Origin of the sequence: Streptomyces sp. NPDC005866 (assembly GCF_040629895.1) — a bacterium.
In the GTDB taxonomy this organism is placed as follows: domain Bacteria; phylum Actinomycetota; class Actinomycetes; order Streptomycetales; family Streptomycetaceae; genus Streptomyces.
Window position 1 is genome coordinate 57126 of record NZ_JBEXWP010000023.1, and the last position, 88329, is coordinate 145454.

The window sequence follows — 88329 nt, forward strand, 5'->3', positions numbered from 1 at the left end:
CGCGGGTGCGGCCGAGGGGCTTGTCGTACGCCTTGCCGTGCCATCCCTCGACCACCTGCGGGCCGGAGGCGCCGAGCCCGATGATCGCCCGGCCGCCGGAGATCGCGTCGAGGCCCGCGGCCGTCTGGGCGATCAGGGCGGGGGTGCGGGAGTAGACGTTGAGGATCGCGGAGCCGATCTTCATCCGCTCGGTGCGGGCGGCCAGGTAGCCCATGATGGTGGGCGAGTCGAAGCCGTACGCCTCCGCGACCCAGACCGTGTCGAGGCCCGCCGACTCCAGCGCGGCCGCCTGGTCCGCCGCCGCGCGCGGGTCGCCCGCGTAGTCGAGGAAGGTCGAGAGCTCCATCAGGTGCTGTCCTTGTCGTCGTCTGGCAGGGCGGGTACAGCCCAGTCGCGGGCCACCTCGGTGGTGTCCGCGCCCGGCTGGGCGGGCGCGGTGCGCACGGTCGTGGGGGTCCTGGAGAAGCGGGGGGCGGGGGCGGGCTGGGTGATGCCGCCGTGGTCGGTGAACGTGCCGCGGGCCGCCAGATGGGGGTGGCGCGGGGCCTCGCCGAGGGAGAGTACGGGGGCCACACAGGCGTCGGAGCCCTCGAAGACGGCCGTCCACTCCTCCCGGGTGCGGGCCTTGAACCGGGCGGCGACCCGCTCGCGCAGCTCACCCCAGCGGGTCCAGTCCTTGCGGGCGTCGGCCAGGTCGTCCAGGCCCCCCAGCAGTCGGACGAACTCGGCGTAGAACTGCGGCTCCAGGGCGCCGACCGCCATGTGTCCGCCGTCTGCGGTCTCGTAGGTGCCGTAGTACGGGCAGCCGCCGTCCAGCAGGTTGGCGCCGCGCCGGTCCTGCCAGCCGCCGGCGGCCACCATGCCGTAGATCATCGCGGCGAGGTGCGCGGTGCCGTCCACGATGGCGGCGTCCACGACCTGGCCGGTGCCGGTCACGCGCGCGTGGTGCAGTGCGGCCAGGACGCCGACGACGAGGTAGAGGGAGCCGCCCGCGTAGTCGCCGAGCAGGTTGGCGGGGACGGCCGGGGGTTCGTCGGGGCGCCCGATCATGCCGAGGGTGCCGGTGAGGGCGATGTAGGCGATGTCGTGGCCCGCGCGATGGGCCAGCGGCCCCTCCTGGCCCCAGCCGGTCATCCGGCCGTAGACCAGACGGGGGTTGCGGGCGTGGCAGTCCTCGGGGCCGACACCGAGGCGCTCGGCGACACCGGGGCGGTAGCCCTCCACGAGGATGTCGGCACGCTCGGCAAGGTCGAGCACGCGGGCCGGGCCGTCCGGGGACTTCAGGTCGACGAGCACCGAGCGCTTGTTGCGGTTGGTGACGTCGTACGCCGGGTCGATCGCGAGCCCCGGGCCGCCGGGCCGGTCGACGCGGACCACGTCGGCGCCCAGGTCGGCCAGGAGCATGGCGGCGAACGGGCCCGGTCCGATGCCGGCCAGCTCGACCACGCGCACGCCGGAGAGCGGGCCGTGTCCTGGCGTCCCTGCCGTGGTCATGCCGCCCCCAGTCATGTGACACAACTGATGTAACACCGACGATGCTAGGAACACGTTCCACCGGGCACAAGGGTGGACGAGCAAGCGCTTAGTCAAGATACCCGGTGGGGGTGCGTCCGCACCCCTCACGCTAGCCTCAGCCACCGACAACGGCGCGGGTTGCACGACCGAGAGGTGTCATGAGCAGGCTGAAGGCGACGGACCGTCCCTACGACATCGTGCTCTTCGGGGCCACCGGCTTCGTCGGCGCGCTCACCGCCGAGTACCTCGCCGGCCACGCGCCCGAGGGCCTGCGCTGGGCGATCGCGGCCCGGGACGACCGCAAGCTCGAGGCGCTGAGCGAGCGGCTGCCGGGCGGCACGGAGGCCGGGCTGCTGCGCGCCGACGTCGCGAACCCCGCCGACGTCCGCGCCCTCGCCGAGCACGCGCGCGTGGTGGCCTCGACGGTCGGTCCGTACGGCCGTTACGGCGAGGCCCTGGTCGCGGCCTGCGCGGACACCGGGGCCGACTATCTGGACCTGTGCGGGGAGCCCGAGTTCGTGGACCTGACATATGTGCGGCACGACGCACGCGCGCGGGAGACAGGGGCCCGCCTGGTGCACGCGTGCGGCTTCGACTCGGTCCCACACGACCTGGGCGCCTACTTCACGGTCCGTCAGCTGCCCGAGGGCGTGCCGCTGACCGTGGACGGCTTCGTGACCGCCGACGCGACCTTCTCCGGCGGCACCTTCGCCTCCGTGCTTGACCAGTTCGCGCGCCCCCGGCAGATGGTCGCCGCCGCCCGGGACCGCGCCCGGCACGAACCCCGGCTGATGAGCCGCCGGGTGACCGCGCCCGCCGGAGCGCCGCGGTTCGCCAAGGAGATCGGTGCCTGGGCGCTGCCGCTGCCCACCATCGACGCCCAGATCGTGCGCCGTTCGGCGAAGGCCCTGGACCGCTACGGGCCGGACTTCCGCTATCGGCACTATGCGGCCGTCAGGCATCTGCCGGTGGCGCTCGGCGGGATCGCGGCGGTCGGCGCGGTCGCCGCGGCGGCCCAGCTGCCGCCCGCCCGGCGCTGGCTGTCGGACCGGCTGAGGCCAGGGGACGGGCCGAGCGCGGAGAAGCGCGCCCGCAGCTGGTTCACGGTCCGGTTCGTCGGCCAGGGCGGCGGACGGCGGGTCTTCACGGAGGTCTCGGGCGGCGATCCCGGCTACGGCGAGACGGCGAAGATGTTCGCCGAGGCCGCGCTGTCCCTCGCCCTCGACGACCTCCCGGCGACGGCCGGCCAGGTCACCACCGCGCAGGCGATGGGCGACGCGCTGACCGAGCGGCTGCGGGCGGCCGGGATCGGGTTCCGGGTGGCGGCGAGCTTCTAGGTTTCTACGACTGCCACTGCACCAGCGTGCAGAGCATCCCGGCTGTCCAGGCGAACCCCGCCACCACGGCAAGGACGAGCGCCGCGTTCACGGCGCGCTCGACGGGCTGGGCGGGGCCGGCCACGGGCTTGCGGGCACGGTGTGTCGTCATGCGGGCCAGCCTGCCGCCGGGGCCAGGAAGACCGCATCCGTACTCGTACTCAGAGGAGGGTATGAGACTTTGTGTCTGATTCGCCGGTTCGTCCGGGGTGAGCGGGCAGGTCGCAGCGGCGACGGGCGGCTTACGGCCGCGGCTAGGTGATCAAGCCCTGCTCGGTCTCGGCCAGGATCCTGCGTTCGGCGAGTCGCTTGGGTTTCAGGCGGGTGTTGTTGATGGTGTTGGCCGCACCCCGCGCGAGGTGCGTAGCGCGGTCGGCCGCCCCGGTGAACGGAGCGGCTGCACTTGGAGGGAGCGAGGAGCCATCGGTGGCGTCGCCATAGCCACTCGAACGGCGTCAGCACGAGCAGACTCGGCGGCGAAGCTCGCCCTCGTCTTCCACCGCGAGGGCCGGGTCTACTCCGTCGACACGGTGCGGCTGAGCTCCTCCTGGCGGTCGGCTGACGGCCTGGTGGACGCGGACGGCCCGGCACGCGGTGGTCGCGTGCCGGGCCGGTGCTGTTCCGGGCCTACCGATCCACGCGAGTCGAGGCGCAGTCTGGCCCGGCATTGACCGGGCTCCGGCGTATTGCGCTGGACCCAGGGGTGACCGCGTGGTTGACGTCAGTAGGCGACGAGCCCGCTGGTGGTGCGGTCGAACTGCAGGTAGAAGGTCGTGCCGTCGCGGACGTCGGTGGCGGCCGTGCCCCAGGTCCCGCCGGTGATCCAGGTGGCCTTGTTGCAGGAGTTCGTTGAGTAGAAGCACGTCTGGACCCACATGCCGCTCTTGGGCTTGACGTTGATGTCGCCGCAGTTGGACGTGGTGTGGGCCCACGCCGACCCCGCGGGCCACTGGAGGGCACCGTCCGTGCTGAAGCTCTTGGCGCTGCCGTAGCAGGTCGTTGCGGCGGCAGGTGCCGCGGCGGCCGATGTGTTGGAGTTTCCGGTGGCGGCGTCGGCGGTCGGCGCCACGAGTACACCGCCCAGAGCTGCGACCCCGAAGACCGCGGTGACGGCCAGCTTTTTGAGTGCCATGATCGTTCTTCCTCACGTTCGGGAGATCTCCCGCCGGGCAGTTCGGCCGTACACCGTCCCCGGCGGGCTTATGGACCGGTTGTATCGCTGGGAACGTTGTCCGTTGTCGACCACCGGGCCCCGGACAACAAGCTCCGGATAACCGTGAGTTCGCCCGTCGTGTGACGGCTTTCCGCCTCCGGGCCCGGGCGGGTCGGTATCAGCCGCAGACCTGCCTGTAGGGCAGTGCGGAGACGTAGTGGCTCCACGCCTGGCGGGTCAGGGTGCCGGTCGTGGTGGTGCAGATCCGGTGGATGGCCTCGGCAGTGTCCACGGACTGGAGCTGGACGGTGTGGTCGTCGCCGGCGCTGGCCAGCGTGTGGCCATCGGGACTGAGTACCGCCTGGTCTATGGGTCCGGTGTGGCCGCTGATAGGACCGCCCCAGGCGGTGGGGGCGGTCGGGTCGGCGACGTCCCACAGCCGTAGCGTGCCGTCGTCTCCGCTGCTGACGAGGGTCCGGCCGTCGTGGCTGAACGCTACGGACAGCACGAAGCTGAGGTGTCCGGTCAGCGGTGCGGCGAGGGCGGCGGGGTGGCGGGGGTCGCTGACGTTCCACAGGCGCACGGTGTGGTCGTCGTTGGCCGTGGCAAAGGTGCGGCCGTCGGGGCTGAAGGCCACTGATCCCACGCCGCTGGTCTGAGCGGCCAGCGGCGGGCACCACTGACTTGGGTGTGTGGGGTCGGAGACGTTCCACAGGATGGTGGTGTCGTCGGCTCCTGCGCTTGCCAGGGTGCGGCCGTCCGGGCTGAAGGCCAGCGCTCGTACGGTGTTGCTGTGCGCGGTGAGCTGGGTGCCGATCTCGCGAAGGCGGGCGGGGTCGGTGACGTCCCACAGCCGCACCATGTTGTCGTAGCCGGCACTGGCCAAAGTGCGGCCGTCCGGGCTGAAGACAGCCCGGGTGACGGCGGCTTGGGCCGGGTCGGGGGTCCGCTTGCTCAGCTCGCGGGGGTGTGCCGGGTCGGTGATGTTCCACAGCCGTAGCGTGCCGTCGCGGCCGGCGCTGGCCAGGAGGTGGCCGTCGCGGTTGAAGGCGACCATGTTCACGGCTTTGGCATTGCCCAGGAGCGGGGTGCCGATGGGGGCGGGCCGGCTGGGGTCGGCGGTGTTCCACAGCCGGATCGCGCCGTCGGTGGCGCCTGCCGCCATGACGCGGCCGTTGGGGCTGAAGGCGATGGTGTTCTCGTAGCTGGGGGTGGGCAGCGCGGTCCGGGGCAGGTCCCACAGCCGTGCGGTGTTGTCGGCGCTCACGCTGGCCAGGGAATGGCCGTCTGGGCTGAAGGCGAGCCACCACACGTATCCGGTATGACCGGTGAGGGGCGGGCACAGCGCAAGGGGAGCCGAGGGGTCGGTGACGTTCCACAGGCGGACCGTCTGGTCGGCGCCCGCGGTGGCCACGACCTTCCCGTCAGGGCTGAAGGCAACCGCGTAGATCGTGTTGGTCGCGGCGCCAGGGACCGTGCCCAGAGCGACGGTCTTCGCCGGGTCGGACACGTTCCACAGGCGCAGGGTGAAGTCGTTCCCGACGCTTGCCATGATGCGGCCGTCCTTGCTGAAGGCGACCGCGTAGACGGTGTCCGTGTGGCCGTGCAGCAGCGGACCCCAGGGCGACGGTTTCGCGGGGTCGGTGACGTTCCACAGTTGGATGGTGTGGTCGTGGCCGGCGCTCGCCAGGGTGCGGCCGTCGGGGCTGTAGGTGGCCGAGGCGATGGCGCCCTTCTGGCTGCGGAAGGGCTTGCCGAGTTCGCGCGGGCGGGCGGGGTCGGTGACGTTCCACAGCCGCACGGTGCCGTCGTCGCCCGCGCTGGCCAGGGTGCGGCCGTCCGGACTGAAGGAGACCGAGAAGACGATGCCCGTGTGTCCGCGCAGCGCAGGCCATGCCGTGGGGTGTTTTGGGTCACTGAGATTCCACAGACGCACGGTGTGATCGCGTCCCGCTCCGGCCAGCGTGCGGCCGTCCGGACTGAAAGCCAACCACATGAGGCCGCCGCTGTGGGCACGGATCGGGTGGCCGAGTGGCGCTGGGTGCGCGCGGTCGGTGACGTTCCACAGCCTGATGATGTCGTCCTTGCCCGCGGTGGCCATCACGTTGCCCCGTGGACTGAAGGCAACGGCGTAGACGGTTGCGGTGTGCCCGGTCAGTACGGTGGACAGCGGTGCGCTCTGGGTGCCCAGCAGGTCGGTCGAGAGGCGGCTGGTGGGCTGGATGCGGTATCCGGCGACGTCGAGCCGGGCGGCGAGCGATTGGTCGGTGCCGCGCAACTGATCGGCTTGGGCCGCCAGTTCGCCCGAGACGGCGCTGTCGCGCTCGGCACGGGCGGTCGACCGCTGTTGGAGCGCGATTCCGGCGGCGACCACGGCGAGCACGGTCAGGAGCGACAGCGCGGCCACTGCCGCGCGGCGACGTCGAACCCCCCGGCGTTGGTGCCGGGTGGAGGCGGCCAGGAATTCCTGCGCCCGCCGACTCAACCGCCCGTCGTCCGCGCGCGCTTGGGCCCACTCTTGAGCGACGGAGAGCCGGGAACCGCGATAGAGCGCGCTCGCGTCGCGTTGTTCCCGCTCCCACGCCGTGGCGGCGTCGGTGAGCTGTTGCTGGATGAGCACACCGGCCCGGTCCTCGCTGATCCAGCCGCTCAGTCTCGGCCATGCATGGAGCAGTGCCTCGTGGGTGATCTCCACGCTGTCGATGTCGAGGGTGACGAGTCTGGCCCGGGCCAGTGCGTCGACGACGGCTTCCGCGCCGGGGTCGAGTTCGTCCCTGGACAGGCGGCGCCTGGAGTCTTCGGCGCCGTCGTTGAGGGACACCAGACGCAGGAAAATGCCCTGGGCGAGGCGTTGCTGCGGCCCGGTGAAGCTGTCGTAGACGGTCTCGGCGGTGTTGGCCAGGGCGTGGGTGATGCCACCGGCCGACTCGTATCCGCTCACGGTCAGGGTGTTGCCGCGCCTTCGGCGCCAGGTCTCGCGCATCGCGTGGGAGACCAGGGGCAGGACGCCGGCCTGCCCGGTGGCCTCGGCCACCACCCGGGCGAGCAGGGGCCCCTCGACGGTGGACTCGGCCTGGACAGCGGGCTGCGTGATGGCCCGGCGCAGCTCATCCGTGGTCATCGGGCCGACGAGCAGCTGCGAATCCTGGATCGCGCCCACGAGGTCGGGGTGCTGCGAGCAGGCGGCGTAGAAGTCCGCCCGCGCGCCGAGGACGACGCGTGTCCGGCTGTTGGCAGCACGCGCCGCGGTGAGCAGTGCCGCAATGAAAGCAGCCCGTTCCTCCGCGTCGGCGCAGAGCGTGAAGATCTCCTCGAACTGATCCACCATGAGGAGGAGTTCCGCATCCGGCGGCTGCTCGGCCAGCAGTTGGAGCACGGTCAGGTGCAAGGCCCGCGGGCCGGTTCGAAGATCGTCATGCAGAGTGACGGCCGAGGAGCGGGTGAGAGCGGCGAGCCGCACCGCGCACGCCTCGAAGGGATGCGGGCCCGGAGTCAGCGCGACCGCGGTCCACGGCGCCGGGCCACCGGACACCCGCGGGATCAGGCCGGCCCGCAGAAGGGACGACTTCCCGCAACCCGAGGCGCCGAACACTGCCACGAACCTGTTGCCGCGGACGCGGGCCTCCAGTTCCTCGGTGAGCCGTTCGCGTCCGAAGAACCTTGCCGCATCTCCCGCTTCGAAGGACCTGAGCCCCGCATACGGACAGTCGTCATCGGCATCGGATGCGGCGTCCGGAGCACCGTCGGGCCGAGACAACTCGGCCGAAAGGAGGTGCCAGCGCCGTTCCCATTCCGCTGCGTCGCCGCCGCATGCGCGGACGTAGGCGAGGGTGACCGGCAGGCTCGGCAGCTTTCGGCCGGCCGCCGCGTCGGCGAGGGTGGTCGAGGAGTAGTGCGCGGCGCCCGCGAGCTTGCGGTAGGGCGGGGCTCCTGCCTTGTCTCTCAGCTGCCTCAAGTCCGCGGCGAACCTGATCAGATCGGTGTCCTCGTCGTCCAACGGCCGCTCGCTGCGGGGCACCGTCGCCTCCTGTCCGTCCTCGCGGAGTGCTCATTGTGCGAGGCCTGTTGTCCGGCGTCCAGCGGCCGACAGCGGACAACGTCTCGTCCCTTACAAACGAGCCACCACCGCAGACGCGGCAGTGACGGTCACACGGGGAAGAAGGACGCACGACTATGAGCGATGTGAAGCATTCCGCACTACTGCGGACGAGAAGGGCCGTGCTCGGAGCCCTCACGGCGGTACTCGTCTCCGGCGCGGTGCTGGCCGGGCCCACCGCGGCGTCGGCGGATTCGGCCGATATCAGGCTGGGGCAGGCGGACCTGAACGGGCTGGCGTACAACGCCGGGACCGTCGACGGCGTCAGCGGACCGCAGACCGAGGCAGCAGCCGAGTCCTTCCAGTCCGACCGGTGCCTGAGCGTCGACGGGATCCTCGGCACCCAGACGCTCGGAGAGCTGGAGACCGTCGTCAAGGAGGTCCAGAGCAAGGCAGGGGCCGACCAGGACGGCGACTACGGCAGCGGCACCACCACCGCCGTCAAGAACTACCAGAGCGCACACCAGCTCACCGCCGACGGCATCGCCGGCCCGGACACCATGAAGTCGATGGGCATCGCGCGACTCGTCGCGAGCTGCCACACCGGCAGCTCCCAGCGCGACAAGATCGTGAACGTGGCCAAGAGCCAGCTCGGCGTCCGCGCCGACTCCGGCAACTGCGTCCCCGGCAAGCCCTACAGCATCTGCGCAGACTGGTGCGCGGCCTTCGCCACCTGGGTGTGGCGGGACGCCGGGGAGAACATCCCGTTCATGACCTACGTGCCGAACGTCTACGACTGGGCGGTCAGCCACAACCGCTGGTACGGCACCGGCCAACTGCACTCGGCGCTCCCCGGCGACATGATCATCTTCGGTACCGCCACCAACCGCTACCACATCGGGATCGTCGACCACGTCAGCGGATCGACCGTCTACGTGATTTCCGGCAACACCTCCAACCCGAGCAACTCCAGCCAGATCGGCGTCTACGACAAGAGCTACCCCCTGTCGAGCTCCGTCTTCTACGGGCTGGTCCGGCCCTAGCCGCACCGGCACCACCGCTCGCCTGCCGGCCGGCGCCGCGACCCCACGCACCACGTGCCCCGCGGCGCCGGTCCAGCCTGCAACGACCTTCGAGAACGGAGAACCACCGATGAAGAGGAACCTGGCCGCCGCTGTCGCGCTCGGCGTCACGGTGCTGGCCGCATCGGCCGGTCCAGCGCACGCCGAAGCCCGTGTGGCAGCGATCCCGGCATATTCGGCCCACCCCTGGCACGAGGACGCCGACCACATGGGCTCCGGGCTCACGGCCCGGATGCCGGCCGGGACTTCTCACGACTCCACCACCGCACCGGCCCCCAACGTCACGGCAACGCTGAAAGGCCTGGACGTCAGCGCGTTCCAGGAGAACATCAACTGGCCCTCGGTGGCGTCGAACGGCGCGTCCTTCGCCTACGTCAAGGCGACCGAGGGCGTGGACTACACCAGTAGCCAGTTCTCCCAGCAGTACAACGGTTCCGCAGCGGCGGGCCTGATCCGCGGCGCCTACCACTTCGCCCTGCCCAACACCTCCGGCGGCAGCGCCCAGGCCGACTACTTTGTCGCCCACGGCGGCGGCTGGTCCGACGACGGCAAGACCCTCCCCGGCGCGCTCGACATCGAGTACAACCCCTACGGAGCCACCTGCTACGGCCTCAGCCAGAGTGCGATGGTCTCCTGGATCTCCGCGTTCAGCACCGAGTACCACAGCAGGACCGGCCGCTACCCGATCGTCTACTCCACCCGGGACTGGTGGTCGACGTGCACCGGCAATTCGGCCACGCCCGGCCAGCACGACCCGCTGTGGATCGCCGACTACGGCGGTTCGCCCACTCCGCTGCCGGGCGGCTGGAGCACCTACACGATCTGGCAGTACGCCGACAGCGGCACCTTTCCCGGCGACCAGGATGTCTTCAACGGCACCACCGCAGACCTCAAGACCTTCGCCCACGGCACCTACACTCCGCCCCCGCCGCCCCCTGGCAGCGGCTGGCCCGTCGTCTCAGAGGGCATGACCGGACACAGCACCACAACCATCCAGTACCTGCTCAACGCCCACGGCTTCGTCCTGACGGTGGACGGCGACTTCGGTCCGGCGACGCGGAGCGCGGTGGTCGCCTTCCAGACCAGCAAGGGCCTCACCGCCGACGGCATCGTCGGCCCCAGAACCTGGCAGACCCTCATCATCACCGTGCAGGAGGGCGACAGCGGACCGGCCGTGAAAGCCGTCCAGGACGAACTGGCCGCGCATGGCCACCCCGTCACCCTGGACGGCGACTTCGGTCCGGCCACGCGGAGCGCGGTGGTCGCCTTCCAGACCAGCAAGGGCCTCACCGCCGACGGCGTCGTCGGCCCGAACACCTGGCAAGCGCTCGCCTCCTGACTTCGACGCTTCCCACCAGAGCGCAAGCATGCGTTCGCGCCTGGCGAGAACCACTGCCATCACCACCGAACCCGCGCGCCGAACGCCCACTGGGGGGCCGCTCGGCGCGCGGGTTCCGCCCGTAGCCCGTCCGAGAATCTGCGAACGCGCGCGCTTCCGCGTGAAAGTCGCACGCGAGAAGACCGGGCAACGGAATGTGGAGCACGAGTTGGTCAACCGTGGTCCTGCCGATCCATGAGACATCGACCGGCTGAGACACAGCTACGGGTCATATAACGCCATCCAGCGCCGTCGCGTCCGGCAGCTGCGCCGTTGCCGCCACGATCTCGGGAAACATCCCTGCGAGATCGGTGCCGTTGCCCGAGCGCAGCACCACTCGCCCTGCTTCGACGGAGATCTGCGCCCGGAAGCCGTCCCATCTGGGCTCAGCCGCCCACCCCTGCGGCAGGTCGGGGCTGTTCACGGCCGCAGCGAGCATCGGCTCGGGAAGTGTCCAGGTCATGGGCGCGGCATTCGGGCGGACGTCAGGCCCAGGTCAGGTCGTGTCCTGTGCCGCGGCGGACGACGAGCCATTCCTGGAAGCCGGCGAGCATGTTCCCGACTGGCTTCGTCCGCTTCAAGCAGCAGCGTTTGTCCGCCGGTTTGGTCAGCAGTCGACGTTCTTGGGCCCATGGATTTCACGAGAAATAGCAGCAGTCCACAGGGACGGGCCGCGGGCGCAGGCCCGGGGCGGCGGTGGTTGTCACATGCGCAGGCCGGACGGTGTCTTCATGCCGAACAGTCCACAGGGACGCGTGCGAGGAGAGACATCATGACGCTGCGCCTGCCGAAGGCCGAGCTTCCCGCCGAGCTCAAGGAGAACATGATCAAGCAGCTGGGCGTCGTGCCCGAGAATGTCGAGGTGCTGTGGCACAGCCCCCGGGTGACCCAGGACAACCTGGAGTTCGGTGCCAAGGTGGGCGCGTGGGACGAGGTGGACCCGGGCCTGAAATCGTTCGCGCACATGGCCGTCGCGTCGCAGGTCGGCTGCAGCTGGTGCAGGTCGTGGGGAGGTGGTCCCGACTGGCGGTCGCCAGCAGCCCCGGGCCTCCCGGACAGCGGAGATGCGGCGATCCCACACGTCCCGGTGATGACAGATGCGACATAACGTCACATACCGCCCTCTCGGTACGGCGCGCCACGCGTGCGTGCGCCAACGGCTCGGAGCGAAGCCCGGCGAACGGCGCGAGCCGCTCGCGTGCGCCGAGGGGCCGGGACCCCACGAACAGCCCGACCCGCTCGCGCGCGAGGACGGGTCGGGACAGAGGCCGCTGGACGCCCGGCTCGGGCGTGTGCGGTGTGGGTCAGCTCTTCTTGGCGTTCAGGGCGCGTTGCAGCTGTGCCTTGTTCATGTCCGAACGGCCCTCGATGCCGCGCTGCTTGGCCTCCTCGTAGAGCTGGTCATAGGTCGGCCCACCGGAGCCGCTGTGCGACCGCTTGCCGCCGCGCCTGCTGGACGACATGTCCTGGGTGGACGTACGGCTGGCGGTCTTGGACTCGCCGGAGCGGGCGCGTTCCTTGTTGACGGTCCGCGCGGCGATCTCCTTGGCGCGCTCCTCGTTCTCGCCCCGGTCGAGCGCGCTCTCCTTGATGTGCTCGTACTGGCGTTCCCGCTTGGGGCTGGATCCGCGTGGCATGACCTCTCCCTTCGTGGGTGTGCCGCCACCGGGTACCCGCGCGTCAGCCCTCCAGACGTGCCACCCGCCCCTGCTCACCGGCCGCCCAGCAGTTCATGTCCCGGGTGCAGTCGACGGTGTCGTAGGAGCCGGCGTCGACGGTCCGCCAGGTGCGGCCGCCGTCGGTGGTCAGGTCGGTGCCGGTGGGGCCGACAGCGAGCGCGGCGGTGCGGCTGTACGGCAGCCACGCGACGCCGGAGCGGTAGGCCGACGGCGGTGTCGTCGCGGACTGCCAGGTGCGGCCGCCGTCGCGGGTGACCGCGGACGCCTGCGGCGAGGGCAGGCCGGGACGGTAGTCACCGCCGACCGCGAGGCCGTGGGCGGGGTCGCGGAAGGCGAGGGCGAAGACGCCCTTGGCCGGATCGCCCGCCGGGACGGGCGTGTCGGCGGCGGTCCAGGTCAGTCCGCGGTCGGTGGAGTGCAGCACGCGCGCGTGCGCGGAGCCGCCGGTGGCCAGCCAGGCGTCCTTCGGCCCGGAGGTGACCAGGCACTGGCCACTCGCCGCGAAGCCCGCCTCGCCGTCCAGGGCCGCCGGCATCCCGGTGTTCGGCAGCACCCGCCAGGAGCGGCCGCCGTCGCCGGTGGCCAGGATGCGGAACTTCCCGCCCACCGGGTCGCTCACGGCGAGGCCGTGGCGGCGGTCGAAGAAGGCCAGGCAGTCGTAGAAGGCGCCGGCGTCGGTGTTGCGGAACGACTCGGTCCAGGTCGCCCCGCCGTCGTCGGTGCGGTAGACGCGGGACGCCTCGCCCTCGCCGATGGCCAGCACCACCGCGCTGCGCGCGTCGAACGCCTCGACGTCCCGGAACTGGAGGCCGCCCGCACCCGGCGGAGAGACGTTCCGCCAGCTCGTCCCGCCGTCGGCGGTGCGCAGCACGGTGCCGGCCGTTCCAGCCAGCCAGGCGGTGTCGCGGTCGACGGCGGCCAGGCCACGGAACCGTACGTCCGGTGTGCCGGTGTCCTTGAGCACCCAGTGCGGTGCCGGTGTCGCCGCTCGCGCGGAGCCTGTGGTCAGCGCGGCCAGCACCGCCCCGCACGCCACCCCCACCGCCACCGCTCGGCTCGTTCGTCCCGATCGTCCTGCCCGCCGCGTGCTCCCCAAGCGCCTCATGGCGCCGGAAGCTAGTCGACTGTCCCGGTGCCGTCCAGAGGGCCCGGCCGCCCCATGGGCCCGGTAAGGCCCAGGTGTGAATGAGCCCGGTGACAGAGGTCACTCGCACTTCGTGTGCACGGATCGGCCGCTTCCGTCGTCTCTTCCAGTGCCAGGTCTCACACGCCCGGAAATTCGTCCAGTCGTCACTAGGGAGCAAGGCGTTGTCCACCGTCATCGAGCAGCCCGTAGAGGCTCGCCTGGTCGCCGCGTCGCCGCGCATGCCGAGCATTCCCGCCAGCCTGCGCTACGACAGCGAGGACCCCTTCGCCGTCCGCATGACCTTCCCCGCCCCGGCCACCCTGGACGGCGTCGAGGTCTGCTGGACGTTCTCCCGCGACTTGCTCGCGGCCGGCCTGCACGCCCCCGAGGGCAAGGGGGACGTCCGGGTCCGGCCGTACGGCTACGACCGGACCGTGCTGGAGTTCCACGCCCCCGAGGGCACCGCCGTCGTCCATGTGCGCACGGGCGAGATACGCCGGTTCCTGGAGGCGACCGGTGACTTGGTGCCCACCGGTCTCGAACACCTCCGGCTGCACCTGGACCACGACCTGGCCGAGCTGATGCGGGACGCCTGCTGAGCCAGGGGGTGTCCGGCGGACCACGCCGGCGCCGCAGGCCCTGGCACGCGCTCCCTCAGAGGGGGCGCACCGCTCGGCCCGGCCGGCGAGCGGTGCTTCTCGCGGCCGACCTGATCCGGCGGGCCCTTTCTAGCCCTCCCGCGCCAGCAGGGCGTTGAGCTCGCCGTAGCCGAGCCCGCCCGCCAGCGCCCCGTACGTTCCCGCGTCCAGCAGCTCCCGCGCGGCGCGGCGGACGGCCGAGTGCGCGGCCTCGGCCAGGCCGGAACCGGCGCTCACCCGGGCCACGCCGAGCGCGGCCAGTTGGGCGACGGGCGGCGCGCCCGGGCCCACCAGCACATTGAGCGGCCCGTCGACACCTTCGACGAGCGCCCTGACCGTCTGCGGGTCGACGACCCCGGGGACGAAGATCCCGTCGGCGCCCGCGGCCCGGAAGGCGGCGGCGCGCTCCAGGGTGGCGTTCACTCCCCCGGCACCGCGCAGGAAGGTGTCGATCCGGGCGTTGACGAACAGCGGCACGCCCTCCTTGTCCGCAGCCTCACGGGCGGCGGCGATACGCTCGGCCTGCCCCGCCACCGACCGCAGCGGCCCGCTCCCCGCCTCGCCGTACAGCGCGTCCTCGATATTGACGCCCACCGCGCCCGCCGCGAGCACCGCGCGGACGGTGTCGGCGACACCCTCCGGGTCCTCGGCGTAGCCGCTCTCGATATCGGCGCTGACCGGAACCCGCACCGTGGCGGCGATGCGCGCGACGGCCTCCATCGCTCGGTCCCGGTCCAGCCGGTCGCCGTCGGCGGCGCCCAGGGCCCAGGCGAGCCCGGCGCTGGTGGTCGCCACCGCGGCGGCGCCCGCGTCCTCGGCGAGCCGGGCACTCACCGCGTCCCAGGCGTTCGGGAGGACGAGCGGACGCCCCGGCACATGCAGGGCGTGGAAGGCCAAGGCGCTCTCTCGAAGGGTGCTCCGGTTCGTCATGCGGACCACCCAACCACGCCGGACGGAGCGGAGGCTGGCAGGAATCCGCCATGCATGTGACATGGGGGCTGGTGCTTAATCGCGTTGACAGCCCGTTGGGCTCCTCCTACGTTGTACGACGGTTCTGTTGCCGTCGATTGGAGAGGGACGTTGCTCGTCTGAGGCCCCGAGACACCGCGTCACACCCGTGAGGTGTGTCTGTGGCGTTCGGCCTCGGCGTGCGAGCCGTCCTCCGGCACGGGATCTCCTTCCCGGCCCCTCGGCCGCTGTCCCGCGGTGTCTCGACACGCGTCTGCCCCCGACACAGCTAGCAACCGCGAGGCGCCCATGTCTGCTTCCGTCACCTGCACGTCCCTGTCCTTCTCCTGGCCCGACGGCTCCCCCGTCCTCGACGGCCTCGAGGTCGCCGTAGGCCCCGGCCGGACCGGTCTCGTCGGCGTCAACGGATCAGGGAAATCAACGCTTTTGAAGCTCATCGCCGGTGAGCTCACCCCGTCGGACGGCTCCGTGAAGGTGACCGGCGAGGTCGGATACCTCCCGCAGAACGTCACCCTCGAGACCGCGCTGCGCGTCGACGAGGCGCTCGGCATCGCCGCCCGGCGGGCCGCGCTGCACGCCATCGAGGCGGGCGACGTGTCCGAGGCGCACTTCGAGACGGTCGGCGACGACTGGGACGTGGAGGAGCGCGCCCTGGTCACCCTCGGCGAGCTCGGACTCGGCCACATCGGACTCGACCGGACCGTCGGCGAGGTCTCCGGCGGCGAGTCGGTGCTGCTGCGGCTGGCCGCGCTGCTCCTGGACCGGCCGGACGTGCTGCTGCTCGACGAGCCCACCAACAACCTCGACCTGTACGCGCGCAAGCGGCTGTACGCGGCCGTCGCCTCCTGGCCGGGCCTGTTGATCGTGGTCAGTCACGACCGTGAACTCCTCGATCTTTCCGACCAGATCGCCGACCTGCGCTCCGGGGAGATCACCTGGTACGGCGGCAACTTCTCCGCGTACGAGGAGGCTCTCGCCGTCGAACAGGAGGCGGCCGAGCGTACGGTGCGGGTCGCCGAGGCCGATGTCCGCAAGCAGAAGCGCGAACTGTCCGACGCCCAGCTCAAGCTGGCCCGCCGCAAGCGGTACGGGCAGAAGATGTACGAGCAGAAACGCGAGCCGAAGATCGTCATGGGGGCGCGCAAGCGGGCGGCACAGGAGTCCGCCGGCAAGCACCGCATCCTGCACGAGGAGCGGCTCGCCGAGGCCAGGGAACGGCTCGACGAGGCGGTGGAGGCGGTGCGGGACGACGACGAGATCCGCGTCGAGCTGCCGTACACGGCCGTACCGCCGGGCCGGGACGTGCTGACGCTGCGGAATCTGGAGCTGGCCCACGGCGCGCGCGTGCGGGGCGTTCTCGATCTGCGCGGTCCGGAGCGGATCGCGCTGATCGGCCGCAACGGCGCGGGCAAGACGACGCTGCTACGGACCATCGCCGGGGAGCTGGAACCGGTCGCGGGCGAGGCGCACGCGCACGTGCCGCTCCGTTTCCTGCCGCAGCGGCTCGACGTCCTCGACGGGGAGCGGACCGTCGCCGAGAACGTGGCCCGGTTCGCGCCGGGCGCCACCAACAACCGGATCCGGGCCCGGCTGGCCCGCTTCCTGTTCCGGGGCGCCCGCGCCGACCAGCAGGCGGCCACGCTCTCCGGCGGCGAACGCTTCCGCGCGGCGCTGGCCGCACTGCTGCTGGCCGAGCCGGCCCCGCAGTTGCTGATGCTGGACGAGCCGACGAACAACCTCGACATGGCCAGCGTGCGGCAGCTCACCACGGCCCTGGAGTCGTACCAGGGCGCGCTGATCGTGGCAAGTCACGATCTGCCGTTCCTGGAGTCGATCGGGGTCACACGCTGGCTGCTGATGGCCGACGGTGAGCTGACGGGCACCACACCGGACGAGGTGGCGCGTCTCAGGACGGGCACAGCCTGACAACAAGGGTTTTGACCACACGGACCCGCCCTGCATGATGGCGGTCCGGCGCCCCCACAATGGGCGCCGGACCGAACCGCCGACCCCGGAGTCCCGTCGTGCCCAGCAAGAAGGCCCTCATCCGCCGCCCCAGCCCGCGCCTCGCCGAAGGTCTGGTGACGCACCTCGAGCGGGAGAAGGTCGACGTAGAGCTCGCCCAGAAGCAGTGGGAGGCGTACGCCGAGACGCTGCGCGCGCACGGCTGGGAGACCATCGAGGTCGATCCGGAGGACGACTGCCCGGACTCGGTCTTCGTCGAGGACACGGTCGTCATGTACCGGAACGTGGCGCTGATCGCCCGGCCCGGCGCCGAGTCCCGGCAGGAGGAGACCGCCGGTGTCGAGGAGGCGGTGGCCCGCCTCGGCTGCTCGGTGAACTGGATCTGGGAGCCGGGCACCCTGGACGGCGGTGACGTCCTAAAGGTCGGAGACAACGTCTACGTCGGCCGCGGCTCACGCACCAACGCGGCCGGGGTGCAGCAACTTCGGGCCGCGTTCGAACCGCTCGGCGCGCGTGTGGTCGCCGTACCGGTGAGCAAGGTGCTCCATCTGAAGTCGGCGGTGACCGCGCTGCCCGACGGAACGATTCTGGGGCACATCCCGAACGTGGACCGGCCCTCGCTGTTCCCGGGCTTCCTGGCGGTGCCCGAGGACGCGGGCGCCCATGTGGTGCTGCTGGGCGGCGGCAAACTGCTGATGTCGGCGAGCGCCCCGAAGACGGCGGAACTGCTGGCCGACCTCGGCCACGACGTGGTCACGGTGGACATCTCCGAGTTCGAGAAGCTTGAGGGATGCGTGACGTGCCTCTCGGTGCGGCTGCGGGAGCTGTACGTCTGACCGGGTGCTCGATTCGCCGCTCGCACCCGCGGGACCTGCGGCTCCCGGGGCCGTTTAGCATGTCCCGATTCGCCCTGGGGACAGCATCTGATCAGCAGTCTTTACGACGCGCTTAACCTACGGTTACGTAACCTACGGGTTCGTAGCCTACGATCAGGTAGGTTCCGGCACCGCTCGCCGGTCTCCCCCCGTTCATTCGTTCGTGTTCGGCGTCCCCCTGGAGTTCTCGTGACGATCACTTCTCCCCACCTCGGCAGCTCCTCCGCATGGACCGACGCGCGGCTGCTGTACGCCCTGGAGGAAGTGGTCGAGCAGGAACTGAACCGCCATCTGAAGGTCGCCAAGGACTGGATGCCGCACGAGTACGTGCCGTGGTCGGACGCCCGTAACTTCCCCGGCTTCTTCGAGGACGGCGAGGCCTGGGGCAAGGAGCAGTCGCAGGTCACCGAGATCGGCCGGATCGCCCTGGTGGTGAACCTGCTCACCGAGGACAACCTGCCCAGCTACCACCACGAGATCGCCTCGCTGTTCGGCCGGGACGGCGCCTGGGGCACCTGGGTGCACCGCTGGACCGCCGAGGAGGGCCGGCACGGCATCGTGATGCGCGACTATCTGCTCACCTCGCGCGCGGTCGACCCGGACAAGCTGGAGCAGTTCCGGATGGCGCACATGAGCGAGGGCTTCGAGTCCGACAACAGCCACTCGATGCTGCACTCGGTCGCCTATGTCGCCTTCCAGGAGCTCGCGACCCGCATCTCGCACCGCAACACCGGCCACCAGTCCGGCGACCCGGTCTGCGACCGCATGCTGGCCCGCATCGCGACCGACGAGAACCTGCACATGGTCTTCTACCGCAACCTGCTCAAGGCGGCCTTCGAACTCGCCCCGGACCTGACCATGCAGGCGGTGCGGGACGTCGTCGTCAACTTCCGCATGCCCGGCCACGGCATCCCCAACTTCGAGCGGGCCGCCGCCCAGATGGCCATCGGTGAGGTCTACAACCTGCGTATCCACCACGACGACGTGCTCCAGCCGGTGCTGCGCTTCCTGAAGGTCCTGGAGATCGACGGCCTCGGCCCGGAGGGCCTGCAGGCGCAGGAGGAACTCGGGCTGTTCATGGGCGGGCTGGACGCGGAGGCCCTCAAGTTCGACGAGAAGCTGGCCGCACGCAAGGCGCGGATGGCGGCCCGCGCCGGCGCGTGAACCCCACCGTCGCCCGGCGCCTCCTCACTGGGCGGTGCCGGCCCGGCTGATCGGGACCTGCCACGTCACGACCGGGGCACCGGTCGTGACCGCGGGGGCCGTCTCCGCTAGGCCGCCGCCCGTTCCTTGTAGCGCTGTGGATAGCGTTCGGTGAACTTCACCGCCCAGACCAGCAGGGCGATGGGAACGACCCAGTTGAGCCAGTCGCTCTGCCCGGGCAGCCTGATGGCCAGCCAGGTGGACAGGGCCATCAGCACGAAGACCACGCCCCAGGCCATGGTCAGCACCCTGTTGACGTGTGTGAAGACGGGTGAGCCCCAGAACTCGCGCGGCACCGAGTGGCGGGCGTACTGGGCGGTGAACGGGTCGGACAGCAGGGAGCCGAGCGCCACAACGGCCACGACCGCGTTGGAGAGGACCTGGGCGTAGGTCTCCAGCCAGATCAGCTCATGGCGGTCCAGGGCGAGGGCGAGGACGCAGAGCACGGCGAAGAACACGATGGCGGCCATGTCGAGCAGGAAGAACCGGCCCCGGAGCATGTCCTTGCCGGACAGGACGACCGCGGCGACCAGTGCCGCCAGCGCCGCGTACTCCCAGGTGCTGGGGTTCGCGACGACACCGAAGATGATCCACGGCGCGAACGAGAAGAAGATGCTCCCGGTGCCGACGGGCTTCTCCGCCCCGGTTCTGACGGCGGGCCGCTGTTCCGTGTGTCCCATCGGAGCTCCTCCCAACGCGACATGGCTCTCCTATCAGCGTGCCGCGCGAGCGGGCCGTCCGCATGCTCTCCGGTGTGCGGCGCCGTCGCGGTGCTCCTAGCGTGGGATGGACGTGCGACGGATGCGCCGGGACCGTCCCGGCGACCCAGGGGGTGGCCGCATCCGCTGCCGGGAGCCGCCATGACCTACCGGTTCAGCAAGAACGAGCAGTTCGACTACGAGATCCGGCTCGCCCTCGGCTCGGCCTGGCGGCAGGGCGCCGACGTGGGCGAGGTCCTGGCCACCGTGGCCGCGGCGGCGGACGCCGACGGCGAGACCTGGTTCCGGGCCTGGTCCGGGCTGGCGGACCGGGTCCGCGAGCAGGCCGGCCGGAGCGCGGCCGAGGGCTGTACGGTCTCCGCCCGCGAGGCGTACCTGCGGGCCGCCGGGTACTTCGGCACCGCGCTGGTGGCCGTGGACGCCTGCGCGGATGCCGAGGCGCGGCTGCGCGAGGTCTTCCCCCGGCACCGGGACTGCTTCGACCGCTTCCTGAGCGCCTGGGACCCGCCGGCGGAGCGGGTGTCGATCCCCTACGAGGGCGACTCCCTCCCCGGCTACCTGATCGGCCCGCCCGGCGCCGGCGGCCCACGGCCCACGCTGATCGCCAACAACGGCAGCGACGGCCCCCTCAGCAGCGTCTGGACCCTGCTCGGCGCGCCTGCCGTGGCCCGCGGCTACCGGGTGCTGCTCTTCGACGGTCCCGGCCAGCAGTCGATGCTGTTCGAACGCGGGGTCAGTTTCCGGCCCGACTGGGAGCATGTCATCACCCCGGTCGTGGACTTCCTCCTCTCCCGCTCCGACGTCGACGAACGCCGGCTCGTGCTGGCCGGGGTCAGCCAGGCCGGCTACTGGGTCCCGCGAGCGCTGGCGTTCGAGCACCGGATCGCCGCCGCCGTCGCCGACCCGGGCGTCGTCAGAGTCGTGGACAGCTGGTGGCACAACCTGGGGCCGGACCTGCGCGCGCTGTGGGAGTCCGCCGACCGGGCGGCCTTCGACGGCATCATCGCCCAGGCGCTCGGCGAGGACCCGGCGCTGGCCGCGATATGGCGCTGGCGGGCCAAGCCGTACGGCATCGACTCGCCGTTCGACCTGCTCAGCGAGATCTCCGCGTACGACATCACGCCGGTCGCCGACCGGATCAGCACCCCGCTCCTGATCACCGACCCGGAGGGTGAGCACTTCTGGCCGGGCGCCTCGCAGCGGCTCTACGACGCGCTGCCGGGCACCAGGCAGTTGATCCGCTTCACGGCGGCGGAGGGCGCGCATCTGCACTGCGAGCCGATGGGCCGCGCGCTCTTCGAACAGCGGGTCTTCGACTGGCTGGACGCCCTGCTGGCGTCCGTCTAGAGGCCCTTCCAGCGGGCGGGGCGGCCGGATTGGAACCGGCGTGCTCTGACTCCTGAGACCGGTGCGCCTGCCTCTGCGCTACGGCCCCGCCCCGGTGCCGCGTGTCCTGCGGCGGCGCAGTCGTCCGTCGTGGGCGAAGGAGGCGGCGACCCGCTCGGCGCGCAGCCACACCGGGTCGTCGACGGGCAGCGCACGCAGCTTCCCCACGGCCTCGTGGAAAGCCACCAGTTCCGCCTCGGTGATCGCCTCGCTCATCCGCTCCCGCCCCGTGTCCGCCGTACCGTGGTCCCCGCCGGATTCGAACCGGCGTATCCGCCCTGAGAAGGCGGCGAGTCCGGGACGGCCGTGGGCTCAGCGGGAGGTGCGCCGGAGTTCCAGCCGCTCCTTCTCGGACAGGCCGCCCCAGACGCCGAAGCGTTCGTCGTTGTCCAGCGCGTACTCCAGGCAGGCCGAACGCATCTCGCACATACCGCAGATGCGCTTCGCCTCCCGCACCGAGCTGCCGGGCTCGGGGAAGAAGAAGTCCGCCCCGGTCTGCGCGCACAGCGCCTGCGCCTGCCAGACCGGGACGGGCGTGCGGGGCGGGGTGGTGGTGTCGAAGTGCATGGCCAGGATCGTGCCGGGCGGCGAAAAACGTTCGATCAACGCCCGCTCAACGCAGGAGCGAGGGACCACGGCAGCCTTGATGATGCGCTCCGGCAGCACGCCTGCGCACGGCGGCGCGCGCAACGGAATCAAAACCCGGCGAGTGCGTCAAGTGACCCACGATAAGCGGGTTCCGGTGGGCGTGCTCCGGCAGCGTTTGTCAGTGGGCGGTGGAAGACTCGGCTGTGCAATGAACGGGACCCTTCCGAGGAGGGCGATGATGCTCACCACCCGTTTCGTCAACGGCGCTCCCAACTGGATCGACCTCGGCACCCCCGAGATCGACGGCGCCGTCTCCTTCTACAACGGCCTCTTCGGCTGGCAGTTCCAGTCGGCGGGGCCCGACGCCGGCGGTTACGGCTTCTTCCAGCTGGACGGCAGGACCGTCGCCGGCGGTATGCAGACCACTCCCGAGCAGGGGCCGCCGTCCTGGACCGTGTACTTCCGGAGCGAGGACGCGCAGGCCACGGCCAAGGCCGCCGAGCAGGCGCACGGCGGCGTCCTCGCCCAGCCGATGGACGTGATGGGCCAGGGCCATATGGCGATCCTCGCCGACCAGGCGGGCGTGCCCTTCGGCATCTGGCAGCCCGGGCAGACCCAGGGCGTGGAGGTGGCGGGCGATCCGGGTTCGCTGTGCTGGGTCGAGCTGTACACCCCGGACATCGCGGCGGCCGCCGCTTTCTACCACAGGGTGCTCGGTCTGGAGACCTCCGGAGTGCCTTACCCCGGCGGCACCTACACCTGTATCAACCCGGCGGACGGCGACGACGACTCTATGTTCGGCGGGATGGTCCCGCTGGCCGAGGACCCGGCCGAGGCACAGGTCGGCCCGTACTGGCTGCCGTACTTCGAGGTCGAGGACCCGGACGCGGTGGTCGAGAAGGCGCAGCAGACCGGTGGCAAGGTGCGGATGCCGGCGACCACGCTGGAGGGTGTGGGCCGGATGGCCAAGCTGGCCGACCCGTACGGCGCCCGCTTCGCGGTGATCAGGGGCGAGCAGCAGGGCTGAGGTGGAGAGGGAGGCGGAGAGGGCCTAGGCGGTGGCGCGCCTCACCAGTGTCGTGGGCAGGATGACGCTGGACGGCGCGCCCGTCGCCGGCTTGCCCCGGGTCAGGGAACTGAACAGGAGCCGGGCCATCAACCGGCCCATCTCCTCTATGTCCTGACGGACCGTCGTCAGCGACGACTCGGTCTGTTCGGTGACGGGCAGCACATCGTCGAAGCCGATCACGGCCACGTCCTCGGGCACCCGGCGGCCGCGCTCGCGCAGGACGCGCAGGGCGCCGAGCGCGGTGAGGTCGTTGGCCGCGAACACGGCGTCGACGTCCGGGCAGCGGTCGAGGAGTTCGCCCATGGCGCGCTCGCCACCGTCCGGGGTGAAGTCGCTCGGCACCACCAGCCGTGGATCGGCCTCCCCCATGACGTCCATGACATCCCGGTAGCCCTGGAGGCGGTCGGCCGCCGACGTCTGGTCCAGGGGGCCGGTGATATGGCCGATCCGGGTCCGGCCGAGGCCGGCGAGATGGCGTACGGCCTCCTGGGCACCGCCCCGGTTGTCGCAGTCGACGTACACGGCACTGTTCGTGCCGTCGTTCCAGCCGGGCCGTCCGCCGAACACGGTGGGGACTCCGGCGCCCTCGATCAGGCCGGGCAGCGGGTCGTCGAGATGCAGCGAGAAGACGAGCGCGCCGTCGACATGGCCGCCGGTGAGATAGCGGGCCACACGCGCGTGGTCGTCCCGCCCCTCGGTGAGCAGCAGCACGAGTTGGTTGTCGTGGGCGGTCAGCTCCTTGCTGATGCCGCGCAGTTGGAGGGCGAAGAAGGGGTCGGTGAAGATCCGGGTCTCGGGTTCGGCGATGACGACGGCGACAGCGTCGTGCCGTTTGGTCACCAGGCTCCGGGCCGCCTGGTTGGGGACGTAACCGAGTTCCTCGACCGCTTTCCGGACCCGTTCGGCGAGGGGTTCGCGCACCCCGTCCCCGCCGTTGACCACCCGTGACACGGTGGCCCGGGACACCCCGGCTCGCGCGGCCACGGCCTCCAGTGTGGGGCGCGACACTGCCTCGGACACCTGGCCCTCCCATCGGCGGCTGGCGATCAGCATAGCCCCGGGCGTAAGGGCCGGCGGGAGCGCTCTGCAGGTGTGGCAGCCTGCCGGCGGACCGGTGAGCGCTCCAAGGCCCGTCGTCAGGAGGGCTGTTCGGGCCGTGCCCGGCTCGGCTGGACGCGCTTGGGCTCGCCCGGCATCTTCGGGTACTCCGGCGGATACGGCAGGTCGCCGAGGCCGTGCTCATGCTCGTCGCGGCGGGCGAGTTCCAGGAGCGCGTCGAGGGAGTAGGCGTGGCCGTCCATGTCGGCGTGCACATCGCCGACTTCGGCGAACCGGGCCGGCATCGTGGCGAGGTCGAAGTCGCCCGGCTGCACGTGGTCGACCTCCTCCCAGCGCAGGGGCGCGGAGACCGGTGCGTTCGGGAGGGGCCGCAGGGAGTAGGCGGAGGCGATGGTGCGGTCCCGGGCGGTCTGGTTGTAGTCGACGAAGATGCGCTCGCCGCGCTCCTCCTTCCACCACTTGGTCGTCACCTGCTCCGGCATCCGGCGTTCCAGTTCGCGGCCCACGGCGATCGCGGCGCGCCGGACCTGGGTGAAGGTCCAGCGGGGTTCGATGGGCACGAAGACATGCAGCCCACGGCCGCCGGAGGTCTTGGGCCAGCCGCGCAGCCCGCCGAACTCGTCCAGCACGGCGCGCAGTTCGTGGGCGGCGCGGACGGCGTCGTCGAAGCCGGTGCCGGGCTGCGGATCGAGGTCGATGCGGAGTTCGTCGGGACTGTCCACGTCGGTGCGGCGCACCGGCCAGGGGTGGAAGGTGAGGGTGCCGTACTGGGCGGCCCACACCACTGCGGCCTCCTCCGTGGGGCACATCTCGTCGGCGCTACGGCCGCTGGGGAAGGTGATGTGGGCGGTGGGGATCCAGCCCGGCATGCCCTTGGGCGCGCGCTTCTGGTAGAACCACTCGCCCTCGATGCCGTCCGGGTAGCGCTGGAGTGTGGTGGGGCGGTCGCGCAGGGCGCGCAGGATGCCCGGGGCCACGGCCGCGTAGTAGCGGGCGACGTCCAGCTTGGTGAAACCGCGCTCCGGGAAGAACACCTTGTCAGGACTGGACAGCCGTACGGCCCGGCCGGCCACGTCCAGCTCCACCGCATCACCCATGCGGCCACGGTAGGCGTACCGCCCGCCCCGCGCACATCGGCTACGCCCGGGGCACGGACCAGGTGACGGCGGGCCGTCGCCGGACGTCGTGGACGATCCGCTCGGGACGGCTGCCCTTGGCCACGGTCCGGTTCGTGATCGACACGTGCGGATCCGGACGTGCCGCGCGACGAGCGGACCCGGGGGCGCGCTCGTAGAGTCATGGCATGGATCTGCCGGTGATGCCACCCGTGAAGCCGATGCTCGCCAAGTCGGTGGCGACGATCCCGCCGGACATGCAGTACGAGGCGAAGTGGGACGGCTTTCGCGCGATCGTGTTCCGGGACGGCGCCGAGGTGGAGCTCGGCAGCCGCACCGGGAAGCCGTTGACCAGGTACTTTCCCGAGCTGGTGGCGGCGTTGAAGGAGCGGTTGCCCGAGCGGTGCGTGCTGGACGGGGAGATCGTGATCGCGCGGGAGGGCCGGCTGGACTTCGACGCGCTGACCGAGCGGATCCATCCGGCGGACTCCCGGGTGCGCACCCTGGCGGAGCGGACGCCAGCCTCCTTCGTGGCCTTCGATCTGCTGGCGCTGGCCGACGAGTCCCTGCTGGAGGTTCCGCTGACCGACCGACGCGCCCTGCTCACCAGTGCGCTGGCCGGGGTCACCCCGCCGGTGCACCTGGCGCCGGCGACGACCGATGTGGACGTGGCCCGGCAGTGGTTCGAGCAGTACGAGGGCGCCGGCCTGGACGGGGTCATCGCCAAGCCGCTCACCCTGCGCTATCGCCAGGACGAGCGTGCCATGTTCAAGGTCAAGCACGAGCGGACCGCCGATGTCGTGGTGGCGGGCTACCGCTTCCACAAGAGCGGCCCGGTGGTCGGCTCACTGCTGCTGGGTCTGTACGACGACCGGGGCGCCCTGCAGCACGTGGGCGTGTCGGCCGCGTTCCCGATGAAGCGGCGGGCCGAGCTGATCGAGGAACTGGAGCCGCTGCGCATGGACGACGTCTCCGGGCATCCGTGGGCGGCCTGGGCGGAGGAGGCCGCCCACGAGTCGGCCAGGCTGCCCGGCGCACCGAGCCGCTGGTCGGGCAAGAAGGACCTGTCCTGGGTGCCGCTGCGGCCGGAGCGGGTGGCCGAGGTGGCGTACGACCACATGGAGAACGGCGCCCGCTTCCGCCACACCGCCCGCTTCCGCCGCTGGCGCCCGGACCGCACACCGGAGAGCTGCACCTACGCCCAGTTGGAGGAACCGGTGCGCTACGACCTCACGGAGATCCTGGGGTCATGACCCCCCGCCTCAGGGTTTCATGAGGATCTTGACCGCGCCGTCGTGCTTGTGCTGGAACATGTCGTAGGCCTGCGGTGCCTCGGACAGCGGCAGCCGGTGGGTGGCGAAGTCCTCGGCGCCTAGCGGGTCCTGGTCCCTGAGGTAGGGCATGATCTGGTCGGTCCAGCGGCGGACGTTGGCCTGGCCCATGCGTAACTCGACCCCTTTGTCGAACAGGGTGAGCATGGGTATCGGGTCGGCCATACCGCCGTAGACTCCGCTCAGCGAGATCGTGCCGCCGCGGCGGACCAGGTCGATCGCCATGTAGAGGGCGCCGAGCCGGTCGACGGAGAAGCGTTCCGCGAGGGGTTCGGCGATCTTGCGGGGCAGCAGTCCGGTGGCGGTCTGGGCCAGCTTGGCGGCGGCGCAGCCGTGCGCCTCGGTGCCGACGGCGTCGATCACGGCGTCCGGGCCGCGGCCGCCGGTCTCGACGCGGATGGCATGCACCAGCATCTTCTCGTGGTCGAACGCCCGCAGGTCGTATGTCTCGACGCCCCGGGCACCGGCCCGTGCGAGCCGCTCGGGCACCAGGTCGACGCCGAACACCCGCTCCGCCCCGCGCGCCTTGGCGATACGGCAGGCCATGTCGCCGATCGGCCCGAGACCGAGGACAGCGAGAGTGCCGCCGGGTGGGACGGCGGCGTACTCGACGGCCTGCCAGGCGGTGGGCAGCACGTCCGAGAGGTAGACGAAACGGTCGTCGGGCGGTCCCTCGGGCACCTTGAGGGGGGCGTAGTGGGCCTGCGGCACGCGCAGGTACTCGGCCTGGGCGCCGGGCACCCAGCCGTAGAGCCGGGTGTACCCGAAGAGGGCGGCGCCCATGCCCTCGCCGGTGACCTGGGTGGTCTCGCACTGGGTCATCAGACCCGCCGAGCACATGAAGCAGTGCCCGCAGGCGATCTGGAACGGCACCACGACCCGGTCGCCCGGCCGCAGGTTCGGCACCCCGGCGCCGGTCTCCTCGAAGATACCCATCGGTTCGTGGCCGAGGATGTCGCCCGGCGTCATGAAGGGGGTGAGCACCTCGTACGGATGCAGGTCCGAGCCGCACAGGCCGGTCGAGGTGATGCGGATGACGGCGTCCGTGGGCTCCTCGATACGAGGATCGGGCACGGGTACCCGAGGCGCGCCCGCCTGAACCGCCCCGTCCCACGGCGCGGGTCACCCCGTGTACCAGATCAGGGGTGTTCGGAGCGCGACTGGAATCGACCAGGTATGGCCACCGATGAGTAGATGAGCACACAATCAAGGGGACGAACGGGGTGACAACGGTGGGCATACGACACAGGGCGCCGACGCGCCGGACCGCGCTGACGGCGACGCTGGCCGCGGCCGTGATGACGGCCTCCCTCATGGCCGGCTGCACCCGGCACGGCCCGTCGGAGGACGGCCGCGCGCCGCACGGCAGCCAGGCACCGGACGGGCAGCACACCGCCGGCACCGGCTCCGTACTCGCCGTGAAGATCGACAACGTCGCCGCGGCCCGCCCCCAGACAGGGCTGGACTCGGCTGACGTGGTGTACGCGGAGCAGGTGGAGGGCGGGCTCAGCCGGCTGATGGCGGTGTACGCCACCAAGCTCCCCGCGGTCATCGGCCCGGTCCGCAGCGCCCGCGAGTCCGACCTGGAACTGCTGCGCCAGTTCGACCGGCCGACACTCGCCTTCTCCGGCGCCCAGCACAAGCTGCTCCCGCTGATCGACCAGGCACCGCTGCGGCCGGAGACACCTGATGCGGCGTCCGGCGCCTACTACCGGGGCAGCGACAAGCCGGCCCCGCACAACCTGTATCTCCGCCCGGCCAAGCTGATGGACGGGGTGCCCGGCAGGGCGGCGCTCACCACCGGCTTCCGCTACGGCCCGGCGCCGGCCGGTGGCGCGGTCACCGCCACGCGCACCGTGCGGTATCCGGTGGCCCGCTTCACCTTCACCTGGTCCGCCGACCGCGAGCGCTGGCTGGTGTCGATGGACGGCACCCCGTCCCGGACGACGGCCGGGAAGCGGGTGGCGGCCGCAACGGTCGTGGTGCAGCACGTGCGTGTGCGCACGTCCAGATATCACGACGTGCTCGGCAACTACACGCCGTTCACGGAGACGGTGGGGTCGGGGAAGGCCGAAGTGCTGCGGGACGGGCGGTCGTTCGAGGCCACGTGGACGCGGCAGGAGGCCACGGACGGTACGTCGTACACGGGGGCGGACGGCACTCCGGTGGAGTTCGCCGACGGGCCGGTGTGGGTGGTGTTCTCGCAGGCTTAGGCCTGCGGGACGAGGGGCCCGGTCGGATTGCGCAGCCCCTCCGCCGCGTCCGAGACCCGGCGGATCAGATCGAAGAACTGCGTCTGCTCCTCCGCCGAGAGCGGGGCCAGGAAGACCTGGTTCATCCGGGCGGTGCGCACGGTGAGTTTGCGATGGGTGCGCAGCCCGTCGTCGGTGAGGCGCAGCAGGAAGCGGCGGCCGTCCCGCGGGTCGCGCACCTTGTCGAGGAGTCCGCGCCGGCCGAGCCGGCTGATGACCTCGGCGATGGTCGACCGGTCCAGACCCACCCGCTCCCCCACCGTGCGCTGGTCCAGTCCCGGCTCGGAGACGAGCGCGTTCAGGACGGCGAACTGCGGCGAGGTGATCTCCTCCGAGACCATCGTGTTCCACAGCAGGTAGTGGGCCTGCTGAAGCCGCCGGGCCAGGTGCCCGGGGTGGGTGGTGAGGTCCACCGCGGCCATATGCGCTCCTGTGGTCCGAATTCGTTGGTGCACTGAACGATACTCGCAGTCACCCATCACGTCTGCACACTCGTCTGCCATCACGCGAGGTCTTGACGGGTGGCGACGTCGGTGGCAGCGTGACAGCTGTCTCGCTGGATTACTCAGTGCCCTGATTAATTCTTCGATTGATCAGACGCGGAGCGCGTCACCCGGGCGCCAGGAAGAGATGGGGCTTCACGGATGGACAAGGTGGTCGCCACGGCCGGGGAGGCGGTGGCCGATGTGCCGGAGGGCGCGTCGCTGGCGGTGGGCGGTTTCGGGCTGAGCGGTGTTCCGAACGTGCTGATCGAGGCGTTGTACGAACGCGGGGTCGGCGGGCTGTCGGTGGTGTCGAACAACTGCGGGGCGATGGACACGGGGCTCGCGGTGCTGCTGGCGGCCGGGCGGATCGCCCGGGTCACCGGCTCGTACATCGGGGCGAACAAGGAGTTCGCGCGTCAGTATCTGGCCGGTGAGCTGGAGGTGGAGCTGATCCCGCAGGGCACCCTCGCCGAGCGGCTGCGCGCGGGCGGCGCCGGGATACCCGCCTTCTACACCCCGGCCGGGGTGGGCACGCAGGTCGCGGACGGTGGGCTGCCCTGGCGCTACGACGGCACCGGAGGCGTCGCGCTGGCCTCGCCGGCGAAGGAGGTCCGGGACTTCGACGGCACCGAGTACGTCCTGGAGCGCGGGATCCGTACGGACTTCGCGCTGGTGCGCGCCGCGAAGGGGGACCGGCACGGGAACCTGGTCTTCAACAAGTCCACCCGGAACTTCAACCCGCTTGCCGCGATGGCCGGCAAGGTCACGATCGCGGAGGTGGAGGAGCTGGTGGAGCCCGGCGGGATCGATCCGGACGCGGTGCATCTGCCGGGGATCTTCGTGCAGCGGGTGGTGGCCCTGACCCCCGAGCAGGCGGCGGACAAGAAGATCGAGCAGCGGACGGTGAGCAGCTGATGGCCTGGACGCGCCAGGAGATGGCCGCGCGGGCGGCCCGCGAACTGAGGGACGGCCAGTACGTCAATCTGGGTATCGGCCTGCCCACGCTGATCCCGAACTATCTGCCCGCGGGGGTGGAGGTGGTCCTGGAGTCGGAGAACGGCATCCTGGGCACCGGCCCGTACCCGACCGCGGACGCCGTGGACCCGGATCTGATCAACGCGGGCAAGGAGACGGTGACGGTCCTGCCGGGAGCCTCCTTCTTCGACTCGGCGCTGTCGTTCTCCATGATCCGCGGCGGGCACATCGATGTCGCGGTGCTCGGCGCGATGCAGGTCTCCGCGAGCGGGGACCTGGCGAACTGGGCGATCCCCGGCAAGCTGATCACCGGGATCGGCGGGGCCATGGACCTGGTGCACGGCGCCCGCACGGTCATCGTGGTGATGACGCACACCGCGAAGGACGGCTCACCGAAGATCCTCACCGCGTGCGCGCTGCCCCTGACCGGCAAGGCATGCGTCGACCGGATCATCACCGACCTGGGCGTCCTGGACGTCACGGACGACGGACTCGTCCTCGTCGAGACCGCGCCCGGGGTCGGTGTCGAGGAGATCGCCGCCAAGACCGACGCGAAACTCACTGTCCCGGAGGGTCTGCTGTGAACACCGTGTACATCGTCGACGCGGTGCGGACGCCGATCGGCCGCTACAACGGCGGTCTCGCGGGCGTGCGCCCGGACGATCTGGCCGCCCACGCCATCCGTGAACTGCTCGCCCGCACCCCCGGGCTGGACCCGGCCCGGATCGAGGACGTCTACTTCGGCAACGCCAACGGCGCCGGCGAGGAGAACCGCAACGTGGGCCGGATGGCCGCACTGCTGGCCGGCCTGCCGACCAGCGTGCCGGGCGTCACCGTCAACCGGCTGTGCGCGTCCGGCCTGGAGGCGGTCATCCAGGCGGCCCGTGCGATCGCGGTCGGTGATGCGTCCATCGCCGTGGCGGGCGGCGTGGAGTCGATGACCCGCGCGCCGTACGTGCTGCCCAAGAACGACCGGCCCTTCCCGGCAGGCCATACCGAGTTGTACTCGACCACACTCGGCTGGCGCATGGTCAACCCCAGGATGGCCCCGCAGTGGACCATCCCGCTCGGTGAGAGCGCGGAACTCATCGCCGACAAGCACAAGATCAGCCGTGAGCAGCAGGACGAGTTCGCCCTCGCCTCCCACCAGAAGGCCGTCAAGGCCCAGCAACAGGGGCTGTTCGACGCCGAGTTGGCCCCGGTGTCGATCCCGCAGCGCAAGGGTGAGCCGGTGGTCCTCGGCGCGGACGAGTGCGTACGGCCGGATGCCTCCCTCGCCGCGATGGCCAAGCTCAAGCCGTCCTTCCGCACGGACGGCGGGACGGTGACCGCGGGCAACGCGTCGCCGCTCAACGACGGTGCGGCGGCGCTGCTGCTCACCGACGAGGAGGGGCTCAAGGCGGTCGGGCGGGAGCCGCTGGCCCGGGTCAGCGCGTCCGGCGTCTCGGCGATCGACCCGGACTACTTCGGGCTCGCGCCGGTGGAAGCGGTGCGGCGTGCCCTGCGCAAGGCCGGCAAGGGGTTTGACGACCTGTCGGTTCTTGAGCTGAACGAGGCCTTCGCGGCGCAGGTGCTCGGTTGTGTCGCCGAGTGGCCCGAGCTCGATCCGGCCATTCTCAATCCGCAGGGCGGTGCCATCGCGTTGGGGCATCCGCTGGGTGCGTCGGGGGCGCGGCTTGCGGGGACGGTGGCGCATCAGCTGGCGCGTCGAGGCAGCGGCAGCGGTGTTGCCACGTTGTGCATCGGCGTCGGTCAAGGGCTCGCGCTGGTTCTTGAGCGGTAAACGGCCAGTCCAGCACCTGCGGGTGCGTCGTGGCTGGTCGCGCCCACGCGGCGGAGCCGCATATCGATACGGCCCCGCGCCCCTGTCGGGCGCTTACAACTAGGACTTTCAATGTCTCTCACCCAAGCTGACATCGACGTCGAAATCGCCGCCGAACACGCCGCTTATGAGAAGCGCGTCTCCGAAGGCGCCCCCGTCGAGCACCAGCCCCGCCGGGACTACGCCCCCTACCGCTCCTCCATCCTCCGGCACCCCAGACAACCCCTGGTCCCCATCGACACCAGCAAGGATCCGGAGCTGGTGGAGTTGCACTCGCCCGCCTTCGGGGAGCGGGACATCACCGAGATCGACAACGATCTGACCCGGCAGCACACCGGTGAGCCGATCGGTGAGCGCATCACCGTCTCCGGGCGGCTCCTCGACCGGGACGGCCGGCCGATCCGCGGGCAGCTGATCGAGATCTGGCAGGCCAACTCGGCGGGCCGCTACGCCCACCAGCGCGAGCAGCACGACGCCCCGCTGGACCCGAACTTCACGGGTGTCGGCCGTACGATCACCGACGCCGACGGCGGCTATCGTTTCACCACCGTCCAGCCGGGCCCCTACCCCTGGCGCAACCACCTCAACGCGTGGCGTCCGGCGCACATCCACTTCTCGATGTTCGGTACGGCGTTCACCCAGCGGCTCGTGACGCAGATGTACTTCCCGAGCGACCCGCTGTTCCCGTACGACCCGATCATCCAGTCGGTGACGGACGACGCGGCCCGGCAGCGCCTGGTCGCGACCTATGACCACAGCCTGTCCGTGCCGGAGTTCTCGATGGGCTACCACTGGGACATAGTGCTGGACGGCCCCCACGCCACCTGGCTCGAAGAAGGACGCTGAGCTGCCATGACGAAGTTCGACACGAGCAGCCCGGAGCGCGTGCTGCCCACCCCGTCGCACACGGTCGGCCCGTTCTACGGCTACGCGCTGCCGTTCCGCGGGGGCGAGGAGATCGCGCCCCTCGGCCACCCGGACACGATCACGGTCCACGGGTACATCCTGGACGGCGAGGGCCACCCGCTGCCGGACGCCTTCGTGGAGCTGTGGGGCGCCGACCCGGACGGGAACGTGTCCACGACCGACGGTTCGCTCCGCCGCGACCCGGCGACCGGTGCCTGCCTCGGCCGCAACGGCGTGGAGTTCACCGGCTGGGGCCGGATCCAGACGGACGCCGACGGGCACTGGTACGCGCGGACGCTGCGGCCGGGCGCCCGCGGCGACAGCGCGCCCTACATCAGCGTGTGCGTGTTCGCGCGGGGGCTGCTGATGCACCTGTTCACCCGGACCTATCTGCCGGGCGACGACGCGGTGCTCGCCGCCGACCCACTGCTCACCCGGGTGGGCGAGCGGCGCGACACGCTGATCGCCGCCGACGAGGGCCGGGGGACCTACCGTTTCGACATCCGCCTTCAAGGCGAGGGCGAAACGGTCTTCCTGGAGTTCCAGTGACGTCAGTGAACTACGGCGGCGGTGACGCCGGGTTGCTCGGTCCCGGGTGGGCCGGTTCCGCCGCCGCGTCCGCGACCGGAGACGGCGCCTGGCTGCGGGCGCTCCTCGACGCGGAGGCGGCCCTCACCCGCGCCCAGGCCGCTCTGGGGCTGGCCCCGGCCGAGGCCGCGGCGGCCGTGACCGAGGCCGCCGAACCGGGCCGCTTCGACGTCGGCGCCCTCGCGGAGCGCGCCCGCGCCGGCGGCAACCCGGTCATCCCGCTGGTCGCCGATCTGGTGAAGGCGGTCGGCGCGGAGTACGGGCCGTATGTGCACCGGGGAGCCACCAGCCAGGACATCATGGACACGGCGACGATGCTGGTCGCCGCCCGCACCCTGGACCTCGTGCTCGCCGACCTCGGGCGCACCGAACAGGCGCTGGCCCGGCTGGCCGCCGAGCACCGTGACACGCCGATGCCGGGCCGCACGCTCACCCAGCACGCCGTACCGACGACCTTCGGACTGAAGGCGGCCGGCTGGCGTTCTCTGGTCCTCGACGCCCGTGACCGCATGGCCAGGGTCCTGGAGTCGCTGCCCGCGCAACTCGGCGGCGCGGCGGGTACGTTGGCGGCCTTCGGGGCGTACGGCGCGGAACATGTCGAAGAGCTGCCGGAGGCGTACGCACGTGAACTCCGCCTCGCCGCCCCGGCCTTGCCGTGGCACACCCTGCGCACGCCCATCGCCGATCTCGCCGGATGCCTCGCCTTCACGGCCGGGGCGCTGGGCAAGGTCGCCGTGGATGTGCTGACCCTGTCCCGTACCGAGATCGGTGAGCTCTCCGAGGGCAGCGGGGGCGGTTCGTCGGCGATGCCGCACAAGGCGAACCCCGTGCGGTCCACGCTCGTCGCGGCCGCCGCCCGGCGGGCCCCGCAGCTCGCGGCCGTCCTGTACGGCTCCCTGGTCGCGGAGGACGAGCGGCCGGCCGGTGCCTGGCACGCCGAGTGGGAGCCGTTGCGGGATCTGCTGCGCGCCGTCGGGGGCGCGGCCCGGGACGCGGCAGAGCTGACGGAGGGGCTGCGGGTGCGTCCGGAGGCGATGCGCCGGAACCTGGGCCTCTCCCGTGGTCTGATCGTCTCCGAACGGCTCTCCGCCGAACTGGCCCCCCTGCTCGGCCGGGACCGCGCGAAGGAACTGCTCACCGAGCTCGCCCGCCGTACCCACACCGAGCAGCGCACGCTGGGTGAACTCCTCGCCGAGGTACCCGAGTTGAAGGACGTCGATCTCGACGACCCGACCGACCCCGCCCACTACACCGGCTGCGCCGGCGCCCTCACCGACCGTGCACTGGAGCGACGTTGACCGAGAACCTCCTCAATCACCGTGCCGAGGGGCCCGCTTCCGCTCCCCCACTGCTGCTCGGGCCGTCGCTCGGCACCTCGTACGCGCTGTGGGACGCGGTGGCGCCCGAGCTGTCGATCGACCACCGGGTGGTGCGCTGGGACCTGCCGGGGCACGGCGGTTCGGCGCCGGATCTGATCAGGGCGGGGGCGACCGTCGGCGACCTCGCCGACCTGGTGCTCGCGCTCGCCGACTCGCTCGGCGTCGAGCGGTTCGCGTACGCGGGGGTGTCGCTGGGCGGCGCGGTGGGGCTGCACCTGGCCGTCCACCGTCCGGACCGGCTGGAGAGCCTGGCCGTGATCTGCTCCTCGGCCCACTTCAACGGCTCCAGGCCGTGGGAGGAGCGGGCCGGGCGGGTGCGCCGGGAGGGCGTGGAGTGGCTCGCGGAGAACGCGGCCACCCGCTGGTTCACGCCCGGCTTCACCGTGCCGCGGCTCGTCGAGGACCAGCGGACGGTGGACCCGGAGGCGTACGCCGCCTGCTGCGACGCACTGGCCGCCTTCGACCTGCGCGACCGGCTCGGCGAGGTCGCCGTACGCACCCTGCTGATCGCGGGCCGTCAGGACCCGGCGACCCCGCCGCCGCATCTGCGGGAGATCGCGGACGCGGTACCGGCGTCCACGCTGGTCGAGCTGCCCCGCGCCTCGCACCTGGCGCCCGCGCAGTGTCCCGAGGCCGTCCTCACCGCGCTCCGCGCCCACCTCGACGGAGGCGCCAAGCGCGGCATGGCGGTGCGCCGGGAGGTTCTGGGCGACGCGCACGTCGACCGGGCACAGGCCCGCCAGACGCCCTTCACGGCCCGCTTCCAGGACTTCATCTCACGCTACGCATGGGGAGAGATCTGGACCGACCCCACGCTCTCCCGCCGCGAACGCAGCATGATCACCCTCACCGCGCTGGTGGCGCACGGCCACTACGACGAACTGGCCATGCATGTGCGGGCCGCCCGGCGCAACGGGCTCACACCGGAGGAGATCGGCGCGGTCCTGCTGCAGACCGCGGTGTACTGCGGGGTTCCGGCGGCGAACACGGCGTTCGCGACGGCCCAGCGGGTGCTGGCGGAGGAAGAAGGGTGACCCTCGCAGTCGTAGCCTCAGGAGTAGCAAGCATGCGCGGACGACCCGTGCCTACGCTGGAAGCATGTCCACTGTTCTGATCACCGGTGCCACCTCCGGGCTCGGCCGGTATCTCGCCTTCGAACTGGTCCGCTCCGGGCATACCGTTCTCGCGCACGGCCGCGATCCGGGCCGTACCGAGGCGCTGGTCCAAGAGCTGCGCACCGAGGGCGACGCGGAGGGCTTCGTCGCGGACCTGGCCTCGCTGGCGCAGGTCCGCGAGCTGGGCGCGCGGGTCGCCGACGCGCGTCCCGACCTGGACGTACTGATCAACAACGCGGGCGTCGGTGCCGGTGCGCCCGGCGCGGGGCGCGAACTGAGCGCGGACGGCCACGAACTGCGCCTGGCCGTCAACTACCTGGCCCCGGTGACCCTGACCCGCGCCCTGCTGCCGGTCCTGCGCGCCGGCACCCCGGCCCGGATCGTCGACGTCGGCTCGGCCGGCCAGGAGCCGCTGGACTTCGACGACCCCGAGTTCACCCGCGGCTACCAGGGCTTCGCGGCGTACTGCCGGGCCAAGTTCGCCCTGGCGGCCCACACGTTCACCCTGGCGGAGGAACTGGTGGGCACCGGAGTGTCCGTGAATGTGGTGCACCCGGCGACCTTCATGGACACGGCGATGGTCCGGGAGGGCGGGGTGGCCCCGTGGAACACGGTGGCCGACGGCGCCCCGGGAGTACTGGCCCTGGCCACCCAGGACCTGGGAACGGGCGGCTACTTCGACGGGACGAGCCCGGCGAGGGCCCACGAGGCGACCTACGACAGGGACGTACAAAAACGCCTCGCCGCGGTGACCGATCAACTCCTGGCGCTGTAGCGCCCCTTCAGGAGCGCGGTCACGGTCAGCCACAGACCGCCCGCACGGGTCACCGCAGCCCCCTCCCCGTGTCCAGCACCTCCCGCGCCTGAGCGGCCAACCCGTCCGCCCCACACGAGCGAGCCAGAGCCAGCCCCCGAGTCAGCTCGGCCGCCGACCGCGCGGCAATCCCGTACTCCACCCGGGCCGCCGCGTGCTCGTACTGACACGGCGACGCCTCCAGATAAGCGACCGCCTGCGAGGCCAGCCGCACCTGCCGCTGACCGGTCTCCAGCGCGGCGGCGCACCGCAATGCCTCTCCTATCGCCGTGTCCGTCCCGAACCGCTCGGCCTGCCGCCGCGCGTCCACCGCCAGCTGCGCAGCCCGCGCCGGGTCCTCGCCGGCGAGGGCCCGGGCGAGGTCGAGCGCCCAGGGCACCACCACCGGGTTGAAGTGGCCGCGCGCTGCGGCCGCCTTCTCGGCCGCCTCCAGTTCGTTGACGGCCTCCTTCGTACGGCCGACGGCGAGCAGCAGCCGGCCGCGTACGGACCGCGGGTCCGGCATCACGATCGTGGAGGGGTACGGCGGTGCGAAACCGTACTGCTCGGCCGTCTCCCAGGCCTGCTGGACATGGCCGCGGGCGAGCAGTGTGTCGACCAGGTTGCAGGTGGCGGTCCAGTACAGGGGCAGCCCGCGGCCGACCCGCTCGGCGATCCGCAAGGACTCCCGCAGGGAGATCTCCGCGTCCCGGAGCCGGCCGCGCCTGCGGTGCCCGAGGCCCACGTAGGCATGGGCGAGGGCCAGGTGGCCGCCGCTCCAGCCGGAGGACTCATAGGCGCGCAAGGCCTCGTTGTAGAGGCTCTCCGCACGGTCGAGGCGGTCGGTGTACACATAGGCGCTGGCGAGCATCAGCAGAAGCTCGATGCCCCACTCGGTGTCGGTCCAGCCGAGTCCGGGGGCCAGCCGGCCGTTGACGAGGGCGCGGTCGCAGAGTTCGACGACCTCTTCGGCGTTCTCCCCCTGTGTGAGGAGGTCGAAGCCGCGCAGCATCAGCAGGGCGCGCTCGGAGTTGTCCCGGCCGGTGCAGGTGTCGGTGAGCGCGCCGAGGCGTTCGGAGCGGCGCGGCGAGACGGCCTCGCCGGCGATGCCCTCCCACATGAACTGGACGCCCTGGAGCCGGAGCTTGGCGGGGCCCTCCTCGTGCCGGGCGGCCTCCGCCTCGACCGTGCGGACGGCTTCCTCCAGTTGGTCGTTGTGGAGGAGGGCCTGGGAGAGGCGGAAGACGGCGTCGACGCGTTCGGCGCCGCCGAGGCCGGGCATGCCGAGCGCGCTCCGCAGATGGCCGATGGTGATGGCGGGCTTGGTGAGCAGGGTGGCGCAGCCCAGTTCGTAGAGCACGCGCGCGTGGACCTCGGGTACGGGCGGTTCCAGCAGGGCGCGTTCGAGGCAGCGGCGGGCGGCGTCCGGGGCGCCCACGGCGAGGTGTTCCTTGGCCGCGTCCCGCAACTGCTGGACGAGTTCCTCGTCGTCGTCCGGATGCACCTTCAGCAGATGGCGGGAGGCCTCGGCGATGCCCCGGCCGTCGTCGATGACGATCTGCGCGGCGATGCCGTGCATGGCGGTGCACATCGCCGGCGGGATGGAGTTGTAGACGGCGCTGGCGATCAGCGGGTGGACGAACTCCAGGTCACCGGTGTGCGACCGGGAACCCGCCGGGTCGGGCTCGGTGAGGATACGGGCGCTGCGCAGCAGTCCGGCGCAGCGCCCGGCGTTCTCCACGGTCATGGTGGCGAGCTGGGCGACCAGTTCGACGGAGATGCCGGTGCCGAGAATGGCGGCGGCCCAGGCGAAGCGGGTGGCGTCGATACCGAGGCCTTCGAGGCGGGTGACGAGTCCGCCGCCGCGGGCCGACCGGTTGAGCGCGCGCAGTTCGCCGGCCCGGGCCTCGACGGGCTCGACCTCGCTGTCCTGGACCTTGGCGAGGAGTTCGACGGTCTCGTAGGGGTTGCCGCCGGTGACGGCCCAGACCTCGCGGCAGAACGGGCCGTCGGCGTGCGCGCCGAGGGTGGCGACGGTGAGCCCGGCGGTGGCGTCCGGGGTGAGGGCGCTCAGATTGTGGACGGGGTTCGCGGCCGCGTCGGCCACGGCGTCGAGATAGCGGGCGCTGTCGCCACCGACCTCGCCGGGGCGGCGGGCGACCAGGACGAGGACGGACAGGTCGTCGAGACGCTCCACGAAGGCGGCGAGCCAGGCCAGGGTCTCCTGATCGGCCCAGTGCGCGTCGTCGATCAGCAGCACCAGCGGCCAGTCGCGTCTGGCCAGCCGGCGGACGGCGGCGACCAGCCCGTCGCAGACGCCCTGCGGGTCGGCCTGGCGCTCACCGGGGTCCGTTATCCCGAGGGCGGGGCCGGCGATGTCGTACCAGTCGCCGAGGTACTCGCGGGCCTCGTCGGGCAGCAGGGAGACCAGGGCGGGCTGGAGCAACTGCCGTACCACGTTGAAGGGAACGCTGCGCAGGGTCTCGCCGCCGCGGGTGGACCAGACGGTGCAGCCGCGGCGCTCGGCGATACGGCGGGTTTCGGCCAGCAGCGCGGTCTTGCCGATTCCCGCCTCGCCGCACAGGACCAGCAGGCTCCCGGAGCTGGTCCGGTCGGCGCACAGGACGTCGAGTGCCTCGGTGATGGCGGCGATCTCCGCCTCGCGCTCCCAGAGGGGAGCAGAGGCGCCCCCGGAGGGCTGGTCCTCCGTCATCCCGTTACCTCCCCAAGTCGCCCGAACGACGTACAGACCACGAGCGTAGTCGTCCTGTTGGCTGTCCGGAGGCGGGTCCGGGCAGCTGTTGCCGTGACGGATGAAAGCGGGTGCGTCCGGGCGACGCCGGACGGCCCCGACCTGCCGCTGTGGAGCGAACGGACCGTCAACGGGCGTGGAAATGAAGCTGATTTTCGAAGATCGGGCAGTACGGGAGCGGAACCGGCCCCTGCGGGCTCTGGCCGCGGGCTCGGTGGGCAACCTCATCGAGTGGTACGAGTTCGGCGTCTACGGCTATTTCGCGACGGTCGTCGCCGAGCGGTTCTTCACCCCGGCGGGCGGCAGCGCGGCCGAGGGGCTGGTGCGCACCTACGCCTCGTTCGGGCTGGCGTTCTTCTTCCGTCCGCTGGGCGCGGCCCTGTTCGGCCGGCTGGCCGACCGGCTCGGACGGCGGCCGGTGCTGATTCTCGTGGTCGCGCTGATGACGAGTGCCACGGCACTCATCGGCCTGCTGCCGACGTATGCGCAGGCCGGTGCGCTCGCGCCCTGGCTGCTGACATTGCTGAGGGCCGTTCAGGGACTGTCGGCGGGCGGGGAGTTCGGTGGCGCGGTGGCGATGCTGACCGAGTTCGCGCCGCCGGGGCGGCGGGGGCTGTACGGGGCGTGGCAGTCGTTCACCGTGGCGTTGGGACTGCTGGGCGGGGCGGGCGTGGCGGCGGGGCTCGCCTCCGTGCTGGCGGAGGGCCAGCTCGGCTCGTGGGGCTGGCGGTTGCCGTTCCTGCTTGCGTTGCCCCTGGGTGCGCTCGCGCTGTGGCTGCGGGTGGGGCTGGACGAGACACCGGAGTTCCGGGAGCCGGACGTGCGGGCGGTGCGGGTGTCGGCCGGGGCGATCGCGCTGGCCGCCGGGCGGGTGATGGGCTGGTCGGCGGCCGGGTACACCTTCCTGGTCGTGCTGCCGTCGTACCTCCAGACCGCGCTGCACACCGGCTTCCGTGCGGCACTCCTGGCGACCGCGCTGGCGAACCTGGGTTTCGCGGCGGCGATCCTCCCGGCGGGGCTGCTCAGCGACCGGATCGGGCGGCGGCCGGTGATGCTGACGGGCGCCGGTCTCGTGGTGGTGCTGGCCCTGCCGCTGCTCCACCTGCTCCAGGACGACGGGATGTCCTTTGGTGTGAAGGGCGCGGCCCTGTGCGGCGCGGGCGCGGTGGTGGGGCTGATGGCCGGGCCGGGGCCCGCACTGCTGGCCGAGATGTTCCCGGCGCGCGCCCGCTGCACTGGCCTGGGACTCGCCTACGCCCTGTCCAATGCCGTGTTCTCGGGCTGTGCCGGGCTCATCATCACGGAAGCGGTGAAGCGCACCGGGAACCTGGACGTTCCCGGCTACTACGTGGCGGCGACCTGCGCGGTCAGTGTGCTCGCGCTGATGAAGTCCCGGGAGACGAAGGCGGGTTGAGCAGTGCTGGTGATCGGTCTGATGTCCGGGACGTCGCACGACGCGGTCGACGCGGCGGCCGCCGAGCTGCGCCTGGCCGGCGACACGCTGCTGCTGAAACCGCTGGGGATGGTGAGCACGCCGTACGACGACGAGCTGCGCGAGGCCCTGGCGAGAGCGCTGCCCCCGGCGGCCGTACCGCTGGCGCGGGTGTGTCTGCTGGACACCCGGATCGGGCAGGCGTTCGCGGCGGCGGCCGTCCGGGCCGACCGTGAACTGTGCGGCGGACGGGCCGAGTTGGTGGCGTCGCACGGGCAGACGGTCTTCCACTGGGCGGAGGGCGGCCGGGTGCACGGGACCCTGCAGCTCGGGCAGCCGGCCTGGATCGCGGAGGCGACGGGGCTGCCGGTGGTCGCCGACTTCCGGCCGCGGGACGTGGCCGCCGGGGGCCAGGGCGCTCCCCTGGTGAGCCTGGTCGACCTGCTGTGGCTGTGCGGCCGGCCGGGCACGCCGGTGGCGCTGAACATCGGGGGGATCGCCAACCTCACCGCGCCGGACGGCACGGCCTTCGACACCGGGCCCGGGTGCGCGCTGATGGACGCGGCGGCCCGGGAGTTCACCGGCGGCCGGCTGGCGTACGACGTGGACGGGGCGCTGGCGGCGCGCGGCCGGCCGTACGGGCCACTGCTGGACCGGTTGCTGGGGGATCCGTACTACGCGCTGCCCGCGCCGAAGACGACCGGCAAGGAACTGTTCCACGCCGGGTACTGGCGAGCGCCGGAGGGCCTGTCGGCCGAGGACGCGCTGGCGACGCTCACCGAGCTGACGGCCCGGACGGTGGCGGACTCCGTGCGGGGAGCGGGTGCCACGGAGGTCATCGCGTCCGGCGGCGGCACCCGCAACCCGGTGCTGATGAGGATGCTCCGCAGTCTGCTTACAGAGATCCCGGTCCGCGTCTCCGACGAGCTGGGGCTCCCCTCGGCGGCGAAGGAGGCATACGCCTTCGCGGTGCTCGGTTTCCTCACCGCACACGGCCTTCCGGGCACCGCCCCGGCCGCCACCGGCGCCCGGCACCCGAGCGTGCTGGGCTCGCTGACCCCGGGTCGGGGCGGTGTGCGGCTGCCGCCACCGGCTCCGAACCCGCCGGTGCGGCTGCGGATCGAGTGAGGCGTGCAGGATCGGCTCATCCGAAAGGCGCCAGATCCTCTCATCCGACTTTCACCGACGCCTCATACGGTGGGGGCATGACGCAGGTGACTCCCCCCGGGTGGTACCCCGACCCCGGGCAGACAAGTGACGGTCCGGCCACTGAGCGCTGGTGGGACGGCAAGGCGTGGACGGAGCAGACCCGGCCCGCCGGGGCGGGTGCCGACTGGGGTCCCCCGACGCCATCGCCGCCAGACGCGGCCTACCAGGCGTACCCGGCCCATCCGGGGTATCCGGCACCGCCGGCCACCGGCAAGCGCGGCCTTCGCACCGGCGTGGCCGTCGGTGTCGCCGTGGCGGTCCTCGCCGCCGTCGGGGTGGGCGCCTGGGCGCTCACCGGCAACGGCGGTGACAACGGCGGACAGGCCGCGCAGCAGGGCTCGGGCGGTCAGGGCGGTTTCGGCCAGGGCGGGTCCGAGGGGCAGAGCGGCGGGCAGGGCTTCCCGTTCGGCGGGTCGGGCGGCTCGGGGTCCGGCGGCGGCTCGGGTGGCGCGTCGCCGTCACCGAACCAGTCCGGGGCACCGAAGGTCCAGGGCGGCGGAACGGTGTCGGACTCCGTCAACGCCATCAGCATCCCGGTGCCCAAGGGCTGGACCGGGCAGGCGATCAACGTCGGCGGCCAGGTCACCTCCGACAACTCCTACAAATGCCCCGGCGACACCTCCCAGACCTGCACCGCCGGCGGCGCCTATTCCGCGCCCGCGCTGGTGCTGGGCACCCAGGGCAGCACCCCCGAGGAGGTCGCCAAGGCGGACATCTCGGCCAACGCCACGGAGTCGTACGGAGGCAAGAGCTACGGCGCGATCACCTCGCACGAGGTGCTGGCCTCCAAGGCCGTCACCGCGGCCGGGCAGAAGGGCTATCTGGTCCGCTGGAAGGCGGTGACCAGCAAGGGCGCCGACGGCTATGTCGAGTCGCTGGCCTTCCCGTCGCCCGCGAGCGCCCAGCAGATCGTGGTGGTCCGGTTCGGCGTCGACGTCGGCCAGAGCCAGTCGGTGATCGACGACATCACCAAGGGCATCAAGGTGTCCTCCGGCAGCGGCGACGGCCAGACCGTCTGAGCCGCCCCGGTACCGGGACGTCAGTCGGCCGGGTGGGGCGCCCCTCCGCTCAAAGGGGAGCTCCACCCGGCCGGGGGGTGCGCGCCGCCCCCGTCCCCACGGTGCGGCGCGAGCAGGTCACCGTCCAGTCATCCCGTGGACGGCGGCCTGGGTCCTATGTCAGTCCGAGTGCGGGCAGCGCCACGGCCTCCACGAACCGGACGAGATAGTCGGCGTCGGCGTACTCGCCGGTGAGCACGGGCCGTACCCGCAGGACGCCGAACATCATGGCGGGCACATAGTCCAGCGCGGGATGGTCCTCCAGCACCTCGCCCCGCTCGACACCGCGGCGCAGGATCTCCTGGAGCGCGGCGATCTCGGGTTCGACGAGCGCCTCGCGCAGCGCCGTGGCCAGTTCCACGTCCGAGTGGACCGCGTGGCCCAGCGCCGAGAGCAGCTTGGTGTCCTTGCGCGACCAGTCCCCGGCGGCCCGCGCCACCTCGCGCAGGTCCTCCGCGAGGGACCCGGTGTCGATGCCGGCGAACCGCACTCGCCGGTTGGCCCGCAACGCGGCCGCGACGAACTGCGGCTTGGTCTTCCACTGCCGGTAGAGCGTGGACTTGCTGCACCGGGTGCTGCTGGCGACCCCCTCCATGGTCACGGAGTCGTAGCCGCACTCGCGGATCTGTTCGAGCACGGCGTCGAAGAACTCCCGCTCACGCTCCGGCGTGATCTTGGAGCGGCGCGAGGCGGCGACCGTCTCCGGTCCGTCCGCGGCCTGCGACGTCATGTGCCCTTCTCCTCACTCGCGCATCACTTGCGGATCATCTGGTCCCCTCCCGCCGTTCGGCCGGAGCGGAAAGCTACAACCAGTGTGGCCCACGTCTATCGATACGCCACTGTACCGGTACTCGACCGTATCGGTACAGTGGCGTATCGGTACGCTTTCGTATCGATGAGTTCGGGCCACCGCCCGGGACTCGGCACAGCACCACCGTTTCAGTGAGGGGGCCTGGGATGAGATCCCAGTCCGAGCCGGCAGCAACGGAGCCGGGGGCGATAGCCCGGCCGCCGCTCGTCCGTGAGCTCCTGCTCGTCGCGGGACTCTTCCTCGTCTACAAATTCGGGCGGCAGCTGGCCACCGGCCATTCCGCCGAGGCCCTGCACAACGCCCACCGGATCTGGGACCTGGAACGGACGCTGCAACTGCCCTCGGAGGTCGACGTGCAGTCCGCACTGCTGCACGGCGACTCCCTCGTCCACCTGGCCAACACCTACTACGCGACGGTTCATTTCCCGGCCACGCTGGCCTTTCTGGCCTGGCTCTACCTGCGGCGGCCCGCGCACTACGTCTGGGCCCGCCGGGTCCTTGCCGTGGTCACCGCAGCCGCCCTGGTGCTGCCCTTCACGTTCCCGCTGGCGCCGCCGCGGATGCTGGCCGCGACCGGCCTCGTCGACACGGCGCGCCGGTACGGCCCCTCCGTCTACGGCCCGCCCTCCAGCGACCACCTCTCCAACCAGTTCGCGGCGATGCCCTCGCTGCACTTCGGCTGGGCGCTGATGGTGGCGATCGGCCTGATCGTCGCCACTCGCTCCCGCCGGCGCTGGCTGTGGCTGCTGCACCCGGCGATCACCCTGCTCGTGATCGTGGGCACCGCGAACCACTACTGGCTGGACTCGGTCGTCGCCACCGTGATGCTCGGCGCCGCCCTCGCTCTGATCCGCCCCCAGACTTCGTCCGGGGGGACCCCCACCTCCCTTCGCTCGCCGAACCGCACGGCCACCACCGCCGAGCGCGGCACCCGCGAACTCGTGTCCGAGCAGCCTGTGCTGGTGGGGGCGGGCCGATGAGCGCCGCGGCCCTGATCGCCGTCCTCCTCTCCCTGGTCTCGGCCGTCGCCTACGCGGCCGCCGCCGTCGCCCAGGAACGGCTCGCGTCGAAGACCTCCGGCGCGGGTCTGCTACGACTGCTCGGCTCCGGTGCCTGGTGGACGGCGGTCGGCCTCAACGCGGGCGCCGCGCTCCTCCATGTCGTAGCTCTCAAGTACGGCCCGCTCACCCTCGTACAGCCGCTGGGCGCACTCACTTTGGTCGCGGCCGTACCGCTGGGCGCGCGGGTGGCCGGGCGCCGGGTCAGCGCGACGGAGTGGCGGGGCACGGCCCTGACCCTGCTGGGCCTCGGCGCCCTGCTGGTCACGGCCTCCGGCCCCGCACCGCATCAGGTGCTGAGCCTCACCGAAGCCCTCTCGGTGGCCGGTACGACCGCCGCCCTGATCGGCGTCCTGTCCCGCCCCGGCGCCCGCCCGGGCCTCCGGCACGCGACCGCGTCCGGCTTCGCCTCGGGCGTCGCCTCGGCCCTCACCCAGACGGTGACGGTGGCGGCGACGGATCGCTCGGGCCCGGTACTGAGCCTCCAGGTGATCGTGGTGGCGCTCCTGGTGGCCGCGTTCGCGGTGGGCGGTCTGCTCCTCTCCCAGACCGCCTACCGAGGCGGCCTCGGCGCCCCGCTGGCGGTGGTCACCCTGTCCAACCCGGTGGCGGCGGCGGTCATCGGCCTGACGCTGCTGGGCCAGGGCCTGCAAGGGGGTGCGGCGGGCATCCTGCTCGCACTGGCGGGCGCGGGCCTCGCCTCCTGGGGCGTGGTCCTGCTGACCCGGGTGACCGTGACCCCGGCAACGCCGGTCCCCGAGCAGGAGGGCGAGCACCCGGTGGCGGCGGTACTGGCCCTGGAGTCGGCGAGGGTGGCGGCGGAGCAGGCCCTGCTCCCCCAGCAGAAGCCGGAGACCGGACAGCTCACGGCACTGTGAGCGCCGACCGGTCCAGCCACGGAGCGTGCTTGGGCGCCGTCCCGGTACCGGCACGCGTGGGGCGCACCGTGCGGCACTAGCCCGCACGATGCGCCCTCATCGCCCTGTCACACCGTGCTGATCGCCGGGTCGCTGACGCCCGGAAGGCCGTTCTCGACATGTCCGGCGAACCGCCGCACAAACGTCCTGTCGGCGTCGGAGGTGACGGTCACGTCGTACCAGCGGTGGCCGGCCGCGAGGCCGACGGTGTGCTTCACGGTCGCCCGGGCGCGCACGGTGACGGTGCGGGGCCTGCCGCCGTAGCCGTTGGCCACCGTCAGCTTGACGGTGCCGGAGCCCTTGTTGGTGAGGGTCAGCTCGATGTCGTCGCCGGCGGGCCGGGCGGTGACCTCGGGTCCGGCCACCTTGCCGGGGCCCTGGAAGGTGCGCAGGAAGCCGTTCGGGCCGTGCACGGTCAGATCGTACGAGCCGCCCGAGTACACCGAGTTCCAGGTGTCGGAGACGGACTTGCCGGCCTCGGTGGTGTAGCTCCAGGGACCGTCGGCGCGGTTGTTGGAGGTGACCAGGAAGGCGGCGCCGGCATGCGCGCCCGAGGCGAAGGTCAGCGTGACTTTGCCGGCCGCCGCGTCCAGCGAACCGTCCACCTGCGGGGCGTACTTGAGCGGCCGGGTGGGCCGCGAGCCGCGCTCCTGCCTGGGCAGGGCCGGGTTGGCGGGCGGGGTGGGCACGTAGTCGGGATGGCGGTTGTTGTCCGGCGGCTGGTAGCCGTCGGTCGACGGCAGCGCGACCGGCTTGGTGTCCTTGCTGGAGAAGTCGAACGCGGCGGTCAGGTCGCCGCTGACGGCCCGCCGCCAGGGCGAGATGTTCGGCTCGTGGACGCCGAAGCGGTTCTCCATGAACCGGATGACCGAGGTGTGGTCGAGCGTCTCGGAGCAGACGTAACCGCCCTTGCTCCACGGGGAGACGACTAGCATCGGCACCCGCTGGCCGAGGCCGTAGGGGCCGTCGGTGTGACTGGCGTCGCCCTTGAGGAGGTCCGGGCTCGGGTCGACGGTGGACTTGCCCTGCGCGGCGGAGGCCGGCGGGAACGGCGGGATCAGGTGGTCGAAGAAGCCGTCGTTCTCGTCGTACGTGATGAACAGCGCCGTCTTCGCCCACACCGCGGGGTCGGCTGTGAGCGCGTCCAGAACCTGGGAGATGTACCAGGCGCCGTAGTTGGCGGGCCAGTTGGGGTGCTCGGTGAAGGCCTCGGGGGCGACGACCCAGGAGATCTGCGGCAGCTTGCCGGCCTTGACGTCGGCCTTGAGCTGGTCGAAGAAGCCCTCGCCCTTGCGGGCGTCGGTGCCGGTGCGGGCCTTGTCGTACAGCGGGTCGCCGGGCTGGGCGTTCTGGTACTGCTTGAAGTAGAGCAGCGAGTTGTCGCCGTAGTTGCCGCGGTAGGCGTCCTGGATCCAGCCCCAGCTGCCGTTCGCGTCGAGGCCGTCGCCGACGTCCTGGTAGATCTTCCAGGAGACGCCCGCCTTCTCCAGGCGCTCGGGGTAGGTCGTCCAGGCGTAGCCGGCCTCGTCGTTGCCGAGGACCGGGCCGCCGCCCTTACCGTCGTTGCCCGTGTAACCGGTCCACAGGTAGTAGCGGTTCGGGTCGGTCGAGCCGATGAACGAGCAGTGGTAGGCGTCGCAGACGGTGAAGGCGTCGGCGAGCGCGTAGTGGAACGGGATGTCGTTCCGGTTCAGGTACGCCATCGTCGTGGAGCCCTTGGAGGGCACCCACTTGTCGTACTTGCCGCTGTTGAAGGCGGCGTGGCCGTCGTTCCAGCCGTGCGGGAGGTCCTGGATGAAGGCGAGGCCCAGGTCGTCGTGGTCCGGGTGGAAGGGCAGGATGTCCTTCGTGCCGTCGGACTGACGCCACACCGACTTGCCGTTCTGGGTCACCGGACGGGGGTCGCCGAAGCCGCGGACGCCCCTGAGCGAGCCGAAGTAGTGGTCGAAGGAACGGTTCTCCTGCATCAGGACGACGATGTGCTCGACGTCCTCGATGGATCCCGTGCGATGGTTCGCGGGCAGCGCGGCGGCGCGCTGGATGCTGTTGGACAGGGCGGTGAAGGCGGTGGTGGCCCCCGCGAGTTGCAGGAATCTGCGCCGATTGACTTCGGGCATGGGTGGGTGCCTCTCATCCTGGGTGCGGATGGCCGGAACGTGACGGAATGCGTGCGGTGCGAGTGTTCCAAGAGCACCAAACTTCAGGGAAGGGTCCGGTGGCGTCCATGTGAAAGTCGTCGGTACGTGAGGTGTGGGACACGCAGGCCCGCCCCGGCACCCGTCGACCGGGTGCCGGGGCGGGCCTGGTGCGAAGGGTCAGCCCTGGCTGCAGTAGTCGACCCAACGGTGCGAGGAGATGTTGTTGTTGACGCTCTGGCCGAAGCCGCCGAGGCCTACGAGTCGGGCACCCACATCCGCGTCGCCCCGGTGCGCACCGGCGGCGACTACGCGGGCGCGATCCGCATCAACCCGTCGGGCACGCCGGTACCACCGCCGGCCAACGGCGGTACGAGGTTCGAGACCTGGGGCCCCGGGGTGCGCACGCACTCCACGCCGAGCGTGCGCTCCTCCGTCGTGGACACCTTCGCCGGGCCGACCCAGGTCTCCGTCCAGTGCCAGCAGCACGCGGAGACGGTGACGGCCGAGGGATACACCAACGACATCTGGTCCAAGCTGGCCAACGGCTCCTGGATGACCAACATCTACATCAAGGGCCCGGCCTCGCTGCCCGGCATCCCGGACTGCGGCGGCGACAACGCACCGCCGCCGAGCGGGGGCAGCACGGCGTTCCAGACCTGGGGCACGGGCGTGCGCACGCACAGCGAGCCCAATGTGAACGCCGGTGTCGTCGACTGCTTCCCGCAGCCCACGACGGTCAACGTGGTCTGCCAGGCCCACGCCCAGACGGTCACGGCCGAGGGCTACACCAACGACGCCTGGTCCAAGCTGACCAACGGCGCGTGGATGACCAACATCTACATCAAGGGCCCGGCGTGGCTGCCGGGAGTGGCGACCTGCTGATCCGAGGCCGGTCACGGGGCGCCCGACGAGTCGGGCGCCCCGTCCGTATGCCTGCTCGACCCGGCGGCCATCGCCGCGTTCCGCGGGGCCACGGGTGCGCGCTAGCGTGCACCTACTCAACTCCTCGACCATGTGAGGTGGTCCCATGCATCCCTTCGGCAAGGCCGTCGAGAGCGGCGACACGGAGGCCGTGGCCGCCCTGCTGGCCGACGACGTCGTCTTCACCAGCCCGGTCGCCTTCAAGCCGTACGCGGGCAAGGCGATCACCGCGGCGATCCTGCGCGCGGTGTCCCAGGTCTTCGAGGACTTCACCTATGTACGGGAGATCGCGAACCCCGACGGCCGGGACCACGCCCTCGTCTTCACGGCGACGGTCGCCGGCAAGAAACTCCAGGGCTGCGACTTCCTGCACCTCGACGAGAACGGGAGGATCGACGACCTCACGGTGATGGTGCGCCCGCTCTCCGCCGCCCAGGCGCTGTCCGAGGCGATGGGCGCCCGGTTCGACCGGATCGCCCAGGAGGCCGCCGCCGCGCGGTGACCCCGGCCTCCGGCCGGAGCGACGGCCCCGGCTTCCGCAATCGCCCGATCGAGGGACTGGTGGGGGCCGGGCACCACCCACAAGACTCGGGCCATGACCGCTTCCGACCCGCCGCAGGGGCTCGCCTGGGACACCCCCGCGGCCGCGGCCGCCTACCGCGACCGTGACATGAGGCTGGCCCGGCAGCTGATCTTCCCGGCGGTGCTGGACCGCGTCGGCACTTCCCCGGGCCCCGGCGCAACCGTCCTCGACATCGGCTGCGGCACCGGCGCACTGGCCCTTGAGCTCGCCCGGTCCGCCGGCTGGTCGGTGCAGGGCGTCGATCCCTCGGCACACATGCTGGACATCGCCCGCGCCGACCGTCCCGACCCACGCGTCGACTACCGCCTCTTCGACGGCCGTTCCCTGGCCTGGATCCCGGACGGCAGCATGGACGCGGCCGTCTGCTGCCTGGTCTACTGCACCGACCCCGACGACGCCCGCCTGGCAGAGCTCACCGCCGAGATCCACCGCGTCCTCCGGCCGGGCGCCCCGTACATCCTCGCCGACCTCAACCCCGGCGCGGTCGGAGAACGGTTCGCCACACTGCGCTACGGCCAGCCCGGCGCGTCCTACGCCGAAGGGGTGCCGGTACCCACCGAGTTGCGCCGGCTCGACGGCGGCTGGGTCACGACGGTCTGCCACTTCCGTCCACTGTCCGCCTACACCGCTCTGCTCACCGGCGCCGGTTTCGCCGCACCGGACATGGACACCCCGGCCGTACCGGAGTCCGAGCGGGCCGTCGGATGCGGGCTCGCCCCGTACCTGGTGCTGAGCGCCGTCCGTGCCCCCGCCCACGACTGAGTTCGGGGATGCGACCGGTCGGGTGCGACAGGTGGGACGGGCGGCCCAAGACCGGACTGGCCGCTCAGGTGTGACACGTCACGAGAAGAACGGAGATGTGGCCGGTGGCCGGTTGCCGAAGCTGCCGCCGAGGCTCAGCCGTTGTGCTGGGAAGCGTGACCGATGAAGGAGGTGGGCTTCGGCAGCAGGACGCCGTCGACGTAGAGATCGACGTGCTCGTTGTAGAAGGCGGCCAGGCCCGCGATGCGGTTCGCATGGATGGTCGGGAAGTCGTATGCCCAGAGGATGTCCTCGTGGGAGGCGGTGCCGCTGTCGAAGGACCAGTAGCCGCTGGTCGTTCCCTTGTACGGGCATCGCGTCACGGTGTCCGTGCGCCGCAGCCGAGCCCAGTCGACGTGCATGCGGTCAAGGTAGTAGCGCGTCGGCAGGCCCGTCTCGAACAGTTTGACGCAGTAAGGCGCATCGGCCAGGACCTCCCCGTCCACCTCCACGCGGACACTGCTCGAGGAACGCAGCGCGTCCACGCGGGAGTACGGGCTCCTGGGGTGTACGAAGACCGGTTCGTCCTCCTCGAACCAGGAGTCCAGTGCGTCCCATTCGAAGCGGACGGTGTCGTGCAGAGGCTCCGGGGAGTCCGCGCCCCACACCCACGCCGCGCCCTCGCGGACCTCAGAACCGACCTGCAGAGTGTGGCGGTGCGCGGTGCCTGCACCGTGATGCTCGGTGTGCTGGTCGTCGACCAGCACACCGGTGGTCAGGTCGGCCACCGGGATACTGAACTGCGGGTAGGCGCGCCACTCCCACACGTAGAGAGCACGTCGGGTGTCGAAGACGACGACGCCTCCGATCACTCCTCGGACACGGCGCGGTACGGGCTCGACGTGCCCGACCGGCACGATCAGGCTCGGGTGCAGAACACTTTCGTCTGCCATGGTGCCACCTCGGTTTCACTCGTTCCGTGCGCGCCGTCCTTGTCCGCCTTCGCGACGCACGGAGGCTGCCGCGCGTCGTCGGGCAGGCGACTCGAATCCTGCCGATGGTACACATTGTGAACGCGACGACCTCGTCATAGACAACACTGTTCACTATGTTGTGTCTTCGCTGTTCCACCGGGAAGAACATCGCGTCGCGTCGCTGTTGCCCTCACTGGAAGCGGGTTCCTCACGAACAGGAGACAGCACATGGCGGACCGAGCCGGACTGGCGGCTGCCTTTCTCCGGGCCCGGCGTGAGTCGCTCCAGCCCGAGGAGGACCGTTTGCAGGACACACCGGCCCAGGTGGTCAACCATCTGGGCGGGACTCTGAAGCAGACGCGGCCGGCTGGCGCTGCTCGGCGACGAGACGGCGCACACGGGGCTGGCGCGCAGTGCCCACTACCGGTGATTCACCGACCCCGCCTCCCGTCTGACCCGTCCTGAGCGCGACCACGCCGAACACAGCCGTCTGCCGGCGGCAGATCTCCACGGCGCCTACACCCGCGACGGCAGCGGCTCCCGCACCGCCGAACTCGTGGGGGCACTCCAGCAGGACAGTGCCGAGTTCGCCGATCTGTGGCGCGGACACCCGGTGCTGGGCTGACTGTGCACCGAAGCGCTTTCGGCATCCGCAGGCCGGGACCATGGAACTGCAGTGCCAGACTCTCGTCGTACCCGACCAGTCGCTACGTTTGCTTGGTCTTCACCGCGACGCCCGGTACCGAGAGCCACCACATGCTTCGCCGTCTGTCCGTCGTGGGCCGCTCCTCGGAAGCGGCAACGGCAGCAGCGCTCTGAACGTACTGCCCGAGCCGCTGTCACAGTCCGGCGGAGGTCCCGGTCAGTTGGTTGAACAGCGTGTTGTCTTCGTCGGTCCGCGCCTCGGCGATCGGTCGATTCAGCGAGAACAAGGAATGGTGAACATGTCGTATCCGGAGCAGAAGTACTGGGGCGAGCGCGGTGAGGTCAGCGCATCCTTCCGTCCGGCCACCACGCCCGCCGACCTCGGTCGGGGCGACAGCGGTGGGGACGCCATCCACTATCTGGCGAACACCTCGACCACGCGGGGTGAGTTCGGGCTGTACCGGGTGGAGATGAAGCCGAAGGCGGGCGGCCCCAAGACCCATTTCCACAAGACGATCTCGGAGTCCTTCTACATCCTCGAGGGCACGGTGCGCCTGTTCGACGGTGAGCGGTGGATCGACGCGCAGAAGGGAGATTTCCTTCATGTGCCGCAGGGCGGGCTGCACGCCTTCCGCAACGACTCCGACGCTCCAGCCGACATGTTGCTTCTGTTCACACCCGGGGCGCCACGCGAGGAGTACTTCGAGCAGGTGTCGCAGCTGGCACATGCCACCGAGGAGGAGCGTACGGCGTTCTTCGACAAACACGACTCCTACTTCGTCGACTAGGGTCCGCCTTCAAGGATCGAGGCCCACAGCTGCCGGGGCTTCTGCGCCACCCGCGCGAACGCGGCATCGCACACACCAACTACGGGAGCCGGCGGTCAGTGGGGCATCAGCAGCATGATGGCCGTGCCCAATGTCGTCGATCCGTCCCAGAAATGCTCGTAGGGTCCCGCTCTCTCAGCGGTGTTCGGGGCCCTACTCAGGGCAGGCATGACGCGGATCAGTGACCGCAGCGCGCATGCCAGGAGGTACAGCGCCAGTACGGCGGTGGCGGCCTGGGCCAGGTTGGACGGGTGCACGGCGTGGCCGGCGAGGGTGGCGTGGTGAGCGGCCATCGGCAGACTGGCCACATTCTCATGGGACGGGCCGGCCGCTGGGTGCGAGGCGCGGGCCGTCCATGCCATCGCCGCCATGCCGGCCGCGTAAGGCAGTCTTCTCGAAGTGGCGGCCAACCGGGACTCCTGCTGCCGTCGGTCGGCGGTGAGCGGGAACCACAAGGCGGCAGGCGCGAAGAACGCCACCGCTCCAGGCTGGTGCAGCCATGTAACCCAGCCCCACGGCATCGCCGCCATGGCCGAAGCCATGGCGGCGTGCAGCAGGTTGTCGCCGCGTCCGCGCCACCCCGTGTCGCGGGACAGCACGCCCCGGCGCAGCCCGTGGATCGCAGCGGCCGAGAACAGCGCGCTCAGCATGCAGTACACGACATCACCGGCACTCACGCTGGATCACGCCCTCCTCCCGGGCGGCCGGCTTCGTGCAAAGCCGGCACGTCATGGGTCAGGCCGTGGGCCGGGGAGCGCGCAGGTGGGCGCGCTGCTTGAGCTCCTCCTCGTCGACGAGTTCGAGCATGGGCTTGCCCGGCGCACACATCATCGTGACCACGAACTCGGTCTTGGCATCGGTGAGGGCGTTGCCGTCCTGATAGTGGATCGCGTCGCCGCCCGGCTCCCAGAACGTGCCGCCGGCCTCGACGATGCGCTCGGGCTCACCCTCCAGTTCGAAGCGGACCGCGCCCTTGACGACATAGCCGAACGCCGGTCCGGAGTGGCGGTGCGGCGGAGTTCCGGGGTCGCCGGGCTCCCACTCCACGTGGATGGTCATCGCCGAAGCCCCTTCGGGGATGGTGATCGGCGCGGCGTCCTGAAGCAGTTTCGCCGCTCTGGTCCAGCTCGGCCCGTCCTCGCCACCGGCGCCGTGACCATGCCCGTCGTGCCCGTGTCCGTGACCGTGCTGTGAGTTCTCCGACACTGTGTCGCACCTTCCATGGGTTCACCACGCTGTGACGGCACGCCGACCGCTCAACACGTGGTGTGCGTAGTCGGTCCGAGGACCGTTTACTGAACATGACCGCACACCTGATGGATCTGTGACATCGAGGCGTTGGCCAAGGTCCGCCGTGCCCGCTCTCCTACAGTGTCACCACAACAGGCCGAGTCCTGTCGTGGCTGTACGGAGCCCGTCTCGATGGAGCACGTCGAACTCGCCGCCGGGCTGTCGGCCGCCCGCGGCCAGCTACGGGCGGCGGACGGCACGTACGACCTGGTGGTCCACGGCTGGCCGGTGCCCCAGGACGAGTAGTAGTCCTGCCCGACCCACCGGCTGGGCACCCTTGCTGCCTCCGGCGCAAGCACCGTCACCGGCCCGCAGAAGAGGCTCGGCGAGGAGGTCGCGGAGGACGAGCCGCTGCTCGAGGTGTCTCCGGGCTGCCGCCGACGATGTGTCCGCTACCGGCCAGAGGACGACGGTCGGCTTGTGCCGCTGCGGCTGCCCCTTGTCCGCGTTCGCCGGGGCGACCGTGGTCGCAAGAAGACCTGCGGCGATTCCGGCGGCGGCCAGGACGGTGAGAGGGGTACGGGAACGACGGTAAAGAGTGCGGTTGTTCATGACTTTGCCCTTCGAGTGGTGGGTTGCTGACTGGGATGTCGCGCGGCTCGCACGCTCGGCGCGGGGATCGCGCAGGGCGAGCCGGGGTGCGTGGCCGGGCAGTTGTGCTCTCTGGGCCCGGACTGATCAGAAGCTGCGGCATCGGCGCAGGGCTCGGGCCGAGTTGTCTGACGCGCGCCGGAAAGCTGACTCGGCACGGGCGGTAGGAGCCCGGTCTTGAGGTGACGGCTGTTCAAGAAACGCTGCTGCGCGGGCTGGCTGGCGCCTTAGGACGGGTGACGACTGGTGATGTCCTTGTACTCCCGGACCGTGGGCTTGGTGATCTGCGCACCCGGACCGTAGAACCCGCGGCTGAGCTTGGCCCGCAGCCTCTGGGTACGGCTCGGTGTGCCGGCGATGGCCGGCTGCCCGGCCACGGCTTCCAGAGGCCGGTACTGCTCGTGCGCGGTGAGGGCGTGCAACTCCTGCTGGCTGAGCGGTTCGTGGATCTCGGTGAACCCGCCGTTCGGCAGGCGCTTGATCACGCCCGTCTCGCGACCGTGCAGGACTTTGTCGCGATCGCGGCGCTGCAGCCCCAGGGCCCAGCGTTTGGTGACGTGGTAGGCGACAACGGGGACGACGAACAGGCTGATGCGTACGGTCCAGGTGACGGCGTTCACCGAGACGTACAGGTGCGTGGCGATCAGGTCGTTGGCAGCGCCGAAGAGGGCCACCAGGTAGACGCTGAGCCATGCCACGCCGAGCGCGGTGCGCACCGGGCGGTTGCGCGGCCGGTCCAGTACGTGATGTTCGCGGTCGTCGTCGGTGACCCAGGCCTCCAGGAAGGGGTACGCGCCCATGGCGAGGAAGAGCGACATGCCGACCAGTAGGGGCACGAGGTTGTCCAGGGCAAGGGGGTGACCCCAAAGGTTCACCTCCCAGCCGGGCATGACGCGCAGGAAGCCGTCGGCGACGCCCATGTACCAGTCGGGCTGGGATCCCGCGGAGACCTGGTCGGCACGGAATGGCCCGTAGTTCCAGATCGGGTTGATCTGAGCGACGGCCGCCAGGAAGAAGACCACCCCGGACACCAGGAAGAAGTATCCGCCCGCTTTGACGGCGTATACCTGAAAGGGCAGGCCGACGACGTTGGTGTCGGTGCGGCCGGGCCCTGGGTACTGGCTGTGCCGATGGCGGACGGCCAGGGCCGCGTGCGCGACGATGAGGACCGCCATGAGACCGGGGATGACCAGGACATGGAGCGTGTTGAAGCGGGCGACCAGGTCGTGCCCGGGGAACTCGCCGCCGAAGAGGAACACCGACAGGTAGGTACCGACGATCGGGATCGACAGGATCGTTCCGTTCACCACTTGCAGACCGGTGCCCGACAGAAGGTCGTCGGGCAGGTCGTAGCCGGTCAGACCGGCGAACATGGCCAGGATCAGCAGAGAGAAGCCGAGCACCCAGGTGACTTCGCGGGGCTTGCGGAACGCGCCGGTGAAGAAGACGCGCAGCATGTGCACAAGTATGGCGGCGACGAAGACCAGGGCTGCCCAGTGGTGGGCCTGGCGGACGAGCAGGCCGCCGCGGACGTCGAAGGACATGTGCAGGGTGGAGTCGAAGGCCTCCGACACCAGTTGGCCCTTCAGGGGCGTGTAGGAGCCGTCATAGGTCACGATGGCGGAGGAAGGATGAAAATACAGGCTGAGGTAGACGCCCGTGATGACGAGGATGACAAAGCTGTAGAGGGCGATCTGTCCGAGCATGAAGGACCAGTGGTCGGGGAACACAGTGCGTTTGATCGAGTGGACCAGACGGCGGTGACCCAGGCGGCCGTTTGCCCAATCGGCGAGATTCTCCCCCCTACGCTCGTGCTGCGGCCCAGCCGGCCGGATCTCCTTGCCCATCTTCATCACTCATTTCTGCATCACACTGAGCGCGGCACGTTGTGAGGTGATCGACCTCGCGACCTCGTCGGCCGCGGACCTTTGCTCCTGATCTCCGGCACGAGAGCTACGCGGGTGATGCGGGCCTTGGGCAGCCGGGGCCGCCCGGCCCGTGTGACCGCGTCCGGGTCGCATGATTTCGGCGCCACGGCCGACATGGACGCGTGTGTGGCCGCACTGATCCGGTCAGGTCTTGACTGCTTCCACTGGTATGACCGGTCAGTCGACAAAGATGTGACATGACGGGCCGGGCGGTGGGCCGCCGGCGTACAGGCGACCGCACCGCCGGCGCTTCAGAGCCGCTGGCGCCCTGTGCCGTTCCACATGGCTGACACGTGTGTGCGCGGGCCCGTCGGTGGGCTTACTGCCACTGCTTCCAGCGCTTCTCAGGATGAAAGAAGTGACCGTTCCCGACTTGCGGGGAAAGCTCGCCGTGGTGACCGGAGCGAGCGACGGCATCGGCCTGGGACTCGCTCTACGGCTCGCCCGTGCCGGCTCCGACGTGGTGCTGCCCGTTCGCAACGAAGCCAAGGGTGCCCGCGCGCTCGAGCGGATCCACGCAGCCGCCCCTCGCAGCAACGTCTCGACTCGCGTCCTTGACCTGACCTCACTCGCCTCCGTCGAACGCCTCACCGACTCCTTGAAGCAAGAAGGGAGACCGATCAATCTCCTCGTCAACAATGCCGGAGTGATGGCACCGGCCACACGGCACGTGACGGAGGACGGATTCGAGGTGCAGTTCGGCACCAACCACCTCGGTCATATGGCGTTCACCGCGGGCCTGATGCCGTTGCTAAGGGTCGGCGACGCCCGCGTGACGACCATGACCAGCAGCGCCGCAAGGAAGCCCCGGGGCCGCTGATCTCCCGGGATATACGGTCGCCGCCTCCGAGTGGACGCCGCACACCTGACTGCTTGCCCCGGCGCATCGTGCCACCCGCCTCAGAGGGAGTCCGACGCCCGTGTCACAGATTCCGGTGCGGCCTGGTCGTAGTGGATGACACACCCAGCGATCGGAGCAGTCGTGGCTATCTCGGAAAAGCGTCTATCCACCATGGTGCTGGTCATCGGCACCGGCGGAGCCGGTCTGCGGGCATCGATCGAACTGGCTGAAGCCGGGGTGGACGTCCTCGCGGTCGGCAAGCGCCCCAAGGAGGACACCCACACCGCCCTCGCAGCCGGTGGGATCAACGCGGCCCTGGCCACCATGGATCCCGAGGACAGCTGGCAGCAACATGCGGCCGACACGCTCAAGGAGAGCTACCTGCTCGCCGACCCCCGCACCGTCCAGATCGTCACCCAGGGCGCTGCCTTGGGCATCGACGACCTGGAACGCTACGGCATGGCCTTTGCCAGGGAGGACGACGGCCGCATCTCACAGCGGTTCTTCGGTGCGCACAAGTTCCGACGCACCGCCTTCGCCGGTGACTACACCGGCCTGGAGATCCAGCGCACGCTCATCAGGCGAGCGACCCAGCTCGACATCCCTGTGCTGGACAGCGTCTACATCACCCGCCTCCTGGTCCACGACGGTGCCGTGTTCGGGGCTTACGGCTTCGACCTCAACAACGGCACGCGCTACCTCATCCACGCCGACGCGGTCATCCTTGCCGCCGGCGGCCATACCCGTATCTGGAGGCGCACGTCCTCACGGCGTGACGAGAACACCGGCGACTCCTTCCGCCTGGCCGCGGAAGCGGGCGCCCGCCTGCGCGACCCCGAACTCGTCCAGTTCCACCCGTCCGGGATCATCGAGCCGGAGAACGCGGCCGGCACCCTGGTCAGCGAGGCCGCGCGCGGGGAGGGCGGCGTTCTGCGCAATGCGCTCGGCGAGCGGTTCATGAAGCGCTACGACCCGGTGCGCATGGAGCTCTCCACCCGCGACCGCGTGGCGCTGGCTTCCTACACGGAGATCAAGGAAGGCCGGGGAACCGCGAACGGCGGCGTCTGGCTGGATGTCTCTCATCTGCCACGGCAGACGATCATGAACCGGCTCCCCCGCGTGTACCAGACGCTGTTGGACCTGCAAATGCTTGACATCACACGCGAACCGATCGAGATCGCGCCCACGGCTCACTACTCGATGGGCGGGGTGTGGGTACGGCCGGAGGACCACAGCACCGACGTCCGGGGGCTGTACGCCATCGGCGAGGCGTCCAGCGGACTGCACGGCGCCAACCGTCTCGGGGGCAACAGCCTGATCGAACTCCTCGTCTTCGGTCGCATCACCGGCCAGGCGGCCGCCGCGTATTCCCAGGGACTCACCGCTCAGGTGCGCTCGGCGTCGGCGACAGCGCAGGCCCGTGAGGAAGTCGACGCCCTCCTCACCGCCGACGGGCCGGAGAACGTCCGCGCCCTGCAGCGCGCCATCCGCAACACCATGACGGAACACGCGGGCGTGGTACGCGAGGAGTCGGGACTGCGGGCCGGTCTGGAAGAACTCCAGGTGATCGAGAAGAGGATGGAGGACATCGGCGTCCATCCGGACATCGCCGGCTTCCAGGATCTCGCGCACGCCTTCGATCTCAAATCCGCCGCCTTGGCCGCCCGTGCCACCCTCGAGGCGGCAATCGAGCGTCGTGAGACCCGTGGGTGCCACAACAGGAGTGACTATCCGGACATGGATCCGGCTCTCCAGGTCAGTCTGGTGTGGTCCGCTGCATCTGGCATCACCCGCGAGCCCATTCCGGCGATCCCACGGGAGATCTCATCCCTGATGGAAGAGGTCTCCACCGAGGGCAAACTCGTCGAATGACTCACCGCCGTACGACTCCTTCTCACCTGCCCGATGTCACAACGAGAACGGCTGCTCTGTCTCTACTGGTACGGGCACATGCGAAGGGCGCGGGTGAGCAGCTCACCGCAGGGTGCTCACCGCACCACAAGGGAATTCGAAAGGACTTCTTATGAAGGTTGTAGTGATCGGCGGAACCGGGCTCATCGGTTCCAAGGTGGTCGCCAAACTCAATGACCACGGCCACGAGGCAGTTCCTGCCGCGCCCAACACAGGAGTGAACACACTGACGGGTGAGGGGCTGGCCGACGTTCTGCAGGGGGCCTCGGTCGTGGTCGACGTCTCGAACTCCCCTTCCTTCGACGACGACGCTGTCATGGAGTTCTTCCGTACCTCCACGACCAACCTCCTCAAGGCGGAGGCGGACACGGGCGTGGCTCACCACGTGGCCCTCTCCGTCGTAGGCACCGAACGTCTCCAGGAGAGCGGCTACTTCCGTGCCAAGCAGGCTCAGGAAGACATGATCAGTGACTCCGGGATCCCGTACTCGATCGTCCACGCCACGCAGTTCTTCGAGTTCGCGAAGAGCCTGGCGGACTCGGCGACTACGGACGACACGGTGCATGTCGCCCCCATCAAGATCCAGCCCATCTACTCCGGCGATGTCGCCGCTGCAGTGGGCCGCACGGCCGTCGGCGAACCTGTCAACGGCATCGTGGAGGTCGCCGGCCCGGACACGTTCGAGCTGGAGGACTTCATCCGGCAGGGCCTTGCCGTCAAGAACGACCCCCGGACGGTCGTAACCGACCCGCACGGCCTGTACTGGGGTGCCGAACTCCAGGAATCCGACCTGCTTCCCGGCCCGGATGCGCACATCGCCGAGACCCACTACGGCGACTGGAGCGCGCAGCAGCGGTAGGCGTGGAAAGGGCCCTGCCGGCGGGAGGGCCCTTTCCACGGGTCTCCACCAGGAAGACCGTTTTCCTTTTGAGACAGCCATGTCGTTTTCACAGGAGTGAGACGGCATGGCGTCGGCATCCCGACCTTGCTTTCACGAAGCGTTCACCTCGCGCCGGATGCCACAACAGAGTTGCATCGGCGCCCGCTTTCCGGATTCCCTCACAGAGGGGCACACCATGACCCTAGCTACCGAGAACCGCATTGACATAGCGGTCACTGTCGCGTCATTGGCCGCCGAAGCCGTCCAGTTGCAGAACCGCGTCGACGAACTGCGGCAGGAACTGGCGAACGTCGACGAGCGGCTGTCAGCCATTGCCGGTGCCCTGAGCCGGCCTTGTTCCGACGGAGTGGCCGTGGGCCGGCATCACGTGTCCGGACTTCTACGCTGTGAGCCCTGACGAACTGGGTATCCGAACACTCGTAGATGCAACACACGGGCTACCACTGTGAGGCGGATCGGCTGCTGTACGTCGTTCATCTCCACGTGGCGCCGACCGGCATGTCTGCAGGCAGACAGCGTTACTGCATATGATGCCGGGTGAACACGTTCCCGCGTCCAGGGCCGAGAGGCGCCGCATCGAGCCGGGCGTGGCGGGATGATGACGATGAGAGGATCACATGGTCTCTGGGAGCCGCACAGCGCAGAGCATCGAGAGTGCCACGGGCAGCCTTCACGAGGACCTGGCTCGCTTGCGGGTCCAGAAGCAGGCGCTGGAAAGGGAACTGGCCGCGGTCGTGGCGCATCTCGACTCCGTCCAGAGAGCTCTCGGTGCCCTCGAGATCCTGATGGTCAGTCCGGAGGCCGAGGCCTCGACGCCCACGGCCGAGGCTGCGGCTGCGGCTGCGGCCGCCGAGAAGGAGCCGTCCGTGACGGCCACGGATTCCGAGGTCGACAGTGGATCCGCCGAGTCTTCCGGTATCACACTGCCGCAGCCCTTCAAGCCGCACAGCGCCAAGAAAGTGACACCTTCCGTCGCCTCCGGCACGGACATCGACAAGCAGCGAAAGTACGGCAAGATCACCGAGCAGATCATGGACTACTTCGCTGGTGTCGGTGACGTCGACGTGCGAGCGCGTGATGTCGCCGCGGCTCTGGGCCGGGACACCGACAACGGAAGCATCAACGGTGTCCGCAGCACCCTTGACCGCCTCGTCGGCACCTCCCGCATCCAGCGCACCGGCCGGGGCCTGTACCGCGCCGTCCGCTCCTAGCTCGGCCAGGCTGACTCATCGCCCTCTCGCCGCTCGTTGCCCTTGAGCCAACACCTTCACCTTGTCGTTGACAGAGTCACAACGAGACACACGCCTATGAGCAGCGTGGTGATCAGGGCCATGGCGATCAGCGTTCCGCGCCGCCACGACCCGAAGCGGGCATGGTGCCGCTCTTCAATCACGCTGATGCTGTCAGCTATGTGCTCGGTCACCACATGGGCCACATCTCTCTGATCGTCGAGATACCAGGACTCGATGTTCCGCTTCTGCTCCTGGGTGAGACCTGGCACCCGTGCGGTCAACTGAGCGACGCGCCGATATGCCGCGCGCAGGTGCGCCTCCCGGTACAGATAGTTCTCGATGTCGGTCAGGCCGCGAGTGGCCTCCTCATGTGCGTCCATGGGGTACTCCAGGATGGGGAAACGGGAAGCCCGGCGGTGGCAGCACGGCCTGGCTGGATCGATCACGGTGCGGCCGCGGGTGCCGGGCGGCTGCCGGGCCAGTCTGTGAAGCGCGCCCGCGCGATGTGCGCGTCGGCCCCGGGAAGCAAGTCCCTGCCCCGGAGTCCGGCACCGAGGAGCGGGCTGCGCCAGTCGGTGAAGACGCGGCGGCCTTCGGGGTCTTCGGGCAGGACGGCCCGCACGAATGTGTCGAGCCGGAACTGTTCGGGTCCAGCGATCTCGCGGACGCCGAACAGGGGTGTGAAGACAGCTGTATGAGCGAGCGACGTGGCCACTTCCGCGCACGAGACCGGACGGATCTCGGCCGGCGCCACCCATACGATCCAGTCTTCGGTGGTCGCGGCCGCGATGTCCTCAGCGGATTCAGACAGTTGCGTGCAACGGGTGATCGAGTACGGGACTCCCCGCCCAGGGGTCCGCCGTCGTCGAACACCACAACCTTCATGTACGCGCCTTTCTCCGTCGGTCTGTCAGGCGGCCCTCTGCTCGGTCGCTTCGTGTTCCTCGGAGCCCCGTAGGGGCCCATCGCCGAGGAACGCATCGCGCGGGTGCTGCACAGACGCGAGGGAGACCAGGTCGCGGCCGAACACGGCAGCTGTCAGCCAGACGGCCAGCACCCGGAGCTTGCGTTCCCAGGTGGGCACGGCCAGGACGTGATAGCCCCGGTGCATCAGCCATGCCGTCACTCCCTTGATGACGATGCTCTTGTACTGGAAGATGCCGCGCCCCAGCCCGAGGGTCGCTACGACGCCCAGGCCGTGGTGGCGGTAGTCGCGGACCTCGCCGCCACGCAGACTGGCCGCGATGTTCTTCGCCAGGCGCTTGCCCTGTCTGACGGCGTGCTGGGCGTTCGGCACCGTATGGGCGCCGGGCACGGGAGACGTCAGATCCGGAACGGCCGCGTCGTCACCGGCCGCCCACGCGTCCGGTACCGGCTCGCTCGCGGTGCCCACCCGGAGGTCGGGACGGACCACGACCAGGCCCCGTTCGTCGACGGGCAGGTCGGTGTGGTTGTGCACGACCGGATTCGATGCGTTGCCCGCGGTCCAGACGATCAACGACGAGTCGAATCGTTCTCCGCTGGAGAGCACTACATGACCGTTCTCCGCGGAGACGAGCTGGGTGTTCAGATGGACGTGAGCGCGACGGCGCTCCAGTGACCGTACGACCCAGGCACCGGCCTTGTCCCCCACTTCCGGCAGGATGCGGCCGCGGGCCTCCACCAGGTGAAAGGACAGGTCGTCGATGCTCAGCTCCGGATAGGACTTGAGCATCGCGGTGGCCAGGGACAGCAGTTCGCCGAAGCCTTCGACGCCGGAGAACCCGCCGCCCACGAACGTCACCGTGAGCAGTCTGCGCCGCTCCGCGCCCGGCGGCAGTGACGCGGCCTGGTCAAAGGCGGTCATCAGCCGGTCGCGGATGGCCACCGCCTCTTCCACGTGCTTCAGACCGATCGCCTGCTGCGCCAGTCCCGGTATGGGGAAGGTGCGCGTCACCGCGCCGGCCGTGACCACGAGGGTGTCGTACGAGAGCGTGTAGTCGGCTCCGTTCACAGGACGTACCGTGACCGACCGGTCCGCGTGGCTGATCCTGATGACGCTTCCCGCGATCAGCCGTGTCCTGCGCAAGTGCCGTCGCAACGACACCGCGGCATGCCGGGCCTCGACCGATCCCGCTGTCACTTCCGGGAGGAAGGGCTGATAGGTCATGTAGGGACGCGGGTCGACGACCGTCACCCGGACCTCGTCCGCCCGCATCCTCTTCCCGAGGCCCCAGGCCGTGTAGAAGCCCGCGTAGCCGCCGCCGACGATCAAAATCTCACGCATGATTCCCTCTGTTGCTCGTCCGACATCAGTTAGACAAGGCGGGACGCGAGGGTGTGACACCGTCACTGACAGCGACGGCTCGACTCCGTCGTCGTCCGGGATGTTCCGCACCTGGTGCACCTGTGACTGCCGACAAGGAGTCATTCGCGAGTCGTTCGACTGATGCATAGGATCGTTCAGTGTGAGGGAGATCAGGCCGACCAGTAACATGTGGTGCGTAGTTGTCGTTTACGGAGGAAGTTCTCCATGCTGAGCGCAGTACGTGCCAGATCGGCGGCGAGACGTCGTCCGGCCGTAGCCGATCGTTCGGCAGTGGTGCCGGTGGGCAGACGCGCCGGTGGGCGACCGGGAACCTCGCTGGGACACTCACCAGCGCACGTCCGATGATCGGCCGAGATCAGGAACTAAGCGTCCTACGCGGGTTGTTGGCAGATGCTGCGACCGGGAAGGGCAGCTCACTGCTGATCCACGGCGATGCCGGCGTCGGTAAATCAGCACTGCTCCGCGCGGTCGGCGCTGACGCGTCAGAAAGCCGGTTCCGGGTGTTGCGCACCTCCGGCGTGGAGACCGAGCAGTGGCTGCCGTTCGCCGCGCTACAACTGCTCCTGCAACCGGCCGCCCGCGATGCGGAGGGCCTGCCGGCCACGCACCGGCGGACGCTGAACGACGTGTTCGGTGCCACGGAGTCCGAACCTCAGATATTCCGGGTCGGCCTGGCCGTACTTGAACTGCTCGCCGATATCGCTGCCCGCCGGCCGCTCCTGCTGTTGCTGGACGACCTGCAGTGGATGGACTCGTCCAGCCGCGACGTACTCAGGTTCGTCGCTCGGCGGACCGGCGACCTTGCCATTCTGGTCATCGGCGCCGCACGCACCCCCTCCCCCGTGGCCTACGCCCCGGGCATGCACCCGGACCTCTCCCTGGAACCACTGGAGCGGACGGCCGCCGCCGAGTTGCTCGATGCCGGCGCCCCCGATCTGTCGGCACCCGTGCGAGCACTCGTCCTGGAGCGCGCCGCAGGCAACCCGCTGGCCCTCGTCGAACTGCCCAAGGCGGTACCGCACATGCCGGCGCAGCTGGACGACCTGCCGCTGACCCAACGGCTGGAGGACGCCTTCGCCACACGAACGGATTCGGCCAGCGAGGAGTGCCGCGCGTTTCTGCTGGCGCTCGCGGTCGAGCCGACCGCGCCGCTGAACCGGCTGCTGGACGTGTCGAGCCGCCTCCGGGGATCGACGGTCTCGCTCACCGTGGTGCAGGAGGCCGTCGACGCGGACTGGGTCACCTTGACCGGCCGCACCCTCGAGTTCCGCCATCCGCTGATTCGTTCGGCCATCTACACGCGCGCTTCGGTCCCGGATCGGTTGGCCACTCATCGTGCTCTGGCGTCGGTCCTGGAGGACATGCCCGAGCGTCAGCTCGTACACCTGGCCGCATCCACGCTCGGCCCGGACGAGGAGCTGGCCGCCAGGCTGGAGCGTTTCGCCGATGCGTCGCAGGCTCGGGGCAAGGTGGCGTCCGCCGTGCCGGCCCTGCGCCAGGCTGCTGAGCTCGTCCCCGACGCGCGCCGCCGGACGGGCATCCTGATCCGGGCAGCCGAGTTGGCCAGTGAGATCAACGACCGCGTCCACACTCAGGTGCTGCTCGCTCGCGCGGACATGGGAGAGCTCGGCCCGTTGGAGCGGGCCCGCCTCATGGTGGTGTCCGACAAGGCCGCCTTCGAGCCGGAGGAACCGCACCGGCGGATCCAGGACATGGTCACCACGGCGGCCGCGGCCTTCGACGCGGGAGGCTCGGACATCGCCGAAGACCTGCTGTGGCGTGCCGCGGCGCGATGCTTCTTCCAGGACGGCGACGCGCAGGTGCGCGCTCAGGCGGCCGCCGAACTGGATCGGTGGTCTCCTGACCCGGACCTCCCGCACGTGCTGACCGTACGGGCTTACACGGAGCCGTTCAGGCACGGGGCCGAAGTGATCGAGCGGCTCGACGGCATCACTCCCGACCGTCATGACGGCCGGATCCTGCATTTCCTCGGCAGCGGCGCGATGGTCATGGGCGATGTCACCCGCGCCGCCCGGTACCTGACGCTGGCCGCCGCGGCCTGGCGATCGCAGGGCCGGCTCGGACTGCTCGCCCGCTCCTTGGCCGGCAGCTGGCCACGGGTGTACCTCGGTCAGCTCGACCGGGCCGGGGAGGAGTCCGACGAAGGTCTCGCCCTGGCCGAGGAGACCGGCGAATGGATCGTGTGGCTCGGCGTGAAGGCGACAGCCGGTCTCGTGGCAGCCGTGCGCGGTGAGCACGAGGCCGCGGCACGGGCCATCCGAGAACTGCGTGCCCACCGGCTCTTCACCGGCATGCCGTTCGTTACGGTGATGGCACAGCAGGTCGATGCTCTGCTCGCCCTTTTCGACGGCCGTACGACCGAGTCGTACGAGGCCCTGGCCCGCGCATTCGAACCGGCCGACCCCCATTACCACTCGGTCGGCCGATGGCTGCTCGCACCGGATCTCGCCGACGCGGCGGTCGCCGCTGGCACGGTCGACCAGGCCAAGGAACTCATGGCCGAGCTTCCTGACCTGGTCAGCTCGCTGCCTTCGGAAATGATGGTGGTCGCGCACGCCTACACCACCGCGGTCCTGGCCCCGGACGACACAGCGGAGGAACATTACGCCGCCGGGCTCGACGCGTTGCCCGCCGGCTGGGTGCTGGCCCGGGCGCGGCTACACCTGCACCACGGGCGCTGGCTGCGCCGGCAACGCCGCAACGTGGACGCACGGAACCCCCTGCGACTGGCCCGCGACGAGTTCGCCCGGATCGGCGCGCAGCCGTGGGCCAAGATGGCAGGCGAACAGCTGCGTGCCGCCGGTGAGACGAGCGGCCGAAGAGTCACGAACTCGAACGAGCAACTCTCCGCCCAGGAAAGGCAGATAGCGGAGTTGGCGGCGCAGGGGCTGAGCAACCGGGAGATCGGCCAGCGTCTGTTCATCTCACATCGGACGGTGGGGGCCCACCTGTACCGGATCTATCCGCGCCTGGGCATCACCAGCCGGGGCAAGCTCGCCGCCGCGCTTGCCGCCCTCCATGATGATCAGCCTGTCCCGAGCGGGTCCGCCGGGCCGGAATGAGGCGATGAACGCGCCGAGCGCCTCACTCCACTCGCCCCGGAGAAGCAATGCGGGGCGTTCCCACTCGGTTGACTGAGTCGCTGCCGACAGAAACGTGCTGCCCCACGTGATCGGCGACAGCCACGGAGAGAAGGGCCGGCAGCAGACCCGGGAAACGGGCGTCCAGGGCTTCGCGACGCAGCGTCACGAAGCATCGGGTGCCCTCTTGGCGGGTCTGCGTGATGCCGGCCTCGCGCAGCACCTTCAGGTGGTGGCTCATCGTCGACTTGGCGACAGGAGCGCGCAGTTCACCCCATCCGCGCTCGGCCCCGTCGGACAGCACCCGGACGATCCCCAGACGGGTCGGGTCACTGAGCGCTCCAAGCAAGCGCGGCAGAGTGACTTCCTGCTCCGTGGATGTCGAGTGGTCCGGCATAGGGGCCAGGCTACCGGAGGGATGGCGGCGGGAGCGTTCCACAGCGTCTCTGCCCTGCTCTCCGGACGCCAGCAGATGGTGTGAGACGACGTGACATGTTTGCCCACTCACGGTCTGATATATTGTTCTATGATCGACGAACATCGAACAAGGAGTGCGAGATGTCCAGTCCCACGCCGACGAACTTCTCCGGCCGTGTCGCCATCGTCACCGGAGCGGGATCGGGAATCGGCCGGGCGACAGCCGTGGCCCTGGCCGAGTCGGGAGCACATGTCCTCGGGGTCGGGCGCCGGAAGGAAGCCTTGGCGGAGACCGCCCGACAGCACCCTGCCATCGAGGTCCTGCCGCTCGACATCTGCGGCGAGGGTGCAGCCGAAGCAGTCGTGACGACCGCGACCAGGCGGTGGGGACGCCTGGATCTGCTGGTGAACAACGCCGGCGTCACAGCCATCATGCCGCTGGCGAAGACGGACCGCGCCGTGATCGCCGATCTGTTCGAGATCAACGTGACGGCACCGAGCCTGCTCGCCCACGCCGCCTTGCCGTACCTGCGCGACTCCGCCGGGTCCATCGTCAACGTGTCGAGCACCTACGGTCACCGACCCCTGGCCGGAGGGGCGCACTACGCCGCCACGAAGAGCGCCCTGGAACAGCTGACGCGGAGCTGGGCGCTGGAGCTCGCTCCCGAGGGCATCCGGGTGAACGCCATCGCCCCGGGCCCGACCGAGACCGACGTCCTGGTCGCGGCCGGCCTGCCCGAAGAGACCATCCATGAAGTGCGCGCCTCCGAACGCGAGCGCATCCCGACCGGTCGACTCGGCGACCCCCAGGACGTCGCGGACTGGATTCTGCGCATCGCCGACCCGCAGGGGACCCACCTCACCGGACAGGTACTCACCATCGACGGCGGGCTTGAACTCTCCTGACGCCCTGGTCACGGGGCGGACGCTCTCCGGCCTGATCTGTCGTGCCGTGTTCAGCCACCTGTCGATGGCACCAGCCGCCCGGCCCGGCAGAAGGCCGGCGGATGTCACAAGGACATGACCTTGCCGGTCAACCAGTCATCGCCTCAAGGCTTCTCGCGACTCGGAGGACGGACCGCACCATGACTGCCACAAACGGCGCGGCGGCTCACAGACGGCCATGGCTGCCGGCCACGTCAGCACGCTCACTGCCGTCAGGGACCGCGCATGTCACGAGCCGACCGCAAGCTCGTCGTCGGGACGGCTGCGGCGGTGGTCATGGAGCGGCGCGGTGAACGAGGATTCTCGACTTCCCGACCCGCCCGAGCAGCAGGACTTCGACGGCACAGCCACCTCTGCCATCTACACGACGACGGTGACCGTCACCGGCGGAGCCACCGAACACGGCCGAGCCTCGGGAAAAGCACGGTCTGCGGACGAGGACCTGGACCTCGACCTGCGCATGCCCACCGAACTCGGCGGGGACGGACAGGGAACCAATCCCGAACAGCTCTTCGCCGCCGGTCTCGCCGCCTCACTGCATGCCGCGTTGAGTCTGGTCGCACGGCAGGCCGCGCTCGCCACCGCCGGCATCGCCGTGGCGGCGACCGTGGCGTTGGGCCCGGATCCACGGGATGGCGGCTACTTACTGCACGTAGACCTCGTGGTCGAGTGGCCGGGAATCCCACGAGAGACTGCCGCCCCCATGCTGAAGAAGGCGGAAGCCCTGTGCCCCTACGCGAGGATGGCGCGGCGAGGAACACCGATGACTATCGCGCTGGCCCCGTAGCGACGTGGTCCGGACTTCACACTGGCAGTCCGCTCGCCTGCCGTGACCGGTCCATCAGACTCCGTCTCATGGACCGGCGCTCGTTCTCCGTGGTTCCACCCCATATGCCCTCGACGGGATGGGCGTCGAGCGCCCAGGCAAGGCACTGTTGCATGACGGGGCAACGGCGGCACACAGCCTTCGCCTCACCGATCTGCACCAGGGTCGGACCACAGTCACTGTGACCGATCGGGAAGAACAAGTCAGGGTCGCCGTCTCTGCAGCTTGCTACTTCACGCCAGCTCACTCCTTGACCTCCTGCCGTCTCGTTCGCCTCTGGTGTCGTCCCTCTCGCATATGTGACCGTGGAGCCCGCGCATGTGTGACATGGGTTCGCCCTCAGGCGGATGTCACAAGATCTGTGCCTGTTCGGTCTGCATCAACGAAGGCATATGGAGACGAGGACACTGCATGGACGATGCCGGTGGCGCGGTCCCGATCGCGGAACTGCTCGACGAGCGACAGCATCTACTGGATGTCGCCTACTGGATGCTGGGCAGCGGCAGCGAGGCCGAGCGGGCCGTCGCCGAGACCTACCGTCGATGGTATGAGCTGTCCGCCCCGGCCCGAGCGGCCGTCACGATCCCGCGATCCTGGCTCGCGAAGGCCGCAGGTGGCATCTGCCTCACCCGGCTCGCCATGGTGGACCGCCGAGAGCTCCGTACGGACCGGGAGGACAGCGGCGCAGCGGGGCGCTCTGCCGTCTCGCTGGAGGAGGAGATCAGCGGGGTTCTGCTGAAAGCGCTGGACGCTCTCTCGCCGGCCGAACGGGCGGCGTTCGTACTCGCCGACGTCTTCGGGATGACGCCCGGTGCGGTCGCCGACATCGTCGGACAGCCGGAGGGAGAGTGCACCGAACTCGCGGACCGCGCACGCCACAGCTTGCGGGTCCAGCGCTCACGTCCCACCACGCCTCAACAACACGACACCGTCGTGCATGCCGTCCGGAAAGCCTGCGCCAACCAGGACGTGCACCTCCTGGCCTGCCTGCTGACAGCCGATGCCACGGCGTTCTTCGACGGCGGTGGAAAGGTTCGCGCGTTGAGCCGGCCCGTTCACGGCAATCAGCGGGTCGCCGCAAGCCTGCTGACCGTGCTGGCCAAGCGCCCACACACCACCTTGCACCTTCACTCGGTCAACGGCCGCACCGGGATCGTCGTGCGTTACAAACACCAGGTGGCCGCTGTCATCAGTCTCGACATCGCCGAACACCGCGCCTCGCAGGTCTGGGTCATCCTCAACCCCGACAAGCTTCGGTCCTGGAACCACACCGGTCCGGCTTCGCACCCACGTCCGGAGAATCTCCGCGACGTATAGACGCCGGCGCGGTACGCGATGTCGACCCGAGGAAAGCCGCGATCTTGTTCGGGTTGAACACCCACATCACTCGGTGGATGCCTTCGTACGAGGCCGCGACGGTCATGAACGTCGCGGGCTGCCCATCCCTGTAGATCATCGCGCCCGCCCGGCCGTTGGCGTGGACAACTCGGACGTCCGCTTCGGGCCAGAAGCGCCGGTGTGCTGTGGACAGGTTCGCCACCCGTGCGCGGCCCCGCACGGGAACACGAGCGGCTCCTCGAAGGCCGTTGCCGTCGGAGAGGCTGACGACGTCCGCGGTCAGGAGAGCCTCGAGCGAGGCGAGATCTCCCTTTCGGGCCGCCGCGATGAAGGCTTCCAGAAGCCGTTGGTGCTCCACCGTATCCACGGTCCCGGACTCCTCGGCCGCAAGGTGTTCACGGGCCCGGCTTACGATCTTCCGCACGTTGACGAGGCTTAGTTGCAGCATCGCAGCGATCTCGGCATAGGCGTAGTCGAACGCCTCTCGCAGGACGTAGGCGGCTCGTTCGGTGGGGTTCAGCTTGTCCAGTACGAGCAGCAGGGCCAGTTCGAGAGCCTCCGCGCGCTGCGCGCCCAACGCCGGGTCGGCACTCGTGTCAATGGGCTCCGGCAACCACGGACCGATGTACGTCTCACGCCGCACACGTGCGGACTGGGCTACGTTGATGGCCAGCCGGGTGGTCGCGCTCGACAGGAACGCCGCGGGACTGACCACGACTGACCGGTCCGTCTTCTGCCAGCGCAGCCATACTTCCTGCACCACGTCCTCCGCCTCGACGGCACTGCCGAGTACGCGATAGGCGATGCCGAAGAGACGGGGACGGAGGTCCTCGAAAACAGAGACGGCCTGATCCATGGCGCGGTCCGAGGCGCACAGCTCGGCATACATGATCCTTCTTTCTCCGTTCATCCAGTGCGGACCGGACAGGCTGCCCGGCCGCCGCATCAGCTGATGTCACTGAAAGTCAGGACTCCACCGATCACAACTGCCTGAATTGACCGGACCGGTCTCTTCTCTGTGACAGACGCGCCGCACAATTGATATCGAGAGGCCATAAGCCTTCTGGCGTTTTCAACGCGTGGTGTGAGAGGTGGGTACCGCGCGGAGGAACCGTGGCATCGTCCTGAGGAACACAGTAGGACGGCCGGGTACTCACGGGCATCAGTCATGTGACTGCGATGGCTTGAGTAGAGGAATGACTAGCGCAGTCGGACCCGTCCCAGACAGCGAAGGCCCGACCGGTGTGGTCAGGCCGACGCGGCATTTGGAAAGGGCTGCCGCCTGCGCACCGCTTTCGCTCACAACTGCCGGAGCGAGGCGCGGCGGGCGGGGCTCATCACTGGGTTTCGGGTTCGACGTACTCGAAGGTCGGGCCGGCTGTGGTGTTGTCCCCGTCGGGCGTTTGCATCAGCCTCTGAGCCTGTGCCTTGAGTGCGTACATCGTGCCGGTCGCGACGGCGAGCATCTTCGGGTTGCCGTTGAACGCTTGGTCGAGTTGATGCAGCAATTCGCCGTACGCCCGGTTGAACTCTTCCTGGGCAGTCCGGATCAGGTCGCCCGCCGGATGGTCCGTCAGCAGCGGATTGGGGCGCATCGGATACACACCGTCGAGGTCGAGCCCGACGGTCTCGCCCGTGGGACCGGACTGCGGTGTGTCACCACGCAGATACCGTCGACCGAGCTTGAGCTCCTGGAAACGGTAGTAGTGAGAGACCTCGTCGCGGTCGGGGTGGAAGATGTCATGGTCGCCGTCCCAGACTTCACCGCGTGCCGTACCTTCGCCCTGTTCTACGATTTCCTCAAGTGCGGCCAGGGCCGAGGTGAGGTCGGTAACCGGGGTCAGCTGTCCGCCGGTGTGGGCGAAGGGGCCGGCTGTCACCTGGCGCGACGCGTCGCCGCAGAAGACCTCTTTCTCACCGAACTCGGCGCACAGGTGTCGCAGTCCTCGTTCGATCGCGTCGTAGAACTGACCGATCGTCTCGTAGTTGTCGCCCTCGGCCGGAGCACCGGGCCGTGCGGGCTGTTCCAGGCGAAGGAACATGTCGAGTGCCTCTTCCCCGAACGGAACAAGCGACAACTGCAGTGAGCGGTCACCGTGCGGGAGGGGTCGGGGGTGGGGCACCAGCAGTGTGGACGGGTCCAGACGAGGTTGCCCACCGACAGCGTTGAGGAGATTCGCCGCGAGTGCCAGGTGAATCATCTCTTCGACGAAGACACTGCCTATTGCTTGTGCGGCGTCCGGGTTTCGCATCGGATCGAGCGAATAGAGCGCGCAGAGGTACGGCGGCAAAGTAGCGTGTTCCAGTTCGATCGCCCACTGAAGGTGCTCTCGAAGACTTTCGAGCGTTGCGATCGGAGCCGTGGCAGGTATCTGGTCCGTGGGATGTTTTTCAGCGTGGTTCAAGGCGCTCTCGTTTCGGATGAGGAAGGCGTGGATGCCTGCCGGTGTGGGTGTTGCCGACCGATCAGGAGATGCGACACATCAGGTCGGGTTTACGGGCTGATCGGCCTGGATTCCCCTGAGCAGACCGGTGGACTGGCCCACTTCGATGAGGTAGCCGTCGGGATCGCGCAGGTAGCAGCGCAGCTCGGAGGTGCGGTCCAGGGGGGCGGTGAGAAAGTGGGCGCCGTTCTCGACGGCGTGCGCGTAGAAGGCGGCCATGTCGGCCACGCGCACGTTCAGGAAGCTCGACACCCGTTCGCTGCTCTGGGGCGCCTCCAGGATGACGTCCGGCTTGTCGGGAGTGGGTCCGCCTCCGGGATTCATGATGATCCAGCTGTTGGCGATCTTCACGATCGCCGGATTCTCGTCCATCACCACCTCACCGCTGAAGACGTCGGCGTAGAACCGCCGGGACACGGCAACGTCGCGCACGGTCAAGAAGTGCGTGAGGAGAAGGCCGTGCTCGGGCGCCGGGAGATCACCTTGAGGTGTCATCGTTCGTCATCCCTTCTTCGTCTGGAGCTGGATCATGGCGATCAGCATTCAGCAACCCTGACCGAGCACACCCCCACCTTGTGACACGCACACGGACGTGGATGAGCCTTCTGCAGTCCAGATTCAATGTGCGGATCCGCGCCAAGCACCCGCGTGACACCAGGTGCTACACATCTTGTGTCGTGGTGCTTCCCCTCCACAGGCCCGCCCGCGAACGCTGTCGCGATGCCCTGTAACGTGGTGGGTGCAGAGGCGGAAGGGACGACGATGCACGCCAAGGACGACACCGCCGGGGGCCTGGACGAGGCGGCGAGCGAGTTCCTCGCGGCGCGCCCTCGGCTCTTCGGTATCGCCTACCGCGTGCTGGGGAGCACGGTAGAGGCTGAAGACATCGTTCAGGAGGCGTGGCTGCGGTGGCAGAACACGGACCGAGCGAACATCCTCGAACCGACGGCGTTCCTGAGTACGGTCACGGCACGGCTGGCCGTCAACCTCGCCAAGTCCGCCAGGGTGCGCCGGGAGTCGTACATCGGGCCGTGGCTTCCGGAGCCGGTTGACACCAGCTCGGACCCGCAGGTGGGGGCGGAACGGGCCGAGGCGCTCGAGCTCGCGGTTCTTCTCCTCCTCGAGAAGCTGAACCCGGTGGAGCGCACCGCCTACGTTCTCCGGGAGGCTTTCGACTACCCCTACAAGCAGGTCGCAGACATCCTGGAGACAAGTGAGGCTAATGCGCGGCAGCTGGTGAGCCGTGCGCGTAAACACCTGGCCGCCGAGCGCAGAGAGAGGGTCAGCCCCGCTGATCACCAGCGCCTGCTCGAGGTGTTTCTCGCCGCAGCACGAACGGGCGATCTGGCAGTGCTCGAGGAAGTCCTCGCGACGGACGTCGTCAGCTACTCCGACGGCGGCGGGATCCGCGGCGCATCGAAGATTCCGGTCATCGGGCGTCCGCACGTCTCCAGATACCTCGCTGCCTTCGCGCCCCGGTTCTGGCCTCCCGCCGACACTCGGTGGGTCGAGGCCAACGGACGGCCGGCCGTTCTGGTCTCTGTCGATGGCGACGTCGTAGCGCTACTGGCCGTCGACGCGTCGGTCGATGGAATCGACCGAATCATGTGGGTGATGAACCCGGCCAAGCTGTTGCCATATGTGGAGTCCCTGAGCAACTGAATTCCCCTTGCACCGCTTGACCAGCCACTTCACGAACACCCTTCCGCCTGACAGAGGCCGCCTTGCCGAGCCGTCGCAAGCCTCAGGACCCTGAGTCCAACCACGGCACGCGGGGCGACGGCGCCCCGCTCTCAGGGACGGGAACGCCATGCGAGGTCAACCATGGCCTCGGACGCGCTGAAGTACGGGCGGGCTCCACAGCCCGCGCCGCAGGAGACGGATTCCCGGGCAGGCGGACTGCCTGCCCGGGATTCCGCAGGAGAAGGAGGGAGGCGGGCGAGACCCCCAAGATCTCTGGCCAGTCAGCGGCAGAGCACGCCTACGACGGAGCAGTGATCACCGTCAGATACTCCTCGGTGTGGAAGCCGACCGACTGGTACACGGGCTCGCCCATCTTGGACGTGTAGAGGTAGGCCGTGCCGGCACCTGCGGCGAAGCCCGCACGGACCATCTCCACCGTGACGGCCCGCCCGTAACCACGCCGCCGGTAGCCCGGGAGTGTGGTGATGTTGAAGATGCCCGTCAGATCACCGGAGGTGGCCGTCATGCCCGTTCCCACAGGAACGCCGTCCAACTCCGCAAGGTAAAAAGTGATCCTGTCGCTTTTCCCCAGAGACGGATGAGTCAACACCTGGAACATCTCGTGCGGCGCTTCGAAGCCTTCCGCAACGGTCCTGGCATACAGATCCAGCTCATTGACGGACACGGCCCGTACACGCAGGGAATCAACGACCGGCTCCGTCGGCAGCCCTTGGTCGGAGCGCCGGACCATGAGCTGCTCCCGCTCGAAACGGGTCAGCCCGTGCCGCGCTGCCGCCTCGGTGACCAGCTTCCCCGGAACTCCCCGGACTTGGATACTCCAGGGGATCTCCCACGGGCTCTCCGAGGCCGCCAACGCCGCTATCTCCTCGGCGCGCGGCTCCAGACTGGGACTGATGATGGCGTTCAGCGGGGCGAGCGGTGCCCCGGAGATGGCAAGCACCGTGCCCTGCGGGCCTCTTCGGGTGCGCCCCGTAGTGACGGCTGCCATTTCCTCGAATACGGCTGCATACGCGGACACCACCGCCAGCAATGGGTCATTTGTTTGGTTCATGCGGTGATCCTAGGCACCGCCGCCCCGCAGGAGACGGCAATGGGCCCTGTCACGTTGGCTGACGGGGTGGGACGATCTTCGGGTTGGTGGTGCTGGACGGGACCGTCCGTGGTGAGGACACCGCCGTCGCACAAGGGGCACCGGTACCCGGTCGAGGTGACTCATGCTTGAGCTCGGTGTGACCGTCTCCTACGAGACGGTCCGCCGCTGTTGCGCCACCCCGTGAGTGCAGGACCAGAAAGTGCACCCCCTCCCGGTCTCGGCCGGAGCGGTGAAGCGAACTGAATACCACGTGGCGGGCAGTAAGCGGCCGGCCAGGGAGTTTCCGTCCGGCGGAAGTCCTATTGCCGGGGTGGAGGCGACATCGTCATGGTGTTCCCGACACGACGTCGAGGATGACGGGACCCCTCTCATGCCGCACATCACCGCCTTCGCCAGGAACCAGTGGTACAGCTAGCGCATCTTTCTGACCTGCGCTTGTGTGGGGGCGATGAGGCTGTGACCTGCTAGGACGGGTTACGGAGGCGATCGGAGGCAGTCAGAGGAAACCGCTCTGATTCGACCCCGGTTCGACCCGGATTACTCAGCGGCAGTCAGAGGCAACAGCCCCTGAAACTGGCTCTTGAGGGACCTGAGTTGGCCGGTGTGGATCACGAGTGGGCGACTCTGGCAGGACTCTGATTCGTCCTCTGGTCGAGCTGCGATGGGGACGCCTGCCTCCGCTCGGGGCCAGGCCTACGGGGCTTCCAGGACGGCCATCCTGGAGACCGTGCTGGCTCCGACGGAGGTCGGTTCCGGATGCCGCCCGTGGTTTTAGCGGGCCTGGGTGGCGTCCACGTCTTTGCGAGACGACCCCACCGTGCCCTACAAGACCCATCAGACAGACCTCCCGCAACAACTCTCCCACCCGTCCGGCCCCTTGGGCCTCTGCCACCTGCCCCCGGCCGCGGCCGATCTGGTCCTGCTCGGCGACCTCACCGGCCGCTACGCCACCGGCAGTTACAGCCGACTCGCCTCCGACGGCCGAAGCCTGGTCCTGCGCGAGGACCGCCAAGGCGCGGCCGAGCACGGGCACCGGATCACCGCGGCGATCGCCTGCCACATGGTCCGCGCCGGCGGCACCCTCGACCAGCTGACCCGACTGCTGCTGCACCCCGAGCACGAGGGCGGACGACACACCCGCACCATCGCACTGCGCTCCGGGCAGACACGCGCCCTGGACTACCTCCGCCGGGTCTGGGCCAGCGCCTCAACCGCCGTCGGCACCACATTGGCACTGGGATCCCGGCACCAGGCGTACGAGGTTCTCGCCGCACTCCGCGACCGCATCGAGACCACACCCTGGCGCGGGGAGCGAGGACGGACCGCCCTGCGCGTGCTGCGGGCGCACCTGAACTTCGCCGAGACCGCGGGCGGCCCCCTGCACCACGCCAGCGAACGGCAGACCGCCGAAGAAGCCGGCATCTCCCGCACGACACTGCGGGCCGTCTACGAAACCGTCCTCAAACCGCACGGCTGGCTGCGCCGACTGCGGGTCGGCCACGGCCGCGAAGGCTCGACCTGGTACCTCAACGCCCGGCCGTCTCGCTATCGGACCACTCAGTTCCCCCCCGACCCGGCACTTGAGGAGTGGCCCACCCCTGAGACGGCCACCACGGCCGACATCGACTCCACCGTCCTCGCCCGCCTCATGGGCCACGACGCCTTCGCCCACCACGGCCTCGGCAGCCCCGCCCTCCTGATCATCAGCGCACTGCACCAACGCCCCGACCAGACGGCCAGCGAGCTCGTCGGCACTTCCTCGGTCTCCCGCGCGACCACCTACCGGACCCTGCGACGCCTCGCCGAGTACGGCCTCGTGCACCACACCGGGGAAACCTGGGCCCTCGCACCGCGAGCCCTGGAAGGTCTCGGCAGCAGCCTCTCGACCTCCGTTCCCGGACTCAACGTCGTGCCCGCGCTGGGCTGGGACACGGTCGCCGAGCAGTACGACACGTGGGGACTCGCCGCCTCGCGCAAGGCTCTGCATGCGGCCCAACGCGCCACATACCGAGAGGCGTTGAACCGGCTCGCGGAGCACCGCAGCAAGGCCGTGGTGATCGTCCGCGACGGCCGCCAAGTGCTCATTCCCGCGCCACGCCCGGACGAAATCCCGCCCGCGTGGCACACCTCCGGCGGGCGTGTCCTCGATCCGGTCACCGGCCGGACCGCTGCCGACTGGCGGGTCGCCACGGACGGTCGCCTGATCCTCATCACCCCTGCCGACCAGCGCAGTTACGACGAGCTGACTGCTGCCCATGCCGAAGCCCTCAGCGAATGGAACTCCGCCGCATGAACCCACAACACCCTCCCACCACACCCGCCGAGGGCGAGTCGCGGACTCCACAAGCTCTACGCACGAAGTACGAGGCTGGTGCGACAGTCGACGAACTCGTAGCGAGCAGTGGCCTGTCGTACGGCACGGTCCTCAACCGTCTACGCGACGCCGGGACCGTGATGCGCACCTCGTGGCAGACGCGCAGGCTCCGCGACGGGCAAGCCCGCGGCAATCTCGCGGCTCGTCTACGCCGCCTCTACGAGCAACAGGGCGCCACACTCACGGAGTTGGCCGAGTCGGGGTCCGTGACACGACGTGCCGCACGGCGGCTGCTGATCGAGGCCGGGGGCACGCCCCGCACCACTCAGCAAACACTCCGCATTCGTTCCGCAGCCAGTACCGCACGCCGTATGAAGCTCGCGTTGTCCCTGCGGGCGCGGTACGAGGCCGGCGCCACAGTGCCGGACCTCGCCGAGGAGTGCAACTACTCCATCGGAACCGTCTACCGGCTCCTGCACCAGGCGGGCACTCGCATGCGGCCCAAGCACAACCACGGCCCGGCTCGTACCCGGAAAAAGAAGCGGTCATGAGCGGACCTGAAGGCGTCCCCAACCGGGCCAGGCAGTTCAGGGGACCGATCGCAGGTCATCCCGGATGCAGCGCTGCTCGGGCTCCTCCTTCGTCGGCAATCAACCGCCCCCGCTCGTCGACAATCTCGCCGGCGCGCCCAAGTCAACGCACCTTTCCCGATTCAGGAGATCAAGCACACGTGAGTGAGAACACCCGTACCAAGACCCTGGCCGCGGCCACGGCCAGCGCCTGGGACGCCTTCGTCATCGTGGTCGGCATGCTCAAGGGCGGCACCGGCAAGACCACCTCCGCCTGGTTCATCGCCCTCTACTACGCCGTCGTCCTCGACCTGCCGACGCTGCTGCTGGACGCCGACGCCACCAGCCAGTCCGCCTACGACTGGTTCAAGGTCGCCCAAGCCGCCGGCTTCGAGATCCCCGAGCACCTGGTGATCGAGCGGTACCCGTTCGACGACATCGCCGAGTACATCCGTGCCAAGCGCGCCGAATTCGGCGCGATCGTGGTCGACGCCGGCGGCGGCAGCGCCCGGATCTTCCACGAGGCTGTCACCGAGGCCAACCTGCTGCTCGTGCCGGTCGCCCCCACCAAGATCGAGCGCCGCAAGCTCGTGGCCACCTTCGACGAGGCCGAGCGCGCGTCCGCCCGCAACGAGCAGGGCGTCACCGCCCACGTGGTCATGGTCAAGGCCGACGACCGCACCAGCCTGCCCGGCCGGGCGAAGGAGCAGCTGCTGGAGCCCGCCGAGGGCGAGGGCATAGGCCCGGGCCGCGACGAACCGTTCCCGCTCGCCGAGACCACCATCCACTCCTGGGTGCACTACATGGAGGCCTTCGGAGAGATCCCCACCGAACTGAGCGAGTACGCCAACCTGATGAAGGAGCTGACCGAGGTATGAGCGAGAAGAACGACAGGCCGAAGCCCCCGGCCCGCCGCAGCGGCGGGCGTGCCCTGGGCGGGGCCAAGAAGACGACCCCGCCGCCCCCTCCCCCGACCGCCGAGCTCACCCCCGAGCAGTTCGCCATCGAACAGGCCGCCGCACGGGGCGAAGGCCGTCCCGCTGCCAGCGAGCCGCAGGTTCAGCCCGCTGTATCCAGCGTTCCCATCGGGGTATCGACGCAGGACCCGACCGAGATGATGGCCGAGGTGGCGCAGGAGCCCGCGGCACCGCCCGCCCACCCGCGCGTCGAGGCCGCGCTGGGCAGCCCGGTGCAGGACCCTGCTGCCAGTCAGCCGGCCCGCCCAGCCGTCGTCGCCTCCGAGGCCGGAACAGAATCTCCTGTGGCGTCGATGGAGTGGCAGGCGCTTGGGCAGACTGTGGCCCCGGCTGCACAGCCCTCAGCACCTGCGGCTCAGCCCACGCCATTGGCCGAGCACGTCTCGCAGCACGGAGCGTCTCAAGACACGGGAGCTGCTCCGGGTGTGGCGCACACCGCTCAGGTGGCGATTCACTCGACAATTCTTCCCGTTATGGGAGCCGCTGCGTTCCCTGTGAGTACTGGCGCAGCGAATCCTCAGCACGAGCAGCAAGCCGGTTCGGATCCGGCGCCCAGTAACGGGACTTCATGGGAGCACGGGTCGGGGCGCCCGAAGGACATCCCGGAAGCCGCCGTCGTCCTCAATCAGCGCATCATCGCGCGCGAGAGCCTCGATTCCTCGGTCCCCGCCGCGCTGAAGCTGAAAAGGCGCATCAAGCGCTTCGCGCTGGACAACGAACTCGATCACCTGCCCATGGGCGACATCGTCTCGGTTGCACTGGACGAATGGCTCACCACCCGCGGCTTCTGACACGCCGCACGGCACAGGGACGGCCGCCAGCTCGCTGAGTGCGCGGCCGCCCCTTCCACCGACTATTCCAATAGCCCAATAGGCGGCCAACTAGCCGCCTAGCCAAACCGATCGGAGCAGCCTTCGTGCCCGACCTCTCCCACCACGCCCGTCGGCTACGCGACATGGCCGACACACTCGAAGCCCAGTCCGAGCCCGCCGACGATCCGCTCACCCCTCATCCAGACACTCTCGCGGTCATCGGCAACCGCAACATGAAACGCGGACAGCTCAACTACGCCGTCCCCGACATCCTGCAACTCCAGCGACGCATCCGCCGCTACAACGCCGACCACGACGTTTCCCACGGCGACATTGTCGCCCTGGCCCTCGACACCTGGCTTCGCGCAAAGGGCTATCCACCCGACCTCACCCGGCCCCAGGCAGAAGCGCTATGAGCAGGGCGCCAGACCAATGGTTAGGTTTGGAGGGCGGCGAGTAGGTCGCCAATTTGCCCTGCTTCCTCCGTGAGGCCGAGGTCTTCGAACATGCGCTCCGCGCGCACGAAGTAGGTGACGGCCCGGTGCCTGTCGCCCAACGTGGTCAATGCCATGCCGATACCGCACAACGCATGGGCGTGGAGGTCGCGGGCGTTGGCTTGCTTGCAGGCCGCTTCTGCCTGCAAGAAGTAGCCGATCTGTTGCTGTGGTGTGAGGTCGTCCAGCTGAGTACAGGTCATGAGAATCGCCGCCTCAACGAGGGGGCTCCCCACTGCACGGCTGGTCTCGACGGCGCGTTGGCAAGCAGCCTGTGCCGCCTCAGGCCGTCCCGAGGCTTGCAGCGCGAAAGCCGCCGCGCACAGTGCATTCGCTTCATTCGTAGGGTCGCCGAGACGTTGAAAAAGGGAGGCGGCCTCCTCTGCTGTTGCACACGCCTCTGCGTAGTTCTCCAGCTCCTGATGGTCCAGGGAAAGGTTGTTCAGCACCGCGGCCTGTTCGCGCACATCCCCTACAGCTCGCTGGATGGCGAGAGCCTCTTGGTGGACCAGCAACGCCTCTGCAGGTTTCCCGGAGTCGTGCAGGGCAGAGCCCTTCCCGTTGAGTGCCTTACCCCGTTCGTTGTGATCGTCGAGTGAAGCAAAAAGTTCGATGGCCCGCTCGTAGGCGGCCAGAGCTTCGGCGTAGCGTGAGGCACCGTTGAGTGCGATGCCGAGGTTGTTCCATGCGCCTGCCTCTGCGGTGAGTGCTCCTGCCTGGTGGGCGATGGCGCAGGCGGTCGTTGTGACGGCGATCAGGTCGTCGAAGTACCCACGCCAGACGAGGTAGTCGTAGAGGACCACCGGAAGCTTGATGGCGATGTCTTGGTGCCCGGTGGCCGCTGCCGCGGCTACAGAGCCCGTCAGGTTGGCACGCTCGCCATCCAGCCAGGCAAGCGCCTCATCCCGGTCGGCGAAATTGTCTGGTACGGGTAGGTCTGCCTGCACGCTGAGGTGTGCACTCGCGGCGATGGTGGACGTGGAGTAGTACTCCAGTAGCCGACGATGCTGAAGAACGTAGGCCGTCGCCGTATCCCGTCCGGCTCCACCGGTGGCACTGTCCGCTGCCGCGTTGAGCGTGCTGTGCCCCAGTTCGGTGGCGTACTCGCGCACGAGGTCGTGCATCGACCAACGCCGGTTCACGCACTCGATCAGGTGCGCCTGGACGAGGTTGCGCAGTATGGGGCGAACCGCTGGCACTGGGCGGTCGGCGAGGACTGCCACTGCGTCGAGACCCATGTCGGGACCGGGATTGAGCGCCATGAGGGAGAAGAGGCTGGCGTGGTCCGGGGGCAGTCGGCGGCAGGAGAGATCGAAGGAGGCGCGTATAGCACGTTCACCGTCGTCGAGGAAGCCAAGGCGTGATCGGGCCGTGGCCAACTCTGCCGCTAGTTCGGCAACTGTCTGGTGAGGTTCCAGAATCAACAGAGCGGCGCTGATGTGCAGAGCCAGCGGCAGATACCCGCACAGGCTTGCCAGTTCATCGATGCCCGTGCCGGCCTCGATGGCCCGCGGGTCGTCGGGGTTCGCCATCTGGAGGGTCTGACGCAAGAGAGCCGCTGCGGCGCGGGGTTCGAGCACGCCCAGTTCGACGAGGCGTGCGTTGAGCGTGGGCAGCGTATGCCGGGAGGTGATCAGGAACCGGTGCGCGTGGTTTCCGGGAAGCAGGAGACGGACCTGGTCGGCACTGGAGGCGTTGTCGGCCACGATCAGCAGACGCTGGCCCTCCTCCGCCAGGGCAGCCAGCGCTGACCGGTACATGGCCGCGCGTTCCTCGACCGCCACAGGAATGCTGTCAGAACCGACCCCCAGAGCCCGCAGGAACGCCTCCAGAGCCTGCCCGGGCTGGACCGGGCTCTCGTCATATCCGTGCAGATCAACGAAGAGGCTGCCGGTGAACCAACCGGCTCCCGTTGCGGCATGCCCAGCCGCCAGGGCAAGTGCGGTCTTGCCCACTCCGGCAAGACCTGCGATCGAGGTCACGAGTACTGGCGGCAGGACATCGGGCGGCGTCGAGGCGGCGTCCGGCGTGTCTCCCGACGAGTCCGGATCGTGCCGCGACTCGACGTGGGGTCGAAGGGCCGACAGGACGTGCCCGATCTCCGCTTCCCGGCCGCTGAGCATCGCGGGTGCAGCGGGAAGGGAATCAAGCGCGGTGGGCAGCGGCGCTGGCGCGTGCACCGTCACGCTCAGGGGACTGTTGTCACCCGTGGTGGCCGCGCCGATACTGCCTGCGGCTGCAACAGACCGGGCTCCCGACGCTGTGGCGCCAGAGGCCGATGGCAGAGGACTGCCGTCCGAGAACGAACTCTGTGGATCCGGCACTGCTTCAGACTTCTTCCACCGGTTCATGAGCGCGTGTCGTCTCCGGTGATGGCCTCGCCGATCTCGCCCCCAGCCGCAATCCCCCGTTCCCCGTTGGCCTGCGCCGAACCCGAAGTTCCTGCCGTTGGTATCACAGGACCTGCTGTAAGGCTGGCGCGGTCGCCTGTAACTGCTCGCCCGATGCTGCCGCCGGCCGCGACGGACCGCGTTCCTGCCGCAGTCGCAGCGATTCTGCCGCTGCCAGCGGCAGGCGGCCGCAGAAGGGCGTAGCCGCTCAACGCGAATCCGAGGAAGCCGCCAACCGATCCGGCCACGGTTGCCAGTTGCGCAGACGTGTCGAGATCGACAACCGTCGCCACGATGCCCAACCCCACGGCCGCCAGGCCGAAGAGCGCGACCAGCAGCCACACCACTGTTCTTGCCCGTTCTGTCACACGTGCATCATCGCAGTGGGGACTGACATCCGATCCCGCAGAGAAGCCTCCGAAGACATGCGGCTGTAGTGACGGGTGGAAGAAGGGGGAGACTGCTTAGCAGCAGCGGAATGGTGTCGGGCTGATCGACCGCCCGATGTGCTGACGCGACCGTCGGCGGGCTACTGGTAGACGGTGGTGATCGGCGTGGAGACACTGGCTCCGCTGCCGGGGGCTGCGTAGGAGATGGTCCACAGCGCGGCTGTCTTGTTCGGGTAGCCGTACAGGTAGCCGCCGTTGTCGCAGCCGTAGTTCAGGCGCTGTCCCGCCAGCGTCGCGGTACCGCCACCGGTGAACGAGCACCGGGCGCCCTTGGCCAGGACGAGGGTGATCGGTTCGATGTCGGGTCCGCCCGGCATGTGGTTGTTGTTGCCGGGAAAGCCCTCGGGGACCGACAGTTCGACCATGCGGTCGGGGGCTCCGTCCAGGCACAGCGCGCTGGTGTCCGAGGGATCGGTGTCCAGGGAGAAACACGGGTCGAGGATCCGGTCGCCCGCGGTGCAGCGCCAGGCGTCGGTGCGCATCGTGGATTCGGCGGTCCCGAAGCAGGAGCCGCTGGCCCGGTCGGTGATGGTGATACCGGTTGCCGGGGTGCCGCCTGGGGACCAGGGGCTGAGGGTGACCACCTGGGTCTGCGTCGGCGCGGACGACGCCGCGGCGGTCGGGGTCTGTGACTCGGTAACGGCTGAACGGGCGAGAGGTGACGTGGTCGCAGCCGGTGTGGCGCCAGGGGTAGAGCGGTTCGAAGCCGACTGCGGGGAGTGGGTGGCGCGCGCTGAGGCGTGGCCCGGGTCCAGCGCGAACCAGGTCCCTGTGGCGGCCGCGGCGAACACGGCGGCCGCGACGACGATGAGCCGGGCGCGGCGGTGGGGAGGGCGTATCGCGGAAGCCGGCCAGGCGGGGTCTTCGACGGTCGGGGGGTGCCACTGCTCTGCGATCAGGTTCGGGACCTCGGTCGGCCGGTCGTGGACATTCCCGAGGACCTGAGTCGCCTGCTCGCCGAGCAGCTCGGCGGTCTTCTGCGCCACGACGGCGGACGACGGACGATGGCCTGGGTCTTTGGCGAGGCACGCCGTCACGAGGCTGAGCATGTCGTCGGGGACACCGTCGAGGTCCGGCTCGGCGCTGAGGACGCGGAAGGCGACGGCCTCGGCATTGCCGGTGCCGAAGGGGTGGCGGCCGGTGGCCGCGAAGGCGAGCAGCACACCCCAGGCAAAGACATCCCCTGGCGGCCCGGCGGCGCCGTCCCGGTAATACTCGGGGCTAAGCCAGCCCGGGGTCCCGGTGAGCATGCCGGTACGGGTGACCGCGGTGCCGTCGGTGACATGGGCGATACCGAAGTCCAGCACCCGCGGCCCGTCCGGGGCCAGGATCACATTCGCGGGTTTCAGGTCGCGATGGACCACCCCGGCGGCGTGCACGGCCGCGAGCGCCCCGGCCGTCCCCGCAGCGAACAGGTGCAACTGGATCCCGGCCAGCGGCCCGTGCACCGCCGTGTGCTCTCCGAGCGTCAAGCCGGGTACGTAGGCCGCCGCCAGCCACGGGACGTCCGCCTCGTGATCGGCCTCCAGCAGCGGCACCAGACACGGACCCGACACCCGCCGCAGCACCTGCACCTCGCGCCGGAATCGGGCCCGGAACTGGTCATCCGCAGCCTGCCCGACGTGCACGGCTTTCACCGCTATCCGCTCGCCCCGCTCCCCGACCGCGGCGTACACGGTGCCCATCCCACCCGCGCCCAGCACCCCGACCACCCTGAAGCGCCCGATCCGGGCCGGGTCCGAAGCGCGACGAGCTGCCATCACAGACACGAACAAAACCCCCGCCAAGAGCGAGTGTGGACAAGATGTGAACCCTAGCGGGGATCACCGACGCCACACGCCAGTTGCCTCAGATGGGATCCGCCCATGCCTTGCTCCCCCGGTCGGCCGCACGGCTTCCGGCACGCTCCCCACCACACTTGCCAGGCGCCCGCCCAGCGGTACGAGCGGCCGGGCTTGAGGCCGAGCTCCAAGCCAGAGTCAGGTGGGCCGATTATGCGCCGCGCTTCCGCAGCAGCGCCTTGATCTGTTTGAGCTCTTCCAGCACCCGGTCGACAGCCGCGTCGACAACAAGCACGGGGTCGTTCGCTGACCAGAAGCGCACCGTTTCCTGGAGTTCGCGTCGCCAGAACGCCTCGTCGTCCTCAACCTCGAACTGGAGGTGCCGTGCCAGTTCAGCGAACCCCGGTCCGGCGGTACCGGTTTCTTGGCTCACGACGAGCGCCGAGAGCATGGGGCGGCCGTGCTCGACCTCGTACATGCTGACGTGGCCGAGGGAGGGGAACATCGTCCGGAACGGGGGCCGAGACATGCCCGGGTTCCGTCCTTCGGGATCGATGGCCTTCCCAAGTCCCTTGTACGTGATGCATGCCGAACCAGCCGGGTTGGCCGGATCGCCCTCCTTTGCGAGCATTAGAAGGTGGCTGTGGATATCGCGTTCCACCGGGGTGAGCGTGATCATGTGAACTCCGCGTAGGGAGGCGGCCCGTGGGCCGGATGTCCGTGGACTCAGCGCTCGTAAGCGCAGGGTGACTGTAGCGCGTGGCACACCTAGGGACAACGTTCTCGCGGCCAGGCCCGCGCCTCAAGTCCGGCCGCCCGTACCGACCTGTCCGCTCACAGAGGCACCGCCATCCGTCGCTGGGCGGAGAAGCACAAGGTCAGGTTGTGCTTCACCCCGACCTACGCCTCGTGGGCGAACCCCGTCGAGGCCCACTTCGGACCACTGCGGCAGTTCACCATCGCCCATTCCAAGCACCCAAACCACACCGTGCAGATCCGGGCCCTGCATGCCTACCTCCGGTAGCGCAACGCCAACGCACGCTCCGGCGCGACCACCGGCGACGAGCAGGACCTCGTCGCCGGCGTCACCTACGACACCCCGTACGCCGCGAGGGTGCACGAGGACCTCACCTCCCGGCACAGCCCTGGCAGAAAGGCGAAGTTCCTCGAAGACCCGGCCAACCGCGAGGCTGACACCATCGGCGCGTTGATCACAGCGCAGTTCCGGCGAGCCCTGCGTTAGAGCGGCTGCGCAGCGACCCAATGGTCAAGAAACTCAAGCCCCTTGTCGGTTAGCTCGACGACCTTTGCGTTCCGTGTCTGCTCCTGCTGCTGCAACAGCCTGTGGCGCTCCACTCGGAACTCGATGAGTCCATCATCAAGGAGATTCGACACCACCCATTGCATGTCGGCGTACAAGCGAATGCGCCCAGCCTGTGCCCAATTGTTAATTTCCTGAGCCCGAAGCGTCGGATACGTCTCCCGAAACCATTGCACCCTACGGAGAAGAGCCTTCAATAGCTGCCGTTCGATATCCGTATATCGATGGTTCAGAATCTCAAGGTTCGCCTTGTACTGAAGCATTGATTTTCTGTCCATCTCACCACGGTCAAAGCGCGTATGGCATGTGGGACAGAGGGCGATGAGATTGTCGAAAGTGTGCTCCTTGACCTTGGCCCACGGCGTGATGTGGGCGAGTTCGACAGGTGTCTGCCTGCATGTAGGGATCGCGCATCGGTGACCTGCCTCAACAAGTACCGCTCGCTTCAACGCAGTTGGGATGTCTGGTCGCTCCTGAGCCATGTGCCAGAGCATAAGCAGCAGCTAGGACAACCGCACCATGAGCCTTGATCCCCTCGACGGCGTCGCCCGCGACCCTCCGTGAGTGCTTGGGCACGATGGCTGGTGTGAAGCTGCCGACCCGGTCCCGGGGAACCTCCAGTTCGACCGGCCCGACGTCTGTCAACACCGTCTTGCGTGAAGTCCCGTTGCGTGAATTCCCCGAGCCGGCCCCGGTCTTGTCACCCTTCTCGTAGCCGAGGTGTTCACTCATTTCAGCCTCAAGCGCGCCCTCCAGAACCAGCTTGACCAGGCCGGACAACAGCCCGCCCTCGCCCATCAGATTCAGCCCCTCGCGCCGGGCCCGCTCCACCAGCTGCTCGGCCATGTCCCGGTCCAGCTCAGCCGCTCTCGCCAAGTCAGCCCCCGTCCGTACGATGCTCTCGCGGGGCGACTTGTCCTTGATCCCCATCGGTGATCCTTCCCGGCAGAGGCCACACCTCATGCCATCTGGGTCGCACCGGGGCATACACAATCTTTAGGACAGTCCCGGTGCCGGGCGACAGTGTCACGGCGCTGGCCTTGCCTCGATCTTCGGTCCGCCGATTTCTTCGGCGGGCCGTTTCGGCTGTTCGGGCTGATAACCGGGCCGTCGCGTCGGGTTGGCACCGGTTCCACGGCTCCGACGGGAAGACGCAGCTCGCTGGGACGCCACGTGGGGTCAGCCGGATTTTCGGGAGAGCTTCGAGAGCCACTTCGAGTCGTACCGGCGTCGGTGAATCACATCGGTCCAGGGCCAGTGGCATGCGCATCCCAGGTGCCGGCAGCGGCCGGTCGTGACGATCTACGAGGCCATACAGAAGAGACGGAGTTTCCGGCGGCGGGGCTCCCACATACGGTTCTTTCCGTTCAGCGCGAGCATGGGCATGCAGGCCCAGCAGAGCGAGGCCGATCTGAACGATCTCCAGCCACATCCGCTCCTGTACGGCGTCGTGCAGGGGCAGGCGGAGCGGGCGACTCGATTGCGGTCCGTGGTGCGGGCCCACTGGCGGTGCCGCAGTTCGAATGCGGCGATGGGGAGGCCGGTGGTGTTGGTGGCGAACGCGGTCAGCCGCTGACCGTCGGCGTCGGTGAAGGGCAACTGCGCGGCGGGGTCGTTGAGTCGGCCCGCAGCGCGGTGCCGGTGTTGCCACCGGTCCGTTTCTGCGGGCCGCTCGCCGAACCCGGCGTGCGCGTTTCCACGCACCGGGC

General features: G+C 69.7%; 78 protein-coding genes, 1 tRNA gene and 6 pseudogenes (1 of these 85 cut by a window edge). 46 read left to right on the forward strand and 39 right to left on the reverse strand.

Translation table 11 applies throughout. The features are described from left to right. Both ABZ396_RS29425 and ABZ396_RS29430 read right to left on the reverse strand, forming a co-directional pair. Positions 1-346: the start of an LLM class F420-dependent oxidoreductase gene (locus ABZ396_RS29425; protein WP_358917540.1), read on the reverse strand. Its footprint begins 668 nt before the window's first position; only the first 346 of its 1014 coding nucleotides appear in the window; the start codon lies at positions 344-346; its stop codon lies off the left edge, out of view. Beyond that, positions 346-1494, reverse strand: a complete 1149-nt coding sequence (locus tag ABZ396_RS29430; protein ID WP_358917542.1) for a CaiB/BaiF CoA-transferase family protein — start codon at positions 1492-1494, stop codon at positions 346-348. Before ABZ396_RS29430 ends, ABZ396_RS29425 begins: the two co-directional genes overlap by 1 nt. Positions 1495-1673: 179 nt before the next feature. Here ABZ396_RS29430 and ABZ396_RS29435 point away from each other — a divergent pair, with 179 nt between their 5' ends. Continuing rightward, positions 1674-2852 carry a saccharopine dehydrogenase NADP-binding domain-containing protein gene (locus ABZ396_RS29435; RefSeq protein ID WP_358917544.1) on the forward strand — a complete coding sequence of 393 codons (1179 nt, stop codon included), beginning with the start codon at positions 1674-1676 and terminating at the stop codon, positions 2850-2852. Positions 2853-2856: 4 nt separating this feature from the next. On the opposite strand, the gene ABZ396_RS29440 is transcribed toward ABZ396_RS29435, so the two are convergent. From ABZ396_RS29440 to ABZ396_RS29450, 3 genes are all read right to left on the reverse strand, one after another. Further along, positions 2857-3003, reverse strand: a complete 147-nt coding sequence (locus tag ABZ396_RS29440) for a hypothetical protein (protein ID WP_358917546.1) — start codon at positions 3001-3003, stop codon at positions 2857-2859. A gap of 609 nt (positions 3004-3612) precedes the next feature. Beyond that, complete coding sequence (locus tag ABZ396_RS29445; RefSeq protein WP_358917547.1) at positions 3613-4023, reverse strand: hypothetical protein; 411 nt, start codon at positions 4021-4023, stop codon at positions 3613-3615. 199 nt (positions 4024-4222) lie between these two features. Continuing rightward, positions 4223-8062 carry a hypothetical protein gene (locus ABZ396_RS29450; protein ID WP_358917549.1) on the reverse strand — a complete coding sequence of 1280 codons (3840 nt, stop codon included), beginning with the start codon at positions 8060-8062 and terminating at the stop codon, positions 4223-4225. Between the two features lie 155 nt (positions 8063-8217). Here ABZ396_RS29450 and ABZ396_RS29455 point away from each other — a divergent pair, with 155 nt between their 5' ends. Beyond that, complete coding sequence (locus ABZ396_RS29455) at positions 8218-9123, forward strand: peptidoglycan-binding protein (RefSeq protein WP_358917551.1); 906 nt, start codon at positions 8218-8220, stop codon at positions 9121-9123. 109 nt (positions 9124-9232) lie between these two features. Beyond that, positions 9233-10501, forward strand: a complete 1269-nt coding sequence (locus ABZ396_RS29460; RefSeq protein WP_358917553.1) for a GH25 family lysozyme — start codon at positions 9233-9235, stop codon at positions 10499-10501. Between the two features lie 268 nt (positions 10502-10769). Here the strand turns inward: ABZ396_RS29460 and ABZ396_RS29465 are convergent, their stop codons facing one another. Next, complete coding sequence (locus tag ABZ396_RS29465) at positions 10770-11003, reverse strand: hypothetical protein (RefSeq protein ID WP_358917554.1); 234 nt, start codon at positions 11001-11003, stop codon at positions 10770-10772. Positions 11004-11312: 309 nt separating this feature from the next. Between ABZ396_RS29465 and ABZ396_RS29470 the strand changes: the two are divergent. Next, positions 11313-11540: pseudogene (locus tag ABZ396_RS29470) on the forward strand (carboxymuconolactone decarboxylase family protein); the annotation flags it as partial. Between the two features lie 304 nt (positions 11541-11844). On the opposite strand, the gene ABZ396_RS29475 reads toward ABZ396_RS29470, so the two are convergent. Next, a complete protein-coding gene (locus ABZ396_RS29475) occupies positions 11845-12177 on the reverse strand; it encodes a plasmid stabilization protein (RefSeq protein WP_358917556.1) in 333 nt (110 codons plus the stop codon). A gap of 43 nt (positions 12178-12220) precedes the next feature. After that, a complete protein-coding gene (locus ABZ396_RS29480) occupies positions 12221-13267 on the reverse strand; it encodes an oxidoreductase (RefSeq protein ID WP_358917558.1) in 1047 nt (348 codons plus the stop codon). A gap of 260 nt (positions 13268-13527) precedes the next feature. On the opposite strand from ABZ396_RS29480, the gene ABZ396_RS29485 reads away from it, so the two are divergent. After that, positions 13528-13944: an SsgA family sporulation/cell division regulator gene (locus tag ABZ396_RS29485; protein WP_358917560.1), complete on the forward strand. Its 417-nt coding sequence runs from the start codon at positions 13528-13530 to the stop codon at positions 13942-13944. Between the two features lie 129 nt (positions 13945-14073). On the opposite strand, the gene ABZ396_RS29490 is transcribed toward ABZ396_RS29485, so the two are convergent. After that, on the reverse strand, positions 14074-14913 hold the full coding sequence (locus ABZ396_RS29490; RefSeq protein WP_358917561.1) for an isocitrate lyase/phosphoenolpyruvate mutase family protein: 840 nt from the start codon (positions 14911-14913) through the stop codon (positions 14074-14076). A gap of 327 nt (positions 14914-15240) precedes the next feature. On the opposite strand from ABZ396_RS29490, the gene ABZ396_RS29495 reads away from it, so the two are divergent. The 3 genes from ABZ396_RS29495 to ABZ396_RS29505 all read left to right on the forward strand — a co-directional run bounded on the left by ABZ396_RS29495 (position 15241) and on the right by ABZ396_RS29505 (position 18956). After that, positions 15241-16878 carry an ABC-F family ATP-binding cassette domain-containing protein gene (locus ABZ396_RS29495; RefSeq protein ID WP_358917562.1) on the forward strand — a complete coding sequence of 546 codons (1638 nt, stop codon included), beginning with the start codon at positions 15241-15243 and terminating at the stop codon, positions 16876-16878. 98 nt (positions 16879-16976) lie between these two features. Then, the gene (gene ddaH, locus ABZ396_RS29500; protein WP_358917564.1) at positions 16977-17753 is read left to right on the forward strand and encodes a dimethylargininase; all 777 of its coding nucleotides are present in this window, start codon (positions 16977-16979) and stop codon (positions 17751-17753) included. Between the two features lie 228 nt (positions 17754-17981). Then, positions 17982-18956: an acyl-ACP desaturase gene (locus ABZ396_RS29505; RefSeq protein ID WP_358917565.1), complete on the forward strand. Its 975-nt coding sequence runs from the start codon at positions 17982-17984 to the stop codon at positions 18954-18956. Positions 18957-19063: 107 nt separating this feature from the next. Here the strand turns inward: ABZ396_RS29505 and ABZ396_RS29510 are convergent, their stop codons facing one another. Next, entirely contained in the window at positions 19064-19675 is a 612-nt protein-coding gene (locus ABZ396_RS29510; RefSeq protein WP_358917567.1) for a hypothetical protein, read from the reverse strand. A gap of 180 nt (positions 19676-19855) precedes the next feature. Here ABZ396_RS29510 and ABZ396_RS29515 point away from each other — a divergent pair, with 180 nt between their 5' ends. After that, positions 19856-21061: a dipeptidyl aminopeptidase gene (locus ABZ396_RS29515; RefSeq protein WP_358917569.1), complete on the forward strand. Its 1206-nt coding sequence runs from the start codon at positions 19856-19858 to the stop codon at positions 21059-21061. 78 nt (positions 21062-21139) lie between these two features. Here ABZ396_RS29515 and ABZ396_RS29520 read toward each other — a convergent pair whose 3' ends face one another. From ABZ396_RS29520 to ABZ396_RS29530, 3 genes are all read right to left on the reverse strand, one after another. After that, positions 21140-21316 (reverse strand): hypothetical protein, encoded by a 177-nt coding sequence (locus ABZ396_RS29520; protein ID WP_358917570.1) that lies wholly within the window; start codon positions 21314-21316, stop codon positions 21140-21142. Between the two features lie 28 nt (positions 21317-21344). Then, a tRNA-Glu gene (locus ABZ396_RS29525) sits at positions 21345-21415 on the reverse strand. Beyond that, positions 21413-21667 carry a WhiB family transcriptional regulator gene (locus ABZ396_RS29530; protein ID WP_358917572.1) on the reverse strand — a complete coding sequence of 85 codons (255 nt, stop codon included), beginning with the start codon at positions 21665-21667 and terminating at the stop codon, positions 21413-21415. Before ABZ396_RS29530 ends, ABZ396_RS29525 begins: the two co-directional genes overlap by 3 nt. Positions 21668-21926: 259 nt before the next feature. Between ABZ396_RS29530 and ABZ396_RS29535 the strand changes: the two genes are divergently transcribed. Beyond that, entirely contained in the window at positions 21927-22715 is a 789-nt protein-coding gene (locus tag ABZ396_RS29535) for a VOC family protein (protein ID WP_358917574.1), read from the forward strand. Positions 22716-22739: 24 nt separating this feature from the next. Here the strand turns inward: ABZ396_RS29535 and ABZ396_RS29540 are convergent, their stop codons facing one another. Both ABZ396_RS29540 and ligD read right to left on the reverse strand, forming a co-directional pair. Beyond that, complete coding sequence (locus ABZ396_RS29540) at positions 22740-23777, reverse strand: LacI family DNA-binding transcriptional regulator (RefSeq protein ID WP_358917674.1); 1038 nt, start codon at positions 23775-23777, stop codon at positions 22740-22742. Between the two features lie 116 nt (positions 23778-23893). Then, positions 23894-24913, reverse strand: coding sequence for a non-homologous end-joining DNA ligase (ligD, locus tag ABZ396_RS29545; protein ID WP_358917576.1), 1020 nt, complete (start codon positions 24911-24913; stop codon positions 23894-23896). 206 nt (positions 24914-25119) lie between these two features. Between ligD and ABZ396_RS29550 the strand changes: the two genes are divergently transcribed. Beyond that, positions 25120-26184 (forward strand): ATP-dependent DNA ligase, encoded by a 1065-nt coding sequence (locus ABZ396_RS29550; RefSeq protein WP_358917578.1) that lies wholly within the window; start codon positions 25120-25122, stop codon positions 26182-26184. Positions 26185-26193: 9 nt separating this feature from the next. Here the strand turns inward: ABZ396_RS29550 and ABZ396_RS29555 are convergent, their stop codons facing one another. Beyond that, the gene (locus ABZ396_RS29555) at positions 26194-27336 is read right to left on the reverse strand and encodes an alcohol dehydrogenase catalytic domain-containing protein (protein WP_358917580.1); all 1143 of its coding nucleotides are present in this window, start codon (positions 27334-27336) and stop codon (positions 26194-26196) included. Positions 27337-27560: 224 nt separating this feature from the next. Between ABZ396_RS29555 and ABZ396_RS29560 the strand changes: the two genes are divergently transcribed. After that, positions 27561-28475: a DUF3048 domain-containing protein gene (locus tag ABZ396_RS29560; RefSeq protein WP_358917676.1), complete on the forward strand. Its 915-nt coding sequence runs from the start codon at positions 27561-27563 to the stop codon at positions 28473-28475. Here ABZ396_RS29560 and ABZ396_RS29565 read toward each other — a convergent pair. Continuing rightward, positions 28472-28936 carry a MarR family transcriptional regulator gene (locus tag ABZ396_RS29565; RefSeq protein ID WP_358917582.1) on the reverse strand — a complete coding sequence of 155 codons (465 nt, stop codon included), beginning with the start codon at positions 28934-28936 and terminating at the stop codon, positions 28472-28474. The two genes, ABZ396_RS29560 and ABZ396_RS29565, sit on opposite strands and share 4 nt — an antisense overlap. A 222-nt stretch (positions 28937-29158) precedes the next feature. Here ABZ396_RS29565 and ABZ396_RS29570 point away from each other — a divergent pair, with 222 nt between their 5' ends. From ABZ396_RS29570 to ABZ396_RS29605, 8 genes are all read left to right on the forward strand, one after another. Then, positions 29159-29914, forward strand: coding sequence for a CoA transferase subunit A (locus ABZ396_RS29570; protein WP_358917584.1), 756 nt, complete (start codon positions 29159-29161; stop codon positions 29912-29914). Continuing rightward, complete coding sequence (locus ABZ396_RS29575; RefSeq protein ID WP_358917586.1) at positions 29914-30558, forward strand: CoA transferase subunit B; 645 nt, start codon at positions 29914-29916, stop codon at positions 30556-30558. Before ABZ396_RS29570 ends, ABZ396_RS29575 begins: the two co-directional genes overlap by 1 nt. Beyond that, the gene (locus ABZ396_RS29580) at positions 30555-31757 is read left to right on the forward strand and encodes a thiolase family protein (RefSeq protein ID WP_358917588.1); all 1203 of its coding nucleotides are present in this window, start codon (positions 30555-30557) and stop codon (positions 31755-31757) included. Before ABZ396_RS29575 ends, ABZ396_RS29580 begins: the two co-directional genes overlap by 4 nt. Before the next feature lie 111 nt (positions 31758-31868). Continuing rightward, positions 31869-32642 carry a protocatechuate 3,4-dioxygenase subunit beta gene (gene pcaH / locus ABZ396_RS29585; RefSeq protein ID WP_358917590.1) on the forward strand — a complete coding sequence of 258 codons (774 nt, stop codon included), beginning with the start codon at positions 31869-31871 and terminating at the stop codon, positions 32640-32642. 6 nt (positions 32643-32648) lie between these two features. Further along, positions 32649-33251, forward strand: a complete 603-nt coding sequence (pcaG, locus tag ABZ396_RS29590; RefSeq protein ID WP_358917591.1) for a protocatechuate 3,4-dioxygenase subunit alpha — start codon at positions 32649-32651, stop codon at positions 33249-33251. Between the two features lie 5 nt (positions 33252-33256). Beyond that, on the forward strand, positions 33257-34588 hold the full coding sequence (gene pcaB, locus ABZ396_RS29595; RefSeq protein WP_358917678.1) for a 3-carboxy-cis,cis-muconate cycloisomerase: 1332 nt from the start codon (positions 33257-33259) through the stop codon (positions 34586-34588). Further along, positions 34585-35703, forward strand: a complete 1119-nt coding sequence (gene pcaD / locus ABZ396_RS29600; RefSeq protein ID WP_358917593.1) for a 3-oxoadipate enol-lactonase — start codon at positions 34585-34587, stop codon at positions 35701-35703. Before pcaB ends, pcaD begins: the two co-directional genes overlap by 4 nt. Positions 35704-35767: 64 nt before the next feature. Further along, a complete protein-coding gene (locus ABZ396_RS29605; protein ID WP_358917595.1) occupies positions 35768-36559 on the forward strand; it encodes an SDR family NAD(P)-dependent oxidoreductase in 792 nt (263 codons plus the stop codon). Between the two features lie 49 nt (positions 36560-36608). Here ABZ396_RS29605 and ABZ396_RS29610 read toward each other — a convergent pair whose 3' ends face one another. Beyond that, positions 36609-39290: an AAA family ATPase gene (locus ABZ396_RS29610; RefSeq protein WP_358917597.1), complete on the reverse strand. Its 2682-nt coding sequence runs from the start codon at positions 39288-39290 to the stop codon at positions 36609-36611. A 181-nt stretch (positions 39291-39471) separates the two neighbouring features. Between ABZ396_RS29610 and ABZ396_RS29615 the strand changes: the two genes are divergently transcribed. From ABZ396_RS29615 to ABZ396_RS29625, 3 genes are all read left to right on the forward strand, one after another. After that, complete coding sequence (locus tag ABZ396_RS29615; RefSeq protein WP_358917599.1) at positions 39472-40743, forward strand: MFS transporter; 1272 nt, start codon at positions 39472-39474, stop codon at positions 40741-40743. A gap of 3 nt (positions 40744-40746) precedes the next feature. Further along, complete coding sequence (locus ABZ396_RS29620; RefSeq protein WP_358917601.1) at positions 40747-41889, forward strand: anhydro-N-acetylmuramic acid kinase; 1143 nt, start codon at positions 40747-40749, stop codon at positions 41887-41889. 77 nt (positions 41890-41966) lie between these two features. Next, a complete protein-coding gene (locus ABZ396_RS29625; RefSeq protein ID WP_358917603.1) occupies positions 41967-42989 on the forward strand; it encodes a DUF2510 domain-containing protein in 1023 nt (340 codons plus the stop codon). Positions 42990-43143: 154 nt separating this feature from the next. Here ABZ396_RS29625 and ABZ396_RS29630 read toward each other — a convergent pair whose 3' ends face one another. Then, a complete protein-coding gene (locus ABZ396_RS29630) occupies positions 43144-43758 on the reverse strand; it encodes a TetR/AcrR family transcriptional regulator C-terminal ligand-binding domain-containing protein (RefSeq protein WP_358917605.1) in 615 nt (204 codons plus the stop codon). A gap of 227 nt (positions 43759-43985) precedes the next feature. Between ABZ396_RS29630 and ABZ396_RS29635 the strand changes: the two genes are divergently transcribed. Both ABZ396_RS29635 and ABZ396_RS29640 read left to right on the forward strand, forming a co-directional pair. Beyond that, positions 43986-44819, forward strand: a complete 834-nt coding sequence (locus tag ABZ396_RS29635; protein ID WP_358917607.1) for a phosphatase PAP2 family protein — start codon at positions 43986-43988, stop codon at positions 44817-44819. Further along, the gene (locus tag ABZ396_RS29640) at positions 44816-45775 is read left to right on the forward strand and encodes a hypothetical protein (RefSeq protein WP_358917609.1); all 960 of its coding nucleotides are present in this window, start codon (positions 44816-44818) and stop codon (positions 45773-45775) included. The genes ABZ396_RS29635 and ABZ396_RS29640 overlap by 4 nt, the downstream gene beginning before the upstream one ends. Positions 45776-45882: 107 nt before the next feature. On the opposite strand, the gene ABZ396_RS29645 is transcribed toward ABZ396_RS29640, so the two are convergent. After that, positions 45883-47931, reverse strand: coding sequence for a phosphocholine-specific phospholipase C (locus tag ABZ396_RS29645; protein ID WP_358917611.1), 2049 nt, complete (start codon positions 47929-47931; stop codon positions 45883-45885). A gap of 270 nt (positions 47932-48201) precedes the next feature. On the opposite strand from ABZ396_RS29645, the pseudogene ABZ396_RS29650 reads away from it, so the two are divergent. From ABZ396_RS29650 to ABZ396_RS29660, 3 genes and pseudogenes are all read left to right on the forward strand, one after another. Further along, a pseudogene (locus ABZ396_RS29650) lies at positions 48202-48834 on the forward strand (peptidoglycan endopeptidase); the annotation flags it as partial. Between the two features lie 145 nt (positions 48835-48979). Further along, positions 48980-49375 carry a nuclear transport factor 2 family protein gene (locus ABZ396_RS29655; protein ID WP_358917613.1) on the forward strand — a complete coding sequence of 132 codons (396 nt, stop codon included), beginning with the start codon at positions 48980-48982 and terminating at the stop codon, positions 49373-49375. Between the two features lie 93 nt (positions 49376-49468). Continuing rightward, a complete protein-coding gene (locus ABZ396_RS29660; RefSeq protein ID WP_358917615.1) occupies positions 49469-50218 on the forward strand; it encodes a methyltransferase domain-containing protein in 750 nt (249 codons plus the stop codon). Between the two features lie 134 nt (positions 50219-50352). On the opposite strand, the gene ABZ396_RS29665 is transcribed toward ABZ396_RS29660, so the two are convergent. Next, positions 50353-51150 (reverse strand): DUF427 domain-containing protein, encoded by a 798-nt coding sequence (locus tag ABZ396_RS29665; RefSeq protein WP_358917617.1) that lies wholly within the window; start codon positions 51148-51150, stop codon positions 50353-50355. 511 nt (positions 51151-51661) lie between these two features. Between ABZ396_RS29665 and ABZ396_RS29670 the strand changes: the two genes are divergently transcribed. Together ABZ396_RS29670 and ABZ396_RS29675 are read left to right on the forward strand one after the other, a co-directional pair. Beyond that, positions 51662-51796 (forward strand): hypothetical protein, encoded by a 135-nt coding sequence (locus ABZ396_RS29670; RefSeq protein WP_358917680.1) that lies wholly within the window; start codon positions 51662-51664, stop codon positions 51794-51796. 313 nt (positions 51797-52109) lie between these two features. Continuing rightward, positions 52110-52604, forward strand: a complete 495-nt coding sequence (locus ABZ396_RS29675; protein ID WP_358917682.1) for a cupin domain-containing protein — start codon at positions 52110-52112, stop codon at positions 52602-52604. Between the two features lie 95 nt (positions 52605-52699). On the opposite strand, the gene ABZ396_RS29680 is transcribed toward ABZ396_RS29675, so the two are convergent. The 3 genes from ABZ396_RS29680 to ABZ396_RS29690 form a co-directional block, all read right to left on the reverse strand. Beyond that, positions 52700-53320, reverse strand: a complete 621-nt coding sequence (locus ABZ396_RS29680; RefSeq protein ID WP_358917619.1) for a DUF5134 domain-containing protein — start codon at positions 53318-53320, stop codon at positions 52700-52702. 58 nt (positions 53321-53378) lie between these two features. Next, entirely contained in the window at positions 53379-53849 is a 471-nt protein-coding gene (locus ABZ396_RS29685; protein ID WP_358917621.1) for a cupin domain-containing protein, read from the reverse strand. 902 nt (positions 53850-54751) lie between these two features. Beyond that, on the reverse strand, positions 54752-56371 hold the full coding sequence (locus ABZ396_RS29690) for a ubiquinol-cytochrome c reductase cytochrome b subunit (protein ID WP_358917684.1): 1620 nt from the start codon (positions 56369-56371) through the stop codon (positions 54752-54754). A gap of 430 nt (positions 56372-56801) precedes the next feature. Between ABZ396_RS29690 and ABZ396_RS29695 the strand changes: the two are divergent. The 5 genes and pseudogenes from ABZ396_RS29695 to ABZ396_RS29715 form a co-directional block, all read left to right on the forward strand. After that, positions 56802-57257 (forward strand): annotated as a pseudogene (locus tag ABZ396_RS29695) (SDR family NAD(P)-dependent oxidoreductase); the annotation flags it as partial. 207 nt (positions 57258-57464) lie between these two features. After that, positions 57465-59165 carry an FAD-binding protein gene (locus ABZ396_RS29700; protein ID WP_358917686.1) on the forward strand — a complete coding sequence of 567 codons (1701 nt, stop codon included), beginning with the start codon at positions 57465-57467 and terminating at the stop codon, positions 59163-59165. Between the two features lie 151 nt (positions 59166-59316). Continuing rightward, positions 59317-60063 carry an SDR family oxidoreductase gene (locus ABZ396_RS29705; protein WP_358917623.1) on the forward strand — a complete coding sequence of 249 codons (747 nt, stop codon included), beginning with the start codon at positions 59317-59319 and terminating at the stop codon, positions 60061-60063. Between the two features lie 106 nt (positions 60064-60169). After that, the gene (locus ABZ396_RS29710) at positions 60170-60502 is read left to right on the forward strand and encodes a hypothetical protein (RefSeq protein WP_358917625.1); all 333 of its coding nucleotides are present in this window, start codon (positions 60170-60172) and stop codon (positions 60500-60502) included. A 220-nt stretch (positions 60503-60722) separates the two neighbouring features. After that, positions 60723-61316 carry a hypothetical protein gene (locus ABZ396_RS29715; protein ID WP_358917627.1) on the forward strand — a complete coding sequence of 198 codons (594 nt, stop codon included), beginning with the start codon at positions 60723-60725 and terminating at the stop codon, positions 61314-61316. A gap of 56 nt (positions 61317-61372) precedes the next feature. Here ABZ396_RS29715 and ABZ396_RS29720 read toward each other — a convergent pair whose 3' ends face one another. The 3 genes from ABZ396_RS29720 to ABZ396_RS29730 form a co-directional block, all read right to left on the reverse strand. After that, positions 61373-61717, reverse strand: a complete 345-nt coding sequence (locus ABZ396_RS29720) for a hypothetical protein (RefSeq protein ID WP_358917628.1) — start codon at positions 61715-61717, stop codon at positions 61373-61375. Between the two features lie 62 nt (positions 61718-61779). After that, positions 61780-62052: a hypothetical protein gene (locus ABZ396_RS29725; protein WP_359186355.1), complete on the reverse strand. Its 273-nt coding sequence runs from the start codon at positions 62050-62052 to the stop codon at positions 61780-61782. A 195-nt stretch (positions 62053-62247) separates the two neighbouring features. Continuing rightward, positions 62248-63603: an FAD-dependent oxidoreductase gene (locus ABZ396_RS29730; protein WP_358917631.1), complete on the reverse strand. Its 1356-nt coding sequence runs from the start codon at positions 63601-63603 to the stop codon at positions 62248-62250. A 383-nt stretch (positions 63604-63986) separates the two neighbouring features. On the opposite strand from ABZ396_RS29730, the gene ABZ396_RS29735 reads away from it, so the two are divergent. After that, the gene (locus ABZ396_RS29735) at positions 63987-66728 is read left to right on the forward strand and encodes an AAA family ATPase (protein WP_358917633.1); all 2742 of its coding nucleotides are present in this window, start codon (positions 63987-63989) and stop codon (positions 66726-66728) included. A 22-nt stretch (positions 66729-66750) separates the two neighbouring features. Here ABZ396_RS29735 and ABZ396_RS29740 read toward each other — a convergent pair whose 3' ends face one another. Continuing rightward, a complete protein-coding gene (locus ABZ396_RS29740) occupies positions 66751-67143 on the reverse strand; it encodes a metalloregulator ArsR/SmtB family transcription factor (RefSeq protein WP_358917635.1) in 393 nt (130 codons plus the stop codon). A 161-nt stretch (positions 67144-67304) separates the two neighbouring features. Between ABZ396_RS29740 and ABZ396_RS29745 the strand changes: the two genes are divergently transcribed. Together ABZ396_RS29745 and ABZ396_RS29750 are read left to right on the forward strand one after the other, a co-directional pair. Continuing rightward, the gene (locus ABZ396_RS29745) at positions 67305-68069 is read left to right on the forward strand and encodes an SDR family oxidoreductase (RefSeq protein ID WP_358917637.1); all 765 of its coding nucleotides are present in this window, start codon (positions 67305-67307) and stop codon (positions 68067-68069) included. Between the two features lie 328 nt (positions 68070-68397). Then, the gene (locus ABZ396_RS29750) at positions 68398-68895 is read left to right on the forward strand and encodes an Ohr family peroxiredoxin (protein WP_358917639.1); all 498 of its coding nucleotides are present in this window, start codon (positions 68398-68400) and stop codon (positions 68893-68895) included. A gap of 16 nt (positions 68896-68911) precedes the next feature. On the opposite strand, the gene ABZ396_RS29755 is transcribed toward ABZ396_RS29750, so the two are convergent. After that, entirely contained in the window at positions 68912-69181 is a 270-nt protein-coding gene (locus ABZ396_RS29755) for a WhiB family transcriptional regulator (RefSeq protein ID WP_358917640.1), read from the reverse strand. A 71-nt stretch (positions 69182-69252) separates the two neighbouring features. Here ABZ396_RS29755 and ABZ396_RS29760 point away from each other — a divergent pair, with 71 nt between their 5' ends. Next, a complete protein-coding gene (locus ABZ396_RS29760; RefSeq protein ID WP_358917642.1) occupies positions 69253-70251 on the forward strand; it encodes an RNA polymerase subunit sigma in 999 nt (332 codons plus the stop codon). Here the strand turns inward: ABZ396_RS29760 and ABZ396_RS29765 are convergent. The 3 genes from ABZ396_RS29765 to ABZ396_RS29775 all read right to left on the reverse strand — a co-directional run bounded on the left by ABZ396_RS29765 (position 70172) and on the right by ABZ396_RS29775 (position 73211). Beyond that, on the reverse strand, positions 70172-71161 hold the full coding sequence (locus ABZ396_RS29765) for an RNA polymerase sigma-70 factor (RefSeq protein WP_358917644.1): 990 nt from the start codon (positions 71159-71161) through the stop codon (positions 70172-70174). The two genes, ABZ396_RS29760 and ABZ396_RS29765, sit on opposite strands and share 80 nt — an antisense overlap. 448 nt (positions 71162-71609) lie before the next feature. After that, complete coding sequence (locus tag ABZ396_RS29770) at positions 71610-72677, reverse strand: ferritin-like protein (RefSeq protein ID WP_358917646.1); 1068 nt, start codon at positions 72675-72677, stop codon at positions 71610-71612. A 78-nt stretch (positions 72678-72755) separates the two neighbouring features. Beyond that, positions 72756-73211 carry a VOC family protein gene (locus ABZ396_RS29775; protein ID WP_358917648.1) on the reverse strand — a complete coding sequence of 152 codons (456 nt, stop codon included), beginning with the start codon at positions 73209-73211 and terminating at the stop codon, positions 72756-72758. 267 nt (positions 73212-73478) lie between these two features. On the opposite strand from ABZ396_RS29775, the gene ABZ396_RS29780 reads away from it, so the two are divergent. Continuing rightward, a complete protein-coding gene (locus tag ABZ396_RS29780; protein WP_358917649.1) occupies positions 73479-74378 on the forward strand; it encodes an RNA polymerase sigma-70 factor in 900 nt (299 codons plus the stop codon). A 319-nt stretch (positions 74379-74697) separates the two neighbouring features. On the opposite strand, the gene ABZ396_RS29785 is transcribed toward ABZ396_RS29780, so the two are convergent. After that, positions 74698-75471, reverse strand: a complete 774-nt coding sequence (locus ABZ396_RS29785) for a GNAT family N-acetyltransferase (protein WP_358917651.1) — start codon at positions 75469-75471, stop codon at positions 74698-74700. A gap of 859 nt (positions 75472-76330) precedes the next feature. Here ABZ396_RS29785 and ABZ396_RS29790 point away from each other — a divergent pair. The 5 genes from ABZ396_RS29790 to ABZ396_RS29810 all read left to right on the forward strand — a co-directional run bounded on the left by ABZ396_RS29790 (position 76331) and on the right by ABZ396_RS29810 (position 80601). Continuing rightward, entirely contained in the window at positions 76331-77806 is a 1476-nt protein-coding gene (locus ABZ396_RS29790; protein WP_358917653.1) for a MarR family winged helix-turn-helix transcriptional regulator, read from the forward strand. Next, positions 77803-78378 carry a helix-turn-helix domain-containing protein gene (locus tag ABZ396_RS29795; protein ID WP_358917654.1) on the forward strand — a complete coding sequence of 192 codons (576 nt, stop codon included), beginning with the start codon at positions 77803-77805 and terminating at the stop codon, positions 78376-78378. Before ABZ396_RS29790 ends, ABZ396_RS29795 begins: the two co-directional genes overlap by 4 nt. A gap of 179 nt (positions 78379-78557) precedes the next feature. Beyond that, entirely contained in the window at positions 78558-79274 is a 717-nt protein-coding gene (locus ABZ396_RS29800; protein ID WP_358917656.1) for a ParA family protein, read from the forward strand. Further along, on the forward strand, positions 79271-80164 hold the full coding sequence (locus ABZ396_RS29805; protein ID WP_358917658.1) for a hypothetical protein: 894 nt from the start codon (positions 79271-79273) through the stop codon (positions 80162-80164). Before ABZ396_RS29800 ends, ABZ396_RS29805 begins: the two co-directional genes overlap by 4 nt. Positions 80165-80328: 164 nt before the next feature. Further along, positions 80329-80601 (forward strand): hypothetical protein, encoded by a 273-nt coding sequence (locus ABZ396_RS29810; protein ID WP_359186363.1) that lies wholly within the window; start codon positions 80329-80331, stop codon positions 80599-80601. A gap of 20 nt (positions 80602-80621) precedes the next feature. Here the strand turns inward: ABZ396_RS29810 and ABZ396_RS29815 are convergent, their stop codons facing one another. The 3 genes from ABZ396_RS29815 to ABZ396_RS29825 all read right to left on the reverse strand — a co-directional run bounded on the left by ABZ396_RS29815 (position 80622) and on the right by ABZ396_RS29825 (position 85978). Further along, positions 80622-82865 (reverse strand): tetratricopeptide repeat protein, encoded by a 2244-nt coding sequence (locus ABZ396_RS29815; RefSeq protein WP_358917660.1) that lies wholly within the window; start codon positions 82863-82865, stop codon positions 80622-80624. Positions 82866-83598: 733 nt separating this feature from the next. After that, positions 83599-85278, reverse strand: a complete 1680-nt coding sequence (locus ABZ396_RS29820; RefSeq protein ID WP_358917661.1) for a serine/threonine-protein kinase — start codon at positions 85276-85278, stop codon at positions 83599-83601. Between the two features lie 232 nt (positions 85279-85510). Next, positions 85511-85978 (reverse strand): hypothetical protein, encoded by a 468-nt coding sequence (locus tag ABZ396_RS29825; RefSeq protein ID WP_358917663.1) that lies wholly within the window; start codon positions 85976-85978, stop codon positions 85511-85513. Between the two features lie 147 nt (positions 85979-86125). Here ABZ396_RS29825 and ABZ396_RS29830 point away from each other — a divergent pair. Then, positions 86126-86323 (forward strand): annotated as a pseudogene (locus ABZ396_RS29830) (transposase); the annotation flags it as partial. Positions 86324-86538: 215 nt separating this feature from the next. Here ABZ396_RS29830 and ABZ396_RS29835 read toward each other — a convergent pair. The 3 genes and pseudogenes from ABZ396_RS29835 to ABZ396_RS29845 form a co-directional block, all read right to left on the reverse strand. Continuing rightward, positions 86539-87102, reverse strand: a complete 564-nt coding sequence (locus ABZ396_RS29835; RefSeq protein ID WP_358917664.1) for an HNH endonuclease signature motif containing protein — start codon at positions 87100-87102, stop codon at positions 86539-86541. A gap of 64 nt (positions 87103-87166) precedes the next feature. Next, a pseudogene (locus tag ABZ396_RS29840) lies at positions 87167-87466 on the reverse strand (transposase); the annotation flags it as partial. Positions 87467-87925: 459 nt separating this feature from the next. Next, positions 87926-88231: pseudogene (locus ABZ396_RS29845) on the reverse strand (IS1380 family transposase); the annotation flags it as partial. Positions 88232-88329: the final 98 nt, after the last annotated feature.

Bases quoted from the DNA above. Each gene is read 5' to 3' on its own strand.
- ABZ396_RS29430 (WP_358917542.1), bottom strand. From the start codon at position 1,494: ATGACCACGGCAGGGACGCCAGGACACGGCCCGCTCTCCGGCGTGCGC.
- ABZ396_RS29435 (WP_358917544.1), top strand. From the start codon at position 1,674: ATGAGCAGGCTGAAGGCGACGGACCGTCCCTACGACATCGTGCTCTTC.
- ABZ396_RS29440 (WP_358917546.1), bottom strand. From the start codon at position 3,003: ATGACGACACACCGTGCCCGCAAGCCCGTGGCCGGCCCCGCCCAGCCC.
- ABZ396_RS29445 (WP_358917547.1), bottom strand. From the start codon at position 4,023: ATGGCACTCAAAAAGCTGGCCGTCACCGCGGTCTTCGGGGTCGCAGCT.
- ABZ396_RS29455 (WP_358917551.1), top strand. From the start codon at position 8,218: ATGAGCGATGTGAAGCATTCCGCACTACTGCGGACGAGAAGGGCCGTG.
- ABZ396_RS29460 (WP_358917553.1), top strand. From the start codon at position 9,233: ATGAAGAGGAACCTGGCCGCCGCTGTCGCGCTCGGCGTCACGGTGCTG.
- ABZ396_RS29465 (WP_358917554.1), bottom strand. From the start codon at position 11,003: ATGACCTGGACACTTCCCGAGCCGATGCTCGCTGCGGCCGTGAACAGC.
- ABZ396_RS29475 (WP_358917556.1), bottom strand. From the start codon at position 12,177: ATGCCACGCGGATCCAGCCCCAAGCGGGAACGCCAGTACGAGCACATC.
- ABZ396_RS29490 (WP_358917561.1), bottom strand. From the start codon at position 14,913: ATGACGAACCGGAGCACCCTTCGAGAGAGCGCCTTGGCCTTCCACGCC.
- ABZ396_RS29495 (WP_358917562.1), top strand. From the start codon at position 15,241: ATGTCTGCTTCCGTCACCTGCACGTCCCTGTCCTTCTCCTGGCCCGAC.
- ABZ396_RS29510 (WP_358917567.1), bottom strand. From the start codon at position 19,675: ATGGGACACACGGAACAGCGGCCCGCCGTCAGAACCGGGGCGGAGAAG.
- ABZ396_RS29515 (WP_358917569.1), top strand. From the start codon at position 19,856: ATGACCTACCGGTTCAGCAAGAACGAGCAGTTCGACTACGAGATCCGG.
- ABZ396_RS29520 (WP_358917570.1), bottom strand. From the start codon at position 21,316: ATGAGCGAGGCGATCACCGAGGCGGAACTGGTGGCTTTCCACGAGGCC.
- ABZ396_RS29530 (WP_358917572.1), bottom strand. From the start codon at position 21,667: ATGCACTTCGACACCACCACCCCGCCCCGCACGCCCGTCCCGGTCTGG.
- ABZ396_RS29535 (WP_358917574.1), top strand. From the start codon at position 21,927: ATGCTCACCACCCGTTTCGTCAACGGCGCTCCCAACTGGATCGACCTC.
- ligD (WP_358917576.1), bottom strand. From the start codon at position 24,913: ATGGGTGATGCGGTGGAGCTGGACGTGGCCGGCCGGGCCGTACGGCTG.
- ABZ396_RS29550 (WP_358917578.1), top strand. From the start codon at position 25,120: ATGGATCTGCCGGTGATGCCACCCGTGAAGCCGATGCTCGCCAAGTCG.
- ABZ396_RS29560 (WP_358917676.1), top strand. From the start codon at position 27,561: ATGACGGCCTCCCTCATGGCCGGCTGCACCCGGCACGGCCCGTCGGAG.
- ABZ396_RS29565 (WP_358917582.1), bottom strand. From the start codon at position 28,936: ATGGCCGCGGTGGACCTCACCACCCACCCCGGGCACCTGGCCCGGCGG.
- ABZ396_RS29570 (WP_358917584.1), top strand. From the start codon at position 29,159: ATGGACAAGGTGGTCGCCACGGCCGGGGAGGCGGTGGCCGATGTGCCG.
- ABZ396_RS29575 (WP_358917586.1), top strand. From the start codon at position 29,914: ATGGCCTGGACGCGCCAGGAGATGGCCGCGCGGGCGGCCCGCGAACTG.
- pcaH (WP_358917590.1), top strand. From the start codon at position 31,869: ATGTCTCTCACCCAAGCTGACATCGACGTCGAAATCGCCGCCGAACAC.
- pcaG (WP_358917591.1), top strand. From the start codon at position 32,649: ATGACGAAGTTCGACACGAGCAGCCCGGAGCGCGTGCTGCCCACCCCG.
- ABZ396_RS29605 (WP_358917595.1), top strand. From the start codon at position 35,768: ATGTCCACTGTTCTGATCACCGGTGCCACCTCCGGGCTCGGCCGGTAT.
- ABZ396_RS29610 (WP_358917597.1), bottom strand. From the start codon at position 39,290: ATGACGGAGGACCAGCCCTCCGGGGGCGCCTCTGCTCCCCTCTGGGAG.
- ABZ396_RS29615 (WP_358917599.1), top strand. From the start codon at position 39,472: ATGAAGCTGATTTTCGAAGATCGGGCAGTACGGGAGCGGAACCGGCCC.
- ABZ396_RS29625 (WP_358917603.1), top strand. From the start codon at position 41,967: ATGACGCAGGTGACTCCCCCCGGGTGGTACCCCGACCCCGGGCAGACA.
- ABZ396_RS29630 (WP_358917605.1), bottom strand. From the start codon at position 43,758: ATGACGTCGCAGGCCGCGGACGGACCGGAGACGGTCGCCGCCTCGCGC.
- ABZ396_RS29635 (WP_358917607.1), top strand. From the start codon at position 43,986: ATGAGATCCCAGTCCGAGCCGGCAGCAACGGAGCCGGGGGCGATAGCC.
- ABZ396_RS29640 (WP_358917609.1), top strand. From the start codon at position 44,816: ATGAGCGCCGCGGCCCTGATCGCCGTCCTCCTCTCCCTGGTCTCGGCC.
- ABZ396_RS29645 (WP_358917611.1), bottom strand. From the start codon at position 47,931: ATGCCCGAAGTCAATCGGCGCAGATTCCTGCAACTCGCGGGGGCCACC.
- ABZ396_RS29655 (WP_358917613.1), top strand. From the start codon at position 48,980: ATGCATCCCTTCGGCAAGGCCGTCGAGAGCGGCGACACGGAGGCCGTG.
- ABZ396_RS29660 (WP_358917615.1), top strand. From the start codon at position 49,469: ATGACCGCTTCCGACCCGCCGCAGGGGCTCGCCTGGGACACCCCCGCG.
- ABZ396_RS29665 (WP_358917617.1), bottom strand. From the start codon at position 51,150: ATGGCAGACGAAAGTGTTCTGCACCCGAGCCTGATCGTGCCGGTCGGG.
- ABZ396_RS29690 (WP_358917684.1), bottom strand. From the start codon at position 56,371: ATGGGCAAGGAGATCCGGCCGGCTGGGCCGCAGCACGAGCGTAGGGGG.
- ABZ396_RS29700 (WP_358917686.1), top strand. From the start codon at position 57,465: ATGGTGCTGGTCATCGGCACCGGCGGAGCCGGTCTGCGGGCATCGATC.
- ABZ396_RS29705 (WP_358917623.1), top strand. From the start codon at position 59,317: ATGAAGGTTGTAGTGATCGGCGGAACCGGGCTCATCGGTTCCAAGGTG.
- ABZ396_RS29710 (WP_358917625.1), top strand. From the start codon at position 60,170: ATGGCGTCGGCATCCCGACCTTGCTTTCACGAAGCGTTCACCTCGCGC.
- ABZ396_RS29715 (WP_358917627.1), top strand. From the start codon at position 60,723: ATGGTCTCTGGGAGCCGCACAGCGCAGAGCATCGAGAGTGCCACGGGC.
- ABZ396_RS29720 (WP_358917628.1), bottom strand. From the start codon at position 61,717: ATGGACGCACATGAGGAGGCCACTCGCGGCCTGACCGACATCGAGAAC.
- ABZ396_RS29730 (WP_358917631.1), bottom strand. From the start codon at position 63,603: ATGCGTGAGATTTTGATCGTCGGCGGCGGCTACGCGGGCTTCTACACG.
- ABZ396_RS29735 (WP_358917633.1), top strand. From the start codon at position 63,987: ATGATCGGCCGAGATCAGGAACTAAGCGTCCTACGCGGGTTGTTGGCA.
- ABZ396_RS29740 (WP_358917635.1), bottom strand. From the start codon at position 67,143: ATGCCGGACCACTCGACATCCACGGAGCAGGAAGTCACTCTGCCGCGC.
- ABZ396_RS29745 (WP_358917637.1), top strand. From the start codon at position 67,305: ATGTCCAGTCCCACGCCGACGAACTTCTCCGGCCGTGTCGCCATCGTC.
- ABZ396_RS29760 (WP_358917642.1), top strand. From the start codon at position 69,253: ATGTGTGACATGGGTTCGCCCTCAGGCGGATGTCACAAGATCTGTGCC.
- ABZ396_RS29765 (WP_358917644.1), bottom strand. From the start codon at position 71,161: ATGTATGCCGAGCTGTGCGCCTCGGACCGCGCCATGGATCAGGCCGTC.
- ABZ396_RS29775 (WP_358917648.1), bottom strand. From the start codon at position 73,211: ATGACACCTCAAGGTGATCTCCCGGCGCCCGAGCACGGCCTTCTCCTC.
- ABZ396_RS29780 (WP_358917649.1), top strand. From the start codon at position 73,479: ATGCACGCCAAGGACGACACCGCCGGGGGCCTGGACGAGGCGGCGAGC.
- ABZ396_RS29785 (WP_358917651.1), bottom strand. From the start codon at position 75,471: ATGAACCAAACAAATGACCCATTGCTGGCGGTGGTGTCCGCGTATGCA.
- ABZ396_RS29795 (WP_358917654.1), top strand. From the start codon at position 77,803: ATGAACCCACAACACCCTCCCACCACACCCGCCGAGGGCGAGTCGCGG.
- ABZ396_RS29805 (WP_358917658.1), top strand. From the start codon at position 79,271: ATGAGCGAGAAGAACGACAGGCCGAAGCCCCCGGCCCGCCGCAGCGGC.
- ABZ396_RS29810 (WP_359186363.1), top strand. From the start codon at position 80,329: ATGGCCGACACACTCGAAGCCCAGTCCGAGCCCGCCGACGATCCGCTC.
- ABZ396_RS29820 (WP_358917661.1), bottom strand. From the start codon at position 85,278: ATGGCAGCTCGTCGCGCTTCGGACCCGGCCCGGATCGGGCGCTTCAGG.
- ABZ396_RS29825 (WP_358917663.1), bottom strand. From the start codon at position 85,978: ATGATCACGCTCACCCCGGTGGAACGCGATATCCACAGCCACCTTCTA.
- ABZ396_RS29835 (WP_358917664.1), bottom strand. From the start codon at position 87,102: ATGGCTCAGGAGCGACCAGACATCCCAACTGCGTTGAAGCGAGCGGTA.